This is a genomic window from Burkholderia sp. BCC1988, assembly GCF_905339895.1.
Lineage (GTDB): Bacteria > Pseudomonadota > Gammaproteobacteria > Burkholderiales > Burkholderiaceae > Burkholderia.
Genome location: NZ_CAJPHA010000007.1, coordinates 173015 through 285096, shown reverse-complemented (window position 1 = coordinate 285096; position 112082 = coordinate 173015). Strand labels below are relative to the sequence as shown.

109 protein-coding genes (2 of these 109 running past the window's edge) are annotated in these 112082 nt (G+C 67.9%); 52 read left to right on the top strand and 57 right to left on the bottom strand.

Features of this window, described 5'->3' with window-relative positions; genetic code table 11:
* The 6 genes from U4012_RS12835 to U4012_RS12810 form a co-directional block, all read left to right on the top strand.
* Nucleotides 1-2121 carry the 3' portion of a TonB-dependent siderophore receptor gene (locus U4012_RS12835; protein ID WP_321798957.1) on the top strand. 123 nt of this gene lie to the left of the window's left edge, so only the last 2121 of its 2244 coding nucleotides appear in the window; its start codon lies beyond the left edge, outside the window; the stop codon is at nucleotides 2119-2121.
* Between the two features lie 3 nt (nucleotides 2122-2124).
* A complete protein-coding gene (locus U4012_RS12830; RefSeq protein ID WP_321798956.1) occupies nucleotides 2125-2880 on the top strand; it encodes a tetratricopeptide repeat protein in 756 nt (251 codons plus the stop codon).
* Nucleotides 2877-3560: a Fe2+-dependent dioxygenase gene (locus U4012_RS12825; protein ID WP_321798955.1), complete on the top strand. Its 684-nt coding sequence runs from the start codon at nucleotides 2877-2879 to the stop codon at nucleotides 3558-3560. Before U4012_RS12830 ends, U4012_RS12825 begins: the two co-directional genes overlap by 4 nt.
* A gap of 119 nt (nucleotides 3561-3679) precedes the next feature.
* Nucleotides 3680-3919 carry a type II toxin-antitoxin system Phd/YefM family antitoxin gene (locus tag U4012_RS12820; protein WP_011659184.1) on the top strand — a complete coding sequence of 80 codons (240 nt, stop codon included), beginning with the start codon at nucleotides 3680-3682 and terminating at the stop codon, nucleotides 3917-3919.
* Nucleotides 3916-4311, top strand: coding sequence for a type II toxin-antitoxin system VapC family toxin (locus U4012_RS12815; RefSeq protein ID WP_044846647.1), 396 nt, complete (start codon nucleotides 3916-3918; stop codon nucleotides 4309-4311). The genes U4012_RS12820 and U4012_RS12815 overlap by 4 nt, the downstream gene beginning before the upstream one ends.
* Before the next feature lie 369 nt (nucleotides 4312-4680).
* The gene (locus tag U4012_RS12810; RefSeq protein WP_321799047.1) at nucleotides 4681-5265 is read left to right on the top strand and encodes a nucleotidyltransferase family protein; all 585 of its coding nucleotides are present in this window, start codon (nucleotides 4681-4683) and stop codon (nucleotides 5263-5265) included.
* Nucleotides 5266-5676: 411 nt separating this feature from the next.
* Here the strand turns inward: U4012_RS12810 and panE are convergent, their stop codons facing one another.
* Nucleotides 5677-6615 (bottom strand): 2-dehydropantoate 2-reductase, encoded by a 939-nt coding sequence (gene panE, locus U4012_RS12805; RefSeq protein WP_044846645.1) that lies wholly within the window; start codon nucleotides 6613-6615, stop codon nucleotides 5677-5679.
* A 246-nt stretch (nucleotides 6616-6861) separates the two neighbouring features.
* Between panE and U4012_RS12800 the strand changes: the two genes are divergently transcribed.
* Nucleotides 6862-8415 (top strand): methyl-accepting chemotaxis protein, encoded by a 1554-nt coding sequence (locus U4012_RS12800; protein ID WP_321798954.1) that lies wholly within the window; start codon nucleotides 6862-6864, stop codon nucleotides 8413-8415.
* Between the two features lie 227 nt (nucleotides 8416-8642).
* Here U4012_RS12800 and U4012_RS12795 read toward each other — a convergent pair whose 3' ends face one another.
* From U4012_RS12795 to U4012_RS12785, 3 genes are all read right to left on the bottom strand, one after another.
* Complete coding sequence (locus U4012_RS12795) at nucleotides 8643-9986, bottom strand: virulence factor (RefSeq protein WP_321798953.1); 1344 nt, start codon at nucleotides 9984-9986, stop codon at nucleotides 8643-8645.
* 134 nt (nucleotides 9987-10120) lie between these two features.
* Complete coding sequence (locus tag U4012_RS12790) at nucleotides 10121-12433, bottom strand: hypothetical protein (RefSeq protein WP_321798952.1); 2313 nt, start codon at nucleotides 12431-12433, stop codon at nucleotides 10121-10123.
* 334 nt (nucleotides 12434-12767) lie between these two features.
* Nucleotides 12768-13487 carry a response regulator transcription factor gene (locus tag U4012_RS12785; protein WP_321798951.1) on the bottom strand — a complete coding sequence of 240 codons (720 nt, stop codon included), beginning with the start codon at nucleotides 13485-13487 and terminating at the stop codon, nucleotides 12768-12770.
* A gap of 376 nt (nucleotides 13488-13863) precedes the next feature.
* On the opposite strand from U4012_RS12785, the gene U4012_RS12780 reads away from it, so the two are divergent.
* Nucleotides 13864-14355: a hypothetical protein gene (locus tag U4012_RS12780; protein ID WP_321798950.1), complete on the top strand. Its 492-nt coding sequence runs from the start codon at nucleotides 13864-13866 to the stop codon at nucleotides 14353-14355.
* Nucleotides 14356-14427: 72 nt separating this feature from the next.
* Here the strand turns inward: U4012_RS12780 and U4012_RS12775 are convergent, their stop codons facing one another.
* From U4012_RS12775 to U4012_RS12745, 7 genes are all read right to left on the bottom strand, one after another.
* Nucleotides 14428-15849 (bottom strand): sigma-54 dependent transcriptional regulator, encoded by a 1422-nt coding sequence (locus U4012_RS12775; RefSeq protein WP_321798949.1) that lies wholly within the window; start codon nucleotides 15847-15849, stop codon nucleotides 14428-14430.
* Nucleotides 15850-15961: 112 nt separating this feature from the next.
* Nucleotides 15962-16546 (bottom strand): hypothetical protein, encoded by a 585-nt coding sequence (locus U4012_RS12770; RefSeq protein WP_124522330.1) that lies wholly within the window; start codon nucleotides 16544-16546, stop codon nucleotides 15962-15964.
* A 155-nt stretch (nucleotides 16547-16701) separates the two neighbouring features.
* Nucleotides 16702-18192 (bottom strand): chemotaxis protein CheA, encoded by a 1491-nt coding sequence (locus tag U4012_RS12765; RefSeq protein WP_321798948.1) that lies wholly within the window; start codon nucleotides 18190-18192, stop codon nucleotides 16702-16704.
* Between the two features lie 44 nt (nucleotides 18193-18236).
* Complete coding sequence (locus tag U4012_RS12760; protein WP_124522334.1) at nucleotides 18237-18509, bottom strand: hypothetical protein; 273 nt, start codon at nucleotides 18507-18509, stop codon at nucleotides 18237-18239.
* Between the two features lie 72 nt (nucleotides 18510-18581).
* The gene (locus U4012_RS12755) at nucleotides 18582-19172 is read right to left on the bottom strand and encodes a hypothetical protein (RefSeq protein ID WP_124485385.1); all 591 of its coding nucleotides are present in this window, start codon (nucleotides 19170-19172) and stop codon (nucleotides 18582-18584) included.
* A 111-nt stretch (nucleotides 19173-19283) separates the two neighbouring features.
* Nucleotides 19284-19607, bottom strand: a complete 324-nt coding sequence (locus U4012_RS12750) for a hypothetical protein (RefSeq protein WP_044846715.1) — start codon at nucleotides 19605-19607, stop codon at nucleotides 19284-19286.
* A gap of 1911 nt (nucleotides 19608-21518) precedes the next feature.
* Nucleotides 21519-22445: an AraC family transcriptional regulator gene (locus U4012_RS12745; RefSeq protein ID WP_044846637.1), complete on the bottom strand. Its 927-nt coding sequence runs from the start codon at nucleotides 22443-22445 to the stop codon at nucleotides 21519-21521.
* Between the two features lie 180 nt (nucleotides 22446-22625).
* On the opposite strand from U4012_RS12745, the gene U4012_RS12740 reads away from it, so the two are divergent.
* Both U4012_RS12740 and U4012_RS12735 read left to right on the top strand, forming a co-directional pair.
* Nucleotides 22626-23087 (top strand): (2Fe-2S)-binding protein, encoded by a 462-nt coding sequence (locus U4012_RS12740; RefSeq protein WP_044846636.1) that lies wholly within the window; start codon nucleotides 22626-22628, stop codon nucleotides 23085-23087.
* 2 nt (nucleotides 23088-23089) lie between these two features.
* Entirely contained in the window at nucleotides 23090-25300 is a 2211-nt protein-coding gene (locus tag U4012_RS12735) for a xanthine dehydrogenase family protein molybdopterin-binding subunit (protein ID WP_321798944.1), read from the top strand.
* 107 nt (nucleotides 25301-25407) lie between these two features.
* Here U4012_RS12735 and U4012_RS12730 read toward each other — a convergent pair whose 3' ends face one another.
* Nucleotides 25408-26610: a Fic family protein gene (locus tag U4012_RS12730; protein WP_321798942.1), complete on the bottom strand. Its 1203-nt coding sequence runs from the start codon at nucleotides 26608-26610 to the stop codon at nucleotides 25408-25410.
* A gap of 436 nt (nucleotides 26611-27046) precedes the next feature.
* Between U4012_RS12730 and U4012_RS12725 the strand changes: the two genes are divergently transcribed.
* The 4 genes from U4012_RS12725 (at nucleotide 27047) to U4012_RS12710 (ending at nucleotide 30548) form a co-directional block, all read left to right on the top strand.
* A complete protein-coding gene (locus U4012_RS12725) occupies nucleotides 27047-27445 on the top strand; it encodes a winged helix-turn-helix domain-containing protein (RefSeq protein WP_044846633.1) in 399 nt (132 codons plus the stop codon).
* Nucleotides 27446-27876: 431 nt separating this feature from the next.
* Complete coding sequence (gene sctQ, locus U4012_RS12720; protein ID WP_321798939.1) at nucleotides 27877-29055, top strand: type III secretion system cytoplasmic ring protein SctQ; 1179 nt, start codon at nucleotides 27877-27879, stop codon at nucleotides 29053-29055.
* A gap of 3 nt (nucleotides 29056-29058) precedes the next feature.
* Complete coding sequence (sctR, locus tag U4012_RS12715) at nucleotides 29059-29733, top strand: type III secretion system export apparatus subunit SctR (protein WP_044847619.1); 675 nt, start codon at nucleotides 29059-29061, stop codon at nucleotides 29731-29733.
* Nucleotides 29730-30548: a lytic transglycosylase domain-containing protein gene (locus tag U4012_RS12710; protein WP_321798931.1), complete on the top strand. Its 819-nt coding sequence runs from the start codon at nucleotides 29730-29732 to the stop codon at nucleotides 30546-30548. The genes sctR and U4012_RS12710 overlap by 4 nt, the downstream gene beginning before the upstream one ends.
* A gap of 179 nt (nucleotides 30549-30727) precedes the next feature.
* Here U4012_RS12710 and asnB read toward each other — a convergent pair whose 3' ends face one another.
* From asnB to U4012_RS12635, 15 genes are all read right to left on the bottom strand, one after another.
* Complete coding sequence (gene asnB, locus U4012_RS12705) at nucleotides 30728-32695, bottom strand: asparagine synthase (glutamine-hydrolyzing) (protein ID WP_321798928.1); 1968 nt, start codon at nucleotides 32693-32695, stop codon at nucleotides 30728-30730.
* 254 nt (nucleotides 32696-32949) lie between these two features.
* Nucleotides 32950-33981: an EscU/YscU/HrcU family type III secretion system export apparatus switch protein gene (locus tag U4012_RS12700; RefSeq protein WP_321798926.1), complete on the bottom strand. Its 1032-nt coding sequence runs from the start codon at nucleotides 33979-33981 to the stop codon at nucleotides 32950-32952.
* 25 nt (nucleotides 33982-34006) lie between these two features.
* Nucleotides 34007-34816 carry a type III secretion system export apparatus subunit SctT gene (sctT, locus tag U4012_RS12695; protein ID WP_044847615.1) on the bottom strand — a complete coding sequence of 270 codons (810 nt, stop codon included), beginning with the start codon at nucleotides 34814-34816 and terminating at the stop codon, nucleotides 34007-34009.
* The gene (locus U4012_RS12690; protein ID WP_321798923.1) at nucleotides 34810-35541 is read right to left on the bottom strand and encodes a hypothetical protein; all 732 of its coding nucleotides are present in this window, start codon (nucleotides 35539-35541) and stop codon (nucleotides 34810-34812) included. Before U4012_RS12690 ends, sctT begins: the two co-directional genes overlap by 7 nt.
* A complete protein-coding gene (sctN, locus tag U4012_RS12685) occupies nucleotides 35534-36919 on the bottom strand; it encodes a type III secretion system ATPase SctN (protein ID WP_321798921.1) in 1386 nt (461 codons plus the stop codon). Before sctN ends, U4012_RS12690 begins: the two co-directional genes overlap by 8 nt.
* On the bottom strand, nucleotides 36916-37545 hold the full coding sequence (gene sctL / locus U4012_RS12680) for a type III secretion system stator protein SctL (protein ID WP_321798919.1): 630 nt from the start codon (nucleotides 37543-37545) through the stop codon (nucleotides 36916-36918). Before sctL ends, sctN begins: the two co-directional genes overlap by 4 nt.
* On the bottom strand, nucleotides 37527-38267 hold the full coding sequence (locus U4012_RS12675) for a SctK family type III secretion system sorting platform protein (protein WP_321798916.1): 741 nt from the start codon (nucleotides 38265-38267) through the stop codon (nucleotides 37527-37529). Before U4012_RS12675 ends, sctL begins: the two co-directional genes overlap by 19 nt.
* Nucleotides 38264-39151 carry a type III secretion system inner membrane ring lipoprotein SctJ gene (gene sctJ / locus U4012_RS12670; protein ID WP_044847610.1) on the bottom strand — a complete coding sequence of 296 codons (888 nt, stop codon included), beginning with the start codon at nucleotides 39149-39151 and terminating at the stop codon, nucleotides 38264-38266. The genes U4012_RS12675 and sctJ overlap by 4 nt, the downstream gene beginning before the upstream one ends.
* Nucleotides 39152-39204: 53 nt before the next feature.
* Entirely contained in the window at nucleotides 39205-39693 is a 489-nt protein-coding gene (locus U4012_RS12665) for a hypothetical protein (RefSeq protein ID WP_321799045.1), read from the bottom strand.
* A 124-nt stretch (nucleotides 39694-39817) separates the two neighbouring features.
* Nucleotides 39818-40027, bottom strand: coding sequence for a hypothetical protein (locus U4012_RS12660; RefSeq protein WP_044847609.1), 210 nt, complete (start codon nucleotides 40025-40027; stop codon nucleotides 39818-39820).
* 151 nt (nucleotides 40028-40178) lie between these two features.
* The gene (gene sctD, locus U4012_RS12655; protein ID WP_321798912.1) at nucleotides 40179-41546 is read right to left on the bottom strand and encodes a type III secretion system inner membrane ring subunit SctD; all 1368 of its coding nucleotides are present in this window, start codon (nucleotides 41544-41546) and stop codon (nucleotides 40179-40181) included.
* Nucleotides 41527-43566 carry a type III secretion system outer membrane ring subunit SctC gene (gene sctC, locus U4012_RS12650; RefSeq protein ID WP_321798910.1) on the bottom strand — a complete coding sequence of 680 codons (2040 nt, stop codon included), beginning with the start codon at nucleotides 43564-43566 and terminating at the stop codon, nucleotides 41527-41529. The genes sctD and sctC overlap by 20 nt, the downstream gene beginning before the upstream one ends.
* Nucleotides 43566-43844, bottom strand: coding sequence for a type III secretion system export apparatus subunit SctS (gene sctS, locus U4012_RS12645; protein ID WP_044847606.1), 279 nt, complete (start codon nucleotides 43842-43844; stop codon nucleotides 43566-43568). The genes sctC and sctS overlap by 1 nt, the downstream gene beginning before the upstream one ends.
* Nucleotides 43841-46054, bottom strand: coding sequence for a type III secretion system export apparatus subunit SctV (gene sctV / locus U4012_RS12640; RefSeq protein WP_321798907.1), 2214 nt, complete (start codon nucleotides 46052-46054; stop codon nucleotides 43841-43843). Before sctV ends, sctS begins: the two co-directional genes overlap by 4 nt.
* A 238-nt stretch (nucleotides 46055-46292) precedes the next feature.
* Nucleotides 46293-47126 (bottom strand): helix-turn-helix transcriptional regulator, encoded by an 834-nt coding sequence (locus tag U4012_RS12635; protein WP_321798905.1) that lies wholly within the window; start codon nucleotides 47124-47126, stop codon nucleotides 46293-46295.
* Nucleotides 47127-47406: 280 nt separating this feature from the next.
* Here U4012_RS12635 and U4012_RS12630 point away from each other — a divergent pair, with 280 nt between their 5' ends.
* Nucleotides 47407-48312: a helix-turn-helix transcriptional regulator gene (locus U4012_RS12630; protein WP_321798903.1), complete on the top strand. Its 906-nt coding sequence runs from the start codon at nucleotides 47407-47409 to the stop codon at nucleotides 48310-48312.
* 87 nt (nucleotides 48313-48399) lie between these two features.
* On the opposite strand, the gene U4012_RS12625 is transcribed toward U4012_RS12630, so the two are convergent.
* Nucleotides 48400-50046 carry an Nramp family divalent metal transporter gene (locus U4012_RS12625; RefSeq protein ID WP_044847603.1) on the bottom strand — a complete coding sequence of 549 codons (1647 nt, stop codon included), beginning with the start codon at nucleotides 50044-50046 and terminating at the stop codon, nucleotides 48400-48402.
* Between the two features lie 112 nt (nucleotides 50047-50158).
* Nucleotides 50159-50326 (bottom strand): hypothetical protein, encoded by a 168-nt coding sequence (locus U4012_RS12620; RefSeq protein WP_321799058.1) that lies wholly within the window; start codon nucleotides 50324-50326, stop codon nucleotides 50159-50161.
* A 222-nt stretch (nucleotides 50327-50548) separates the two neighbouring features.
* On the opposite strand from U4012_RS12620, the gene U4012_RS12615 reads away from it, so the two are divergent.
* The 3 genes from U4012_RS12615 to U4012_RS12605 all read left to right on the top strand — a co-directional run bounded on the left by U4012_RS12615 (nucleotide 50549) and on the right by U4012_RS12605 (nucleotide 53235).
* Nucleotides 50549-50878, top strand: a complete 330-nt coding sequence (locus tag U4012_RS12615) for a hypothetical protein (protein ID WP_321798900.1) — start codon at nucleotides 50549-50551, stop codon at nucleotides 50876-50878.
* Between the two features lie 484 nt (nucleotides 50879-51362).
* Nucleotides 51363-51632, top strand: coding sequence for a hypothetical protein (locus U4012_RS12610; RefSeq protein ID WP_321798899.1), 270 nt, complete (start codon nucleotides 51363-51365; stop codon nucleotides 51630-51632).
* A gap of 112 nt (nucleotides 51633-51744) precedes the next feature.
* The gene (locus U4012_RS12605) at nucleotides 51745-53235 is read left to right on the top strand and encodes a carbohydrate porin (RefSeq protein ID WP_321798897.1); all 1491 of its coding nucleotides are present in this window, start codon (nucleotides 51745-51747) and stop codon (nucleotides 53233-53235) included.
* A gap of 89 nt (nucleotides 53236-53324) precedes the next feature.
* Here the strand turns inward: U4012_RS12605 and treA are convergent, their stop codons facing one another.
* Together treA and U4012_RS12595 are read right to left on the bottom strand one after the other, a co-directional pair.
* Nucleotides 53325-55040 carry an alpha,alpha-trehalase TreA gene (gene treA, locus U4012_RS12600; RefSeq protein ID WP_321798895.1) on the bottom strand — a complete coding sequence of 572 codons (1716 nt, stop codon included), beginning with the start codon at nucleotides 55038-55040 and terminating at the stop codon, nucleotides 53325-53327.
* A gap of 179 nt (nucleotides 55041-55219) precedes the next feature.
* Nucleotides 55220-55420 carry a hypothetical protein gene (locus U4012_RS12595; protein WP_185500302.1) on the bottom strand — a complete coding sequence of 67 codons (201 nt, stop codon included), beginning with the start codon at nucleotides 55418-55420 and terminating at the stop codon, nucleotides 55220-55222.
* Here U4012_RS12595 and U4012_RS12590 point away from each other — a divergent pair.
* Nucleotides 55371-56759: an MFS transporter gene (locus U4012_RS12590; protein ID WP_257769226.1), complete on the top strand. Its 1389-nt coding sequence runs from the start codon at nucleotides 55371-55373 to the stop codon at nucleotides 56757-56759. The two genes, U4012_RS12595 and U4012_RS12590, sit on opposite strands and share 50 nt — an antisense overlap.
* A 347-nt stretch (nucleotides 56760-57106) precedes the next feature.
* Complete coding sequence (locus U4012_RS12585; protein WP_321798892.1) at nucleotides 57107-58318, top strand: winged helix-turn-helix domain-containing protein; 1212 nt, start codon at nucleotides 57107-57109, stop codon at nucleotides 58316-58318.
* Between the two features lie 144 nt (nucleotides 58319-58462).
* Here U4012_RS12585 and U4012_RS12580 read toward each other — a convergent pair whose 3' ends face one another.
* Nucleotides 58463-59521: an alpha/beta fold hydrolase gene (locus tag U4012_RS12580; RefSeq protein ID WP_415750307.1), complete on the bottom strand. Its 1059-nt coding sequence runs from the start codon at nucleotides 59519-59521 to the stop codon at nucleotides 58463-58465.
* Between the two features lie 490 nt (nucleotides 59522-60011).
* Here U4012_RS12580 and atpG point away from each other — a divergent pair, with 490 nt between their 5' ends.
* On the top strand, nucleotides 60012-60881 hold the full coding sequence (atpG, locus tag U4012_RS12575) for an ATP synthase F1 subunit gamma (protein ID WP_321798890.1): 870 nt from the start codon (nucleotides 60012-60014) through the stop codon (nucleotides 60879-60881).
* Nucleotides 60882-60892: 11 nt separating this feature from the next.
* Nucleotides 60893-61354 (top strand): ATP synthase F1 subunit epsilon, encoded by a 462-nt coding sequence (gene atpC / locus U4012_RS12570; protein ID WP_044847595.1) that lies wholly within the window; start codon nucleotides 60893-60895, stop codon nucleotides 61352-61354.
* A gap of 47 nt (nucleotides 61355-61401) precedes the next feature.
* Here atpC and U4012_RS12565 read toward each other — a convergent pair whose 3' ends face one another.
* The 3 genes from U4012_RS12565 to U4012_RS12555 all read right to left on the bottom strand — a co-directional run bounded on the left by U4012_RS12565 (nucleotide 61402) and on the right by U4012_RS12555 (nucleotide 62608).
* Complete coding sequence (locus tag U4012_RS12565; protein WP_321798887.1) at nucleotides 61402-61620, bottom strand: DUF1653 domain-containing protein; 219 nt, start codon at nucleotides 61618-61620, stop codon at nucleotides 61402-61404.
* A gap of 55 nt (nucleotides 61621-61675) precedes the next feature.
* The gene (locus U4012_RS12560) at nucleotides 61676-62119 is read right to left on the bottom strand and encodes a GNAT family N-acetyltransferase (RefSeq protein WP_044847594.1); all 444 of its coding nucleotides are present in this window, start codon (nucleotides 62117-62119) and stop codon (nucleotides 61676-61678) included.
* A gap of 108 nt (nucleotides 62120-62227) precedes the next feature.
* Nucleotides 62228-62608: a DUF4087 domain-containing protein gene (locus U4012_RS12555; protein ID WP_257769216.1), complete on the bottom strand. Its 381-nt coding sequence runs from the start codon at nucleotides 62606-62608 to the stop codon at nucleotides 62228-62230.
* A gap of 226 nt (nucleotides 62609-62834) precedes the next feature.
* Here U4012_RS12555 and U4012_RS12550 point away from each other — a divergent pair, with 226 nt between their 5' ends.
* Together U4012_RS12550 and U4012_RS12545 are read left to right on the top strand one after the other, a co-directional pair.
* Nucleotides 62835-63458: an HAD hydrolase-like protein gene (locus U4012_RS12550; RefSeq protein WP_321798885.1), complete on the top strand. Its 624-nt coding sequence runs from the start codon at nucleotides 62835-62837 to the stop codon at nucleotides 63456-63458.
* A 396-nt stretch (nucleotides 63459-63854) separates the two neighbouring features.
* Nucleotides 63855-64427, top strand: coding sequence for a DUF4142 domain-containing protein (locus U4012_RS12545; protein ID WP_321798884.1), 573 nt, complete (start codon nucleotides 63855-63857; stop codon nucleotides 64425-64427).
* A gap of 101 nt (nucleotides 64428-64528) precedes the next feature.
* Here the strand turns inward: U4012_RS12545 and U4012_RS12540 are convergent, their stop codons facing one another.
* Both U4012_RS12540 and U4012_RS12535 read right to left on the bottom strand, forming a co-directional pair.
* Nucleotides 64529-65128, bottom strand: coding sequence for a GNAT family protein (locus U4012_RS12540; protein WP_321798882.1), 600 nt, complete (start codon nucleotides 65126-65128; stop codon nucleotides 64529-64531).
* A gap of 75 nt (nucleotides 65129-65203) precedes the next feature.
* Nucleotides 65204-66118 carry a LysR family transcriptional regulator gene (locus tag U4012_RS12535; RefSeq protein ID WP_321798880.1) on the bottom strand — a complete coding sequence of 305 codons (915 nt, stop codon included), beginning with the start codon at nucleotides 66116-66118 and terminating at the stop codon, nucleotides 65204-65206.
* 109 nt (nucleotides 66119-66227) lie between these two features.
* Here U4012_RS12535 and lysA point away from each other — a divergent pair, with 109 nt between their 5' ends.
* The 7 genes from lysA to U4012_RS12500 all read left to right on the top strand — a co-directional run bounded on the left by lysA (nucleotide 66228) and on the right by U4012_RS12500 (nucleotide 72176).
* A complete protein-coding gene (lysA, locus tag U4012_RS12530; protein ID WP_321798878.1) occupies nucleotides 66228-67466 on the top strand; it encodes a diaminopimelate decarboxylase in 1239 nt (412 codons plus the stop codon).
* Nucleotides 67467-67690: 224 nt separating this feature from the next.
* The gene (locus U4012_RS12525) at nucleotides 67691-68029 is read left to right on the top strand and encodes a hypothetical protein (RefSeq protein ID WP_321798876.1); all 339 of its coding nucleotides are present in this window, start codon (nucleotides 67691-67693) and stop codon (nucleotides 68027-68029) included.
* A gap of 161 nt (nucleotides 68030-68190) precedes the next feature.
* A complete protein-coding gene (locus tag U4012_RS12520; protein ID WP_321798874.1) occupies nucleotides 68191-68991 on the top strand; it encodes a transporter substrate-binding domain-containing protein in 801 nt (266 codons plus the stop codon).
* A 106-nt stretch (nucleotides 68992-69097) separates the two neighbouring features.
* Nucleotides 69098-69757, top strand: a complete 660-nt coding sequence (locus tag U4012_RS12515; RefSeq protein WP_321798872.1) for an amino acid ABC transporter permease — start codon at nucleotides 69098-69100, stop codon at nucleotides 69755-69757.
* A gap of 44 nt (nucleotides 69758-69801) precedes the next feature.
* On the top strand, nucleotides 69802-70527 hold the full coding sequence (locus tag U4012_RS12510) for an amino acid ABC transporter ATP-binding protein (protein WP_321798870.1): 726 nt from the start codon (nucleotides 69802-69804) through the stop codon (nucleotides 70525-70527).
* Between the two features lie 49 nt (nucleotides 70528-70576).
* On the top strand, nucleotides 70577-71764 hold the full coding sequence (metC, locus tag U4012_RS12505) for a cystathionine beta-lyase (protein WP_321798868.1): 1188 nt from the start codon (nucleotides 70577-70579) through the stop codon (nucleotides 71762-71764).
* 67 nt (nucleotides 71765-71831) lie between these two features.
* Nucleotides 71832-72176 carry a DUF3088 domain-containing protein gene (locus U4012_RS12500; RefSeq protein WP_321798866.1) on the top strand — a complete coding sequence of 115 codons (345 nt, stop codon included), beginning with the start codon at nucleotides 71832-71834 and terminating at the stop codon, nucleotides 72174-72176.
* 225 nt (nucleotides 72177-72401) lie between these two features.
* Here the strand turns inward: U4012_RS12500 and U4012_RS12495 are convergent, their stop codons facing one another.
* Entirely contained in the window at nucleotides 72402-73085 is a 684-nt protein-coding gene (locus U4012_RS12495) for a response regulator transcription factor (RefSeq protein ID WP_321798864.1), read from the bottom strand.
* 283 nt (nucleotides 73086-73368) lie between these two features.
* Here U4012_RS12495 and U4012_RS12490 point away from each other — a divergent pair, with 283 nt between their 5' ends.
* The 8 genes from U4012_RS12490 to U4012_RS12455 all read left to right on the top strand — a co-directional run bounded on the left by U4012_RS12490 (nucleotide 73369) and on the right by U4012_RS12455 (nucleotide 79443).
* Nucleotides 73369-74061 carry a DUF2589 domain-containing protein gene (locus U4012_RS12490; RefSeq protein WP_321798862.1) on the top strand — a complete coding sequence of 231 codons (693 nt, stop codon included), beginning with the start codon at nucleotides 73369-73371 and terminating at the stop codon, nucleotides 74059-74061.
* Nucleotides 74062-74076: 15 nt separating this feature from the next.
* Complete coding sequence (locus U4012_RS12485) at nucleotides 74077-75072, top strand: DUF2589 domain-containing protein (RefSeq protein ID WP_321798860.1); 996 nt, start codon at nucleotides 74077-74079, stop codon at nucleotides 75070-75072.
* A complete protein-coding gene (locus U4012_RS12480; protein ID WP_321798858.1) occupies nucleotides 75056-75502 on the top strand; it encodes a lysozyme in 447 nt (148 codons plus the stop codon). Before U4012_RS12485 ends, U4012_RS12480 begins: the two co-directional genes overlap by 17 nt.
* A gap of 166 nt (nucleotides 75503-75668) precedes the next feature.
* Nucleotides 75669-76811, top strand: a complete 1143-nt coding sequence (locus U4012_RS12475; RefSeq protein WP_321798856.1) for a poly(3-hydroxybutyrate) depolymerase — start codon at nucleotides 75669-75671, stop codon at nucleotides 76809-76811.
* A 55-nt stretch (nucleotides 76812-76866) separates the two neighbouring features.
* Nucleotides 76867-77409, top strand: coding sequence for a hypothetical protein (locus tag U4012_RS12470; RefSeq protein WP_321798854.1), 543 nt, complete (start codon nucleotides 76867-76869; stop codon nucleotides 77407-77409).
* On the top strand, nucleotides 77406-78026 hold the full coding sequence (locus tag U4012_RS12465) for a hypothetical protein (RefSeq protein ID WP_321798852.1): 621 nt from the start codon (nucleotides 77406-77408) through the stop codon (nucleotides 78024-78026). Before U4012_RS12470 ends, U4012_RS12465 begins: the two co-directional genes overlap by 4 nt.
* A 111-nt stretch (nucleotides 78027-78137) precedes the next feature.
* The gene (locus tag U4012_RS12460) at nucleotides 78138-78755 is read left to right on the top strand and encodes a hypothetical protein (RefSeq protein WP_044848966.1); all 618 of its coding nucleotides are present in this window, start codon (nucleotides 78138-78140) and stop codon (nucleotides 78753-78755) included.
* A 70-nt stretch (nucleotides 78756-78825) separates the two neighbouring features.
* On the top strand, nucleotides 78826-79443 hold the full coding sequence (locus U4012_RS12455; protein WP_044848965.1) for a hypothetical protein: 618 nt from the start codon (nucleotides 78826-78828) through the stop codon (nucleotides 79441-79443).
* A 67-nt stretch (nucleotides 79444-79510) separates the two neighbouring features.
* Here U4012_RS12455 and U4012_RS12450 read toward each other — a convergent pair whose 3' ends face one another.
* Nucleotides 79511-80398 carry a DMT family transporter gene (locus U4012_RS12450; RefSeq protein WP_321798848.1) on the bottom strand — a complete coding sequence of 296 codons (888 nt, stop codon included), beginning with the start codon at nucleotides 80396-80398 and terminating at the stop codon, nucleotides 79511-79513.
* Between the two features lie 126 nt (nucleotides 80399-80524).
* On the opposite strand from U4012_RS12450, the gene U4012_RS12445 reads away from it, so the two are divergent.
* Nucleotides 80525-82003 carry a PLP-dependent aminotransferase family protein gene (locus U4012_RS12445; protein ID WP_321798846.1) on the top strand — a complete coding sequence of 493 codons (1479 nt, stop codon included), beginning with the start codon at nucleotides 80525-80527 and terminating at the stop codon, nucleotides 82001-82003.
* A 15-nt stretch (nucleotides 82004-82018) separates the two neighbouring features.
* Here U4012_RS12445 and U4012_RS12440 read toward each other — a convergent pair whose 3' ends face one another.
* Entirely contained in the window at nucleotides 82019-82927 is a 909-nt protein-coding gene (locus U4012_RS12440; RefSeq protein ID WP_124522463.1) for a LysR family transcriptional regulator, read from the bottom strand.
* A 177-nt stretch (nucleotides 82928-83104) separates the two neighbouring features.
* Here U4012_RS12440 and U4012_RS12435 point away from each other — a divergent pair, with 177 nt between their 5' ends.
* Nucleotides 83105-83971, top strand: a complete 867-nt coding sequence (locus U4012_RS12435) for an NmrA family NAD(P)-binding protein (RefSeq protein WP_321798844.1) — start codon at nucleotides 83105-83107, stop codon at nucleotides 83969-83971.
* A gap of 52 nt (nucleotides 83972-84023) precedes the next feature.
* On the opposite strand, the gene U4012_RS12430 is transcribed toward U4012_RS12435, so the two are convergent.
* Entirely contained in the window at nucleotides 84024-85457 is a 1434-nt protein-coding gene (locus U4012_RS12430; protein ID WP_321798842.1) for a nicotinate phosphoribosyltransferase, read from the bottom strand.
* Between the two features lie 74 nt (nucleotides 85458-85531).
* Nucleotides 85532-86572 carry a bifunctional nicotinamide-nucleotide adenylyltransferase/Nudix hydroxylase gene (locus tag U4012_RS12425; RefSeq protein WP_124485334.1) on the bottom strand — a complete coding sequence of 347 codons (1041 nt, stop codon included), beginning with the start codon at nucleotides 86570-86572 and terminating at the stop codon, nucleotides 85532-85534.
* Nucleotides 86573-86756: 184 nt separating this feature from the next.
* Here U4012_RS12425 and U4012_RS12420 point away from each other — a divergent pair, with 184 nt between their 5' ends.
* Nucleotides 86757-87209 (top strand): type II toxin-antitoxin system RatA family toxin, encoded by a 453-nt coding sequence (locus U4012_RS12420; RefSeq protein ID WP_044848960.1) that lies wholly within the window; start codon nucleotides 86757-86759, stop codon nucleotides 87207-87209.
* A gap of 18 nt (nucleotides 87210-87227) precedes the next feature.
* Here the strand turns inward: U4012_RS12420 and U4012_RS12415 are convergent, their stop codons facing one another.
* From U4012_RS12415 to U4012_RS12390, 6 genes are all read right to left on the bottom strand, one after another.
* Nucleotides 87228-87824 (bottom strand): DJ-1/PfpI family protein, encoded by a 597-nt coding sequence (locus U4012_RS12415; RefSeq protein WP_321798838.1) that lies wholly within the window; start codon nucleotides 87822-87824, stop codon nucleotides 87228-87230.
* Nucleotides 87825-87926: 102 nt separating this feature from the next.
* Nucleotides 87927-88304 carry an adenosylmethionine decarboxylase gene (gene speD, locus U4012_RS12410; RefSeq protein ID WP_321798836.1) on the bottom strand — a complete coding sequence of 126 codons (378 nt, stop codon included), beginning with the start codon at nucleotides 88302-88304 and terminating at the stop codon, nucleotides 87927-87929.
* Entirely contained in the window at nucleotides 88301-88447 is a 147-nt protein-coding gene (locus U4012_RS12405) for a hypothetical protein (protein WP_170296473.1), read from the bottom strand. Before U4012_RS12405 ends, speD begins: the two co-directional genes overlap by 4 nt.
* Complete coding sequence (locus tag U4012_RS12400) at nucleotides 88447-89967, bottom strand: DUF4178 domain-containing protein (RefSeq protein ID WP_321798832.1); 1521 nt, start codon at nucleotides 89965-89967, stop codon at nucleotides 88447-88449. The genes U4012_RS12405 and U4012_RS12400 overlap by 1 nt, the downstream gene beginning before the upstream one ends.
* Nucleotides 89968-89976: 9 nt before the next feature.
* On the bottom strand, nucleotides 89977-91029 hold the full coding sequence (locus U4012_RS12395) for an SPFH domain-containing protein (RefSeq protein ID WP_321798830.1): 1053 nt from the start codon (nucleotides 91027-91029) through the stop codon (nucleotides 89977-89979).
* Nucleotides 91030-91055: 26 nt separating this feature from the next.
* Nucleotides 91056-91442 (bottom strand): DUF350 domain-containing protein, encoded by a 387-nt coding sequence (locus tag U4012_RS12390; RefSeq protein ID WP_014898735.1) that lies wholly within the window; start codon nucleotides 91440-91442, stop codon nucleotides 91056-91058.
* 121 nt (nucleotides 91443-91563) lie between these two features.
* On the opposite strand from U4012_RS12390, the gene U4012_RS12385 reads away from it, so the two are divergent.
* The 5 genes from U4012_RS12385 to U4012_RS12365 all read left to right on the top strand — a co-directional run bounded on the left by U4012_RS12385 (nucleotide 91564) and on the right by U4012_RS12365 (nucleotide 96835).
* Nucleotides 91564-93078 carry a polyamine aminopropyltransferase gene (locus tag U4012_RS12385; RefSeq protein ID WP_321798826.1) on the top strand — a complete coding sequence of 505 codons (1515 nt, stop codon included), beginning with the start codon at nucleotides 91564-91566 and terminating at the stop codon, nucleotides 93076-93078.
* Entirely contained in the window at nucleotides 93078-94697 is a 1620-nt protein-coding gene (locus tag U4012_RS12380; protein WP_321798824.1) for an FAD-dependent oxidoreductase, read from the top strand. The genes U4012_RS12385 and U4012_RS12380 overlap by 1 nt, the downstream gene beginning before the upstream one ends.
* A 147-nt stretch (nucleotides 94698-94844) precedes the next feature.
* Nucleotides 94845-95606, top strand: coding sequence for an N-acetylmuramoyl-L-alanine amidase (locus U4012_RS12375; RefSeq protein ID WP_321798822.1), 762 nt, complete (start codon nucleotides 94845-94847; stop codon nucleotides 95604-95606).
* 50 nt (nucleotides 95607-95656) lie between these two features.
* A complete protein-coding gene (locus tag U4012_RS12370; RefSeq protein ID WP_044847932.1) occupies nucleotides 95657-96046 on the top strand; it encodes a lysozyme inhibitor LprI family protein in 390 nt (129 codons plus the stop codon).
* Between the two features lie 300 nt (nucleotides 96047-96346).
* Entirely contained in the window at nucleotides 96347-96835 is a 489-nt protein-coding gene (locus U4012_RS12365; protein WP_321798820.1) for a hypothetical protein, read from the top strand.
* 70 nt (nucleotides 96836-96905) lie between these two features.
* On the opposite strand, the gene U4012_RS12360 is transcribed toward U4012_RS12365, so the two are convergent.
* The 3 genes from U4012_RS12360 to U4012_RS12350 all read right to left on the bottom strand — a co-directional run bounded on the left by U4012_RS12360 (nucleotide 96906) and on the right by U4012_RS12350 (nucleotide 100263).
* Complete coding sequence (locus tag U4012_RS12360) at nucleotides 96906-98252, bottom strand: glutamine synthetase family protein (protein WP_044847930.1); 1347 nt, start codon at nucleotides 98250-98252, stop codon at nucleotides 96906-96908.
* A gap of 147 nt (nucleotides 98253-98399) precedes the next feature.
* Nucleotides 98400-98957, bottom strand: a complete 558-nt coding sequence (locus U4012_RS12355) for a helix-turn-helix domain-containing protein (RefSeq protein WP_044847929.1) — start codon at nucleotides 98955-98957, stop codon at nucleotides 98400-98402.
* A 16-nt stretch (nucleotides 98958-98973) separates the two neighbouring features.
* Nucleotides 98974-100263 carry an FAD-binding oxidoreductase gene (locus tag U4012_RS12350; RefSeq protein ID WP_321798816.1) on the bottom strand — a complete coding sequence of 430 codons (1290 nt, stop codon included), beginning with the start codon at nucleotides 100261-100263 and terminating at the stop codon, nucleotides 98974-98976.
* 246 nt (nucleotides 100264-100509) lie between these two features.
* On the opposite strand from U4012_RS12350, the gene U4012_RS12345 reads away from it, so the two are divergent.
* The 3 genes from U4012_RS12345 to U4012_RS12335 all read left to right on the top strand — a co-directional run bounded on the left by U4012_RS12345 (nucleotide 100510) and on the right by U4012_RS12335 (nucleotide 102257).
* A complete protein-coding gene (locus U4012_RS12345; protein WP_321798814.1) occupies nucleotides 100510-100737 on the top strand; it encodes a DUF2945 domain-containing protein in 228 nt (75 codons plus the stop codon).
* Complete coding sequence (locus tag U4012_RS12340; protein ID WP_321798812.1) at nucleotides 100734-101312, top strand: DUF488 domain-containing protein; 579 nt, start codon at nucleotides 100734-100736, stop codon at nucleotides 101310-101312. The genes U4012_RS12345 and U4012_RS12340 overlap by 4 nt, the downstream gene beginning before the upstream one ends.
* Before the next feature lie 207 nt (nucleotides 101313-101519).
* Nucleotides 101520-102257, top strand: a complete 738-nt coding sequence (locus U4012_RS12335; protein WP_124485404.1) for a sulfite exporter TauE/SafE family protein — start codon at nucleotides 101520-101522, stop codon at nucleotides 102255-102257.
* Between the two features lie 179 nt (nucleotides 102258-102436).
* Here the strand turns inward: U4012_RS12335 and U4012_RS12330 are convergent, their stop codons facing one another.
* The 5 genes from U4012_RS12330 to U4012_RS12310 all read right to left on the bottom strand — a co-directional run bounded on the left by U4012_RS12330 (nucleotide 102437) and on the right by U4012_RS12310 (nucleotide 107430).
* On the bottom strand, nucleotides 102437-103015 hold the full coding sequence (locus U4012_RS12330) for an NnrU family protein (protein WP_044847924.1): 579 nt from the start codon (nucleotides 103013-103015) through the stop codon (nucleotides 102437-102439).
* Nucleotides 103016-103101: 86 nt separating this feature from the next.
* Entirely contained in the window at nucleotides 103102-103611 is a 510-nt protein-coding gene (locus tag U4012_RS12325; protein ID WP_321798808.1) for a TfoX/Sxy family protein, read from the bottom strand.
* Nucleotides 103608-104717, bottom strand: coding sequence for a malate/lactate/ureidoglycolate dehydrogenase (locus U4012_RS12320; RefSeq protein ID WP_321798806.1), 1110 nt, complete (start codon nucleotides 104715-104717; stop codon nucleotides 103608-103610). Before U4012_RS12320 ends, U4012_RS12325 begins: the two co-directional genes overlap by 4 nt.
* A gap of 60 nt (nucleotides 104718-104777) precedes the next feature.
* On the bottom strand, nucleotides 104778-106232 hold the full coding sequence (locus tag U4012_RS12315; RefSeq protein ID WP_044847921.1) for a M20 family metallopeptidase: 1455 nt from the start codon (nucleotides 106230-106232) through the stop codon (nucleotides 104778-104780).
* A gap of 127 nt (nucleotides 106233-106359) precedes the next feature.
* On the bottom strand, nucleotides 106360-107430 hold the full coding sequence (locus U4012_RS12310; protein WP_321798803.1) for a nitronate monooxygenase: 1071 nt from the start codon (nucleotides 107428-107430) through the stop codon (nucleotides 106360-106362).
* Nucleotides 107431-107858: 428 nt separating this feature from the next.
* Here U4012_RS12310 and adiC point away from each other — a divergent pair, with 428 nt between their 5' ends.
* Complete coding sequence (adiC, locus tag U4012_RS12305; RefSeq protein WP_321798801.1) at nucleotides 107859-109391, top strand: arginine/agmatine antiporter; 1533 nt, start codon at nucleotides 107859-107861, stop codon at nucleotides 109389-109391.
* 3 nt (nucleotides 109392-109394) lie between these two features.
* A complete protein-coding gene (locus U4012_RS12300) occupies nucleotides 109395-111743 on the top strand; it encodes an Orn/Lys/Arg decarboxylase N-terminal domain-containing protein (RefSeq protein WP_321798799.1) in 2349 nt (782 codons plus the stop codon).
* Nucleotides 111744-111810: 67 nt separating this feature from the next.
* Here the strand turns inward: U4012_RS12300 and U4012_RS12295 are convergent, their stop codons facing one another.
* Nucleotides 111811-112082 carry the end of a hypothetical protein gene (locus U4012_RS12295; protein WP_321798797.1) on the bottom strand. It continues 472 nt past the right edge of the window, so 272 of the gene's 744 nt are visible here — the last part of the coding sequence; the start codon falls outside the window, past its right edge — the gene reads right to left on this strand; its stop codon occupies nucleotides 111811-111813.

The following is a 112082-nucleotide window of genomic DNA, read 5'->3' as shown; positions in this document are numbered from 1 at the left end:
CTCGCGCCGATCGAGGTTCAGGGCAAGGCCGAGCACAGCTACAAGGCCGACTTTTCCGCATCCGCGAAATTCACCGCGCCGCTCGTCGACACGCCGAAGTCGGTAACCGTGATCCCGCAGGAACTGATCCAGAGCAGCGGCGCGGCGACGCTGACCGAAGCGCTGCGCACCGTGCCCGGCATCACGTTCGGCGCCGGCGAAGGCGGCAACCCGCTCGGTGACCGCCCGTTCATCCGTGGCTACGACACGCAGGGCAGCATGTTCGTCGACGGGATGCGCGACACGGGCGCGACCACGCGCGAGATCTTCAACACCGAGCGCGTCGAGATCACCAAGGGCTCCGACGGCGCGTACGGCGGGCGCGGCGGCGCGGGCGGCAGCATCAACCTCATCACGAAGGCGCCGCACCTCGGCACGACGGCCGCCGCGAGCGCGGGCCTCGGCACCGACCGCTACCGCCGCTTCACCGCCGACGGCAACTGGCAGTTCGCCGATCACGCCGCGTTCCGCCTGAACCTGATGAGCCACAACAACGACGTCGCCGGCCGCGACGCCGTCAACAACGAGCGTTGGGGCGTCGCGCCGTCGATCGCGTTCGGCCTCGGCACGCCGACGCGCGTGACCGCAAGCTACTACCACCTGTCGACCGACGACATGCCGGACGGCGGCATTCCATACTTCTACACGACGTCGAACAAGCCCGCGAACGTCGACACGATCTATCCGGCGCCGGTCGACCGTCACAACTTCTACGGCCTGATCGACCGCGACTTCCGCAAGACCACGTCGGACATCAGCACGATCAAGATCGAGCACGACATCACGTCGAATCTGACGGTGCGCAACACCACGCGCTACACGGAATCGACGCAGGACTACATCTGGACGCAGCCCGACGACAGCCAGGGCAACGTGGTCAACGGCCGTGTCTGGCGCCGCAACAACAATCGCGACAGCTCGATCAACAGCCTCGCGAACCTGACCGAACTGTTCGGCGAATTCCGCACCGGCCCGTTCAAGCACAGCTTCACGACCGGCATCGAGCTGACGCGCGAATGGGGCAAGCGCGATTCGTACACGGTCGCGACCGACAAGGGCACCATCTGTCAGCAAGGCATCGGCGCGCCGTCCGGCTACAACTGCACGAGCGTGTGGTCGCCTGATCCGAACGATCCGTGGGCCGGCTCCGTCACGCGCAACAACGACTATGCGCATTCACGCACCACGACCAAGTCGATCTACGGCTTCGACACGATCGAGCTCACGCCGCGCTGGCAGGTGAACGCCGGCGTGCGCGTCGACGATTACTCGACCCGCTTCACCGACACCAAGGCGAACGGCAGCAAGACCTACACGCGCGACGACACGCTCTTCAACTGGCAGGCCGGCCTCGTGTTCAAGCCCGCGCAGAACGGCAGCATCTACGCGTCGTATGCGACGTCGTCGACGCCGGCCGGCATGCTGCTCGGCGAAGGCAGCGAAACGCAGTCGCTCACGCCGGGCCGCGGCGGCGTCGGCCCGAACGCCGATCAGATGGCCCCCGAGAAGAACCGCAGCATCGAGCTCGGTACCAAGTGGAACGTGCTGAACGACAAGCTGTCGCTGACCGCCGCGCTGTTCCAGATCGACACCACGAATGCGCGCGTGACGCTGCCGAACAACCAGTACGCGATGGTCGGCAACAAGCGCGTGCAGGGTCTCGAACTCGGCGTTGCCGGGCAGATCACGAAGCAGTGGCAGGTGTTCGGCGGCTATACGTACATGAAGAGCGAGCTGCGCGACAACGGCAAGGATGCCGCGAACGACGGCAACCGCTTCCCGAATACGCCGAAGCACAGCCTGACGATGTGGTCGAACTACGACGTGACGCCGAAGTTCACCGTCGGCGGCGGCGCGTTCTACATGTCGGAAGTGTTCGGCGATCCCGCGAACCTGCGTGCGGTGCCGTCGTACTGGCGCTTCGACGCGATGGCGCAATACCGGATCAACAAGAAGCTCGACCTGCAGCTGAACGTGAACAACCTGTTCAACCGCACGTACTTCGATCAGGCGTATCCGGCGCACTACGCGTCGATCGCGCCGGGCCGCTCGGCGTTCGTCACGCTGAACGCGCGCTACTGATCGATGGAAACCGTCTCGCTGAAGGCGCTCGCGTCGGTGTCGTCGCGCGCGTTCGCCGACATCCTGGCCGGGCCGCCCGAGCGCGCCGCCGCGTGGGTCGCGGCGGCCGCCGATAACGGGATCGTCGACGCGCAGGCCGTCTACGGCCAGTACCTGCTCGACGGGCACGGCGTCGCGCGCGATCCGGCCGCCGCATGCGGCTGGTTCCGGCACGCGGCGCGGGCCGGTCACCCGATGGCGATGAACATGCTCGGCCGCTGCTACGAGTTCGGCTGGGGGACGGCGGCATGCGCGCCGGTGGCCGTGTACTGGTATCGGCTCGCCGCGCAGGCCGGGCTCGACTGGGGCATGTACAACTACGCGACGGCGCTCGCGCTCGGCAACGGCATCGACGAGGATCGCGCCGCCGCGCTCGACTGGTTTCGCCGCGCGGCCGCGCTCGGCCATGCGAAATCGATCAACCTGATCGGCGGCTTCTACGAGGACGGCTGGGTCGTGACCGCCGATGCCGACGCCGCGTTCGACCACTATCGGCGCGCCGCCGAGGCCGGCGATTTTCGCGGCCAGTTCAACCATGCGCGGCTGCTCGCCGAGCGCGGGCGCGTCGACGAAGCCCTCGTATGGCTCGCGCGCGTGCCGGCCACCGCTCCCCCCGCGTTCGTCGCGAAGATGCGCGCCTATCTCGCGTCGTCGCCGCTCGATGCATTGCGCGCGGCGGCGATGCAGTTGCCGTCTCACGGCATGGAATCCGAATCATGATGCTTCATATCCCCGGCGTGTTGACCAAGGCACAGGTCGCGCAATGCCGCGAGATGCTCGATGCCGCCGACTGGGTCGACGGCAACGCGACATCCGGCGCGCAGTCGGCGCTCGCGAAACGCAACCGGCAATTGCCGGAAGGCTCGCCGGTCGCGCGCGCAGCGGGCGATGCGATCCAGGATGCGCTGGCCCGGCATGCGCTGTTCTTTTCGGCGGCGCTGCCGCTGAAGGTGTTTCCGCCGCTATTCAATCGCTATGAAGGCGGCGAGACGTTCGGCACGCATGTCGACAACGCGATCCGGCTGCTGCGCGGCACGGATTTCCGCGTGCGCAGCGATCTGTCGGCGACGCTGTTTCTCGAGGAACCGGACGCGTACGACGGCGGCGAGCTGTGCGTCGAAGATACGTACGGCGTGCATCGCGCGAAGCTGCCGGCCGGCGATCTCGTGCTGTATCCGGCGTCGAGCCTGCATCACGTCACGCCGGTCACGCGCGGCGAGCGCGTCGCGTCGTTCTTCTGGATCCAGAGCATGGTGCGCGACGATGGCGACCGCACGCTGCTGTTTCAGCTCGATACGCAGATTCAGGCGCTTTCCGCGGAAAAAGGCGCGAAGGATCCGATGGTCATTTCCCTGACGGGGATTTATCACAACCTGTTGAGGAAGTGGGCGGATGCGTAGCATGGGCTGATCACGCGACGTCCGCCGTGAAGTACGTCGCCGGAGCCGGCGCTCCATCGCTTGCATCGGTTCGCGATGCATGTCTAAAATGACCATCGTCAAATGACCATGCTCATATCATGATGCCGCACGCTCCCGTATCGAAATCCGAATTCAAGGCTCGCGCACTCGAATACTTCCGGCTCGTCGAGGCGTCGGGCGAAAGCCTGATCGTCACCGACCATGGCAAGCCAACGCTCGAAATCCGGCCGTATCACGCACGCGAGGCTCAGCCGTTGGACATATTGCGCGGCTCGGTCATGCGCTACGACAATCCTCTCGATCCGATTGCGGAAGATGACTGGGAGGCGTCGCGGTGATCGTGCTGGATACGCATGCATTGGTGTGGTGGGTGGCGGGCGATCCGTCGCTCAGCAAGAAGGCGCGAAGCGCGATCGATCGCGCGCGCGGCGAGGGCGCACTCGCTGCGTCCGCGATCTCCGCATGGGAAATCGCGATGCTGGTGCGCAACGAGCGCCTCGCATTGACGATGGACGTCGATGCGTGGCTCGCGACGGTCGCGCAAATCGACGGCATGCGCTTCGTGCCGGTCGACGCCGACATCGCCGCGAGGTCCACCGCGCTGCCCGGCACTTTTCACAAGGATCCAGCCGACCGCATGATCGTCGCGACTGCGCGCCGGCTCGGTGCGCCGCTCGTCACCCGTGACGAAAAGATCCGTGCATACGCGCACGTCAAGACACTTTGGTGACCGTCATGGGCACGTCGGCCGAGTCGCAACACCGACACATCCGCATGCCACTCGACAGACGATTCGTCTGACGGAACCGATGACGGCGATCACGCGAAGCCGTCCATGACCGATCGACGCTTTACCTCGCACCCGCTTCACGTATTACCCGTCGGATTAGCGGCATTGGCCGTTCAGCGACCGCGATTGAACCGCGATGTAACGAGAATCGCACTCCATAAACGGCCCCGTCGAGGAAACCATGCTCGACGAACGCGCCCGCCGACATTCTTTCCGACGACAACGCCCCCGCGTCGGTAACATCCGCACTTGCCGATCCCCGCCCGCTCCCGCACAATCGGGCCACCTGCCTTCCCTCCCCCCGCGCCGATGTCCTATGCGTCACTCGCCACCGGCGTCCTGCTCGCCGGCGGTCTCGGTCAACGCTTCGACCCAAGCGGTCTGCACAGCAAGCTGCTCGCGCGGCTTCCCGACGGCACGCCGGTTGCGGTCGCCGCCGCCCGTCATCTGGCGGCGGCCACGGCCGAGGTGATCGCCGTCGTGCGTCCCGGCGCCGAAAAACTCGCGATTTTGCTGAACGACGCTGGCTGCCAGGTCGTCTATGCGCCCGACGCGATGCGCGGCATGGGCGCGAGCCTGGCAGCCGGTGTTCGCACCTCGCCGGAGGCGACCGGCTGGCTGGTTGCGCTCGGCGACATGCCGTGGATCGCGGCGTCCACCTACGAAACGGTCACACGCGCCCTCGACGCCGACGATGCATCGATCGTCGCCCCCGTGCACCGCGGCGTGCGCGGCCATCCGGTCGGCTTTGCCGCGCACCACTACGAGGCGCTCGCCGCGCTGGACGGCGATACGGGCGCCCGCGCGCTGTTCGCCAGCGCGCCGGTGAACCTGCTCGAGGTCGACGATCCCGGCATCCTGCGCGACGTCGATACGCCCGCCGATCTGCGCTGACCGCGGCGCGCGCCGGCCGCACCCGCATCGTGGCGCTGTTTGCGTGCGATCCGGCGCGATACCTGCAGCGGCTCGCCTGTCGCCGGCAATCCGCATGCCGCCGCGAGAATCCCCCGGCAAACACCCGTCCGATTGCCTATAACGGAGACGAGACGCGCCCGCCGCGCCACCGCCGTCACGCCTTGCGCGAGTTCCCCATGGACCACACGACCCCGATGCCCGAGCCCCCGGCCGACCCGAACCGCGATCCGGAAGACGATCCGCTGTCACCGCCGCCACCGGGGCATCCTCACGACAATCCGCAGCAACCCAACGGACCGCCAAGCAAGGATCCTGTCTAGCCGGCATCCGCCCGCGCCATCAGGCCTGCCCCGGCATCCGCCCTGACAAACGACACGGCCGCTGCCGCGGTTACGCCGCCGCGCCTTCCCGCGCCACGCGCACCTCGTACGTCTTGAGGTGGTTGTATGCGATCCGCAGCAGCGACAGCGCATCCGCCGCCTGCGGGTCGCGGCGCGCGAGCAGGTCGCCGATCACGTGATCGGCTTCGACCCGCGCGCGATTTTCGACGTCGCGCAGCATCGACGCGGTCAGCGGCGACGGCGTCAGCACCATCCGCTGCATCCGCTCGACCGCGGCGGGATCGGGCCGGTAACCGTTGTGCGCGGCGATCGCGCTGCATTCGTCGAGCATCGTCTCGAGCAGGCGGCGGCCGTCCGGCGCGGCCAGAATGTCGCCGATCGAACCGCGAAACAGCGACGTGCTCGCCGCGAGCGTCGCGAGGAATACCCACTTGTCCCACATCCGCGCGGCGATGTCGTCGCTGAGCGTCGCCTCGAAGCCCGCGCCGCCGAGCACGTCGGCCACCGCGCGCACGCGCGCCGATTCGCCGCCGGCGAGTTCGCCGAACGACAGCCCTGCCGTGTCGTTCAGGTGCACGACCCGCTGTTCGCGATCGAGCGTCGCCGCGATCACGCACAGGCCGCCGAGCACCTGCGCGGCACCGAACCGTTCGCGCAGCACGTCGAGATGGCGCATCCCGTTGAGCATCGGCAGGATCAGCGTCGACGGCCCGACGAATGGCGCGAACGATGCAATCGCATCGTCGAGGCTGTAGGCCTTGCAGCTCAGCAGCACCAGGTCGAACGGCCCGGCCGTGTCGCTCGCGCGCACCGTCTGCACGTTCGCGAGCGTCAGGTCGCCGCGCGGGCTACGGATCAGGAGCCCGTCGCGCGCGAGCGCGGCCGCGCGGCCGTCGCGCACCAGGAACGTTACGTCGCGCCCCGCCGCCGCGAGCCGGCCGCCGAAGTATCCGCCGACCGCGCCGGCCCCCACCACCAGAATTCGCATCGTTGCCTCCTTTCAGGTTCGTTCGCCGCCGTGCGCCCGACCGTCGGGGCACGGCGCGCCATCGCCCGACAGTATAGCGACGCCGAATATGTATATGCATAGATGCCCGCACCACGCTCGCCGGTATCGGGCCGCTACCGCTTCTAAGGGATTTCCCGCCTACGGCAACGTTCGTTGCATGCCGTCAACGAGTTATCCCGTCACGCCGTTCCGGCGCGCCTGTTCGACCGACCGACCTCACTACCCATGCGCACCCTTTCCCTGAATCAGAAACTCGCCTCGATGATCGTCATTCTGTGGCTCGGTCTGCTCGTGATCGCCGGCATCGGCGCGTGGCAGACGCGCGCGTCGATGATCACGGACCGCCGCGATCAGCTTGCGTCGCTGGTCGCGCAGGCGACGAACGTCGCCGACCACTACTACAAGCTGTCGCAACAGAATGCATTGCCGGAGGCCGACGCGAAGCAGAAGGCGCTCGAGGCGATCGCCGCGATGCGCTACGGCACCGACGGCTACATCTCGATCAACGATTCGAAGCCGGTGATCGTGATGCATCCGATCAAGAGCGAGCTCAACGGCAAGGACGTGTCGAATTTCGCGGATCCGAGCGGCAAGCATCTGTTCGTCGAGATCGTGAAGGCCGGCAACATGGAAGGCGGCAAGGGTTTCGTCGAGTATCTGTGGCCGAAGCCGGGTGCCGACAAGCCGCAGGACAAGACCAGTGCGGTGCAGCGCTTCGCGCCGTGGGACTGGTATCTCGTGACGGGCATGTACATGGACGACGTGCGGTCGGCCGTGCTCGCGAGCGTCGGCCGCTGGCTCGCGATGACGGCCGTGCTCGGCGCGATCGCGACCGCCGTGATGGTGCTCGTGCTGAAAAGCGTGCGCGCGAACCTCGGCGGCGAACTCGAAGTGGCGCTCGACGCCGCGCGGCGCATCGCGCAGGGCGACCTGACCGCGCGCGTGAACGTCAAGCATGACGACCGCGGCAGCCTGCTGCATGCGCTGCACACGATGCAGAGCGGACTGATCGACATGGTGTCGCGCGTACGGATGGGCACGGAGAACATCAACGTCGGCGCGAGCGAGATCGCGTCGGGCAACACCGACCTGTCGCAGCGCACCGAAGAACAGGCGGCCGCGCTCGTGCAGACCGCGTCGAGCATGGATCAGATGACCGCGAACGTGAAGCAGAACGCGGACAGCGCCGCGCAGGCCGCCACGCTCGCCGGTCAGGCCGCGCAAGTCGCGACGCGCGGCAGCGAGGTGGTCGACGATGTCGTGCGCACGATGAACGAGATCACCGACCGCTCGCACAAGATCGGCGACATCATCGGCGTGATCGACGGGATCGCGTTCCAGACCAACATCCTCGCGCTGAACGCGGCCGTCGAAGCGGCGCGCGCGGGCGAACAGGGCCGCGGCTTCGCGGTGGTCGCGGCCGAGGTGCGCTCGCTCGCGCAACGCTCGGCCACGGCCGCGAAGGAGATCAAGTCGCTCATCGAGTCATCGAACGAAACCGTCGGGCACGGCGCGACGCTCGTCACGAACGCGGGCGAGACGATGGCCGAGATCGTGCAGTCGGTGCGGCGCGTGAACGAGATCCTCGACGAGATCAGCCATGCATCGCGCGAGCAGAGCGCGGGGATCGAGCAGGTCAACCGTGCAGTGGGCGAGATGGATCAGGTCACGCAGCAAAACGCGGCACTCGTCGAGGAAGCCGCGGCGGCCGCGCATTCGCTGCGCGACCAGGCCGAAGCGCTGCGCGACGCCGTTACGCGGTTCGCGTTGCCGGTTTGACGGCCGGGGTCCTGCCCCGCCCTTCCGCGCGTGTCGCGCCGGAGGGCGGGAGTGGCGTGTACCTCAACACGGCCAACCGCTGAATCCGCTTCCGTTCGGCGTCGCGGTTGGCGGCATCTCGTAGCCACACTCGTTGGAACTGTCGACCGGTCATGTGTCCAGTCGATCGCGTTCCGACACGTTGCGAATCCGCAAGCGAAGCAATCACGCCACAGCGCTGCCTTACGTCACCACGAATAGCCCTGCATGCCGTAATCGGTGTCGTGTCGACGACCCCACCAGGGGAGGTACGCGTTGTTGCCACCGCGTGCGCGGAACCAGTCCTTGTCCGGATCGATCGGGGTGAGCTTCGATGGTGGTCTGACGACGACGGCGACGGGGTGCTCGGGGTCGGTCGTGCCTGCGACCAAGGCGTTGCCGCCGAAGTGGTTGATTCGGCCGATTGCGAGTGCGACGTCGGTCAATGCGCTGCCGGTTCCCATGTCGCCAAGGAGTGCTGCCGTGTTGAAGGTCTGATTCGTGTGGTCGTATTCAGGGAGGGTTTCGGTCAAGGTCTGCGCGAGCGAGACAACGCGTAACGACGCTGCGTCGCTGGGTACACCTGCGTCGTGGACGATGTAATTCAGGTCCGTGACCGCGACGCCGGCATTGCGTGCTGCTTCGTCGATCGTGGCTTTCCATGCCTGCACGGCGCGTGTCGTGCCGACCTTCGGTGAAAAATCGTGCGTGTTGCCGGTTGCGGCCTTGCCGATCCAGGCGAGCGGTTCGCGCTCGGTGTTGAAGTTCGGACCGGCGAGAAAAAGCACGACGAGGTTCTCGTTGATCTGCGCATCCGTGGGCGGGAAGTTCGGGGCGTCCCAGTTCATCGCCCATACGGTCTTGTCGGGGTTCGCCTGCAAGTAATCCAGCGCGTTGTTCAGCGATGTGAAGCCGGCGTTTGCGCCGCCTTGAGTGATTTGCACGTCGGGAGGCGTGTCGCGGCTCCACATCGTCTGGAAATGCCGGTTGCCGATCGAGAACGTCTTTCGGATCGAATCTTGCAAGTAGGTTTTCGAGTCGTCGATTTCGAGTCGATTCGGAATGGCAAGTTCGACACGAATGCCCGCCAGTTCGCGCCAGTCATTTTTATTAGCCGGGTTCACCGTGTAGAAATATTTTGGATTGGATGCATAGCGGGAGCTAAGCAGGAGCGGAAACTTGTACATGTACTTGTGGTAGAAACCCTTGAAAGTCTCTGTTCCGCGGTTGCCGTAAACGAGTGCCCCGATCGAGCGAAGGGACGAAAACTTTTCGGGTTTTGTGCGCACCATGTCATCATTTTTGTTCGGCGTAACAAGCCCTTGCGTCCACAATAATTGCCATTCGGTCGGGTAGTCCATACGCTGCAACGGGTTCAACCAAATCATGCCGACAACCTGCGCGACGAACGGCCTAGCGGGCTCTTCAGTCAATGACACTGCACTCTCTGTGGTTTCTGGCTCAGGCGCGGCTTGCGCGGGACGCATTAGTGCTGTGGTGAACAGAAACACCATGAGCGCAGCCAGGCCTGGTACAACAATGAAGCGTTTCATCCAATCTCCTATTTCCACATGTGCCGGATCGGGGTGCTCTACGTAAGCCATCAGCATGGCCATGAGCATGGCGGTAATCAGCCATACCGAAACGGCAATAGCGACACGTCGTGGCCATGTAGCGATTAGCGCCTTCAAATCACACCCCCGACCTTCAAATAAAGTTCTCCTTCACGTTGATCTACGATCGCGCCGGGAATATTTCCTTCGCTGCCCTCGGTGTGTACCCATTCATGCAGCGGCAAGTCGTCCAATTTTCCGCGTGAAAAATATTCGTAATACTTCTTGTTTGGATTGTCATCCGGAATACCTTCACCCATCCGCCAGTCCGCCTCGATGCGCAAGTCGTAGAATTGTTCGGGCGTGATGTAGCACAGGCCCACCGCAACGTCGTACGCAAGCGCTTTTTCGGCATGTTCGGGGTTGGTCATCGTCGTTGAGTGATTCGTCGGGCTGTTGGTCGCACCGCGATCGAGCCAATCGACAATCTGTTTGTCGCGCCAATCCTTGTAGCCTTCGGGCATCGCGCTTTTGCCGTCCTCGCCGATCACGTGGCCGTCGCCGTCGAGCCATTCGGTGTTCAACGTCCGGCGCGCTTCCATTCGCATCAGCGCGCGGTCCTCGTAACGCTGTCCGGCTTCCGTTGAGGCCGTACCTTGAGCGATGCTGTCCCGGTTCTTCGCCTTGTACTGGTCGTAGGGGTCGTCGGCTCGCTTTTCTGCATCGTCCTTGTTCGCATCGCGCCATGCAGCCGGCGGATCGTTGCCTTCGTTGAAGTCGCTGATCGCGTCGCCGTCCTTGGTCTCGACTGACTTGCCGAATCGCAAGGCCTTCGGCGGGAATGGCTCGTCAAGCGCCGGAGCATCCGCCACCACTGTCCAGCCCTTCGGCGGATCGGCGTTCACGCGGAGCATGTTCAATGCCGAACTGATGCCGGTCACGACGAACACGAGTGGCGCGGTCACGAGCGTCGCCGCCATGCCCAGAACCGATTCATTTCCTTTGATCGCGCCGACGAGATTGAATTTGGCCGGCGGCGACGGCGGATACCAGAACCCCGGCTTCGTTCCTTGCTTTCCATGTCGCCAATCGTCTTCCCAGTATCGGTATGGTTTCTGCACGCCGACCGCGAAACCCGATGCAAACACGCGCTGCGTCAGGATACCGGCCGCGCCGATATCGTCGAGTTCGTGCTTGCTGATACCGCGCCAGCCGATCCCTTGCACCGTCACCGCCGAAATCACCTGATCGTGCGGACAGCAATATGCGGTGACGCGGCCATACGTCGATTCATTCAGCCCGTGCCTCGCGCGATCCTCTTGCGCCGCATAAGACCGCTTGCTCGTCGGCGATACCCGCTCGTTTTCCATGTCCTCATCGATTTTGTCGGCAGGTTGTTCGTATGCTTTTCGAGCGCTGATGATCGACAGGAATTTGCCGAATGTCTTCGTGCGCGCACCGTAGGTTTGTCGTCCACGCCGGCCGCTGCCGTCTTTCGTCGCGCGTTGCGACCAGGTATCCATGAATGTGTCGGACTTGTTCGGGCCGTCAGCATTGGCGAGACTGTACGGCGCGTTCGCCAGCACGTAGGCGTCTGCCACGCAGTGGCCCGAGCGCCCCCACGGATCTTCGACATCGGGGAATGCGTCGCCGAAGAACGCCGCCGTGAGGCCGACGATATTTCCTTGGCTGTGGCATACGACGGTAATCGGCACGTCGGCCTGCATGCTTCGGATCGATTCGATCAGTCTGGCCAAGCGCAACGCGGCGAGTACGCCATACGCACGCGGCGGCGCGCGGTACAGCGGCCGATTGGTCGGGTTGATGCCTTGCACGGTCATCCAGCCCATCGTTCGATCATCCAGACCGCCGTGCCAAAGATCGGGCAGGCTGGCACAGCCGTTCGTGAACGGGCCGCCGCCCCAATAGTCCTTCTCGTTCAGGAAGATCTTGTCGCCATACTCCTTCAATTCCGCAGCAGTCGCGCGATAGCCCCAGCGGAAATGAACGACGGGCGAAAACGACGGCTCGGGCTTGATGTAATTGTCTGCCAGCAAATCAGGGTTCAGAAACCCATCCGGCGTCACACTCTCCGTGTACTTCGCGGGCGTCAATTGCCCCGCATCGATACCGTGATACATCATCTGATCGTCCAGACGCCCGAGCCTGCGATTCAGGCCTTTGCATAGCCCATCCTCCGACGCCTCAAACCATTCGCCTTCGGAATTCACCCCATGCACGAAGATCACGATACCGGGCAAGGGCAATTGCTTGATGCAGATGAGCGGCGTGTTCTTCGCGAACATCGTCACGCCTTCGACGCGGCCGACGACGATCGGCGGCGGTTTCGGTCGCGGCGCCGGCCCGTCTCGGGCTATGGCTTCAGCGCCGCGCGCCCCCGTTCGAGCGGCTGCTACTGGCCGCGCATCGGAAAATGAATCGCTCATCTGCATTCCTTCATATATCTTGACCATTCTTCTTGATGAACCGCGTCGCCGGCCTCCCGAACCGGTCTGCGTCGGCCGCCGGTCGCTTTCATGTACGCGCAACCCTAGGCCGCACATAACGCCGGAGCGATATCGGCACGCGCTTCCTTTCGTTCCGACCGATGATCGTGGGGAAGGCACGCAAAGTGCCCCCCCTGCATCGGCCCTCCTCAGACGTCAGCAAGACGAAGCGCCGACGCACTGGACAATCACGTGTTCAGCCTTTCGATATGAAGGACAACCAAACGATTGTCCCAGTCGACGCGGCCCTAAGAAAGATTCCGGAATGTCACTGCTACCGAGATAGCGCTCGTGATTCCTGTTCTCGGCTCCCCGCCTGCTCCGCGCCTTCCAGGCAGCTCGCAACCTTGCCGCCGTCGAGCCCCAGCGCGGCCGCTCGCTGAACCAGCTCGATGTCGTTGCTCGCACCGAGTTTCTTCATCGCGCTGATCTTCTGCGCGCTGACCGTTTGCTTGCCCTTGTTCAGCCGCTGCGCGATCGCCTTGATCGGCATGCCGGCCAGATAAAGGCGAATCACCTCGATCTCGCGCGTCGAAAGCTTCACCGGCGTCGCCTCGTGTCCGGCCAACGCATCGAGCGCGCGGCGCACAAGCGGCGACAGATAGTGACCGCCGCTATAGCTCGAGTGAATCGCAGTGACGATATGGCCCACCTCGTCGAACTTGCTCACGAGGCTCGCGCCGACTTGCGAGAGAATCGAGCGGAAGATCACCGGGTTCTCGTTCCCGACCAACGCAACGATCCCGACGTTCGGACGCATGCGTCGCAGCCACTTGCACAGTGCGAAGCCGTTCATCTGCGCATCGCTGCGGACCGAATAATCGACCAGCGCGATGTCGCAATCGAGCGTGTCGAGGGTCGCGACGAGTTCGTCCGGCGTCCGGCAGACACCGACGAGATCGATTGCGCACACGTCGCCGGCAATGTGCTCCATGCCGGCGAGCGTCAACGGCCAGTCGTATGCAAAGATGGTGCGAATATTGAATTTCCCCATGCGCGGTTCCAGAAGGTTCACCCGGCGCGCGGCGCGGAATGCGCGTACGACCGGCGTGGCGTTGAATTTACGAGCGAGATATTTTTATCTCGATCGTTATTCTATGAGGCGACGCTTGGACGGGATATCGGACGGTGAATAGAGCGGCCTGCGGGGACGTAGTACAAGTTTGATTTTTGGCGCCGGCCCGACCGTTTGGCCGGTGTCGCCCTCGTCCTGACAGCCAACGTTACAGGTCGCACGGGCCGCACCGACGGCCCGCGGGGTAAAATTGCGGCCTTTGCATGCCATTCCGGGCGACCGGCCAGGGGCAGCGCGCCGTTGCCGGCCGCGCGCCCCGCCCGTTCGCCGGCGGCCCGTACTCCCCGCTTCCTCAATGACCGAATCCGATCTGCAATCCGACGACATCACCATCCACGAAGACGGCCTCTGGCGCGACAACGGCTGGACGGCCCGCATCATCAAGAACGAAGACGACGACGGCTGGGCCGTCGAGATGATCAAGGACGGCGAAGCCGAGCCCGCGCTCGTCGGCCCGTGGACCATGGGTCGCGACAAGAAGAACCCGAAGCCGATGGATGCAAACGCGTTCCGCACGCTGGTGAAGACCGCGACCGAGGTGCTGATGCGTCACGAGCAGCAGCGCCGCGCGATGCTGCACAAGGAAGTGACGGTGCAGGACGGCGACGGGCAGGATGTGTCGGTCACGCTCGACATCGTGCCGGACGAATTCGAGCCGTATGCCCAACTGAAGGCGTTCGACCCGTACGGCGAACTGCTGGCCGACGCGAAGGTGTCCGCCGGGTTCAAGCTCAACAAGGCCAGCGCCGCACGCTGGGTCGAATCGGGCTTCGAACGGCCGGCCTGACACCGCGGGCCGCGGGCCGCGGGCCATGGGCCGCGCGACGTCGGGCCGCGTGCCGCGCGGCCGCAACCGGCGTCAGCCGTGCAGGCCGAGCGCGGTCATCAGCCGGTACAGCGTCGCGCGCGAGATGCCGAGTTCCGCCGCGACGTCGGCATGCTGATGCCGATGCCGCAACAGCGTTTCCTCGATCGTGCGCCGCTCGGCCTGCCGGCGCGATTCCGCGAGCGTCGGCGGCCGGTGCGACGTGTACTGGTTCAGTTGGAGATCGGCGGCCGAGATCAGCGGGCCGTTCGTCATCACGACCGCGAAACGGATCCGGTTGATCAGCTCGCGCACGTTGCCGGGCCACGCATAGTTGTGGATCGCCTCGATCGCGCACGGCATGAAGCCGCGAATCCGGTGCGAACTTTCGCCGCGATAGCGCCGCAACACATGATCGGCGAGCAGCATGATGTCGCGGCCGCGCGCGCGCAGCGGCGGCTCGTCGATGCGCAGCACGCACAGCCGGTAGTACAGGTCCGGGCGGAACCGCCCCGCCTGCATCGCGGACTCCAGATCGACGTGAGTCGCGGACACGATCCGCACGTCGACCGGAATCGACGCGCGCCCGCCGAGCCGCTCGATCTTGCCCTCCTGCAGGAACCGCAGCAGGCTCGCCTGGCTCTCGAACGGCATGTCGCCAATTTCGTCGAGAAACAGCGTGCCGCCGTGCGCGGCCTCGATGCGGCCGATATTGCGCTGATGCGCGCCGGTGAAGGCGCCCCGCTCATGACCGAACAGTTCGGCCTGCAGCAGCGTCGACGGAATCGCCGCGCAATTCACGGCGACGAACGGCGCGTCGGCGCGCGACGAATGCTGGTGGATCGCCGATGCGGTCAACTCCTTGCCGGTGCCGGATTCGCCGGCGATGAACACGGTGGCTTCGGTGTTCGCGACCTTGCGGATCGTCGCGAACAGGCGGCGCATCGCGGCGCACGCGCCGATCATCACGCCGCCGGGCGGCGCGGCATCGTCGGCCGGATCGCTTTCCGCCAGTTTCAGCATCCCGTACGCATGGCCGACGAGATATCCGATCGTCGTGTAGGCCGTCGCATTGCGCACGTAGTCGAAGCAGCACTGGCGAATCAGGCGCGCGATGGTGCCATCGCGCAGCCGCTCGCCGTCGGCGAGCGCGACCCAGCCGATCCGCGGATCGCGCAGCAGCGTCTCGAACGATGCGACGTCGGGCGACGCGAATCCGCCGAAATCGACGATGCCCGCATGCAGGCGGTTCGCCTTCACGAGATTGAGTGCGTCCGCAACGGATTTCGCGCGCCACACCTCCCAGCCGCGCGACGCGAGACAGTCGACGAGCCCCGCATCGGGATGCTGCGACAGATAGACGAGCGGGCGCGACAGCACGGTTAGGTGACGCCGGGCCGCAACGAACGGCGGTGCGTATGCGGCCCGTTCGTCCTCGTGCGGGCCTGACAGTCTGATCTGGCAGCAATGGTTCATGATGGCCTCGCCGCATAGGGTTGTCTGACGGAGCGGGCGGCGCGAAGCGGTACGCGGCGAGCCTCCCTGCTCGCACGCCGCGCTACCGGCATGTCCGCTCCGGAAAGTTTCGTCATCGGCAGAACACAACACGCTGCGTGTAGATCTGCGGTTCGACGACGGGCCGCGCGGCCTGGTTGAGTTCCTCGCGATACGTGCGGTAGGTCTTGCCGTTCACCGTCACTTGCGTCGCGGGCGCCGTCTCGATCGTGTTCAATCCTTTGCGCCGCCAGTCGCTGACCCGCGCCGACGCGGACAGGTTCGACTCGCCGGCGATCTTCTGCGTGATCGCGCTGCTGTCGCTCCACGGCTGTGTCTGCATGTCCTGCGCGTGCTGCATCGCGCCGACCGTCTTGCCGGTCGCGGTCGGCCCGTTCTGCGCTTCGAACGGCGCGCCGCGGCCGTACACCGGCGATTGCCACGACGGGGCGTGTCCCTCCTCCGGCATCATGTAGACCATCTGCGGATCGCCGACCATCATCATCGGCACGCATGCCGTGTTGTCCGCGCGGCCGAGCGTCGTCAGCGCCTGCTGGACGCTCGCGGCGTTCGCGAGGGTCTGCTCGCTCAGGATGACAAAGACCGCGGGGTTCTGGAAAACCGACTGTGCGGCGGCTTGTGTGTCGACCAGCAGCAGCGCGACCCAAAAAATCCTCATGATTGAGGCCTCCTCGTACCCTCGTCAGGCAAAAAGAGGTGTTGACCTCGGGGAGGGATCAACACCCGTCCAACTTGCACCGTGCGTCGCACAGCGGATCCCGGCGTTCCCGTGCGGCCCGGCTTGCCGGTCGCGCGGAAGCGTCGCCCGCGTGCTTACGACGATGTGCTCGTCGAGATGACGGTCGGAGCCGGCATCGCCGGCGCGGCCGGGGCGACCTGCTGGTCGGCCGCGGCCGGGGCTGGATCCGGCGCGGCCGGCATGTCGGCGGATTCGACCAAGCCGGTCGCCTTTGCGTCGACGGCTGGCGTGTCGGCAGCGGCTGCCGCCGTGGCGCGCGACGCGGCCTCCGGTGCGGGCGCTTCGGCTGCCGCCTGCGCTGCCGGCTCGGCAGCCTTCGCATCGACCGCGGGCTCGGGCGCTGCAGCGTAGGCCGGGGCCGGTGCGGCTTGCGCGGTGTCCGGCACCTTCGCGTCGACGGCAAGCGCTGCCGGGGCTTGCGCTGCGGTGTCGGTTGCAACCGGTGCCGGTTCCGGTGCCTTGTCGGCGACCGTCGACGCGGGTTCCGGCGCCTTGTCCGCAACCGCTGGCGCAGATTCCGGCGCCTTGTCCGCGAAGCCCCCCGCGGCAACGATGGCGGCACCCGGCACCGCGCTCATCGCAGCCGGTGCAACGGCAGGCGCAGCACTCACGGTCGGCGCTGCCGCGGCAACCGGCGCGGTGACGACGGCAGCCGCTTGCGATGCCTTCACGGCGGCCGCCTGCGTCGCGGCAGGCACCGCGCTGACGGCCGGTGCGACCATCGACGGCGCGGGCACCGGAACCGGAATCGGCGCCGCCTGGACCGCGGTCGTCGCCAGCGGGCGAATCTGCACGGGCGCGGCGGCATCGAGCGGCGGCAGGCCCATGCGGTTTCGCACGAGCGGATCGCGATACTTCACGTCGTCGGCAACGGTCGCTTCGGCGGACGGCGCCACATTCGAGCGCGCGAGCGGCGTGGTCGTCCCCGGGCACAGATGCCCGGTCGCTTCCACCGCGCGCCGGTTCGCATCGCTCTGGCAGAGCAGCGCGAGCGCGACGTCGGTCAACCCCATCGCGCGGAATTCCCGCGCATCGAGACGACGCACGCACGCCTGGTCGACCAGGGTCGTGCCGCCCGTCGCGCCGAAGCCCGGGAACGACACGCCGACGCTCACCGAGCCCATGCAGGTATCGGACAGCGTGGTCGTGAGGCCGGGCGCCTGGATAGACGGGTTCGTCTTGATCGTCTGGGTACCCGAATAGTTGACGTTTTCCGACGCCTGGGTGTTGTAGGGGTTGGTGCCGGGTGAGCCGGCCGACTGGAGCGAGCTCACGCTCTGCGGCGTCACGTTCGAGCCGCCGCTCGTGCTGGATGGCATCGTAACGTTCACGTTCACGCTCGAATTGCCGCTGCCGCGCACGCCGCTCGTGCTGGCACTGCTGGCGTTGCCGCCGCGCGAACTGGTGACGTTCGTGTTCATGCTCGAGCCGCCGCCCTGGCTGATCGCCGTCGAAGACGTCGAGGACTGCGAACTTGAAGTCGAGTCGGCAGTCTGCGCCTGGGCACCGATCGCGGCCATCGCGAACATTGCGGCACATGCCGCCCTGATCTTGTTGCTGTTCATTTCACTCTCCGGACGAGGTTTGACCTCCGACCCAGGCAACCGCACTAATTCCCCCGAATGCCTTCAGCTTTGCCCGCTTCCCCGAACTGCTTCCAGCCACTACCCAGCTGGGACCACGAACCGCCCGACATTCCCGGCCACGCCAGGGAATCCGGTGCGCCGATGGCACTGCCCGACGAAAGCGTGTGTTGTTCTGACGGATTGGTTGCAGGGTTCGACGTCTGCAAATTTGATTGCACGTCCTCGGCAGCGCGGTCAGCGCAATATGCCGTCAGAGACGCGAGCATCAGAGCGGCGGCAATCAGGTTCTGCTTCATGCCAACTCCTTACTTGAACAACAGTGCGGAAAAGAGACCAGCGTCGCTGGGAAACTGGTCCCCCGCACCCGACTAGTGACTGCTCCCGGTCGCGCTCGAACTCCCCTGGCTTCCGCCCGATGCAGACGGCGAACCGGCCGGACCGGTACTCCACACGGTCGACGCGTTGTAGTGATTCGAACCCGCGATCGCGCCCGACCCGCCGCTGCCCGTCAACCCGGCAGCACCCGCGTTGGCGATACCCTGATCGTTCCCGCCGCTGGCCGTGTAGTGGTTCGCGCCGAGGACGATCGTGGCGGTCACCCCTCCCGACAGCGCATTCGCGTTCTCGTTCGTGCTGCTGTTTCCACCGTACGAACCTGCGGCACCGATACCGCCGCCTGCCGCGAACGCGCCCCCGTTCGAGCCCCAGCCGCTGGCCGTCGAAGTCGAGTTGTGGAAGGCCGATGCCGTGCCGGTGGAACCAGCGGGTGTCACGGTACTTCCTGCGCTTGCGCCCGCGACCGAATTCGAATTGCTCGTATAGCTGCCTGAGCCGACCAGCACCGAACCGGACACACCTGCTGCAACGGATTGCGTCTGGTTGGTCGTGGACGGACCGGCGGCCAATACGGCCGACGAAAGGACGGTGAGCGCTGTCGCTAAAATGACTTTGGCTTTCATAGCAATTCCTTGCCGTGAGAAAGTTTGATGGCGAAGTCGCCGGGCTCGCCCTCGCGAAACGAAACCCGGCGTCCGTGCCACCAGCCAATGACGAACGCTGCGCGCCGCGGCTCAGTGGTGATACGTCCAGCCGATCGAGCCGGCATTCGCACCGCTGTTGCCGCCCGCTTGTGCGCCGCCGAAGCCGAAGCCGCCCACCGTCGACGTTTGGACGTGGCTCGTGTACGAGATCGAACCGCTGCTGCCGCCGCCAGCCGTGGCACCGGCTGCGCCGAGTGCGGCACCCGAATCGGTCGCGGTGAAATGGCCGAATCCGGCAACCCCGGCAATCGTCGAGCCGCCGCTCGACGAATTGCTGGTCGATACCGTGCCGCTGCCGGCGAATGCTGCACCCGAAACCGCCAGAACTGCGGCTGCAATCAGAAGCTTCTTCATGGTCGACTCCATAACGGCGTGGACGGAACAAGCGAGGAAAGCTGCACGCCTTCAACTTTCCAGCCCTGAGCAATCCCCATAACATAAGGATCACTATCTAATTACAAAGAATTGATTCATCTCGAATCCGATGGCCGCACAATTTTTCGGCGATCCGAATCCTGGTTTCGTATTTTTTTAGTTTTCCGAAATTTTTATATTTATTCTCGATATGAGTTATCGATCATTTATCAATCGGAAAACGAATCGACGCACGCACCCGGAAACAGGCATTCGCCATTCGGGATCAGTCGTTTTCGAAATTTGCTTACACGGCATACCGGCACATGGCATCCGCTTCAGCGATCGAAAATGCGTGAGTACAGTTATCTACCGTGAATGCAGTGCCATCGAAAACATGCGCGTTATCGCGGCGATAACGGGCCTGCATTACAGTCAGGCAGCATCGCTTCTCCCTGGGCTACCGATCAAAGATCTTCCGGGCAATCCGGCCGACGGGTATGCGAGCTAGTCCAGCCACCGCCGGCATCGGCCCGGCGCAGCGGATACGGGTCGGCACGAGCGGAAACGATTCGGCGTCGAGCTGTCCGGCACGGACAGCATGGCCCATCCGGACGAGCTGAATGAAGGGGAGCACGGCTGTCGGCCGGTTGTCGTGAGAAACGACAGGCGGTCCAGCACGCGCAACGCGCGGATACCGGGAAACCGGCAACGAACCCGCGAAGCTGGCACTGCATCGCGAGTCCTGTTCCGAGCTGTCCGACTACCCCACGGGTGCGCAAGGAATGCGCGCATCAAGTTGTTGCTTCTGGTCTTCATCGCTATTTCCCCGACTGCTTATTGACGAACGGGCCGCCCCCCATCTTTGTTGCATCAGGTCGACCGCTCGCCGGTGCGTCCAATACCGCAAACGGCATGCCATGCGTGATTCCACCGATGGTTGCGCGTCGCGTATCGTTCGCGGCGCCCGCAATATCGCCGGGAATCGAATTTTTTGTTTCAGGAATGTATCGCGATAACGGTCGGCAGCACGCGCCGATCATCGAACGGCGCGAAGCAATGCCGGAAAAGGCGGACGAACGCGGCCCGCGGAGCCTCGCGCAAGGGGGTGTCGAACGGATGTTTCATACTTGAGAACTGCACCGTCGCATATCCCGGCCGATGTACATTTCGGCCCCGGCAAACCGCCTGCCGCAGCCCGTTCGGCAGCCTTCCCGTACGCGAAAAAATCGTGAATCGAAGCGCGCGACAACCGGTTCTGCGGGACCCGCGCGGCCGACATCGCTATCGTTCCGGACATGCGCACCCGCCGCCGCGAAACGCAATTGATTCATCCGTGAAAATACCGACGATATCGAGCATCGGCCGGCGATGCGAACGCGCGGCAAAAACCGGTAAATACGACGCGAGCCGACATGGCTTTCACGCCGCATATCGGAAAAAACGACGGCAGGTGCGCCATGCGGCCTTGAACACACTTTATCGATTTTTACTGTTTTCCTTCAATTCACCGACATCCAGTACCGGCAACCATCGTGCTCCAACGGCTGGGATGAGAACGCGCGCTGCGCGCGAGAAACATTTTCGAATCGATTTCGACCGCTAATCTCATCGCGCGCAACATGGTCGTGAAACGCGCGATCCATGCAGAATGTGCGGGGCGGAGCGGCGTTATTGCGCGTTTCGGCCCGTCGGTTCGCATCCTGCCGGCATTTTCCGTATCGGTTCGCCCGTTTCCGGGATGCATGCTTGAAACAGAAGTTCGTGCGCGGCGTGGCGGCACGCTCCGCTGTCCCGTTGCGCCTGCGTGCGGCGGCCATGGCACATCGATTGCGTGTCATCCCGTTCCGGCGAGCAGCGCATCGCGCGACGAAGCCGGGCCCGATGCGGTCGACACGACCGGCACTCCCGTCAGGTGCCGAGCAATTCCTTCTTGCGCAGATGCACGACATCGCGCATCGGCGGCGCGCCGAACAGCCGGCTGTATTCGCGGCTGAACTGCGACGCGCTTTCATAGCCGACGGTCGCCGCCACCGACCCGACGTCGCCGCCCTGCCGCAACAGCAAACGCCGCGCCTCGTGCAGCCGCAGCTGCTTCTGGTACTGCAGCGGACTCAGCGTGGTCACGTGCTTGAAGTGATGGTGCAGCGACGACACGCTCATGTTGACCGCCTGTGCGAGCGTGTCGACGCGCATCGGCTCCGCGTAGTGATCGCGGATCCATTCGATCGCACGCGCGATCCGGTGCGTCTGGCTGCTCGCGACGGCCATGTGCCGCAGCCGCGTGCCCTGCCCGCTCGTCATCAGCCGGTACAGCAGTTCCTTTTCGATCAGCGGCGCGATCACCGGAATGTCGGCCGGCGTATCGAGCAGCCGCAACAGCCGCAGCGCGGCATCGAGCAGCGGCGGCGTCAACTCGGCGAGCGCGATGCCCTCGCCTTCCGGGCCCGCATCGGGCTCGGGCAGCCGCATCTCGGCCGCGAGTTCGACGATGCGCTGCAGATCGAGCGTGAGCGACAGGCACAGGTAAGGCGCGTCGGGCGACGCCTGCGTGACGCGCGAGAGAATCGGCAAGTCGATCGACGTAATCAGGCAATTGCGCGTGTCGTATTCGTAGGCCTGGCCGGCCACGATCACGCGCTTCGCGCCCTGCGCGGCGATCACGAGCGCGGCACGCGACACGCCGCAGCCGAGATCGACCGGATGCGCATGCCGATGCAGCATCAGCGCCGGCACGGCCGTCGAGTGGGAGCCGTCCGTCGGCGCGAAACGGCCGATCAGCGACGCCAGTTCGCGCCGCCCGGATTCGCGCGACGCCGCGATATCGGTCATGTCCATGACGGACTCCTCGCCTCATTTCCCTGAATCGCGGGAGCATAGCGAATCGCTCGCTGCCGCGCCGGGGATTTGCAGGATTGTTCAATAAATTTGCAGGATTGGGTAGACGTAAAAATCGGCCGTTCGCGCACACTGCCACCTGATCCGGCACATGCCGGGTTTTCCCCACGGAGACAAAAAATGCCCACCACGTTTGTCCTGAACGGCAAGAGTGTCACGCTCGACGCCGATCCGTCGATGCCCGTCCTCTGGGCAATCCGCGAGCATGCGGGGCTGACCGGCACGAAGTTCGGCTGCGGCATGGCGCAGTGCGGCGCGTGCACCGTCCATCTCGAAGGCCAGGCCGTGCGCTCGTGCGTGCTGCCGCTCGCCGGCATCGCGGGCAAGCACATCACGACGATCGAAGGCCTCGAGAGCAAACCCGCGCAGGCCGTGCAGGCCGCCTGGGTGAAGCTGCAGGTGCCGCAGTGCGGCTATTGCCAGTCCGGCCAGATCATGTCGGCAACCGCCCTGCTCGAACAGAACCCGAAGCCGACCGACGCGGACATCGACGCCGCGATGAACGGCAACATCTGCCGCTGTGCGACCTACGCCCGGATCCGGGCCGCGATCCACGACGCGGCCGCGACGCTGGGAGCCTGACCATGACGATCGAACTCGACAACGCCAGCTCGGTGCGACCGTCGCGCCGCACGTTCCTGAAGGCCGTGGGTGCCGCGGCCGCCGTCAGCCTGACGATCGGCTTCGAATGGGCCGGCCTCGGCCGCCGCGCGCTCGCCGCGACGGCGCCCGCTGCCGACTTCGCGCCGAATGCATTCCTGCGCATCACGCCCGACGGCACGGTCACGGTCATCGCAAAACATGTCGAAATGGGCCAGGGTGCCTATACGGGCATCGCGACGATCGTCGCCGAGGAACTCGACGCGGACTGGTCGAGCGTGCGCGTCGAAAGCGCACCGGCCGATGCGAAGCGCTATGCGAACCTCGCGTTCGGCACGATGCAGGGCACGGGCGGCAGCTCGGCCATGGCGAACTCGTGGCAGCAATTGCGCGAAGCGGGCGGCAAGGCCCGCGCGATGCTCGTGTCGGCCGCCGCGGCGCGCTGGAAGGTGCCGGCCGGCGAACTGACCACCGCCAACGGCGTCGTCACGCATGCGAAGAGCGGCAAGACGGCCGCCTACGGCACGCTCGTCGCCGACGCGTCGAAACTGCCGGTGCCCGACAAGGTCACGCTGAAGCAGCCAGCCGATTTCAAGCTGATCGGCCATCGCATTGCGCGCGTCGACGGGTCGGCCAAGTCGAACGGCACCGCGCATTTCACGCTCGACACGACCTTCCCCGGCATGCGGGTCGCGCTGCTGCAGCGCCCGCCGCGCTTCGGCGCGACGGTCAAGTCGTTCGACGCGACGGCCGCGAAGGCCGTGCCGGGCGTGGTGTCGGTCGTGCAGGTGCCGGGCGGCGTCGCGGTCGTCGCGAACGGTTTCTGGGCCGCGAAGCAGGGCCGCGACGCGCTGAAGGTCGACTGGGACGAAACCAACGCCGAAAAGCGCAGCTCGGACCAGCTCATGCGCGAGTACCGGCAGCTCGCCGCGAAGCCCGGCGCGTCGGCCCGCAAGGACGGCGATGCCGACGCGGCGATCGCGGGCGCCGCGCGCAAGGTCAGCGCGACCTACGAATTTCCGTATCTCGCGCACGCGCCGATGGAGCCGCTCGACGCGGTCGTCAAGCTGAGCGCGAACAGCTGCGAGATCTGGGCCGGCGACCAGTTCCAGACGGTCGACCAGGGCAACGCCGCCAGGGTCGCGGGCCTGAAGCCCGAGCAGGTGCAGATCCACACGCTGTACGCGGGCGGCAGCTTCGGCCGGCGCGCGAACGCGTGGTCGGACTACGTGGTCGAGGCCGTGTCGATCGCGAAGGCGCTCGGCGCGGACGGCAAGCCGGTCAAGCTGCAGTGGACGCGCGAGGACGACATCCAGGGCGGCTTCTATCGCCCGATGTACTTCCACAAGCTCGACGCGGGGCTGACCGCGGACGGCCGGCTGGTCGGCTGGCGCCACCGGATCGTCGGCCAGTCGATCCTCGCCGGCACGCCGTTCGAGGCGTTAATGGTCAAGGACGGAATCGACGCGACGTCGGTCGAGGGTGCGGCGAACCTGCCGTACGCAGTGCCGAACGTGTCGGTCGAACTGACCACCACCAAGGTCGGCCTGCCCGTGCTGTGGTGGCGCGTGGTCGGCAGCTCGCACACGGCCTACGCGGTCGAGGCGTTCATCGACGAAGCCGCGCACGCGGCGGGCAAGGATCCGTACCTGTTCCGCCGTGACCTGCTCGCGAAGGAGCCGCGGATGCGCGCGGTGCTCGAGCTGGCCGCGCAGAAGGCCGGCTGGGATCCGGCGAAACCGCTGCCGAAGGGCCGCGGGCGCGGGATCGCGGTGGCCGAGGCGTTCAAGAGCTACGTCGCGCAGGTCGCGGAAGTGTCGGTCGACGCCGACGGCAAGGTGAAGGTCGAGCGCGTGGTGTGCGCGGTCGACTGCGGGATCGCGATCAATCCCGACATCGTCGCCGCGCAGATGGAAGGCGGCATCGGCTTCGGGCTCGGCGCGGCGCTGCACAGCGCGATCACGCTGAAGGACGGCCATGTCGAGCAGCGCAACTTCGACGGCTATCACGTGCTGCGGATGGCCGAGATGCCGAAGGTCGAGGTTCATATCGTGCCGTCGGCCGAGGCGCCGACGGGCGTCGGCGAGCCGGGTGTCGCGCCGGTCGGGCCGGCGGTCGCCAACGCGATCTTCGCGGCGACCGGCAAGCGGCATTACGTGCTGCCGTTCGATTCGGGCGATACGGCGAAGGCTTGACGGGCAGAACGAAGAGACGCCGGGCCGGCCGCGTGACGGGAACGTTGCGCGGCCGGTTTTTTATTGCGCTGGCGCCTGCGGCACGCGACACGATCACGCCGGACCGGTCACTCCTGTTCGACTTCCGGCCAAAGCCTGGGGAAAAGAAATCGCAGTGCCGCGAGCGGCAGCCCGAAGGAAAGCTCACCGCGGTGCGAAGGAGAAGTCAGCAGCCCGAAATCGAGCAGCGATCGAACGATACGGCGTGCCAGCACGTCACTGACTCCCAGCATCTGCGTGAATTCCGCGCGCGTGACGGCGCGACGCAGTGCGACGAATTCCATGGCCAGCGCAGCGGCTTCCGCCTTGATGACGGACTTTTCCGAACGGATGCTCCATGGATTGAATTCGAGGTACCGCAATAGATCGAGCATGCGTGCGGTGACTCCGTCGAATTCCGTCATACGCACCATGAATCCGACCTGATCCTCGCAACAGGCCAGAAAGAACCGCGCGAACCTGACCAGCCCTTCCTGAGTCAGATTGCCCCGGCCGTCCAGATCATTGCGCCGGGACTGATCGGCTTCGCTCAGCCTCGCGTAATACTGCTCATGCTCGCGCGCCAATCCGCGAAGCGGTGACCACAGCCCGTGGGTGAGATCGGCGGCGCGCAGTCCAAGATGCGAATGCAGACGCGCAACCCTGCCGTTACCGTCCATGAACGGATGTACCCACGCCAGGCGATGATGCGAGCAAGCGATCCCGATCACTTGATACTCCCTCGCGCGGATACGGGCGTAACGCGTCGCCCAGGCCTGAAGCAGCGGCTCGATCATCTCGGGCTCCGGTGCCAGATGGCGCCCGACCGTCACATCGGAGCGCCGAAGCTCGCCCGGAACAACGATTTGACCATCGTCGGTGATTCGCTCATCTGCGGGAAGGCACGAAAAGAACCGCTCGTGGATGACGGAAATTCGCGCAGGCTCGAACAGCGCGGCGAGCGGAAGGCCGCCCCATTCTTCCTCGAGTGCGGCTTCCGTTGCGATATGCGCGACCGCGAAGCGCTGCTTCTTGCGCTCGACGATATCGGTCGAATAATCCCGATGAAGCGCCGCCTCGATTTTGGCGGGGGTCGTGTGCTGACCTTCGATCTTGTTCGTATAGTACGAATTCATTGCGCGCAACTGCGGAACGAGCGCGCGTGCCAATGGCGTATCCCTCACCGCGAGCAACCGTTGCGACGAATCGACGAGTTGGCCGGCCTGATCAAGCAGCGGATCGAGGACACGGTCCTCGGGAAACAGCGGTTCAAAGGTGGCAACGGTTGTCATGCTTCGCCGGGAGGGTTCGATGTCGGGTTGAATGTAGGGTTTGATGTGGCCGATTATAGCGACTTATATCTATGATTTATATGCATTTTTCATGATTATTGGTTGGGTTGAATGTAGGGTTCAGTGTAGGGTTGATTTTGCTCGATTTTGCGCCATGTCGCGCGAACGCGTCGCCTGCCGTCAGCGCATTCCCCAACGTTACGCCGCCCGTAACGCCCGTAACGTTCCCGCCGGATGCTACGTAACAATCCTTCAATGTTGCTCCGACCCTTCCGAAGCACACCACACGCCCCACGTTAAAAATTCTTTTAGATTCAACGCTGGCGCGCCGCCCACCCCGCTCCGACCATTCGTCGATCCCTGTCAGCGCGTCCCTGGCCCGGAAGTTGCGGTACATGACTCGCAAACACTCCTTTACGGACATGCGAGGGCCAACATGGATTGCAAATACCTGTACATCGACAACATAAAAATCAACTTCGTGCGCCGCACGATCGAAATCGACAACAAAGTCGTCGACGTCACGCCGCGTGAATTCGATGTCGTCGAATTCCTGCTCGACAACATGAACAAGATCGTGCCGCGGCAAGCGATCCAGGAAGCGGTCTGGGGCCGCGAGCTCGGCGTGTCGTCGCGCACGCTCGACACCCATATCTCGCGCATCCGTTCGAAGCTGCAGCTCGATCACGACAAGAACCTGCGGATCATCCCGATCTATGCGGTCGGCTATCGGCTGGTGCTGTTCGGCGCGGCCATGACGCACGTCGAACGCCACGATGTGGCGCCGATCCTGCGCGCCGCCCCGCAGCAGGCGCTGGCCGCCGACTACGCGTAACGCGTAGCGGCTCACCCGCGTGCCGCCGCAGCGCGGCGCGCCGGCAAGGCTCCTCCAAGGCGCTGCACGCGCGACCCGGAGCGTCTCGTGGCCGGGCACGCCTTCCCCGCCGCGACACGACCGCCGCCATCGGGCGGCGGCCGCGTTTGCGGCAGTCGCATGCAAGCGCGCGTGCCGTCGATTAGCGGCTGCGCTATCGCACGCCACGCCGCCGCGACACCGCGCCGACCCACCACCGCCCCGCCACGCCCCCCGACAAAAGGCTTCGTAGCTCGCCGCCACCCGCGCGGCCCCGCGCTGCACACGACTACGGATTCCGGCGCGGCACGCGGCCGGCGGCGTCCCTACAATCGACGCAGCAGCCGCGCGCCCCCTGCGCCGCCGGCCACAACAACCCGTCGAACCAACGCCGAATCCGCCCTGATCCCGCCGTGCCTGCGCTGTCCCTGACGAATGCCGACGCCGGCGACGCCGCGAATCGGGCTCCGCCCGCCGCCGCCACCCCGGCCGCCGCCGCGCCCGCCATCCCGCCCCCGCCGGCCGCGGTCGCGCTCGACGCGTCGCCCTGGCTGCCGCGCCTGTCCGCCGCCGCCGCGCGCGGGCTGTCGCATGCGTACGGCGCGACGGCCGCGGTCCCGGTCACGCTCGGCGAACACGCGTACGAGGTGCGCTGGCGCGCCGATGCCGAACCGGCCGCCGACGCGCATGCCTACCGCTTCGTCATCGGCCCGGCCGCCGGCACGCTGTGGATCGATCCGGTCGCGGAAAGCGCATGGCTCGGCGACGCGGCCGACCCGGCCGTGCCGGCCGTGATCCGCGCGGCGCTGCTCGCCGACCTCGCCGCGCCGCTCTCGGCCGTGTTGCAGGCCGCGACGCGGCAGCGCGTGGAATTGCTGCCGCCGCCGGCGAGCGTGCCCGCGTGGCGCACCGCGCCGGCCGCGCTGCGCTTCGAGCTGCGTCGCGCCGACGGCGCCTGGCGCTGCCACGGCGCGCTGCTGTTCGATGCGCCGGACGCGCTCGCGGTGTTCTTCGCAGCACCGACGCCGGCGGCCGCGCGGCCCGACACCCGCGCCGCGTATGCGGGCCTGCCGGTGCCGCTGGTATTCGAGATCGGCCGGACGGAGCTGACGATGGCCGAGCTGGCCGACGTCGTCAGCGGCGACATCATCGCGATCGAGCGCTGGCGCGCGCACGAGCAGAACCTGCTGTGCGTCGCGCGGGTGCCGGCCACGCCGGCGTGGGAGATCACCGGACGGCCGTCGGGCAACCGGCTGACCGTCGAACGAATCAGGGAGATGCCTTTGGAACCGAACCGCACCGACACCCCGCCCGCAAGCGCGCACGATGCGCCGCCCGACGATGCGCCGCGCTCGCTCGACGGCCTCGCGGTCGACCTGCGTTTCGAATTGCCGCCCACGTCGATCCCGCTCGGCGAACTCGGCGCACTGCAGCCGGGCGCGGTGATCGAGCTGCAGCAAGGCATCAACCAGAGCGTGATCCATCTCGTCGCGAACGGGATGCTGATCGGCACCGGCCACCTGATCGCGGTCGGCCAGAAGCTCGGCGTGCGCGTCGTCACGCTGACGCAGCCCGCGCCGCGCGAGCGCTGAACGATGGGCAGCCTGCCGAATCCGGTCGCGCTGATCGCGGTGATCGCCGCGCTCGGCATCGCGCCGTTCGCCGCGCTGATGGTGACGAGCTATACGAAGCTCGTGGTCGTGCTCGGCCTGCTGCGCTCCGCGCTCGGGATCCAGCAGGTGCCGCCGAACCTCGTGCTGAACGGCATCGCGCTGATCCTGTCGCTGTTCATCATGGCGCCGGTCGGCATGTCGATCCGCGACGCGCTGCAGGCACGCCACTTCGACGCGTCGGGGCAGCTGTCGACCGCCGATATCGGCGCGCTCGCCGATGCCGCGCTGCCGCCGGTCAAGGATTTCCTGGTGTCGCACACGCGGCAGCGCGACCGCGAATTCTTCGTGCGCACGGCAACCTCGGTCTGGCCGAAGAACCGCGCGGACGGTATCAAGGACGACGACCTGCTCGTGCTGGTGCCGAGCTTCACGCTCGCCGAGCTGACCAAGGCGTTCCAGATCGGCTTCGTGATCTACATCGTGTTCATCGTCGTCGACCTGCTGGTCGCGAACATCCTGCTCGCGCTCGGGATGCAGATGATCTCGCCGACGACGATCTCGGTGCCGTTCAAGCTGCTGCTGTTCGTCGCGCTCGACGGCTGGTCGCTGCTCGTGCACGGGCTCGTGCTGTCGTATCGCGTGGCGGGGGCGGGATGAACGCGCGCGCGTTGCGCAGCGTCGTGGCGAACCTGCGCGCAGTGATCGCGCCGGCCGTGCTAATCGTGCTGGCGTTGACGCTAGCCTGCGCGGGCCTGCAGCCGCGCAGCGCGCACGCGGCCGGCAGCGCCGCCGGCTTCGCGCAGCTCGCGCGCGCGTGCGCGCCGAACGTCGATCCCGACACGCTCGCCGCGCTGGTGCGCACCGAATCCGGTTTCAACCCATATGCGATCGGCGTGGTCGGCGGCCACCTGACGCGCCAGCCCGCGTCGCTCGACGAAGCGCGCGCGACCACGAGCGAGCTGGCCGCGCGCGGCTTCAGCTACAGTGTCGGCCTCGCTCAGGTAAACGAACGAAACTTCGCGAAATACGGCCTCGACGACACGACGATGTTCGAACCGTGCCGCAACCTGCGGGCGGGCGGCGCGATCCTGACCGAATGCTTCGCGCGCTCGTCGAACACCGGCCGTCCCGCGCAGGCCGCGTTGCGCGCGGCGCTGTCGTGCTACTACAGCGGCAACTTCACGACCGGGTTCTCGAGCGGCTACGTGAGCCGCGTCGTCACGAGCGCGCAACGCAATGCGCGCGAAGGCGGCGTCGAACCGATTCCGGTGGTGAGCGATACGCCGCCACCCGCGCGACAACGGCGCATGGACGCGGCCGCGACCACGCCGCCCGAACGCGCGCGCAGGCTCGCGTCGCCCGCGGCCTCCGCCGACGCGCCGTCGTGCCATGCGCGCCCGGTCGTGATGATGTGCCGCGGCTTGCCGGCGAGCCAGGCGAAGCGGCTGTGCGTGCGCTGTCTCGATCAGTGAGCGTCGACGCGACGCCGGCATGACGTGCATCGGATGACGCGGCGTGCCGCGTCGCCCCGCTTCATGCGGCGCGCCGTGCCTCCAGCCATGCCTGGCACATCCGAACCGCGCCGCGTCATCCCGCTTCATGCAGCGCGCTGTGCCTCCAACCGTTCGCGAAACTTCGGCACCACCCCGCTTCACGCAGCGCGCTGCGCCTCCAGCCATGCCTGGAACATCAGCACCGTCCACAGCTGATGCTGCCAGTTCATCCGGCCCGACTGGTGCTGGCGCCACAGCCGGTCGACCGCCGCCGCGTCGAAAAAGCCCTCGTCACGCAGCCGCGACGGCTGCAGCAACGCATCGGCCCAGTCGCGCAGCGCGCCGCGCAGCCAGTGATCGACGGGCGCGCAGAAGCCCTGCTTCGGCCGGTCGATCAGCGCCGACGGCACGTACCGGTCCAGCAGCCGGCGCAGCAGCGCCTTCGACTGCCCTTCCGGCAAACGCACCGACGCGGGCACGCGCCATGCGAATTCGACGACGTGATGATCGAGGAACGGCATGCGCGTCTCGAGGCTCACCGCCATCGCCGCGCGGTCGACCTTCGCGAGGATGTCGGTCGGCAGGTACGTGAGCGTGTCGATCGCCATCGCCTGCTCGGCGAAGCTCAGGTTCGCGGGCCATGCGGACACCGTATCGAGCGGGGTCGGCGGTTCCTGTCCGGCCAGCGCGATGCGCTCCGGATGATGCACCGACGACATCAGCAGCCGGTACAGCGCGATGCGGCTCTCGGCCGTCATCACGTGGCCGAGCTTGTGCAGCCGGTCGCCGATGCGGGTCGCCGAGTCGCGCGCTTCCACGCCGCTCCATGCGCCCTGCGCGACCGCCGCGAGCTGGTCCGCATGATCGGGACGCAGCGCATGCAGCGCGGCGGCGATCCGCGCGCGCACCGCCGCCGGCACGCGATGCAGCTTGCGCCACAGGCGCGGCGTCAGGAAGTAGCGCGTATAGCCGCCGAACAGCTCGTCGCCGCCGTCGCCGGACAGGCTCACCTTCACGTGCCGGCGCGTCAGCTCCGACACGAGGAAGGTCGGAATCTGCGACGCATCGGAGAACGGCTCGTCATAGATCGTCGGCAGTTTCGGCACGACGCCGAGCGCATGGTCGGCCGTCACGTAGAGCTCGGTATGCCGCGTGCCGAGGTGGCGCGCGACCGCCTTCGCATAGCCGGCCTCGTCGTAGCCGGCCTCGTGAAAGCCGATCGTGAACGTGTCGACCGGCTTCGCCGACTGCGCCTGCATCAGCGCGACGATCGCCGACGAATCGATGCCGCCCGACAGGAACGCGCCGAGCGGTACGTCGGCTTCCATCTGCCGCGCGACGGCCTGGCGCAGGATCGTGTCGAGCTGATCGACGGCCTCGTCGGCGCTGCCCTCGAACGGCTGCTCGCGGCCGGCTTCGATCGCCTGCTCGAGCGTCCAGTACGCGCGCGGGCGCGGCGTGTCGCGCGCATGCTCGAACTGGATGAAGGTGCCCGGCGGCAGCTTGCTGATGCCGCGATAGATCGTGTGCGGCGCGGGCACGCTCGACTGGCGCAGGTACAGGCACAGCGCGTCGCGATCGATCGTGCCGTCGAAGCCCGGGTAGCCGCGCAGCGCCTTCAGCTCCGACGCGAACACCAGTGCGTCGCCGATCCGGCCGTAGTAGAGCGGCTTCTCGCCGATCCGGTCGCGCGCGAGCGTCAGCACCCGCGACGCGCGATTCCACAGCGCGAACCCGAACATGCCGGTCGCGCGCCGCAGCGCCGCCTCGACGCCCCACGCGGCGATCGCCGCGATCAGCACCTCGCTGTCGGAGTGGCCGCGCCACGCCGGTGCGCGACCCGCGCGCCCGAGCTCCGCGCGCAACTCGCGATGGTTATAGATTTCGCCGTTGAAGACCATGACGTAGCGGCCGCACGCGGATGCCATCGGCTGCCGGCCGTGGACCGACAGATCGACGATCGCAAGCCGCCGGTGGCCGAGCGCGATACCGGCTTCCGGGTCGACCCAGAGGCCCTGCCCGTCGGGGCCGCGATGCGCGAGGCTCGCCGTCATTCGCGCGAGCGTGCCGCGCGCTGTCTCCTCATCGAAGGCGACGCTATTCAGAAAGCCGTCGATTCCGCACATTGATTTGTCTGCCTCTGTTGACCTGTTCCGTCAGCGGCGGCGCAACCTCGCAGCCCGCCGTCCGGCTGACGGTCGAGCCATATTACGAAGAAATAAATCAGCAATAATTCATGGGTGAATCTCGGAGGAACCGAAAAAAAACCGGCGTCAAGCACTGCGTGCGATCGGCCCGGTGAAGCGGAAACGGTTCCGCATCACGACGCATCGCTGAACCGCGCGCCTTTCGATGTTCCGGCCCCGACAGTTCGAGCACGTCAGGCCGCGCCGGTCGCCCACTTCAGCAACTGCGCGACTTCGCGGAAATGCCGTTGCTGGATCGTGCCCTTTTCTGGCGTGCTCTCGTACAGCGCCTGCGCGAGGCCGGCGTTCGCAAGCGTCGGACGCAGCGCGTCGCGCGCGAGCCGTACGATCCGTTCGGCCGCCTCGCCCTCGCCGCGCGCGAGCACCCATGGCAGCGTGCCGACGCCGCCGTAATAGAGCGCGACCGCGACGCTCGACGAGTAGACGACCACCGACGCGAAGCCGATCCGGTCGGGCAGCGACGAGAACTGCGCTTCGCGCGCGAGCTGCCGGCGCTTCGCCTCGATGTGCGGGTCGCCTTCGTCTTCCTTGTGCTCGCGCCGCACTTCCTCGATCGACATCTTCATCTTCTGATTGAACTCGCGCCGCTGGTGCACGATATCGATCAGCGCCATCACGATATAGATCAGCGCGGCCCAGCCGAACAGCAGCATCAGCAGCTTCACAATCAGCGCGAGAATCGACATCGGCCGCGTGAAGCCGGACTGCACCGCCGGGTCGAGCGACTCGACGATCAGCCAGCCAAGCGTCGCGACCAGCAGCACGGTCTTCAGCAGCATCTTCGCGAGGTTCACGAGGTTGCGCATCGACACCATGTTCTTCAGCCCCTCGGCGGGATTGAGCCGCGACAGCTGCGGCACGAGCCGGCTCCACGCCATCACGCCGCCCACCTGCACGAAGCCCGCGAGCAAGCCGGCCAGCAGCCCGGCCGCGACGATCTGCGCGGACAGCAGCGCCCAGTCGCGCGCGGCGCCGTCGATCAGCACCGCGAGCCGCGCGGACGGATCGGTGGCGCCCGCCGCATCGAACACGAGCCGGAACAGCGCCTGCAGCCGCGCGAACAACGTGCCGAGCCCGACCGCGAGCGCGACGCACACGCCGACGAAGAACGCGGACGAGATCGTCTCCGCGCTCTTCGGCACGTCGCCTTTCTCGCGGGCCTCGCGCAGGCGCTTCGCGGTCGGCTGCTGATTCTTTTCGGCCATCGTCGCTCCGGTTCCGGTGGGGCCGTCACGCGCCGCCGTGCGCGGCGAACAGCGCGCGCAGCAGCGCCATCAACCCGCTATCGGGGCTCAGCAGCGCGTGCAGCGACGCGTATACCACCGGCAGGAACAGCACCATCATCAGCACCGCGAGCGCGCTCTTCAGCGGCTGCGCGAACACGAAGACGTTCAGCTGCGGCACCGCGCGCCCGACGAGGCCGATGCCGAGCTCGACCAGCACCAGCACGATGATCACCGGCGCGGCGAGCTTCACCATCCATTCGAAGATCGTGTCGGTCTGCCGCACGACGAAGGTCTGCAGCATCGACGAGAAATCAGGGCCGAGCGAGCCGATCGGCCACCACGCGTACGACTGCGCGAACAGCTGCACGAGCACCTGCAGCCCGCCCGCGGTGACGAACAGCGCGATCGCGACGAAATTCAGGAACCCTGACGTCGGGCCGCCCTCGTGCCCGCCCATCGGATCGAAGAACGCGGCGCTGCCGCTGCCGGTCTGGAAATCGATCAGGTAGCCGACGCCCTGGATCGCGAACAGCACCGCGCTGAACGCGCCCGCGAGCAGCATGCCGATCACCGCCTCCTTCGCGACGAGCAGGCACCACATCAGGAACGGCAGCGCGGCGACCTGCGCCGGGTCGATCACCGGCGCGACGAACGCGGCGATCACGACCGCGATACCGTTGCGCACGAGGCCCGTGACGATCTGCTCGTTGAACACCGGCACGACGAACATGATCGGCAGCAGGCGCGGCATCACGTAGAGCAGCGGACGCAGCGTGCCGGCGATGTCGTTGAAGTTCGCGGCGTGGTCTAGCATCGGCGTTCCGCGGCGGCGGGCGGCGCCGGATCGTCGATGGTGGCGGCCGGGACAGTTGCGCCGCCCGGATCGGCGTTGCCGGCCGCTGCGCGAGTGTTTGCCGTGTTTGCCGTGTTTGCCGTGTCCGTCGTGTCCATCGCGTCTACCCCCGCCGGTCGCGACACCATTTCCGCATCGAACGCGGCGGCCATGTCACGCTGCCCCGATGCATGCCCCTGCGCGTCGCCCGCCCACACGCCGGCCGTCGCGAAGCGCCGCACCGCATGCGCATCCGCGACTTCGTCGGCATCACGCTCGACCCGCGCCGCGCGCGCGTGCAGGGCCTTCTCGCCGGCCTTGTCGAGCTTGTCCTCGGCGGCCTTCGCCTTGCGCGCGGCGCGTTGCAGGTCGGCGAGCGTGGCCTCGTGACCGCGGTGCACGTGCGCGGCCTCGCTGACCGACGCGTGCGCGACACCGATATGGCGATCGAACGTGCGCGTATCGGCCGCCGCGTTCTGCAACGCGCGCGCCTCGCGCACGTCATCGGCGAGGCGCGTCTGGATCGCGGCCTTCGCCGCGACCTGCTGCGCAAGCTGCGCGTGCGCGGCATCGAGCGCGCGCCGGCTCTGCGCGGCGATGCCCTGCTGGCGCGCGGCCGCCACGCGCGCGATCTGGCTGCGCATCTCGCGCACGCGCTTCAGGCGGGCGAGCGTCGCGAGCACGAGACGGTCGTCGGCTTCAGACATGGTCGTTCGCGAGTTTCGTCAGCTTCGCGAGCAGCGCGTCGAAACGCACGTCCTCGTGCGACGCCTGCGCGCAGAACGCGCCGATCGCATCGCGCGCACGCAGCGCGAGATCGCCAAGCCGGTCGCTGCCTTCGCGGTACTCGCCGATCTGCACGAGCAGCTCGATTTCCTGGTACTTCGCGATCAGCTCGCGCACGCGCGCGGCCGCCTGCTGATGCGCGCGGCTCGCGACGAGCGGCATCACGCGCGACAGGCTCGCGAGCACGTCGATCGCCGGATAGCGGTTCGCGAGCGCGATCTTGCGCGACAGCACGATGTGACCGTCGAGGATCGAGCGCACTTCCTCGGCGATCGGATCGGATTCCTCATCGCCTTCGACCAGCACCGTATACAGCGCGGTGATCGAGCCGGTCGCGCCCTGCCCCGCGCGTTCGAGCAGGCGCGGCAGCACGGCGAACGTCGACGGCGGGAAGCTGCGCCGCGTCGGCGGCTCGCCGCTCGCGAGGCCGACCTCGCGCTGCGCGCGCGCGAAACGCGTGAGCGAATCGACCAGCAGCAGCACGCGCTTGCCCGCATCGCGGAAGTGCTCGGCGATCGCGGTCGCGACCAGCGCGGATTTCACGCGCTCCATCGCGGGACGATCGGACGTCGACACGACGACGATCGAGCGCGCGCGCACCTCCGGCGACAGGCTGTGCTCGAGGAACTCGCGCACTTCGCGGCCGCGTTCGCCGACCAGCGCGATCACGTTCACGTCGGCCTGCGCGCCGCGCGCGATCATCCCGAGCAGCGTGCTCTTGCCGACGCCGGACGGCGCGAAGATGCCGACGCGCTGGCCGATGCCGAGCGTCATCAGGCCGTCGATCACGCGCACGCCGGTCGGAAACGGCGTGTCGATCAGCTTGCGCGCGAGCGGGTTCGGCGGGTCCTGCTGCGTCGACACCCACGCGGCGCCCGTCACCGGCCCGCGATCGTCGAGCGGCCGGCCGAGCCCGTCGAGCACGCGGCCGAACAGCGCTTCGCCCACCGGAAACACGTGCTCGCGCCCGGACGGCACGACACTCGTCTCCGGCGACAGCCCGGCCACGTCGCCGAGCGGCGTAAGCAGCGTGGTCTGCCGCGAGAAGCCGACCACTTCGGCGAGCAGCGTCGGCTGGTTCGGCGTGCGCAGCTCGCAGATCTCGCCGAGCCGCGCACGGATGCCCGTCGCGTTGAGGATCTGCCCGACCGCGTGATTGACGCGGCCCTGCACCGACACCGGCGAGAAGAAGGCGAGCCCCGCGTCGAGATCGCCGACGAGGCGACCGCGATCGAACGGCGCGGCATCGTCGTCGCTCTCGCGGCCGTTCGGTTGCGGATCGTCGAGCGGCGCATTCATCGCGGCGAGCCCTTCAGCGCGTCGCGGCGGATCGCCTGGCGCAGCGCGTCGATCTGCAGGTCGAGGCTCGCATCGATGCGCCCGGACGGCGTCTCGACCGTGCACGCGTGGCGTTCGAGCTGCGCATCCTCGACGATGCGGATCCGTTGCCGGTTCGACTGGCCGGCGAACGCGCGCTCGAGCGCGTCGCGCATCTCGTCCTCGCGGCCCGGCGCGACCCGCACGATCAGGAACGCCTCGTCGCGCACGAGCGGCGCGATCCGCGCGAGCGCGGCCTCGTACAGCTTCTGCGTGGCCATCTCGCCGACGATCGCGCGCACGGCCTTCACGACGATGTCGGCCATCGAATCCTTCATCGACTCCATCGTGCGCGCGGCGGCCAGCGCCTGCGTATAGGCCTGCGCCGCATGCTCGCGCTGCGCGCGGCGCATCCCTTCGTCGTAGCCGGCCGCCTGGCGCTTGTCGAATTCGCGCTGCGCATCGGCGACGATGCGCGCGGCCTCGTCGCGCGCGGTCGCGATCACCGCGGACGCGTCGAGCAGCGCCGCGTATTCACGCTCCTTGAGTACCTTGCGCTCCGACAGCAGCTGCAGGTTGTCGCTCGTGATCAGAAAAGCCAGTCCCATGACGCAAGCCTCTCGGGAATCAGAAACAGAAACAGCAATTCGCCGAACTGGTCGCGCTGCGCGCGGTTCAGCCAGTACGGCGCTTCGTTGTCGATCGCGCGGTTGAATTTCAGCCGCGCGCGCCGCGCGACCGCATCGCCCGCCACGCCGATGAAATCCGCGAGCAGCCGCCCGCCGCGCGCACGGATCACCACCGGCAGCGCGGCCGGATCGGCACGCCACGGTTCGAGCGTGTCCGCCAGCGCGCCGAACTCCGGCGCGCGCTCGAGCGCGAGCTCCAGTGCATCGCCGCCGAGCTTCGCCGCGACTTCCGCGCGAATGCGGCGCACGGCCAGCGCATCGCGCAGCCAGCCGCGATGCAGCAGCAAGCCCGCATACGATGCGAGCTGTTCGAGCGCCGCGCCGGGCAGCAGCGCAAGCCGCGCGCACGGATTCGCGAGGTCGAAGTCGTGATGTTCGGCCACGCCGTTCGCATCGAGCAGATGGCGCGCAAGCAGCTTGCGACCGGCCGGGCCGAACGCGTCGGGCGAGCGGTAACGCGCGGGCCAGTCGGCCGGCACGCGCGTCACGTGCAGATAACGGTCGGGCCGCAGGTTGAATTCGCAGACGAGCGCATGAAACGCCGCGCGCCGCGCAGCGGGCGGCGCCGCGAGAGATTGCAGCCACGGCAGCGACACGGCGTCGGGCGCAACGCCCGGCGGCAGCACATGCGGCTCGTTCATGCGCCGTCGCGCGCGCCGTCCGGCGTGCGCAGGCTGCCGCCCGACTGCGCGGACGCGCCGCCTGCACCGTTGCCGCCGCGCGGTGCGCCGCCGACCAGCCCGGCCAGCCGCGCGCCGAACATCCCGCGCCGCGCGGCCGACAGCGCGATCACCGCGCAGGTCAGCAGGATCAGCGCGAACACCAGCCAGCCGAGCGGCGAGCGCAGCCGCAGGATGTCCGACACCGCGCTGCCGATCCCGTCCACGCGCGCCGTGCGCGCGGCGGCCGGCTGCAGGAACAGCGACACGTTGTCGTACTGCAGCCCTTCGATGCTGTGCGCGACGAGATCCTTCACCATCGGCGCCATCGCGCGCAGGTCCACGCCGGGCCGGTAGCGGATGTACACGGCCGCCGACGACGGCTTGATCTTGTCCGCGAGCGGATCGTTCTCCGGAATCACGACCTGCACGCGCGCGACCACCACGCCCTCGATGTCCTGCAGCGTGCGCGACAGGTCCTGCGACACGCCATACAGGTAGCGCACGCGCTCCTCGGCCGGCGTCGACACGAGCCCCTGCTTCTGGAACAGCTCGCCGAGGCTCGCGTAGCTCGGCTTCGGCAGCCCGTTCGCCTGCAGCACGGTGAGCGCCGACTGCATGTCGCCGTCCGCGACGCTCACCTGCCATGCGTTGCGATCCGACGTGTCGCGCGCGTCGTTGTCCTTCGCCGCGCTGATCCCTGCGTCGCCGAGCACGGCAACCATCTGGTTCGCATCGCGCTCCGACAGGCCGGAGTAAAGCTCCTTCTGGCAGCCGGCCAGCAGCGCGAGCAGTCCCGCGAGCAGCGCACGCGCCGCCCGGCTGCGCCACGCATGCAGGCGCGGCGTCGAATCGATCGTCGTCATCGTTTGTCCGCTTCAGGGCGCGCGGCCGGTTCAGGCGCACGCACCGGCTTTCGCTACTCCTGGGTCTTCAGCACCGTGTGCGTGAAGCCGTTCGCCGCCTGCGCGACCGACAGGCTCAACTGGTATTCCGAAATCGTGGTGGTCGCGGTCCACTGGAAATCCATCGCCTTCACCATCGTCATCAGCGGATCGCTGCGGTTGTCCGCCATCGACGTCAGCATCTCGGTGCGATGCTTGTCGATGTTCGCGTACCGCGTGTCGAGATCGTTGCCGTAGGTGCGCAACCGCTCGACGAGCGACGAATGGTTCGCCTGCGCGGGTGTCGCGGGCGTCATCTGCACGGCCGGCGCCGCATCGGCCGGCGCACGCGACATCGCGACGCCCGACGCCGACGGCGATACCGCGGCCGGCGCGGCACCCGGCTGCATCAACGCATCGAACTGGCGCACCTGCGCCGGATCGGACGCCGTGCCCGCCTGCTGCACGGCACCCGCGAGCGCGGCCGCGCCCGGTGGTGCCGCGCCTACGCCTGTTACCGACATGATCGTGTCCTCCTTGACCGGCAGCGCCGGGAACGAGCCGGCCGCCACGCGCATACGCCCCGCCGGGCGCCCGTCACGGGCGGCCCCGGCATCCGGCGTCGCGCGGCACGGCCGGCGACCGGCGTCATGCGCGGCCGGCGGAACTCAGGTGTTGCGCAACCTGGGCGTTCGCCGTCCCTTCCTGCGCGGTCACTGCGTTGCTGGTTTCGAACGTCGCGGTCGACTGCTGGACCTGGAAGTTGATCTTCGTCAGTTCGAGCTGCGTCTTGGTCAGGTCGTCCGCCTGCTGCTGGACCTGTTGCGTGTTGTTGGCACCAGTCGGGGGGGTACTCATGTTTCGCTCCTTTGCATGTACGTCATTGAACTGCTTCCCTGTTCCGGCGGCGGCCCCATGCCCCGCCGGCGACGTGACGCGCCGCATGCGCGCGGCGTGTCGCGTAATGCGCGCACCGCGCGACACGCGATGCGCAAGTCCTGTCGCGGCGCTAGTGCGCCGCCGCCTTCGATGCGCCGGCCGCGGCAACTGCCGGTGCGGCCGGTACCGCCGGCGCATCCGGCAACAACGCCGGTCCGGGCACCGGCTGTGCGACGCCGGCCGCCGCGCCGCTCGCGAGCGGCGGCACGGGCGGCGCCGATGCCCGCTCGGGCGCGCTCGCGGACGGACCGCCGAGCGGCATCGTGATGCGCTGGCCATTGCGTTCGAACACCACTTCGTCGGGGCCGATCGACACCACGGTCGGCCCTTCCTTCAGCCGCGCGCCTTCGAAATAGCGGCTGCCGTCGGCCGTCTCGATGTAGCGCTGGTCGCCGTCGCCCGCGAACACCGTCGTGATCTCCGGAATCCCCGCGACGCCGCCGAGCGTCGTCGCGGTGCGCGGCGCGGCCGCATCGGCGTCGCGCACGTGGTCGACCACCTCGAGCGCCGGACGCGCGTCCTTCATGTAGTTGCGGATACGCGGCTCGATCTGCGCGCGCTCGGCCGCCCCCGCCAATTCGATCCGGCCGCGGCCGAGATAGGTGACCGTCAGCGCCGTGTCGCTGAAATACGTCTGCGCGGTCGCGACGAGATCGCTGACCACGTAGAGGTTGCCGAGCGCCGCGTTGTCGACGCCCGCGACGATCTGCGCGACGCGTTCCCGCGCGGCCGGATCGCTCACGTAACCCGACACGATCACGCCGTCGTCGCGCGGCGCGACGGCGAGCTCCGGATACGCGTGCAGCAGCTGCTGCAGCCGGTGCGTGCGCGCGAGCACCGACTCGTGCTGCCACGGCAGGCGCCCCGACCATGCGACGAAGCCGTAACCGAGCGCGCCGAGCAGCACGCCGATCCACAGCGCGACGACCGCGATCACGAGCCGCCGGCTGCCGAGGCGGCGCAGCCCGCCGGTGAGCCAGCCGAGCCACGCGGCCTCGCGCGCGGCGTCCGGCGCGTCGGCCTCGTCGGGCACCGCGACGCTCGCCTGCGCATGACGCGCGATGCCGAGCTTGATCGAGCCGACCGTCACGACGTCCTGCGGCGTCATCGAGCGGCGGCCCGCGCCGAGCGGCGCGTCGTTGAACAGCACCGGCGCGCCGCCGTCGCCGCCGTGGTTCTGCACCGTCACCGCGAGCGCGCCGACCTGCAGGCATACCTGTTTCGCGCCGATCTCGCGATCGGGCAGGATCACTTCGCAGTCGGCCGCGGTGCCGACCCAGTTCGCGCCGCGCGCGAGCGACATCGTGCGGCCGTACATCGGCCCGCTGAGGAAGCACAGGTTCCACGGCGACGCGAGCGCGGGCGCCCCGGCCGCGACGCCCGCCGTGCCGCCGGACAATGCGCCGTCGCCGTGCGGGTCAATGATGGTCGTCGACATGGGTGGACGCTCCTGCGGTCGTCGCCACCGGCTGCGCCGCCGAATCCTTCGGCGGCGGCAGCGCGGGCGGGCCGAACTTGGTGCCGGGCAGCGGCGCGGGCGTCAGCGGCACCGCGATGTCGTTGTCCGGCGGGCGATACATCGACGTGCCGTTCGAACCCGCCGGCCCGTCCGCGCCCGGGTTCACCGGCGAGCCGTCCGGCGCGTACATCGACGCGGTCGTCACCACGCGCGGCGTCAGCAGGTAGAACCGCTCCATGTGGTTGCCCGACTTGTCGGTGTACTTGAACAGGTTGCCGATCAGCGGGATGTCCGACAGCCACGGCACGCCGCTCTTGTTCAGCCGCACCTCGTCGTCGTTGAAGCCCGCGATCAGGAGGCTCTTGCCTTCGTCGATCATCGTCTTGGTGACGATGTTGCGCTGCTGGATCACCGGCACGTTCGACACGGCCTGGCCCGGCACGATGTTGCCGTCCTGGATGTCGATCGACATCATCACGCTCTGCGGGTTGCCGGACACGGCGGCCGCGTTGCGGATCGCCTCGTCGACGATCATCGGCGTGACCTTGATGCTGGTGCCGGTCGTCACGCTGTACAGCGACGAATCCTGGTAGCCCTGCACCTGCACGTAGAACTGCGTGAGGTTCTCGAGAATGGCCTCGGTGTTGTCGAGCGCGAGCACCTTCGGCTTTGAGCGCAGCTGCGCCTGCCCCTTCTGCGCGAGCGCGTTCACGCGCGTGAGCAGGTAGTTGCGCAGCGAGCCGCCGATCGACGCGGTCAGCGCGATGCCGGTCGGCATGAAGGTGCCGGTCTGCCCCGTCTCCGACGCGCCGACACCGAACGTCAGCGGCGGATTGCCGGCGCCGTTGTACTGCGTGTTGCCGTTCAGCGGATTCGCGCCGTTGCCGATCTGCACGTCGCCGTGCGTCGTGTGCAGGCGCCAGTCGATCCCGAGACTGTCGAGCGAATCCTCGTTGATGTCGATGATCGTCACGTTGATCTCGACGATGCGCGGCCGCTCGTCGAGCTGGTTGATCAGCGACTGGTAGCGGTACATGTTCTCCGGCAGGTCGCGCACGATCACCGCGTTGATCGCCGGATCGGCGACGATCTGCGGCAGCGTGTCGCCACCGCCGCCGTTCGAGAACGGCGAGACACCGCCGGCAGCGCTGTCGGCACCGCCATAGCCGCCCTGGCGCGGGCCGCCGGCAATGTCCGGGAAGTCGAGCCGCGGCACCGCGATCGTCAGCCCCGAGCCGAGCTTCACCTGGCGCGCGGCCTGCCCGAGCGGCGTGCTCGACGGCAGCTCGCTCGTGCCGCCGCCCTTGCCGAACAGCCGGCGCAGGATCGTCGCGACGCCCGGCACCGTCACTTCCTTGCCCGAGCGGTTGATCGTGAAGTCGGACGCCCAGCCGTACCGGAGCCGGAACGCGCGGATGTCCGCATGCGCGCCGTTCGCCGACGGATCGCCGACCGAGCCGACCGCCTGCCGCACGAGCTCCACGTAACGACGCGGGCCCGCCACGTACACGCTGTTCGCGCGATCGTTGATCACGAGCGTGTAGCGCTTGTCGGGAATCTGCATCGCCTGCAGCGCGCGGCCGATCTCGCCGGCCGCGTTCGGCGGGATCGGGATCATCTGCGTCTGCGACTGGTCGGCCGGGTCGACGTACAGGAACGAGCCGTCGTAGTACCACGTGAGCCCGTAGGTCGAGCAGATCGTGTCGAGCGTCTGCTGCGGCGTGCCCGAGAAGCGGCCGCTGATCACGCCGTCGACCTTCGGGTCGACCACGGCCGTCACGCCCTGCGACGATGCGAGCTCGCGAATGAAGTCGCCGATCTTCTTGCCGTTCGCGACGATCGTGAACGGCTTGTTGCGCCAGCGCAGGTCCGCCGCGCGCGCCGGCTGCGCGACCGTCACGCACAGCGACGCGGCGAGCAGCGCGGTCGCGCACATGGCGAGCGCGGCCCGTTGCAGGCGGCGCGGTTGAAACCGGATCGGGGCGACGCGTCGACGCATCAAGACACTCCTGTGGAAGAAACGAACATGCGTTCCAGCGCCTGCTGCGCGAAGCGCAGCACCTCGCTGCCGAGCCAGCCCGACAGCAGCACGAGCGCGACCATCACGGCGATCAGCCGCACCGCGATGCCGAGGTTGGCGTCCTGCACCTGCGTGACGGCCTGCAGGATCGCGACGACGAGGCCGGTGACGGTGGCGATCAGCACGATCGGCAGCGACAGCAGCAGCACCAGCATCAGCGCCTGCCGGGTCAGGTCGAGGATCGTCGAGCTCGTCATTGCACGACTCCCGGCGCACGCACGCCGGCACCCGCGCCGAGCGTGCCGTCGTCGGGCGGGTTCTTCACCCAGCCGACCGTATGCAGCTGCACGTCCTCCTCGACCTCCTGGTACGACAGCACCGCGAGTTCCGGCAGCACCGGCTGCAAAATCGTCTTCACGTAGCGGCGCGCGCCGAGCGCGACCATCACCGCGAGCCGCGCGGCGCCCGGCGGGTTGCCGTGACCGCCCGCGCCGGCCGGCTGCGCCGCCGTCGCGGCCTGCACGATCGCGCGCACCTGTTCGCCGATGTCCTGCTTGATCGCGCTCGACAGCGCGAGGAAATTGCCCTGCTTCGTGCGCATCACCGCGTTCTCGATCCGCTCCTGCAGGTTCTGCTCGAACAGCACGACGCGCAGCTGCCGCGTCGCGCCCGCATGGCGATCGGTGATCATCCGGCGCAGGTCGACGCGCACCAGCTCGACCAGCGCGATCACGTCGTCCGGCTCGTTCGGCGCCCACGTGATCAGGCTTTCGAAAATCACGCGCAGGTTGCGGATCGGCACCTGCTCGGCCAGCAGCCGGCGCAGCACCTCGGTCACGCGCTGCAGCGGCACGAGCCGCGTCAGTTCGCCGACGAGTTCCGGATGCTCGCGGCGCACCAGGTGCACGAGCGCCTGCGTTTCCTGGATGCCGAGCAGCTCGTCCGCATGCTGGCGCACGATCTGCTCGACGTGCGCGGCGAGCGCGCCTTCGCTCGTCAGCCACTTGCCGTCCGGCGCCGCGCCGTCGGGCTTGATCCACAGCGCGGTCGCGAACGGGCCGAACGCCTCGGCCGGCTGGCGCTCCGCGCGCTCCGGCAGCGGCGCGACGCCGTCCCACAGCAGCCAGCCCGGCTTCAGCGCGCCCTGCGCGGCGAGCACGTCCTGCAGATAGATCCGGTACGTGCCGGCCGCCGCCCCTTCGTCGTCGTTCAGCGTGATGCGTGGAAACACCGTGCCGATGTCCGCGTCGACGCGCGCCTTCGCGCTCGACAGCGCGGTCTGCAGCTGCGCGAGGTTCAGCGTCGTGCGCAGGTCGTCCGACAGCGACACCGCGATCAGCGACGTGACGCCTGCCGCATGCGACACCTTCGCGGGCTGGCCGTCGTCGGTCGCGCCGATGCGACCCGCGATATGAATCAGGTTGAAGCTCGGCGCGGTCGTCTTGCGCTTGAGCTGCGTGAAGGCGAACGCGCCGAGGCCGAGCGCGATCAGCGCGAACGACCATTTCGGAAAACCGGGCACGACGAGGAACCCGGCCAGCACCAGCGCCGCGATCAGCAGCGCGCGCGGATGCGCGCCGAGCTGCTCGCCCAGCTGTTCGCCGAGCTGGCGCTGCCGCGTGTCGCGCGTCGCGACGCGCGTCGTCACGATGCCCGCCGCGATCGACACCAGCAGCGACGGGATCTGCGACGCCATCCCGTCGCCGACCGTCAGGATCGCGTAGCGCTGCAGCGCCTCGCCGATATCCATCCCGTGCATCAGCGTGCCGACCGCGATGCCCGCGACGATGTTGATGAACGCGATCACGAGGCCCGCGATCGCATCGCCCTTCACGAACTTCATCGCGCCGTCCATCGCGCCGTGCATCTGCGATTCCTGTTCGAGCTTCTCGCGGCGCTCGCGCGCTTCGTCGGCGCTGATGATGCCCGCGCGCAGGTCCGCGTCGATGCTCATCTGCTTGCCCGGCATCGCGTCGAGCGAGAAGCGCGCGCCGACTTCGGCGACCCGCTCCGAACCCTTCGCGATCACGATGAACTGCACGACGGCGATCACGAGGAACACCACGCCGCCCACCACGACGTTGTTGCCGACCACGAGCCGGCCGAACGCGTCGATCACGTGGCCCGCGTTCGCGTGCAGCAGGATCAGCTTGCACGACGCGATGTTCAGCGCGAGCCGGAACAGCGTGGTGAACAGCAGCAGCGCGGGAAACGACGAGAAGCTGACCGCGGACGGCACGTAGGTCGACACCGTCAGCAGCACGACGCTCGCGGCGAGGTTCAGCGAGATCATCCCGTCGAGCGCGGCTTGCGGCAGCGGCAGGATGAACAGCGCGACCACCGACACGATGAACGCGGCGAGAAACAGGTCGGCGCGCGGCGATGCCCCGAGACGGCGCCCGGACACGCTGCGGCCGGCGGAAAAGATCCGCTGCCAGTCGCGAGGGAGCGCCTTCGGTTCTGCCATCGTGCCGTCGTCCTGTCGTTGTCGCCGGCGGGCGCGGGCCGTCATGCCCCGCGTCGCGCGGACCGTTGAATGGGACGAGTGTAGCGACGCGCAACCGCGTAAAAAGGGATGCGCCTCGTAGCGTCGCAGCCGTTTTCCGGTGACGATCGGATCGGACTACGAAACCCGGCGGCGCCTGCGCGCGCGCATCGCCGGAACCGCTTCCATCGCGCGGCTGGCGCCGCGCGGGGAGACAGGGTCAGGACTCCAGACGGCGCGCGGCGAGATACGCGAGCTGCGCGCGGTTCTGCACGTTGAAGAGTTTTTCGAGCGAGCGGATATGGTGACCGACCTTGTGCAGCGACGTGCGCAGCGCGCTCGCGATCTCCTGGTCGGACAGCCCGTGCACGAGCCGGTCGAGCACCTGCTGCTGCTCGTCGCCGAGCGCGAAGCCGCGCATGCGCGCGATGCGCGCCTCGAGAAACGGCAGCGCGACGCGATGCACGGCGAGGCTCACCGACAGCGCGCCGCCGATCACGCGATCGTCGATCCATTCGGTGCCGTGGGCTTCCGACGTCACGTTCACGGCAACGCGCAGGTCGAGCCGCGGCGCCGACAGGCTGAAGATCACGCCGCTGTTCATTGCATGCGCGCGCAGATGGCCGGCCAGCGCGAGCACCTTGCGGTCGCCGCTGCCCTGCGCGGCCGACTCGATCTCGTCGAGCCGCCATGCGACCGGGAAGCCGCTGCTGCGCACCTGCGCGAAACGCGGGTCGCTCTCGTAGAGCATGCCCTCGATATACGGCTGCATGAACGTCGCGGGCGCGAGGTCGCGCAGCAGATGCGCGCACAGGATGCGCCGCCCGATCATCTCGTAGGCGCCGTAGCCGAGCGTGCTGAAACCGATTTGCCGCAAGCGCGCATGGCATTGGGAGAAATCGACGGAAGCGAGGTCGGATTTACCGGGCGCGATTTGAATGCCGGTAAAAACGTCGCGCTCCATTGCATGAATTTCTTTCGAATAAGCGGCAGCGGCCGCGATATCGGCTTGCGAGAACCACTCGACGCGTGGCGCGTCGTCAGCATATGTCATGAGGAGCCCACCCCTTCCCAATATGTGAACCTGCCCCGTCACGATTTGGTCTTTTCTTTATGATTTTCTGGTCGACTCTATACCGGTGCGAATATGAACCTTTCGCCCGAATTAGTATTACGGCATATTACGCGCATACAGGCATTTTTGTACAATGCCCCCGCGTTTCGTCTGGATGACGATCGGCGCAAATCATAAAGATGCTCGATCGCATCGTCGCGGGCACCGTGCACGACACGGCTGCCGCTGCGCGATGCGCGTCGATTCCGAGGGATGGCTCATGTCCGATATTGCATTGCAAGAAGAAGCGGTCGCCCCAACCTTGCCCCGTCCGCCGCGGCGGACGGTCGCCTGTGCCGACGCGTCGAGAGCGCGCCCGGTGCAGGTCGTCTGGTGCGACGACGTCAAGCGCGACGACATCGCGCAGCCGCACGCGCCGAAGCTCGGCGTCGCCGATACGCTCGCGCACGCGCAGAGCACCGCCGAACGCAACCGGATCGTCACCAGCCTGCTGCACCTGACGGGCTTCTCGACGTTCGCGTATTTCGCGCTCGAATTCTCGCGAGAGCGTGTCGAAAGTCTCTACCTGCACGAGGCGTTCACGCCGCCCACCTATCGCGGCGACTACGTCCGGCACAACCATCACGACATCGATCCGCGCACGCTCGACGCGCGCGTGTGCAACATGCCGATCGTGTGGGACCTGCAGCAGCTGCGCCGCGAACACCGCGAGCGCGACGGCGGCCCGTGCGTGAGCCCGGCCGCGCTCGACGGTTTCCTGCAGACGATGCAGGACGACGGCATGTGCAGCGGCATCATGTATTCGATGGCCGTGCCCGGCACGCGGCTGCACGCGTTCATGAGCTTCACCGCGCCGCGCCGCACGCGCGAGTGGATCACGCCGGCGACGATCGAGCAGGCGCTGTCGATCGGGCTGTCGGTGCACAAGTTCGCGTCGCCGCAACTGATCGCGACGTCGCGCGAACGCGCCGTGAACGGGCTCACGCCGTTCGAGCAGGAACTGCTGCTGGGCATCGCGGAAGGCGCGTCGGACAAGGAGATCGGCCGGCGCCTCGACACCAGCGCGCACAACGTCGACTATCACCTGCGCAAGCTGCGCAAGCGCTTCGGCGTCGCGAACCGGATCCAGCTCACGTACCTGACGTCGAAGCTCGAGCTGATCTGACGCGCGCGCGCTCTGCCCGCGTAAACGCACATGCCGGCCTCGCGGGCCGGCATGTGCGCACACCTGGCGATGACGTCTCGAACGGCGTTACTTCAGCAGCGTCATCTGCACGACCTTGACGATCACGAGACCGACCGCGATCACCAGATAGCCGCGCAGCACGGCCATCCAGACGCGCGTCGCGACCGTCATGTTCTGCGGTTCGAGCGTGTCGAGCGGCGGCATGCGCCAGGTGGCGCGCAGCGCGCGATCGATGCCCGGCTCGACGACGCGCTTGTTGCGGCGGATCAGCACCGTCGCGAGATAGCCGGTGATCGCGAGCACGGTTCCGCCGACCAGCACGTCGATGATCGCTTCGCCGCTGATGTCCGGATACATCACCGACGCGGTCAGGATGATCGACAGCAGCACGAGCACCCAGATCACCGCGCCCGTGAAGATGTTGAGCTTCGTCGAGTTGACCCACGGGCCGAGCACCTGGCGATCGTTGCACAGCACGAGCAGGAACACCGTCGCGCTCGGCAGCAGCACGCCCGCGAGCGTCTGCACCGCTTCGGTCAGCAGGCCGAGCGGGCTGCCCGGGATCAGCACGAGCGCGGCAGCGGCCGCGACGATCCCGAAGTAGACAAGATAGAAGCCCTTCGCGTCGGACACGCCGCGATGCAGCGAATGACGGATCTTGAACACGTCGCCGATCGCGTACGCGGTCGACAGCGACACCGCCGCCGCGCCGATGATGCACGCGTCGAGCAGCGCGACCGCGAACAGCGTCGCGCTGGTGCGGCCCGCATACTTCTCGAGGCCCGCGATCACGCCGCCCGCGTCGCTGAAGTTGCCCGCTTCCGAATGGCCGCCGAACAGCGCCGCGCTGAAGCCGATCATCGCGACCGCGCCGATCAGCACGAACGCGATGCCGATCCACAGATCGACCTTCTCGTACTTCATGAAGCGCGGCGTGATGCGCTTGTCGATCACGTAGCTCTGCTGGAAGAACAGCTGCCACGGCGCGACCGTCGTGCCGACGATGCCGATCACGAGCAGCATCACGTCGGACAGCTTCGCGTGCGTGGGCCAGTTCGGCACGAAGAAGTCGCGCGACATCTGCGCCACCGGCGGGTGGATCGACACGAGCACCGGCACGAGCAGCAGGCTCAGCACGCACAGCACGATCGCGAACCGCTCGAAGCGCCTGAAGTCGCCGGTACTCACGGCCGCCATCGTCAGCGCGGCCGCCACGCACACGCCCGCGATCTTCGGGAGGCCGAAGAAAGCCAGCACGAACGTGATGCCGATGAACTCGGTGACGATCGTCAGCGCGTTGAGCAGGAACAGGTCGATCACGCTGAACGCGCCCCAGAACTTGCCGAAGCGCTCGAAGATCAGGCGCGCATGGCCGACGCCCGTGACCGCGCCGAGGCGCAGCACCATTTCCTGGTTTACGTACAGCACCGGCACGAGCAGCAGCAGCGTCCACAGCAGCGTCGTCCCGTAGTTCTGGCCGGCCTGCGTATAGGTGCCGAAGGCGCCCGCGTCGTTGTCGCCGACCATCACGATGAGGCCGGGCCCGATGATCGCGAGCAGCGTGCGCAGGCGCGCCCACCACGTGCCGCGCGCGGCGGTGTCGTGATGCGCGATGGTGCCGAGCGCGCCGCGGATGTCGCCCAGGTGGGCTTCGTCGAGCACGGCACTGCGTTCGACGGCGATCGGTGGAGAGACGTTGGATGGCGTGGACATGATGAATTCCGTACGACTGGTTTTTTTCGGTCAAGCGTGTGGTCTTGGAATACGCACGCGTAACGAGCCCGGAGCCCGCGCGCGCATGCCGAGACGCGCTCGGTGTTTCAGTTCAGCAAAGCAGCGATTTCAACCGGTTGAACAAACGGGAAAACACCCGCGGACGGGCGTCGAGCATCGGCATCGCGTCGTAGTGCGGATGCGATCGCGTGACTTGCGGAAGATTCGACAGCAGAAGGCCGAAGTTCATGGTCTGGCTCCTGGCGGCAGCGGCATGCATGCCGGCCGCGTGGTGGGTGCGGGGCCAGTCCGGGGCCTGAACGACGTCTCAGGCTAGTTGGCCGGAATGTCCCTGCGACCCGGGTTCAAAAGGGTCTGTTGGTGCAACGGGCATAAGGGACAACTGTCACTGTCGTTCATGGCGGCTCCTGTGCGGTGTTCCGGAGAACACGGTTGGCCGCCGCCCGGCGCGCGGGCCGCCGTTCGGGTGCATGCGAAACGCATGCGCGAACGCGGCCACGCGCCGGGCGGCGGCGAAACCGGATGGCGCATGCGCAAACGCATCACGCTGACCGGCGCGAATCTGGGTGCACGAGGGGGTTACTGCGAAATACTGCTGCGCGCACCGTTTGCCTGGGGGACAAACGGCGGCTTCGATGAGGCGCGGACGTCGGTCGCTCAGGCGGAAACTTCGTTCGAAGATCGACTACTGCAGGCGTCCAAGGCGGCGGCCCCAAGAGTGAAGATGGCGGATTCTATGGACCGGCCGAAACGGAAGTCAACCCTTTGGAACCGGCTTGACGGAATATTTTTTCGGGTTCATGCGAGCTGAAAGAATCGCGCCCGGAATGACGCGCCGCAACCTTTCAGCGCCTCGACGCGCACGCGCCGCCGATGCGTGCGAGCAACAGTCGCCGCGCGCCGCCGGCGGGCGGTCGCAGCGGGCATCGACCGGCCCCGGTGGGGCGGCGCACGCGGTGCGAAATGCGCAACGCCGCCTTTTTTGCTTGCACCGCAGCAAAACTCGCGACTACAATCCGCCCCAATTCATCAAGGGAGTCCCTTCGTGGACGCATGCTCCAGTTGCAGTTCGATGCCGGTCCAGGCCGGCCAAGCCATCGCGAGATAGCAGCCAGGCGCATGTCTTTCGCCGCTAGCTCGCCATCGTCGGGTTAGCGCGCTTCCTCCCGGGCCGGCATCGCCGGATCGTCCGTGTCGCACGCTCCGTTACGTTCCAACCGCCGAGCGCCGGTCGCGTCATGCACCCGTGCTCGATCACGTCGTCCGGCTTGCGCCGGACCGGACGGAGGCACGTCATGTTGTTTCAATCGCTCATGGTCAGACTCAAGCAACTCGCGCGTGTCGTGTCCGACCGCTCGTTCGCTTCGGCCCTTGCACCGCTCGCCCACACGTTCGGCAACTGGCGCGGCAGCGCGCTCGCGCACCTGCCGGCGGCACCGCGCCCGCTCGACTGCGTGCTGGCCGGCGCGATGGCGGCCGCCGTCGCGCTCGTCGCGCTGCTCTGTGCGACCGCATCGCGCCTCGGCTTCTCGCACGTATGGCGGATCGGCGGCTGGCTGTCGTAACGGGTCGCGCGCGCAACGCGCAGCATGCCCGCGCGCCGCCGCCCGCACCTGCGCCATCGCTTCACGTTTTCACTGCTTCAGCCAAACCAATCACTCGAATCATGGAGCCCGCATGAAAAATCGCTTCGCATCCGCGCCGCGCACAGCGCGCCTCGACGCGCTCGCCGCGCTGTTGCTGTCGCTCGCGGCCGCGCCTGCGTTCGCGCAATCGTCGTCACCGGCCAGCGCGGCCGAACCGGCCGCCGGAGCCAGCGACACTGCCGCCGCCCCCGCACCGGCCGCCGATGCTGCCGCGCCCGCCCCCACCGGTTTCTGGGAACGGTCGAACCTGCTCGGCAACATGGGCGGCCTGCGCGACGTGCTCGGCGATCACGGCGTCACGCTGAACCTGCAGGAAACCAGCGAGTACCTGTACAACGCCGCGGGCGGCACGCAGCGCGGCGGCGCCTACCAGGGCCTCACGCAATTCGGCTTCAACGTCGATACGGAGAAGGCGATCGGCCTGCCGGGCGGCACGTTCAACGTGTCCGGGTTGCAGATCCACGGCACCAACCTCACGCAGCGCTATTTGCAGACGCTGCAGACCGCGACCGGCATCGAGGCGAATTCGACCACGCGGCTGTGGGAGCTCTGGTACCAGCAGGCGTTCCTCGCCGGCAAGGCCGACGTGAAGGTCGGCCAGCAAAGCGTCGACCAGGAATTCATGGTCAGCCAGTACGCGGCGACGTTCATGAACGCGACGTTCGGCTGGCCCGTGCTTCCGGCGACCGACCTGCCGGCCGGCGGCGCTGCCTATCCGCTGTCGTCGCTCGGCGTGCGGCTGCGCGTGAAGCCGGCCGACGCGTGGACCGCGATGGTCGGCGTGTTCGACGGCAACCCGGCCGGCCGCAGCGACGGCGATGCGCAGGCGCTGAACGCGCACGGCACCAACTTCAACCTGCGCAGCGGCGCGTTCGTGATCGGCGAACTCCAGTACGCGCTGAACGCGCCGCCCGCCGACCCGAAGGCACCGCAACCGGCCGGCCTGCCCGGCACGTACAAGCTCGGCTTCTGGTATCAGTCGCAGCACGCGAACGATCCGCGCGTCGGCACCGACGGGCTGTCGCTCGCGGATCCGGCCAGCAACGGGATCCCCGCCACGCATCGCGGTAACTACGGTTTCTATGCGGTCGCGGATCAGATGGTATGGCGGCCGTCGGCGGACAGCCCGCGCTCGGTCGGCGTGTTCGCGCGCGTGATGGGCGCGCCGGGCGATCGCAACGTCGTCGATTTCGCGGCGAATGCGGGCGTGACGCTCAAGGCGCCGTTCAAGGGCCGCGACGACGATACGGCCGGCATCGCGGTCGGCTACGCGAAGATCGGCTCGCACGCGCGTGCGCTCGACGGCGACACCGGCAGGCTTGCGACGCCCGGCTATCCGGTGCGGCGCGCGGAAACGGTGATCGAGGCGACCTACCAGTACCAGGTCGCACCGTGGTGGCAGGTGCAGGCCGACCTGCAGCACTTCTTCCGGCCGGGCGGCGGCATTCCGGACCCGAACGCGGCCGGCGCGCGCATCGGCGACGAAACGGTGGTCGGCGTGCGCACGACGGTCACGTTCTGACACCCTCGCATGCGACACGGGCCGGACTGCCGCGCGCGGCGATCCGGCCCGTGCTCGTTCAGGTGCGTGCATGCAATGCACGCGGCCTGTCACTCGCCATACAGCCCGAGCAGTTTCAGCGTGACGCCGTTGGTCCAGCCGAAGCCGTCCTGCAGCGGATATTCGCCACCCCCGCCGCCGCCCGCGCCAGCCCCTTCGACCACGTACTTCTCGACGAGCTTGCCTTCGGTTGCATATACATGCTTCACGTCGGCCAGAAAGCGCGTGCCGATGTCCTTTGCGAGCGCCGGCTCGCCGTAGCGGCGCAGCCCGTCGATCGCGATCCACTGCAGCGGCGCCCAGCCGTTCGGCGCATCCCACTGCTGGCCCGTGTTCGCGGTCGTCGTCGCGAGGCCGCCCGGCTGCAGCAGCGTCTTGCGCACTTCGCGCGCGGTCGCCTTCGCACGCTCGGGCCACGCGACGCCCGCGAACAGCGGATACAGCGCGGCCGCCGTCACGCCGTCGCGCGGCTTGCGCAACTGCCAGTCGTAGTCGCCGTAATAGCCGCGACGGTTCCACAGATAGTGGTTGATCGCGGACGCGCGCCGCGCCGCCCGTCCGGAGAAATCCGCGACACACGCGAAGTCGCGCGTGACCGCGCAGCCCTTCACGATCGTCGTCTCGAGATGGAACATCAGGCTGTTCAGGTCGACCGGCACGATCGCCGTCGTGCGGATCGTCGCGAGCGTCCGGCCGTCGCCGAACCAGCGCGAGCTGTAGTCCCAGCCGCTCTCGGCACCCGCGCGCAGGTCGCGGTACACCTCGTTCGCGGGGCGATCCGGCACGGCCTTCGCGGTCGTCACGTCCTCGAGATACGACTCGTCGCGCGGCGTGTCGCTCGCGTCCCAGTAGCGGTTCAGCACCGCACCGTCCGGCATCGCGACCACGTTGCGCGCGGCCTGCCCGCGCGGCGTCGTCGTTTCGCCCTGCATCCAGTACGCATGCTCCTTGCGCAGCGCCGGCAGGTATTTCTGGTAGACCTTGTCGCCTTCGGCCTGCGCGGCGAGCGTGACCATGTACGCGAAGAACGGCGGCTGCGAGCGGCTCGCGTAGTACGTGCGGTTGCCGTTCGGGATGTGGCCGATCGTGTCGATCAGGTATGCGAAGTTGTCGAGCATGTCGTCGACGAGATCCTCGCGCCCCGACACCTGCAGCCCGAGCATCGTGAAATAGGTATCCCAGTAGTAGCCTTCGCGGAAGCGGCCGCCCGGCACCACATACGGCTTCGGCAACGCGATCAGCGAACTGTACGGCGGCACCGTCGTGCTGGTGCGCGTGAGCTGCGGCCACAGCCAGTCGATGTGCTGGCGCAGCGTCTGGTTCGCGGGCGGCGTGACGCCGCCTTCCGGCGGCGGCGTGAAGTGCTGGTCGACGAACGCCTTCAGCGAGAAGCCCGGCTGCGACTTCTGTTGCTGATACAACTGTACGATCGTCGCCGGATCGGCGTTGGGCGTCGCGTCGACGAAGGTCTTCTGGTCGGGATAGAGTTGCGCCGTCTGCACCGCGACGAACAGGTCGCCGTAGAGCTGGCTCGGCGGCGGCAGCAGCGTGCCGGAAGCCGGCGCCGTGGCGGGCGCGGCGGACTGGCTGGCCGCCTGCATCGCGGCCTGGTTCGCGGCCTGGTTCGCACTGTCGGCCTGCGCGGCGCAGCCGGCAACCGCGAGGTAAGCGACGGCGAGCACGGCGGCCCAGCGCAGACGCGGCGCGGGCACGGATGGATGCGAGGCAGGATGCGATGCGGTCGATGCGGCGCGACGTGACGTCATGACGTGTCCCCTCCTTTCGATGATGAACGGTTCGGCAGGGGTCTCGTTCGCGCGTGCGCTCGTCTCGATGGCCGTCGATCGATGCGCGTCGTTGTCATCCGCGGATGAGTTCCGACTGTCGCACGAAACGCGCATCGCACGCAAGTTTCGCGGCGGCCCCCGCGGGCGCGCGTCATATGTCATGTCATGGACCGCACCGGCAGCGCGGTCGTCTCTTCTTCCACGCGCGCTAACAGGAACGACTGTTGCAACATGCGGAACGAGCGTTGTCTCGCGTGACGCAACGACCACATTGTGGGCATAATGGCGTCTTTACCGCGCGCCCTGCCCATGTCGCCCGTCTTTCTAGCACCGCTCATCGTTGCCTGTGCGTTGTTCATGGAAAGCGTCGACGCGAACATCATCGTCACCGCCCTGCCCGCGATGGCGAGGGACTTCGGGCACAATCCCGTCACACTGAACATTGCGATCACGGCCTACGTGGTCGGCCTCGGCGTCTTCATCCCGATCTGCGGATGGCTTGCCGACCGCTTCAGCGCGCGCGCCGTGTTCCGCACCGCGATCGGCATCTTCGTCGCCGGCTCGCTGATGTGCGCGGCCTCCAACTCGCTCGGCGTGCTCACGTTCGCGCGCTTCGTGCAGGGCGTCGGCGGCGCGATGATGGTGCCGGTCGGCCGGATCATCATCTTCCGCGCGGTGCCGCGCTCCGATCTCGTGCGCGCGATGAACTACCTCGCGATTCCCGCTCTGTTCGGGCCGACGGTCGGGCCGCTCGTCGGCGGCTTCATCACGACCTACCTGCACTGGCGGATGATCTTCTTCATCAACGTGCCGATCGGCATCTACGGGATCTACCTCGCGAGCAAGCACATCGCGAACACGCACGAGGCCGATCCCGGCCCGCTCGACTGGTTCGGCTTCCTGCTGTCGGCGAGCGGCGCCGCGCTGCTGCTGATGGGGCTCACGCTGATCGACGGCGCGCTCACGTCGCGCGGCAACGCGCTCCTGATGTGCGCGGCCGGCGCGGCGATGCTCGCGCTCTACGTGCCGTACGCGCGCCGCAAGGCGCGCCCCGTGCTCGACCTCAGTTTCCTGAAGATCCCGACTTACCACGCGAGCGTGGTCGGCGGGTCGCTGTTCCGCATCGGCCTCGGCGCCGTGCCGTTCCTGCTGCCGCTCGCGCTGCAGGAAGGCCTCGGCATGAGCGCGTTCCACTCCGGGCTGATCACCTGCGCATCGGCACTCGGCGGCGCGGTGAGCCGCTCGACGGCCACCCATACGTTGCGCCGCTTCGGCTTTCGCACGGTGCTGATCTACAACGCCGCGTTCGCCGGGCTCGCGATCGCCGCCTACGGCGTGTTCCATCCGGGCATGGCGACCTGGGCGATCTGGATGATCGTGCTGGTCGGCGGGATCTTCCCCGCGCTGCAGTTCACGAGCCTGAATTCGATGATCTACGCGGATATTTCGCAGGCCGATGCAGGCCGCGCGACGAGCCTCGGCAGTGTCGTGCAGCAGATGTCGCTCGGCCTCGGCGTGACGGTCGCCGGCCTCGTGCTGCACCTGTCGCACTGGCTGCAGGGGCATCAGACGATGGTGTGGTCGGATTTCTGGCCCGCGTTCGTCGTGGTCGGGCTGTGTTCGTTCGCATCGATTCCGATCACGCGGCGGCTGCCGCCCGGCGCCGGCGACGAGGTCGCGCGCGGCAAGCGGCAATGAACGGGCTGGCTGGCGGGAAAAGGCAGGCGGCGGAAAAGCGAAACAACAAAAAAAATCAGCGGACATCCACACGGGGCCGGTGCACAGCCGCATGGATGTCCGCTCAGGGCTCCGGGTCTCTCGTTGGGGGTTGAGAATCCCGGATCTGCTTCCTGCGTGCCATGGACATATGTGCGTCGGAAGCCGAATCGTTGCGCGCACATTTCGTCGCGCCATGACTGCACTATAGGGAAAGTCGCGCCGCGCATCTGTCAAGCATTGTCAGACGTGTCGCGCGAAAGCGTCGCACACGTGCGCCGCTTTCGCGCTAAAGTGGTGCCCGACCGCCACCTTCAGCCGCCGCTCCGATGCTCACGCTTTCGCTCGCCGCCGCCCGCGCGCTGCATCTCGCCGCGCAGGGCCTGCTGACCCCGCCCCGCCGCAAGGCCACCAAGGCCGACGTGCTCGACACGATCCGCCGGATGGCGCAGTTACAGATCGATACGATTCATGTCGTCGCGCGCAGTCCGTATCTCGTGCTGTTCAGCCGTCTCGGCGACTTCGCCCCGCAGTGGCTCGACGAGCATCTCGCCGAGGCGCGCCTGTTCGAATACTGGTCGCACGAAGCGTGCTTCCTGCCGGTCGAGCAATTCGGGCTGATGCGTTACAAGATGCTCGATCCGTCGGGGATGGGCTGGAAATACGCGGCCGACTGGCACGCGCAGAACCGCGCCGAGATCGAGCGGCTGCTCGCGCGGATTCGCGACGAAGGCCCCGTGCGGTCCGCCGATTTCATCCGCGAAGACGGGGTGAAAGGCAACGGCTGGTGGGACCGCAAGCCCGAGAAAAAACACCTGGAAGTGCTGTTCACGACCGGCCACCTGATGGTGTCCGAGCGCCGCAATTTCCAGCGCATCTACGACGTGCGCGAACGCGTGCTGCCCGACTGGGACGATGCGCGCGACCTGCCGCCGCGCGACGCGGTGCTGCCTGCGCTGCTCGACCACACGTGCCGCGCACTCGGGATCGTGCGCGCCGACTGGGTGGCCGATTACTACCGGCTACCGCGCCGTTCGTACCGCGCGGAACTCGAGCGGCTCGCGGACGCAGGCGAGCTGATCCCGGTGGAGGTCGCCGACTGGAAGGAGCCGGCCTACGTGCATCGCTCGCTCGACGCGCTGCTGCCGGCCGCCGCGGCAGACACGCTGCGCTCGACGGTCACGACGCTGCTGTCGCCGTTCGATCCGGTGGTGTGGGACCGGCGGCGCGCCTCGACGCTGTTCGGGTTCGACTACACGATCGAGTGCTATACGCCCGCGCACAAGCGGCGCTACGGCTACTTCTGCCTGCCGGTGCTGCATCGCGGCCGGCTGATCGGGCGCGTCGACGCGAAAGCGCATCGCGCGCTCGGCACGTTCGAGTTGAAGACGGTGCATGTCGAGCCGGGCGTGCGGTTCGGCACGGGGCTCGCGGCCGACGTCGCGAAGGCCGTGAAACGGCTGGCGGCGTGGCATGGCACGCCGGAAGTCACGGTCGGGCACGCGCCGCCAGCGCTCGCGGACGCACTGCTCGGCAGCTGATCTGCCGCGGCGGCGCGACCGCTCGCCCGCCGCCTGCGCGCGCGCCGGCACCGTTGCCGTACCGACGCGCCGACGCATCGACCCATCGACGCATCGAGGCGCCGCCGCGCATGCCCACCGCGCGGTGGGCCTCCGCTGCAACCGCTACCGCTTCGCGGCAATCCAGCGGGCAATGCCCGGCCACACGTCCTTCAGCGTGCGCGATCCCATGAACAGCCCGATATGTCCGCCCGGCACGAGCTGGCGCGTCACCTGCGAGGCGGGCGTCCCCACCAGGTCCTGCGCGGCGAACACCTGCTCCTGCGTCGTGATGTCGTCGGCCGCGCCGGCAAGCAGATAAACGGGGCACGTGATCGCCTTCAGGTCGAGCATCCGCCCGAGCGCGACGAACGTGCCCTTCGCGAGCCGGTTCTCCTTGAAGATCTGCACGATCGCCTGCAGATACCAGCGCCCCGGCAGGTCGATCGGACTTTCGTACCAGTTCGCGAATGCTTCGCGCTTGCGCAGGTAGTCCGCATCGTCGAGGTGTTCGTACAGGTCGACGTGCTCGGCGAGATAGTGCTGGTCGGGATGCATGTTCTTCCAGCCGCGCAGCATGAAACGCCCGCGCATCAGGCCGCCGCCCATCGTCACCAGTTCCTCGTAGAACGACGTCGGATAGGTGTGCGCCATCCGCTTGATCGGACCGTCGCCCGCATCCGTGTCGATCGGCGCGCCGGCGAGCACGAGGCTCGCGACCTTGTGCGGAAAGCGCGCCGCATACATCGCGGACATCCACCCGCCCTGGCACAGACCCACGAGATTCACGCGCCCGCCGAGCTCGTCGACGCAGACGTTCAGCTCGGCCAGGTACTGGTCGATCTCGAGGTCCCGCATGTCTTCGGTCGCCGAGCGCCAGTCGGTCAGGTACACGCGCGTCACGCCGTGCTCGCGCAGCGTCTGCATCAGGCTCTGCCCCGGCTGATAGTCGGCGATCATCGCCCGGTGTCCCGCATACGGCGCTTCGACGATCGTCGGCAGCCCGTGCGCCGGCGCGACCGAATAATCGCGGAACGTCATCGTGCGCAGTTCCAGCAGCGCGCGGTTCGGCGACGCCAGCGCCGGATGCGGTTCGCAATGCAGTTTCTCCTCTTCCGCGACGAAACGCAGGTTGCGCGCGGTGAGTGCCGAGCCGAGCCGGACCATCTCGGCGGCGGCGGCCATCGGCCAGAAGATCGGCAACGCCGGCGCGCTGGCGGACGTCGCGGAAGGCGGGATGGTATCGGTATCGCTCGAATTCATCGAATTCATCGAATTCCTGGCTACTGGGAACATGAAGGGAAAAAAGCCGTACGCGGGATGCGCGACGATCGTCCGCGCTGCACCCGCGGCGAATCGCACGTCACGCGCGCGGCCGTGACGTATGCGTGACGTTTGCGTCTTTCGATGCGTCCGCAACGATCTTCCGATGCGGGCGGCAATCGGTCATCGAACGCCCGGTGCAACCATCGGCGAAACCATTCTGGTCCGTAACCGGAAGCGATCGCTTGATCGCGGTCAATCGTTTCAGGTGAAATCCCGATAGCATGAAATCGCGCGATGACAGTTCGATGGCCGCGGCGCGATATCCGCCGACCTCGCTGCCGCACTCGCGGCCGACATCGCGTCGCCACAGCGCACCGGCGACACCGGGCGACCTGCCTCCCCGCCTCACATGCACATCCGCGAAATCCGCTCGAAGATCAGCAGTACCTCGTCCACGCGCAAGATCACGAAGGCGATGGAAATGATGGCCCGCACCAAGATGGCGGGCGCGCAGCGGCGGGCGCGCGATTTCCGGCCCTATGCGGCGCGCATCCGGGAGATGGCCGAGCGCGTGCTGCGCGACCGGTCCGGCCACGTCTCCGCGCTGATGGCGAGACGCACGCCCGTGCGCCGCGTCGGCCTGATCGTCGTCAGCACCGATCGCGGGCTGTGCGGCCCGCTCAATACGCGGCTGCTGGTCGAATGCGTGGATGCGCTCGAACGCTGGAACCGCGCCGGCGTCGCGTGCGAACTCAGCGTGATCGGCGCACGCGGCATTGCGCCGCTGATGCGCCACGGCGCGACCATCACCGCCCGCGCCAGCGGCCTCGCCGCCGCGCCGCACTTCGAGCAGCTGCTCGGCGCGCTGCTCGTGCCGCTCACCGCGTTCGTCAACGGCGAACTGGACGAACTGCACATCGCGTACAACCAGTTGACGAGCCCGCTCGCGTATTCGCCGCGCATCGACGCGGTGCTGCCGCTCACCGGCCTCGACACCGGCACGCCGCCCGGCGACACCGCGACATCCGACTATCTGTACGAGCCCGCGCCGAAACCGGCCGTGGATACCTTGCTGCTGCGCTACGTCGAGGCGACGCTCTACCAGGCCGTCGTCGAGAATTACGCGTGCGAGCAGTGCGCGCGGATGTTCAGCATGCAGACCGCGACGGAGAACGCCGATCGCGTGCTGCGCGAGCTGCGGCACCTGTATCAGAAGACGCGCCAGGCGCAGATCACCACCGAGCTGTGCGAGATCGTCGCCGGCGCGGCGGCGGTCTGAAGGAGGCACGCATGCCGACGTCGATGAAGCTCGACATCCTCAGCGTGGAAGACGTGCTGTATTCGGGCGACGCACATTTCGTCGTCGTGCCCGGGGAAAGCGGCGAGCTGGGCATCTACCCGCATCACGCGCCGCTGCTCACGCGGCTGCGGCCCGGCGTCGTGACGCTCGTTGCCGCACCGGGCGGCGAGCACCGCCGGCTGCTCGTCGCGGGCGGCCTGCTGGAAGTCAGCCGCGACGGCGTGACGCTGATTGCCGACCACGCACTGCGCACGCCCGAACTCGACGACCTGCGCGCACGCGAAGCACGGCATGCGGCAGACGAGTGGCGCCGGCGCTTCGCGCACGACAACCGGCGCGCCTTCGATTTCGCATCGGCGCGTGCGGAGTTGATGGACGAAATCCGGCGCTTCTTCGCGCTGGCGATGCACCGGGAGTCCGCGCCGCGCGACACGCCGGGCGCCGCCGGCTAGGCCGGGCGCCGGCACCGCTCGTCGTGCGGTCGGCGGGCGCGCTCAGGTCAGTCGCGCAGCTTGCGAAAACGCGGCGTGCCGTCCGGCAGGTTGTCGTTGAACATCGCTTCCGGCCGCACCCACAAGCCGCGCGCATGCGGCCACAGATGCTCGTACACGACCACCGACTCCTCGGTTTCGGAATGACGGGCGACGCCGATGTAGCGATACAGCCCGCCCTTGTAGTGACGATGCGTGGCGAGCTGTTCGGCTTCCTGTTCGGTCATGATCTGCTTCCCTTCGGCAAAAACGAAAGCGCGTATTGTATGCGCTCGCCGCGCGTCAGCGTTTCGCGTAGATATCGGGGCGGCGGATTTCCATCAGCCGCTCGGGATTCGCGGACGGCCCGAAACCGACCGGCCGGTACAGTTCGTGCGCGTCGGTCGTCACGAGCATGATGCGGCGCAGGCCCTGCACCATCGGCTGCGCGAATACGTGGTCGATCAGCGCGCGGCCATAGCCGTTGCCGCGCTCGGCCGGCAAGACGAATACGTCGCACAGGTAGGCGAACGTCGCGTGGTCGGTCACGAGCCGCGCGAACCCGACGAGCCGGTCGCCCACATACGCGCCGAAGCACAGCGAGCCGTCGATCGCGCGCTCGACGACGTCGCGCGGAATGCCCTGCGACCAGTACGCATCGCGGTGCAGGAAATCGAAGATCGCGTCGATGTCGAGCTCGCGCTTGTCGGTGGAAAATCTCAGCGGGGCGGGGGTGGCTGCGGGCACGTCGGCTCTCCGGTCGGCTGGGGGGAGGAGCAACGATAGCGCGGCGCGGGGTGGGCGACAAGCGATGCCGCCGATTCACGATCGCGTCGCTCCCACCAACCTGCCCCCTTACGGCGCCGGCAACGCCCGATCAGCCTTGCAACGCTTCAGCGGCAGCGGCCGGGCCGCCACGATCCGCGTCACCGCGCGGGTGCGCGGGTCGATTTCCAGGTCGAGGCACGCGCAGCCGTAACCGTGCATCCCCGCATTGGTGACGACCCAGCCGCGCGTCGACATGTCCGGCATCTCGTCGAGGCCCGGCACCGGCGGGCTGCCCTGGGTCGACAGCGTCCAGCTGTTGTCCTTGTCGACGAGCCACCAGTTGGCCGGCGTCGGATTCTCGAGCCATCCGCAGCGCTTCTCCGCGGCGGCGGCCGCGGGCGTCGCGGACGTCAACGCGACGAACACACCAAGCATCCACATCGCGGAACGGGCACGGGCGATTTTCATTTCAGGGAAGTCCAGACGAAGGAAACGGGGGGAAACGATAGCGTCGACAGCATACCGGGCTTTCACGCCCGTTATGTCATGCACCGCGTTTCGCGGGCGGCATTCCGTCCGACGCAAGGAAGCTGTCCGACCATCCCGCTTCGCCGCGGACCCAACCGCTCGCGCGGGCCACGCGGCTCGATTCGGTGATATCGTCACCGGCTCGATCAACTCGCGGCATCGCTTCATGCCTTATCGACTCATCGCGTTCGACTTCGACGGCACCCTCGCCGATTCGCTCGACTGCTTTCTCGCGGCGCTCACGGAGGCATCGCGCCTGCACGGCTTTCGCGACGCGACGCCCGAGCTGCGCCCGGCGCTGCGCGGCATGTCGGCACGCGAGATCATCCGCGCGCTCGAGGTGCCGATGTGGAAAGTGCCGCGCGTGACGCTCGACATGCGCCGGCTGATGCGACCGCGCATCGCGCACGTGACGCTGTTCCCCGGCGTCGATGCGACCTTCGACGCGCTCGCCGCACGCGGCATCCGCATCGCGATCGCGACGTCGAACACCGAGGACATCGTGCGCGACCGGCTCGGCCCGCACGCGAGCCGCTGCGTCGACACGTTCGCGTGCGGCATTCCGCTGTTCGGCAAGGCGCGCCGGCTGCGCGCGCTCGTGCGCGAAGCGGGCATGCAGCCCGACGACGTGCTGTATGTCGGCGACGAGATCCGCGATGCCGAAGCGGCGCGCCGCGCGCGTATCGCATTCCAAGGCGTCGCATGGGGTTACACGGCGCCCGATGCGCTGCAGGCGCATTGCGCGACGCCGTTGCTGCCGCGTCTCGACGCATTGCTCGATCGCGTGTGAGGACGCCGTACGAATCGCGCGTTCGATTCGACGAATCGCGAAACCACCCCCGCTCTCTGCCCGCACGACGATGAAACGTCGATGACATGCGCGCGCATTGCAGCGATCGCATGCACGCCGCGCACGCAAAAATTGCCGCCACGATGCACGCAACAGGTACGCCCTACCTGGCCGCGCGCGCATCCATCGTTTCGTCTTACCAACCGTTACACAAACCACAGCGCGGTTGCACCTGCTACCTGAGCGCTCTCCTAGAATCAGTCGGGCCGGGAAACACTTCGAACGCCGCCGCGGCAGAGCGGCGATCGAGCCCGGCCCGGGCGCGCCCGGTCTCTCGCACAGCTGCGGATCACGCGATCCGTCCGTTAATCAGAGCCCCGATCGAAAGGAGGTCCCATGAACCGCTTCCCCCAAGTCTCGCGCCTTGCATTGTCTGCCGCTGGCCTGCTTCTCGTCGCCGTGACGGCGACCGCGCAAACCGCGCAACCGGCGCCGGCCGCACCGGCCGCCGCCACGCAGACGCGCATCCACGAAGCCGACCAGGCCTTCATCAACGACGGCACGAAAACCGTGTCGACCCAGCACGACGCCGCACGCATCGCGGATGCGCGCACGTCGGACAGCCAGGTGAAGGCGTTCGCGCAACGCGTGTCGACCGACGATGAGAAGATCATCCAGGCGATGCGCGCGGCCAGCCCGCGCGGCGTCGACGTGCCGGCCAACGACCCCGACACGGCCGTGCTGGACAGCATCAAGACCCTGCGCGGCGCGGAATTCGACAAGGCGTATATCGAGCAGGTCGCGCTCGCCGGCCAGCAGAAGACGATCTCGGCATTCCAGGCCGAAATCGCGTCGGGCCGCGACACGAAGCTGAAGGAAGTCGCACGCCAGGCGCTGCCGATCCTGCAGGCGCACTACGCGGCCGCGCAGAAGCTCGCGCAGCGTCATCACCTCGCATCGGCGCAGTAACGCGCTGCCCCGCCGCGCATCGCGCGCGGCACGCCGCTTCCCCCCTCGTCGCGTCGCCGCCCCCTTTGCGGCGGCGCGACGCACGCGGCACCCGCCTCGCGTCAGGTCGCGAGCTTCGCCCGCAACCGCTCGCTCACCTCCGGCCATTCGTCGTCGATGATGCTGAAGCGCACCGAATTGCGCTTGCGGCCATCGGGCATGATCCGCTCGTGACGCACGATCCCTTCCTGCTTCGCACCGAGCCGCAGAATCGCCGCGCGTGACTTCTCGTTCAGCTCGTCGGTCGTGAACTGCACGCGCACACAGTGCAGCGTGTCGAACGCATACGCGAGCAGCAGCCATTTCGCTTCGGTATTCGCGCGCGTGCGCTGCGCCGATGCGCTCAGCCACGTATGACCGATCTCGAGCTTGCGATGCTTGCGGTCGATCTTCCAGAAACGCGTGCTGCCGATCACGCGGCCCGACGCACGCTCGACGATCACGAACGGCATCACGGTGCCGGCCGCGCGGCCTTGCAGCGCTGTGTCGAGATAGGCGTCGACCGTCTCCTCGCCCGGCACGACCGTGACCTTCAGGTTCCACAGCTCGCCGTCCGCCGCCGCATCGAGCAACGCCTGCCGGTCGGATGCTTCGAGCGGCCGCAGCGCGATGCGCGCGCCGGTGAGCGTCGGTTGTTCGAGGGAAGATGCAGCATCGGTCATGACGGGTTCCGTTTCCGTGAAGATGACGAAGAGGAGCAGGCTGCGCGCAGCGAAACGCCCATCATACGGCCATCGTCAGCCGGGCAGCGCGGCGAGCCGCTCGCGAATCGCCTGCGCTTCGCCACGCAGCGCTTCGGCGAATGCGTCGACGAGCAGGCTCTTCGGCCGGTGCTCGGGCACGATCACGCTGACGCGGTAGGGAAACGAGCGCGTGAGCGGCCGCACGTGCAGGTCGCGCCCGACGAAATCGAGCGCGGTCAGCGGATTGACGATCGCGGCACCGAGCCCCTGTCGCACGAACGCGCACACCGACACGGCCGACGGCGTCTCGACCACCGAACGCGGCGCGACACCGAGCTGCGCGAATGCCTCGTCGATCAGGATCCGGTACGGGTCGTTCAGCGACAGGCTCACGAACGGGCGATCGGCGAGATCCGCGAGATCGATCGCGCGCCGCGCGAGCAGCGGATGGCCGTCCGGCAGCACGCACACCTCGTCGACTTCGAGCAGCGGCGTGAGCACGGTGCCGGCCGGCGCGACGTCGTGCTCGGTCAGCCCGACATCGTAGCGCTGCGCGGTCAGCCACTCCTCGAGCACCGGCGACTCCTGCGTCGCGACCGACACGCTGACGCCCGCATGCGCGTCGTGAAAACGCCGGCATGCGCCAGGCAGGATCGCGTGCGAAAACGCCGGCAGCGCGATCACCGACAACTGGCCGTCGCGAAACTCGCGCAGCCGCGCGGCCGTCGCCGCGACGCGCTCGAGCCCCACATACGCGAGCCGCACGTCGTCGAACAGCGTGAGCGCGGCCATCGTCGGCCGCAACCGGCCGTGCGAGCGCTCGAACAGCGCGAAGCCGACCACCTGCTCCATCCGCGCGAGCTCGCGGCTGATCGTGGGCTGCGACGTATAGAGCATCTCGGCCGCGCGCGTCGTGCTGCCGGTGACCATCAGCGCGCGGAAGACCTCGATGTGCCGGTGTGTAAGCATGGCCGTCTATATCAGGAATGAATCGAATATCGACAAACAGGCATTTTACCGTATAGCCATTCAGGCGCATCATTCACGCTGTCCGTTCATTCGATCCGATTCATCCGCCATGTCCCTCGATTCCCGCCAGCTCGCGGCGCTCGCGCAGCAATACGGCACCCCGCTGTGGGTGTACGACGCCGACGTCATCCGCGACCGCATCGCCCAACTGCGCCAGTTCGACGTGATCCGCTATGCGCAGAAGGCGAACTCGAACCTGCATATCCTGAAGCTGATGCGCGAGGAAGGCGCGTGCGTCGACGCCGTGTCGCTCGGCGAGATCGAGCGCAGCCTCGCGGCCGGGTTCAGTCCGGCGGGCGAGCCGGAAGGCGTCGTGTTCACGGCCGACCTGATCGACCGTCCGACGCTCGCGGCCGTGCTGAAGCACGGCGTGACCGTGAACGCCGGCTCGCTCGACATGCTCGCACGCGTCGGCGAGCATGCGCCCGGCCATCGCGTGTGGCTGCGCGTGAATCCCGGCTTCGGCCACGGCCACAGCAACAAGACCAACACCGGCGGCCCGCAGAGCAAGCACGGGATCTGGATCGACGACGTGCCGCGCGCGATCGAGATCGTGCGCCAGTACGGGCTGAAGCTGGTCGGCATCCACATGCATATCGGCTCGGGCGTCGACTACGGCCACCTGTCGCAGGTGTGCGACGCGATGGTCGACCTCGTCACGTCGCTCGGCCACGACATCGAAGCGATCTCCGCCGGCGGCGGGCTGTCGATTCCGTATCGCGACGGCGAGCCGCGCGTCGACGTCGGTCACTACTTCAGCCAGTGGGATGCCGCGCGCAAGCGGATCGAACGGCATCTCGGCCACGCGGTGCGCATCGAGATCGAACCGGGCCGCTTCCTCGTCGCCGAGGCCGGCACGCTCGTCACCGAAGTGCAGGCCGTGAACCGCCGTCCGAAGCACGACTTCGTGCTGATCGACGCGGGCTTCAACGACCTGATGCGGCCGTCGATGTACGGCAGCTACCACGCGGTGTCCGTCCACACGCAGGACGGCGCGCTGCCGGCCGGCCGGCCGCTCGTCGACATCGCGATCGCGGGGCCGCTGTGCGAATCCGGCGACGTGTTCACGCAGGACGCGGGCGGCGTGGTCACGCATCGCAAGCTCGCGCAGCCGCAGATCGGTGACCTGCTGTTCCTGCACGATGCGGGCGCCTACGGCGCGTCGATGTCCTCGAACTACAACAGCCGGCCGCTCGCGCCGGAAGTGCTCGTCGATCGCGGCACGCCGCGGCTGATCCGCCGCCGGCAGACGATCGACGAACTGCTCGCGCTCGAAACGTTCGCGTAACACGCGCATTCGCGCCGCGTTCGACGCATCGAACGCCAACGGCCACGCATGCCGCCATCGGCATGCGTGGCCGTTTTGCTTTTCGGTGGTTGCCCTCGGGGCAACCGCTCGACCGCCTCGTAGCACCCGATGCTGCGCAACACGTGCAACCGCAGCAGATCGCTTGCATCGTGTTCGTCGCACGGAGAAAAACATTCCACGCCGCGTGAAAAGTCCGTGCGTTTTTGGAAGCACTTTCCTTTTTGATAAAACTAAGATTGCCGTCAGTCGTTCAGCATTTGCGTCACCGGATACGCATCGACGATGCAGCCGGTCTACCCCACTCGCAAGCCGCACGGGCACTCATGAACACGATGCTTGAACTCTTCGCCGCGCACCGCAAGCCGTTCGATACGAACGCCGCGCGGCACGTCATGCGGTCCACCGCGCACGCCAGCCACACCACGCGCGTCGCTGTCGGCGAATCGTCGCCGCTTGCACCGTGCCTGCGCGGCGATCCGCATCGCCGCGCGTTCCATCCACGCGCCCACCGTAGCGCGATCGTGCGCGAACGCATGCCGTAACGCGCGGCGGTGAACGGCGCGCGCTGCCGTCACCGCGTCGATTTCCCCCGCCGCACGCTGCTGCGGCCTGTTCCCGCCCACGGCGACGCCGCCCGTCGCCGCGGACGCGCTCACCCTGAATTTTCGACAACGACGTTTCGACAACCACCCTGGAGACAACCATGAAGCCCTTCACCCCGACGCTCAAGCATGGCCTCGCAGCCGCCCTTCTCTGCATGGCGGCCACGGCATCGCACGCGGCGGACCTGCTCGACACCGTCAAGCAGGCCGGCGTGCTGAAGATCGCGCTCGAAGGCACCTACCCGCCGTTCGACTACCGCAATGCCGACGGGCAGCTCGAAGGGTTCGACGTCGACGTCGCGAAAGCGGTCGCCGCGCGGCTCGGCGTAAAGCCGCAGTTCGTCACGACCGAATGGAGCGGGATTCTCGCCGGCCTGCAGGCCGGCAAGTTCGACGTGATCGTCAACCAGGTCGCGATCACGCCGTCGCGCCAGCAGGCGCTCGACTTCAGCACGCCGTACGTGTATTCGTCCGCGCAGCTGCTGCAGCGTCAGAACGACACACGCTCGTTCAAGTCGCTCGACGAGCTGAAGGGCAAGAAGGTCGGCGTGACGATGGGCAGCAACTACGTCGATCTCGTGAAGACGGTGCCCGCGATCGATCTGCAGGTCTATCCGGGCACGCCGGAGAACCTGCGCGACCTCGCGGCCGGCCGTATCGACGCGGCGGTCAACGACCGCCTGATGCTGAGCTACCTGATCAAGAACTCGCGCCTGCCGCTGCGCCCCGGCTCCATGCTCGCCGGCGGCGAGGACCGGATGGGCATCCCGTTCCGCAAGGGCAATCCGAAGTTCGCGAAGGCGCTCGACGACGCGGTCGCGTCGCTGCAGCAGGACGGCACGCTGAAGAAGATCTCGATGCAGTGGTTCGGCTCGGACACGACGAAACCCATCACGCAATAACGCAGCCGCCACGCGCCCGCGCGCACGCACGCGCGGGCCGGCCGCCACATCGCCACCCCACCGGCGGCACACCGGCGGCACACGACACACAATCAGGAGACACGCGATGGAAGCACTCGATCTGGTCATTCAAACCCTGCCCGTGATGGTGAAGGGCGCGCTGTTCACGCTGAAGTTCGCGGTGGCGTCGATGGCGCTCGGCCTCGTCGTCGGGCTCGTGGTCGCGATCATGCGGATCGGCAACAACCGGCTCGCGTCCGGTCTGGCGCAAGGCTACGTCAGCCTGATGCGCGGCACGCCGCTGCTCGTGCAGATGTTCGTCGTCTACTACGGGCTGCCCGATCTCGGCATCACGCTCGATCCGACGACGGCCGGCATCTTCACGCTGACGCTCAACGCCGGCGCGTACCTGTCGGAAAGCATGCGCGGCGCGATCCTCGGCATCGGCCGCGGGCAATGGGCGGCCGCGCACAGCCTCGGCCTCACGCACGTGCAGACGCTGCGCTACATCGTCTGCCCGCAGGCGCTGCGCCTCGCGGTGCCGAGCCTCGGCAACACGCTGATCAGCCTGATCAAGGACACGTCGCTCGTATCGGTGATCACCGTCACCGAGTTGCTGCGCTCGACGCAGGAAGTGATCGCCGCGACGTTCCAGCCGCTGCCGCTCTATCTCGCGGCCGCCGCGATCTACTGGGTGCTGAGCACGCTGCTCACGCGCCTGCAGGGCCGCGTCGAGACGCGCCTCTCGCTGCCGTCCACGCATTGACCATGCGCATGCCATTCAATCCGAACCTCATCCACGGACAACCCATGATTACGCTCGACAACGTCTCCAAGTGGTACGGCAAGCATCAGGTCCTCTCCGCATGCAGCGCGGCGGTATCGAAAGGCGAAGTGGTCGTCGTCTGCGGGCCGTCGGGCTCCGGCAAGTCGACGCTGATCAAGACGATCAACGGTCTCGAGCCGTTCCAGAAAGGCAGCATCGTCGTCGACGGCATGCGGCTCGGCGATCCCGCCGCGAAACTCGCGCAGCTGCGCGCACGCGTCGGCATGGTGTTCCAGCATTTCGAGCTGTTTCCGCACCTGTCGATCACCGACAACCTGACGCTCGCGCAGGTCAAGGTACTCGGCCGCCGCAAGGACGAAGCGATCGAGAACGCGATGAAGCTGCTCGATCGTGTCGGCCTGAAGGCGCATGCGCGCAAGTATCCGGGGCAGCTGTCCGGCGGGCAGCAGCAACGCGTCGCGATTGCTCGCGCGTTGTCGATGAACCCGGTCGCGATGCTGTTCGACGAGCCGACCTCCGCGCTCGACCCCGAGATGATCAACGAAGTGCTCGACGTGATGGTCGAGCTCGCGCGCGACGGCATGACGATGGTGTGCGTCACGCACGAGATGGGCTTCGCGAGGAAGGTCGCGCATCGCGTGATCTTCATGGACCAGGGCGCGGTGGTCGAGGATGCGGCGAGCGACGCGTTCTTCGCCGCGCCGCGCTCCGAACGCGCGCGCGACTTCCTCGACAAGATCCTGCACTGACCGCGCGACGGCTTCGCACCGACTTCACCGACTTTCAAAGGACGACATCTTGAACCCACTGCACTCGACCGACACCCTGCTCGCTCACGAAGGCCGCGCGCACGGCCAGCCCGGCTCTCCGGTGAACCCGCCCGTGTATCGCCAGTCGACACTGCTCTTTCACGGCACCGACGCGCTCGATGCGGTGCGCGGCACGCCGCTCGCGTACGGCCGGCACGGCAGCCCGACCACGCGCGCGCTCGAAAAGGCGCTCGCGCGTCTCGAAGGCGCGCATGCGGCGCTGCTGACGCCGAGCGGGCTCAGCGCGATCACGACCGCGCTGCTCGCGGTGCTGAATCCCGGCGACCATCTGCTGATGGCCGATTCGGTGTACGACCCGACCCGCTCGTTCTGCGACGAGACGCTTGCCCGCCTCGGCATCGAGACGACCTACTACGATCCGTCCATCGGCGCCGGCATCGCGTCGCTGATGCGGCCGAACACGCGCGCGGTCTTTGCCGAATCGCCCGGCTCGCTGACCTTCGAGGTGCAGGACATTCCCGCGATCTGCCGCGTCGCGCACCAGCACGATGCGGTCGTGCTGCTCGACAACACGTGGGGCACGCCGCTGAATTTCCGTTCGTTCTCGCACGGCGTCGACGTATCGATTCACGCGGCGACCAAATACATCGCCGGGCACTCCGACGTGCTGATGGGCGTGATCCTGACGACCGAGGCGCTCGCGCAGAAGGTCACGCGCTGCTACCGGCAGCTCGGGATGACCGTCAGCGGCGACGACGCGTATCTCGCGCTGCGCGGCCTGCGCACGCTGTCGGTGCGCCTCGAACGCCACCAGCGCAACGCGCACGTGCTGACCGAATGGCTCGTGCGGCAGCCGGAAGTCGCACAGGTCCTGTATCCGGCCCGGCCCGGTGATGCCGGCCATGCGCTGTGGCAGCGCGACTTCACGGGCGCGTGCGGATTGTTCGGCCTGGTGCTGCACCCGCAGCCCGACGATGCGGTGCGCGCGCTGCTCGACGGCCTGACGTGCTTCGGCATGGGCTACAGCTGGGGCGGCTTCGAAAGCCTGATCATCCCGTCGAATCCGTCGCGCCATCGCACGGCGACGCACTGGCAGGCAGGCAGCCCGCTGCTGCGCATCCACGCGGGGCTCGAGCATCCGGACGACATGATCGCCGACCTCGACGCCGGTTTCGCACGCATGCGCGCCGCCGCGGCCGCGCTCGCGGAAGCCTGACATTAGGTACGTCACACGCATTCCCCTTTTTCTTCCACGTTCGACCACCACTGATAGCGAGGCCATCATGAAAGACACGCTGTTCATTCTCCGCCCGGGTTTCTTCAAGGACTCCGAAGGTCCGTTCTACTGCGGCGACTCGGTTGCCGTCGAAGGGCTGCTGAGCTTCTATCCACAGTTGCGCGACGCGGTCGCGATCGAGTACATCGACGCGCCGCGGCCGCGCCAGCCGATCGTCGCGCTGATCGGCGAGGACAACCAGTCGGCGCCGGTGCTCGTGCTCGCCGACGGGCAGGCGCCGAAGGATGACGCGGTCGCGATCCGCGAACACAACGGCCGGCGCTTCATCGATTCGCCGGCCGACATCCGCCGCTATCTGTCGTCGCAGTACGGCGTCGCGCACGTCGCGTAAACACGCCGGCGCCCGATGTCGAAGGGCGCCACCGGACGGGATGCGCGGCACGCGCGTCCCGTCCGCCGCTTCCCGCACGCACGCCGCCGCGCGCGTGCGACGTGCTCGGCCACGCGGACTCACCGCTACCGATGACCGGCCCGGGCGCTCCGCCTCTGGCCGTATGGACTTCAACGCAACGCGACGCCAGATGCTGGCACACACCGGGTCCGGCCGCGACCGGCGTCAGCCGGGCGAACTGCAGGCCGGCGCGAACGCGAATGCGGCCGGCTCGGCCGGCACGTGGCGCGCGAGCCACAATGCGGCCTCCGTCCGGTTGCTCACGCCGATCTGGCGGAACAACGCGTACAGATGGTTCTTGATCGTGCCCTCCGCGACATTCAGTACACGGCAGATCTGCTTGTTCGACTTGCCTTCGGCCAGCAGCCGCAGCACCTCGCGCTGGCGCGGCGTGAGGCGCTCGAATGCGCGATCGTCGCCGGCCGGCACGCCGCCCGGGGGCGCCTGCGTCGCGCCGCCGTCGTTCGGCGGCACGTAGATCGCGCCGGCCGCGACGCGGCCGAGCGCATCCGCGAATTCGTCCGCGCTCGCGTGCCGGTCGATGATGCCGGCCGCCCCCGCCAGCAGCGCATCGGCAATCGTGCGGCGGCACACGGCGGCCACCACGCACAGCCACGGCGCGCCGGCGAACGTCTCGTTCAGTACGCTCGGCCAGCTCGGCCGCGCGGCGTGCTCGCCGCATTCGATCGTGATCGCCTCGACCGTCCCGGGCAGCAACGCGTCGCGCAAGCGCAAGACGTCCTCGGGACGGCGGGCCGACCACACATGCCAGTCGACATCGCGTTTACACAGTACGTCCGCCACGCCCGCGACGAATAACGGCGGGCTATCGATCATCAGAACGTTCATTGCGCGGTTTCCTCGAAATCGGGATGCTCGGTTTAGGATTTTTTGCTTCCCTACCCGGCGTTTTTTTTACCGCTGTTTTACGCACCGCGCACTAGGCCCGTCGCTCCGTGACGAATGGCCTAATTCGTCCACGCCGCGCCCCGCCACGCGTGCCGATGCCCGTCGCAAGCCGGCCCGGGCCGCCGGTCGTGACGGGCGTCATATTTGGTAAACGTCTTCAATTTCCTAATGTGAATAACGACAGCGAATTTCCGTTGTCTTCAACACGAAGAGGAGTTTATTCATGGACGCGAATTTCATTGGCTCGGTGATTAACGCTTTACCCATGGACCAAATGATCGCCGGCCCGTTAAAGGCGATGATCAGCGCGCAGACGCAGGCTGCAAAGAGCTACGCGGATTTCCTGATGCAGGTCTGCATCCAGGGCGGCAAGGCCGTGGCCGTCCAGTTCGACTACGACGAGACGCTGGTGGACGAAGGCGGCGTGTCGAAAGGCGTCGTGCAGAAGACGATGCGCATCCCGCTGCTCGCGGCGATCGTCCATCCGATCATCGCGATCGAGGAAGGCACGATCGACTTCGAGATGGAGATCACGCAGTCGGAGAAGTCGTCGTCGTCGACCGAGGCCGGCGGCGAATTCCAGGCGAAGTTCGGCTGGGGGCCGATCAGCGTCAGCGTGTCCGGGCGCGTGTCGCACAAGGCGGAGCAGACGCGCAGCACCGACACGCGCGCGAAATACTCGATCCATACGCAGGTGAAGCGCCAGTCGCCGCCCGAAGCGCTGATGCGCGTGATCGACTTCCTGACCGAGGCCGCGACCAAGCCGGTCGTCACCGAAGGCAACGCGAAGGACGTGAAGCCGCTGCCGGCGACGCCGACCGACGGCAAGCTGGTCGGCGACGCGTCGGGTGCCGGCGGCAAGGCGGCCGCGCCGGCCGGAGCCGATGCGGGCGCCCAGCAGCCGGCGCACGCGTAAGCGCGCGGACCGGCCATGTTCAGGCTCTTCAGACGGTCGCGCCGCGCGGGCGGCGGCGGGCACGACGACGCGGATGCGCGTCCGGGTGGCAGCACTGCCCGGCAGGAACCGGACGGGCCGGTCCCGCCGCCGGCCGGGGCGGTGGCGGGCCGTAGCGGCGCGGTCGCCGGCACGGGCCCGGACGCGGTCGCCGGCACGGGCGGCGCGGTGCCGGCGGCGGCAGGCGTCGATCCGCCGCGCCACGCGACGCCCGGTTCCGCCGGCTGGCCAGCCGGCGCCGCGTCGGGCGTAAATGATGCCCCCACCGCCGCGGCCGGCCCATCGACCGGCGGCTTGCCGCCCGCTGCGCCTGTGTCGCCCGCTGCGCCTGTCTCGCCCGCTTCGCCTGTCTCGCCCGCTTCGCCAACACCACCCGCTTCGCCGACGCCACCTGCGCCGCCCACGCCGCCGCCCGGCGCCCCGGCCGACGACGAACGCCCGCCGCCGCGCGGCATCGCGCTCGACGAGATCGCGCGCGGGATGCAGCACGCGGCGGCCGCCGCGAACCAGCTACTCGCGCACCAGTACACCGCCGTGCTCGACCAGTTCTTCGATCTGCGCGACGACGGCCTGCTCGCGCCGCGCGAGGTCACGGTCGCACTCGACGCGGAGCACACGATGCCGGTGCCGCTCGTCGCGCTCGCCACGCCGCGCGGGCTCGCGCTCGACCGGATGATCGTGCACCTGACCGTGCGCGGCGACTTCACCGAGGCGCTGCCGGCCGGCGGCATCTCGGGCAACGACGACCAGCGCGGCCGCTTCTACGTGACGTTCGCGCCGCGCTCGGAGAAGAAGGACGCCGCGCCGGGCAGTGCGCGGCAGCGCGACACCGAGCACATCGACATCGAAATGCAGTTCGCGGCGCTGCCGCCGCCCGAAGCGATCATGCGCGTGATCGACGAATACACGCATCGCCTGGTGCCGCGCGCACGGCCGGGCGGCAAGGAGAACGACGATGGCGAACCAGCCTGAACGCACCGGCGAGCAAGGCATCGCGCTGATCAAGCAGTTCGAGGGGCTGCGGCTCGTGCGCTATCTCGACGCGGTCGGCAAGCCGACGATCGGCTACGGGCACCTGATCCTGCCGAACGAGCGCTTCACGCGCCCGCTGACGCCGGCCGAAGCGGAGGCGCTGCTGCGGCATGACCTGCGCGGCGCCGAGCTGAACCTGCGCAAGCTGTTGCGCGTGCCGGTCACGCAGCAGCAGTTCGATGCGCTGATGTCGTTCGTCTTCAACCTCGGCGCCGGACGGCTGCGCTCGTCGACCTTGCTGCGCTACCTGAACGCCGGCGCGAGCGCGCGGGCGGCCGACCAGTTCCTCGTCTGGAACAAGGCCGGCGGCAAGCCGCTCGCGGGCCTCACGAAGCGCCGCCGGGCCGAGCGCGCGCTGTTTCTGTCGTGAGCGCCGTGACGCCGCACCGGCCGAACGTCACGGGTCGTCGTGCGTGTCGTTCGCGCCATTTCGCAGCGCGTCGGCTGCCCGTAAGCTGAAACCGTCGCTGAAGTCTTGCTGCATCCGTACCGTTACAACCCTTGTCATTCACCACTCGTCACGACAGGAGCCCCGCATGAACGTCACCCGCTCGCCCGGCCGCACGACGCTGCCCCGCACCGCCGCCTCGCACGTAGTGCGCCGCGCGCTGGGCGCCGCTTGCGCCGCCGTCACCGCCACCGTTACCGTTGCCGTCGCCGCCCTGGCTGCGCTCGCGCCGCACGCCGCGCTCGCCGCCCCCGCCGATCCGCTTCCCGCATACGGCGCCGACGTGCAGCGCACGTCGGTGTCGGGGCTGTCGTCCGGCGGCTTCATGGCCGCGCAGTTCGACGTCGCGTTCTCGAGCCGGCTGATCGGCGCGGGCATCGTCGCGGGCGGGCCGTTCTATTGCGCGGGCGTGAACGCGCTGATCCCGCCGGCGGTGGCCGCGACCACGCTGTGCATGCAGCCGATCGGCCCCGCGCCCTCCGCGGCCGACGCGTGGCGCGCCGCGCGCACGTTCGCGCAGCGCGACGAGATCGACGATCCGGCCAACCTGCGCGGCCAACGCATCTACGTGTTCAGCGGGGCGAAGGATACGGTGGTGTTCACGCGCGTCGTCGACCAGACCGCGCGCTTCTACACGCTCGCGCAGGTTCCGGCCGCGAACCTTCAGTATCGCCAATCGCCGGACGCCGGGCATGCGTTCATCACGAACCGCCCCGAGGACAACGCGTGCAGTGCGAACGCGAGCCCGTATATCGACAACTGCGGCTTCCAGCAGGCGCACGACATCGTGCGCTGGATCTACGGCACGCCCGACAAGCCGCTCAACGCGCCCGCCGCGCAGGCTGGCGGCAAGCTGCTGGCGTTCGACCAGCGCGCGTTCGATCCGCAGCGCCGCGCGTCGCTCGGCGATACGGGCTACGCGTACGTGCCGGCCGATTGCGAACGCGCGACCTGCGCGGTCCACGTGGTGTTCCACGGTTGCGTGCAGAACGTCGCGACCGTCGGCGAGCGGATGATTCGCGGCGTCGGCTACAACGAGATCGCCGACACGAACCGGCTGATCGTGCTGTATCCGCAGGTCGAGAAATCGGCCGTCAATCCGCTCGGCTGCTGGGATTTCTGGGGTTATACGAGCACCGATCCGCTCCAACCCGGCTTCTACCGCCGCGACGCGCCGCAGATGGCCGCCGTGATGCAGATGGTGCAGCGCCTCGGCGCCGCGCGTCGGTAATCCACGTAGCGGCTGCCGTCGCGCCGTCATCGCTCCTTCTTCACGAGGAATCGCCATGTTCTCCACGTTCATCGCCCAATGGGAACGCGCGCACGCCGACGCGCTCCAGCTGTTCGGCAAGCTCGCCGCGCAGACGACCGGCACCGGCGGCACGTCCGCCAGCCCCGCGTGGCGCGCGTTCGCGCACACCGCGCTGCTCGCCGGCCATCGCTACACGGATGCATGCCAGGCCGCGACCGACGCATTGTGGCGCGGCCAGCTCGAACGGTTCGGGCTCGGCAGCTCGGCCGCCGCGGTCAAGGAGCTGGCGGCCCTGAACGCGGATCTCGCGACGCGCTTCACACAGAGCCACCTCCAGCACGCGGGCGCGATGGCCGACGCGGCCGCGCAATACCTCGACAATCTCGGCCGCACGCGCGGCCCGGCCGATGCCGCGATGGCGCTCGGGCGCTTCGCCGGCGACCTGCAGGCGCAGGCGCGTGCGCATGCGCTGCACGTCGCGTCGCTCGCGAACGGCGTCGCGCCCGCGCTCGCGCAGTGGGCCGACCGCACGCTGCGCGACGAACGCGGCACGGCGGATGAGGAGCAAGCATCATGAACATCAAGCTCCGCTTCGTGAACCGTTCGAACGACTGCGGCAACAGCGAGGTCGTGCTGTTCCAGCGCGACGTGATCCCCGATCTGGATACGTTCGCGATCGCATGGAAGGTGATCCGTTATTGCGGACGCGACTGCTTCCATCCGTTCGACTACTCGACCGACATCGACGTCGCGCTCGGCGACGAGCACGGCAACTTCTCGCCGCGCGTCGCGGCGCCCGCCGGCGTGCGCTTCGTGATCGACGCGCAGCCGACCGGACGCGGCCGGCTCGTGCCCGACCCGGCCGACGCACCGGGCGGCGACATCGAAATCGTCAATCGGCTGCGGCGCGGCGCCGTGAACGTCAACGCGTTCAGCGCGGGCCGGCTGATCGCGGTGAAGGAAGCGGTCGCGCCCGGGCAGAAGGCGGTATTCCGCTTCACGCCGACGCTGTGGATCGGCGTGGCGTCGCAGATACAGGAAAGCCGCGCACTGCACGCGGCGGTGATGTCGAGCGCGAACACGATGCTGCCGCTGGCGGGCGTCGCCGCGGCCGACATCGTGATGACGGGCGGCGGCACCGGCACCGACGCGCAGCCGTTCGCGTTCGCGCTCGAACACATCGTGCGCGCGTAGTGCCGCCCGACACGGCTTGAACCGGCTTGACGGCACGGCTTCGCGGCCGGGCCGGCGGGAAAGGTGTGCGGCAGACCGACTGCCGTTTTTTCAAACTCAAGGAGCAACGACGTGGATATCCAACTGAACCTGATCAACCGCTCGAACGACGCCAACAACTCGAGCGTCGTGATTTTCCAGAAGAACGTGGCGACCGACTTCGACGAACTCGCGATCGCGTGGAAGGTGATCCGCAATTGCGGCCAGGGCGACAACCATCCGTTCAAGTTCCCGATGACGATGAGCGTGAGCGCGAGCGACAGCTGGGGCAACTACATGCCGCAGCAGGTCGCGGCGAACGGCCAGGTGTTCCAGGTCGTGCGCTCCAGCTCGGGCGACGTGCTGCAGCTCGGCGGCGACCCTGGCGCGAGCTCCGAGGTGCAGGTGCGCAACGACCTGCCGGCCGGTGCGATCAACGCGACGATCTACAAGGACGGCAACGCGCTCGCGCGCAAGACCTCCGTCGCGCCGGGCCAGAAGGCGGTGTTCCAGTTCAAGCCGACGATCTGGATCGGTGTCGCATCGCAGATCGAACAGGGCGCACTGATGAATTCCGCGGTGATCTCCGACATCAACACGGAACTGTCGCTGCTCGGCATCGCGAGCGCCGACATCGTGATGACCGGCGGCGGCCCCGGCCCGCGCTCGACGCCGTTCACGTTCCGGCTGGAAAACGTGGTGATGGCGTAACGGTCCGTGCGCCGGCGATGCACGGCCGGCGCCCGTTCAATCAGTTATCCGAATCGAATCAAGGTGACTCATGGACATCAATCTCAACTTCGTCAACCTGTCGAACGACGTCAACAACAGCCAGATCGTGATCTTCCAGAAGAACGTGTCGACGGACTTCGACGAGCTCGCGATCGCGTGGAAGGTCATCACCAACTGCGGACGCGGCGACAACCATCCGTTCGTGTTCCCGTTGTTGACGACCGTCTCCGCGAGCGATGCCGACGGCAACTACATGCCGCAAAAGCGCGCGGACAACGGACAGGTCTTCAACGTGTCGCGCTCGACGTCGGGCAACGTGCTCGCGCTCGCCGGCCCCGCCCCGACGTCGCGCGAGATCCAGCTGCGCAACGACCTGAGCCAGGGAGCGATCACCGCGTCGGTCTTCAAGGACAACCGGCTGCTCGCGCACAAGACGGGGATCGTGCCGGGCCAGAAGGCCGTGTTCGAGTTCAAGCCGACGCTGTGGATCGGCACCGCGTCGCAGATCGAACAGGGCGCGGTGATGAATTCGGCCGTGCTGTCCGACATCAACACCGAACTGTCGCTGCTCGGCATCAAGAGCGCCGACATCGTGATGACGGGCGGCGGCGGCGGCACGACCGCGACCGCGTACCAGTTCCGGCTCGCGAACGTGGTGATGGGGTAAACGGCGCACGCGCGACGGCGCACGGGCGGCACCCGTCACGTCGTCGCGCGACCGCTCCGTGCGTGAATCAGCCCGCGCGCCGCACCGGCGCCATCTTCGAGAAATACTTCGCACCAGCCACGCAGCCGACGACCACGACCGTCACGACGAGCATCGACGGCGGCACCGTCTCGTGCAGCAGCCCGGCCGCGAGCAGGAAACCGAAGAACGGCTGCAGCAGCTGCAACTGGCCGACGCCCGCGATCCCGCCGAGCGCGAGGCCGCGATACCAGAACACGAAGCCGATCAGCATGCTGAACAGCGACACATATGCGAGCCCCCACAGCGCGGCGGCGTCGACGCCGTCGAACGTCGCGGGCCACGTGAACCACGTGAGCGGCAGCATCACCGGCAGCGACAGCACGAGCGCCCACGAGATCACCTGCCAGCCGCCGAGCTGGCGCGACAGCCGCGCGCCCTCCGCATAGCCGAGCCCGCACGCGACGATCGCGGCCAGCATCAACGCATCGCCCGCCACCGACGCCTGGCCGCCGTTGCGCAGCGCGAACGCGGCCACCGCGCCGCTGCCGACCAGCGAGAAGACCCAGAACGGCAGCCGCGGCCGTTCGCCGCCGCGCCAGACGCCGAACAGCGCGGTCGCGAGCGGCAGCAGCCCGACGAACACGATCGCATGCGCGGACGTCACGTGCTTGAGCGCGAGCGCGGTCAGCAGCGGAAAACCGACCACGACCCCGAGCGCGACGACGATGAGCGACGCGGTCTCGGCACGCGTCGGCCGCTTCTGCTTCAGCGCGACGAGCAGGATCAGGCCGAGCACGCCGGCGATCGTCGCGCGCGCGAACGTGAGGAACAGCGGGTCGAGCCCCTGCACCGCGATGCGCGTCGCGGGCAGCGAGCCACTGAAGATGATCACGCCCAGCAGGCCGCTGAGCCATCCGTCGGTCGTCTTTTGCACGGGAAATCCTGGTCGGAACAAGGTGGATGACCGATGATCCGCCGCCCGCGAAAAGCGCGTAAGCTACAGCCCAATACAATTCGGACAAACTGTACTGGACAACCGGCCGTACAGTTCCCTCTCGCCATGAGCCGTTCCGTGCAAGACCCTGCTCCGCCCGCGCCGTCGCGCACGCGCGTGGAAACCGTGATGGACACGCTGCGCGCGCGGATCGCGAGCCGCGCGCTGATGCCCGGCGCGCGCGTGCCGTCGATCCGGATGATGGCCGACGCGCTGCACGTGTCGAAATCGACCGTCGTCGACGCGTACGAGCGGCTCGCGAGCGAAGGCGTGCTCGTCGCGCGGCGCGGCTCCGGCTTCTACGTGTCGGGCCACGCGCCGCCGCTCGCGCTCGCCGAACTCGGCCCGCGCCTCGATCGCGAACTCGATCCGCTGTGGCTGTCGCGCCAGTCGCTCGAGGCGGCGCCCGGCTCGGTGAAGCCCGGTTGCGGCTGGCTGCCGTCGTCGTGGCTGCCGGACGAGAGCCTGCGACGTGCGCTGCGCGCGGTGTCGCGCGACGAACCCGACGCGCTGACCGACTACGCGACACCGCTCGGGCTGCCCGCGTTGCGCCAGCAGCTCGCATGGCGGCTCGCGCAGCACGGCGTTCATGCGGAGCCCGCGCAGATCATGCTGACCGACGGCGGCACGCACGCGCTCGATCTCGTGTGCCGGCTGCTGCTGGAGCCGGGCGACACCGTCGTGCTCGACGATCCGTGCTACTTCAACTTCCAGGCGCTGCTGCGCGCGCATCGCGCACGGATCGTCAGCGTGCCGTACACGCCGAACGGCCCCGATCTCGCGCGTTTCGAACAGGTGCTCGCCGAACACCGGCCGCGCCTGTACATCACGAACGCGGCGCTGCACAACCCGACCGGCGCGACGCTCGCGCCGCCGGTCGCGCACCGGTTGCTCACGCTCGCGGCCGAGCACGGCCTGCTGATCGTCGAGGACGACATCTTCGCGGATTTCGAAAGCACGCCCGCGCCGCGCCTCGCGGCATTTGACGGGCTCTCGCGCGTCGTGTCGATCGGCAGCTTCTCGAAGACGCTGTCGGCCGCGATCCGCTGCGGCTACATCGCCGCGCGCCCCGAATGGATCGACGCGCTCGTCGACCTGAAGCTCGCGACGTCGTTCGGCAATGCGCAGATCGGCGCGAACGTCGTGCACCGGCTGCTGGTCGACGGCACCTACCGGCGCCATCTCGACGGCCTGCGTATGCAGTTGGCCGATGCGATGGGCGAAACGATCCGGCGGCTCGCACGCGCCGGGCTCGGGATCTGGACGGAACCGCGCGGCGGGTTGTTCGTGTGGGCCGAGCTGCCCGACGGGCTCGATGCCGCGCGCGTCGCGCGCCATGCGCTCGACCACGATGTGGTGCTCGCGCCGGGCAACGTGTTCAGTGCGTCGCACGGCGCAACGTCGTTCATGCGCTTCAACGTGTCGCGCTGCAAGGGGCCGGCGGTGTTCGATGCGCTCGGGCGGGCGATGGAGGCGGCGCGGATGTCGGAGCACGCGGTCGCGCAACCGGATACGAACGGGCGCGCGCTCGCCGGCGAACGTTGACGGCGGGCGAGCGCGCTACTTGCCGGTCGCCACGATTTCCGCGACGAAATCGACGAATGCCCGCACCTTCGCGGGCGGCAGGTGACGCGACGGATAGTAGGCAAACAGCGGAAATGCCTCGCCGCGCCAATCCGCGAGCAGCTCGACGAGCCGCCCCTGCTCGATCAAGCCCGCTACCCCGCTCGCCTTGAAGCGTGCGATGCCCACACCGGCCAGACACGCACCGAGCATCGTGCCGGCGTCGTTGACGAGCAGCCTGCCCGTCGTCCTGACCGGCACGCGCTTGCGGCCGAGCTGATAGATCCATTCGAGCGGCTGGCCGGTCAGCGTGTTGCGCATCTGGATGCACGCATGGCCCGCGAGATCGGCCGGCGCCGCAGGACGCCCGTGCCGTTTCACGTAGGCGGGCGCGGCGACCGTCACCGCGCGCGTCTCCAGCAATTTGCGCGCCACCAGCGACGACGACGGCGGCTCGCCGAACCGCACCGCAACGTCGAATCCGTCGGCGACCAGATCGCCGAGCTGCTCGCGCGCGGCCAGTTCCAGCGACAGATCGGGATGGCGTGCAAGCAACGCCGGAAGGTGCGGCGCCAGCACCCGCCGCGAGAAATACGCGTCGACGTTCACGCGCAATCTGCCGCGCACGGCGGCGGCCGAGCCGGCGGCCAGCGTCACCGCATCGCCGATGCCGGCGAGCAGCGGACCGATCTCTTCGTACAGGCGGCGCCCTTCGTCCGTCAGCGTGACCGAGCGCGTCGTGCGATCGAGCAGCCGCACGCCGACGCGCGCCTCGAGCCGGCCCACGGCCCGGCTGACGCCGGACGGCGACAAGCCGAGTGCGTCAGCCGCGCGCGCGAAGCTGCCGCTTTCGACGATCGCGGCCAGCACGCCCACGTTCGCCAGAATCCGTCCGTCGATCCCCAGGATTTCATTCATGACAAACAATCACCAATCAAATGACATGGATTCGATTCCATCAGGAATCGTCGCCTCCTATCATGCAACCCGATGCATCGCGACGGCAAGCCCGAACGCGGCATGCAGTTCCGGCGCCCGCATCTTTCGGCGCGCCCGCTCCCTTCTCGATGAGGATTTCAAACCATGTATGCCATTACCGGTATCACCGGACAGGTCGGCGGCGCGCTCGCCCGAACGCTGCTCGCGGCCGGCCGGCCCGTGCGCGCCGTCGCGCGCACCGCGGATCGCGCTGCGCCGTGGGTCGCGCGCGGCTGCGATGTTGCACTTGCCGAGATGACCGACACCGCCGCACTGACGACGGCCTTCTCGAACACGGATGGCGTCTTCGTCCTGCTGCCGCCATGCTTCGATCCGTCGCCGGGATTCCCCGAAACGCGCGCCGTCATCGATGCCGTCGGTGCGGCATTGCGCGCCGCTCGGCCACGCAAGGTCGTCTGTCTGTCGACGATCGGTGCGCAGGCGACGCAGGTGAATCTGCTGACGCAACTGACGATGATCGAAAAGGCGTTCGACGACTTGCCGATACCCGTCACGTTCCTGCGCCCCGCGTGGTTCCTCGAAAATGCCGCGTGGGACGTAGCAACCGCACGCGACGCCGGCGTCATCTACAGCTTTCTCCAGCCGCTCGACAAGCCGGTGCCGATGGTCGCAACCGAAGATGTCGGCCGGACGGCGGCCGCGCTGCTACAGGACGAATGGACCGGCGCACGCATCGTCGAACTCGAAGGGCCCCGGCGGGTCAGCCCGAACGACCTCGCGAACGCGTTCACCCGCGTGTTCGGGCACCCGGTGCGCGCCGAAGCCGTGCCGCGCAGCACGTGGGCGGCGCTGTTCGATGCGCAGCGGATGCGCCACCCCGAGCCGCGCATGCGCATGCTCGACGGCTTCAACGAGGGCTGGATCGACTTCGAGTCGGCGCGCGCGGATGTCGTTCGAGGAGAAATCGACGCGGACGCCGTGCTGCACGCCCTCGTCGCCCGCGTCGCCTGAGCGCGACCGGGGTGGCGGCTGACGTTGCCACGCCGCCGCCCCGGTGGCCCGATCACGCCTCCCCCGCGTGCGCCCTCGCCCGCACCTCGGCGAACGTCGTATCGACCAGCATCCGCCCGGTATCGAACACCGTTTCGAGCGCGTCATCCCACTCGCCTTCCAGCGCGCGATCGTCCCACGCGACCGGCAGCGCCACCGTCCGGTATTCTCCCGTGCGCCGATTGCGCAGCAACGTGAGCCGGCCCTGCTTCGAGCGCTTGCCCGGATCGGTAACCGGATCCTTGCTCACGCCGTGCCACACGTCGCCACGCCGGATCGCCGAGCACTTCATCGCGAAGCGCTGCGTGTCGCGATTCACCTGCTGCAGCAGCGCGCCGCCCATCCCGAACACGACGTTGCCGGCCGCATAACCCGCGTCGTCGAGTGCGGACAGGATCGCGTCGATCGACAGCTCGTCGACGCCGTCGCCCTGGATCACGCGCACGCGATTCAGCACGCGCCGTCCCTTGCCGTTCACGGACGAGCCGAACGAAGCGTCGAGCGCGCGCACGGTCTGCAGCACGATCTTCACCGGGTCGCCCGAATCGGGACGCACGACGAGCGTCGCGCCCGAGTCGATCACCGCCTGGCGCAGCGGGCCACCCCACAGTTCAAGCGCGGCGAACAGATCATAGGAGTCCGACACGACCGACACGATCGCGCCGGGCAAACCGAAGCGAGCGATCATGTTCCGGTACGCATCGGCTTCGTGCTCACGCCCCCACGACGTGATCGTGCTGTGCTCGGCCGCGGGCACCGAGTACGCGGCCATCGGCTCGCGATAGAAGCGGTTCGCGGCCAGTACGCCGAGCACCGTGTCCGAACCCATGAAGCTCACGAGGTGTGCCGCGCCGCCGATCGCGGCCGACTCCGCGCTCGATACGCCGCGCGCGCCGAAGTCGTGCAGCTTGAACGGCAGCTGCGCGAGATCGTCGTCGGTCTTCTCGAGAAAGCGGCGGATCGTCTGCCGCAGGTGCCAGCTGCGCGTCGCGACCGTCACCGGGTACCACACGCGCAGCAGCATCGTCTCCAGATACGACGCGAGCCAGAACACCTTCGGGTCGTCGCATTCGACGGTCATCAGCACGTTGTGCACGGGCACGATCGAACCTTCGGGCACCGCGCGGATCCTCACGGGCAGGTAGCCGTCGTAGTGCTCGACGACATGACGCCAGCCGTCCTCGTTGAACGGCTCGCCGTGCACCGCGAAGAAATCGCGCGCGTCGTCGATCATCGCGTGCGTGACCGGCCGGCACAGATAGTCCTTCAGCAGCATCTGCAGGCCGAAGAACAGCGTGCGGTCATAGCGGCCGCCGCGCGACTCGACGTACGAGAACATCGCCTGCGCGTCGGGCGGGTATTGCAGGAAGTGGGAAGCCTTGTACGAATCCGTGTTGAGGATCGGATTGGCGAGAACCGCGGCAAAGCCGCCGGGATCGTTTTGCATGGCTAGAGCTCCTCTAGGCCGTTGAAGTGCCGCCGCGTCTGTCGCGGCGGACCGGAATCCGGGGAATCAGCGCGTCACAGTTTCCCCAGGAAGTGATACGCGATCTCGAAGTGATCCTCGAACATCACGTTGCGCATCTGCGCGAATTCGTTGAGCGGCACCCAGCGCGCCTTGTCGGCGTCGTCGCTGCCCTTCACGCGCGGCAACTCGCCGGTCGGGAAGTTGAACAGGCACGCGTGCGTGATCGTGCGGCCGCGCAGCGAACGCGTCGGATGATCGAATACCTGGCGATCCTTGATCGAGCCGCGCAGCACGGGCTCCGGCAGCTTCAGGCCGGTCTCCTCGCGCAGTTCGCGGATGCAGGCCGCGTCGAGCCGTTCATCCTGGTTCACGAACCCGCCCGGCAGCGCCCACAGGCCGCGGCCCGGTTCGCTGCGCCGGCGCACGAGCAGGAGATGGCCCGAGTGCACGACCACCGCGTCGACCGTCACGAACGTGACCGGATACGGTGCGGCCGACCACGCCTTGCGATACCCGGCGATGAATTCGGCCTCGGCCTTCAGCTGCGCGAATGCCGGCTGCGTGCGAAAACGTTCGAGCCAGCCGAACACCGGTTCCGGCACGGCCCATTGCACGAAGCTGTTGGTGCGTTCGGCGAAGTACTGATCGCGGATTTCGGTGGCGGAGATGTCTTCGGTCGCATCGACGTCGACGAGCTCCCATTGCGGGAACATCCGCAGGTAATACGACGTGGCGTCCTTCTCGTGGCCGATCAGCCCGACCCTGCGCTGCGCGACCTCGCCGAGCGAGGCGGCCACGGCATCCTGCACCCAGCGCACCCAGTCGCCGTCGTTGTACGTCGAATCCTGCACGGGCGCGACCGTCACGCGCTCGCGCTCGGACGGCTCGAGCAGCGAAGCCAGCATCTGGCGGCGCTCGTCGAACGAGAACGGATCCTTGATGGTGCGGGGCTTGTCGGTCGATCCGATCAGCACGCATACGCGCTCGGCCCGGCTCAGTGCGGACTTCAGCACGTTCAGGTGACCACGATGCGGAGGCTGGAAACGACCAATGAAAACGAGCGCGTCGAAGCGCCGGTTCTGTTGCGTACTCATGAGGCTCCCTCAAGAGATTGAAACGCTTCGGGTCTTTCCCGAAGGCATGGAATCGATCGTAGGGGAATTCCCGGAGAAGGTCAATCGAGCGCGCGCTCGACTTGACGAAGTCTGAAGAATTGCGCGGCTTTGGCGGGTTACACTCGATTTCATCCCGATTACAGCGTTGCGCTTGCTACCCATCATGAGGATCTCAGTCAGCCGGATCGTCGGCGTCGATCGCAGACGCCTCTTCACGTGGTCGCAGGACTACGCGCGGCGGCTCGTGTGGGACAGCTTCCTTGCCGACGCGTACCTGCCCGACGGGATGACGGCCGACGTCGGCGTCGATGCGTTCTGCCGCAGCCAGTCGGGCGCGACGATGGTGTCGCGCTACATCTCGTACCGTCCGCCGCAGGTCGCGGCCGTCGAAATGGTCGACGGGCCGAAGGTGCTCGAACGCTTCAGCGGCAGCTGGAATTTCACCGAGCACACACCGGGCACGACCGAAGTGAAGTTCACGTATCACTTCCGTGCGCAGCCGTCCTGGCTGCGCTGGCTGCTCGAACCGCTGATCGGCGCGTTCTATCTCGTGCACACGCGCCGACGTCTCGACTCGTTCAAGCGTTGGGCCGAAGCCGAAGCGCTGCCGCACTGACGCGCGACGCCGCGCGCATCAGAGGAACGGCGAAATGTTCGCGATCGCGCGCGACACGTAATCGTCCTTCTCGCCCACCGGCGCGACATAGTGAATCGCACTGCGCGCGGCCTCGATGCCGGCCAGACGCGCGATGAACCACGCAGCCAGATACTGCGACGACAGGCACCCGCCGGCGGTCGCGACGTTCCCGCTGGCCACGAACGGCTGGTCGAGCACGGCCACGCCGGCTTCCTGCACCCACGGCTTCGTGGTCAGGTCGGTACACGCGGGGACATCGCCGAGCCAGCCCAGCTTCGCCAGCACGAGCGTGCCCGAGCACTGCGCGCCGAGCAACTGCCGCGCGGGGTCGAACTGCAATTGCGCCATCAACGCGGCATCGGCGACGACGTCGCGGGTCCGCACGCCGCTGCCCACCAGCACGGCGTCCGCGTCGCGGGCGTCCTGCAGCGACGCTTGCGCGTCGATCGTCACGCCGTTCATCGAGCGCACGCGGGCGGTCGGGCTCGCGATCGACACCCGCCAGCCCGGCTGCTTGACCCGGTTGAGAATCCCGAGCGCGATCAGCGAATCGAGTTCGTTGAAACCGTCGAAGGTCAGGATGGCGATGTGCATGGGGGCCTCTGTGCGGGACGTCGTACCGCACGATCATAAGCGGTTCGCGAAATCGGTGCAGCGCGTCGTCGCATGCGCGACTACCGCTGTCGCCCCGGCCGCTCATGCGACGCCGCGCGCCACCTGCTGCCGGACCTGCGCGTGCGTGCCGAGCGCGGCGGCGATCGCATCGACCGCCTCGGCCGCGCGCGCGGCGCCGCACATGAACGCGTCGACGGCCGCGAAGCCGTGCTCCGGCCACGTATGAATCGTGATGTGCGACTCCGCGAGCAGCACGACACCCGTCACCCCATGCTCACCGCCGAAGTGATGGAAATGCGCGCCGATCACGCGTGCGCCGGCCTGCTGCGCGGCGTCGGTGAGTATCGTCTCGAGCCGCGCCACATCGCGCAGCAGCTTCGCGTCGATGCCGGCGAGATCGGCCAGCACGTGCGAGCCGAGCGTCGCTCGCGGCGCGGCGATACCGTCGCGCGCCGTCATTTGTGCGACCCGTACGACGAATAGCCGCTGCGCGCCGACGAACTGCCCCACCCGCTGCCGCCCGAACCGCTGCCGCCGAGCGACGCGCAGCTGAACAGCGTGACGACGATCAGCCCGTAAAGTCCGTAGAGGATGTAACGCATTACGAGTTGCCCCCGTCGGACGCGAAGCCCTTCCACAGCCATTCCGGCAGCCACAGCACGAGCAGGCCGATCAGCACGTAGACGGAGCGGCCGCTGAACGAGAACAGCGAACCCAGGTTGAAGATCACGAGCATCGCGCTGAACACGATCGGCAGCGGCGCGAAGCTATGCGGCTGCTTCGCGCCGAACAGGCCCGTCGACGCCCCGGCGGAACCCGTTGCGGACGCAACCGCTGCCGTCGCGAGCGCCGGCGTCGCGAAGCGTTCGGCCAGTGCGCCGGCCGACAACGGCCGCGCACGCGACCAGACGATTTCCGCGGCGCTGCGCTCGCGCGTGAGCTTGTCCTTCTGCCAGCCGTAGTCGGTGATCGACGTGCGGTCGCCGACCTGCACGCGCCAGTTGAACGCGCCGACCACGTACACGACTTCCGAGTCGTACGTCTCGCGCAGTCGATAGGTCTTGCCTTCGTCGGTGACGTCGGACTCGCCGCCGATCGTCGGCCAGTGGTCGAGCACCTGCACGCGTTCCCAGCGCCCTTCGCTCTGCACGAGCCACAGGAAGCCGCGCTTCGGATTCAGCAGCAGGTATTCGTCCCACGTCTCGTCGTCGTCCGGCACGCGGCAACGCATCATGCCGATCACCGTGTACTTCACGCCGTCGAACGTGCCGGTCGCGCCGAGTTCCAGCGCGCCCTTCACCGCATCGAGCTTGCGCTGCGCGGCGAACACGGTCTGCTGCTCGGCCGTGCACTGCACGCCCGCGTGACAGCTGCCGCACACGACATAGTCGGCCAGGTTCGGTGCATACGACAGCGGCGCGCCGCAGCTCGGGCACGCGAACGGCACCATCTGAGCGCCCCGTTTCTCCCGCGTGTCGTTGTCGGTATCGCGCAGCCCCGTGAATGCGAGCGCGTCGAATTCCATCGCTTCGCCGCTGTAGACGGCCGGGCTCCCGCCGTTCGCGTCGGCGTCGGAATAGTCGTAGGTCGCGAATGCATTGCCGGTGCGCAGGTCGACGACGCGCGCTTCCCAGCCCGCATCGATGCGGAACGGCAACTCGCCGTCGCCGCCCGTGCAGCGTGCGGTGCGCACGTCGGACACGAGATACGCGCGGCCGCCGTGGTCGATCCGCATGCCCGGTTCGAGCGTGCCGAACGCGGGCCACGCGCCGCCCGACGCATCGTCGGGCTCGCGCACCGTGACCGCATACTGGCCCGACGCATCCGACAGCCAGCCGAACGCGCCGTCGTCGAACACGACGTACCACTCGCTCCACGCGCCGGCGTCGTAGGTCATCTGGATGCGGCCGAGCACCGTGAACGTGCGCTTGCCGTAGCGCCCGGCCGTGCCGATCTGGATCGGCGACGCGTCGTCGAGCACCGTGGCCAGCTCGCCGATGCGCTCGACGTCGGCACCGCGCTTGAGCAGCGTGCTGCGACAGAACGCGCAGACGGCCATCACCGCCGCCGCCGAGCGAAACTCGACCGGCGCGCCGCACTGGGGGCACGAAGTACTGAACATGCGCGACGCTTACCGGGTGAGCTTCGCGAGGATGTCCGCCTTCGCGCGCGCATAGTCCTCTTCGGTGACGAGGCCTTTGTCGAGCAGCGCCTTCAGCTGTTCGAGGCGTTGCACGTAATCGGTTCCTTCGGCCGGTGCGGCCGGCTGCGCGGCGGCAACCGGTGCCGCGACGGGCGCGGCCGGTGCGGCCGGCGCCGGTTGCGCGGCGCCCGCGATCTGGCCGGCCATCGCCTGCCCGATCGCCGCGCCGGCCGCGAGCCCCGCGCCGACACCCGCGATGCCGCCCGGGTTCTGCGCGGCCAGCGGAATCGCCTGCGCCGTCTGGTATTGCGTCGCGCGGGCGAGATCGCCGGCCATCCCCGCGCCGATCCGCAGGTCGAGCGCCTTCTGCAGCTCGGCCGGCAGCGACACGCTTTCGACCGCGAATGCATCGAGCGCGAGGCCGTAGCGCGTGAACACCGGCACCAGCGCCTCGGCGACGCGTTGCGACAGCAGCGTCTGGTTCGCGGCCATGTCGACGAACGGCACGTCGGCGGAACCGAACGTCGTGCTCATCGCGGTGACGACCAGGTTGCGCAGCTGCTGCTCGAGATCGTCGACCGTGTACTGCGCGCGCGTGCCGCTCACCTCGCGGTGGAACGCGGCCGCATCGACGATCCGGTACGAGTAGATGCCGAACGCGCGCAGCTGCACGAAGCCGAATTCGCGATCGCGGATCGTCACCGGCTGCGCGGTGCCCCAGCGCCGGCCGAGCTGCAGCCGGGTGCTGAAGAAGTAGACATCCGACTTGAAAGGCGACTGAAAGAACTTGTCCCAGTTCTTCAGGTACGTGAGCACCGGCAGCGTGCGCGTTTCCAGCTTGTACAGCCCGGGCTGGAACACGTCGGCGACCTTGCCTTCGTTGACGAAGATCGCGACCTGCGTTTCGCGCACGGTCAGCTGGCCGCCGTACTGGATCTCCTGGTCTTCCATCGGATAGCGCCAGGCCAGCACGCCGTCGGTGTCTTCCGTCCATTGCAGGACGTCGATGAACTGCTTGCGGATAAACGAACCCAGACTCATGTCGGTCTCCCAGGACGCGTGGCGTGTCAGGTCAGGCAGGCGGCATTGATGATGCCGACGACGAGCGACGCGGTGCCCATCAGGCCACCCATCGCGACGTTGCGATCCTCGATCGCATGGTTCATGCCGGGAATCAGGCGGGTCAGCACCGCGTAGGTGACGAGCTGCACGGCCATCGCGCCGACGGCCCACAGCACGACTTCGCCGAGCGTCGAATTGTGCGCGATGCTGGACGCGAGCGTCAGGCAGAAGCCGACCAGCGCGCCGCCGAACGACAGCGTCGCGGCCGCGTTGCCGTCGCGGATCAGCGCCAGTTCGTCGAACGGGGTGACCTTCAGGTACACTGCCGCGAACACGAAAAGCAGCACGAACGCCGACAGCAAATGAACCGCATAAAGATAGGCACTATTCATTCTTTTCCTCGGATTTTGTGCTCGGTTCGCCGCCCCGTCGCAGGCTGGCCCATGGCGGGCCACCCCACGAAAATCCGCGCCAGTATATCCACATTGACGAGCACTGCACAACGGACGCGCCATGCTGCATAAGCGCGCGCTCGTCCTGTCGATCCTCGTGCTCGCGTCGTGCGGGCTCGGCTACGAACTGATCAGCAGCGCGCTGTCGAGCTACCTGCTCGGCGATTCGATCCTGCAGTTCTCGTCGGTGATCGGCAGCTACCTGTTCGCGATGGGGATCGGCTCGTGGCTCGCGAAGTTCGTCGAGGACGACGACGTGCTCGACCGCTTCGTCGACATCGAGCTGCTCGTCGGCATGCTCGGCGGCGTGTCGGCAGCGCTGCTGTTCGCGGTGTTCGCGTGGCTGGCCGCGCCGTTCCGCGCGGCGCTCTATGCGCTCGTGCTCGCGCTCGGCCTGCTGATCGGGATGGAGATCCCGCTCGTGATGCGCGCGTTCCAGCAGCGCCGCCAGGCGTTCCGCCATACCGTCAGCGAAGTGCTGACCTTCGACTATCTCGGCTCGCTCGCCGTGTCGCTGATCTTCCCGCTCGTGCTCGCGCCGCGTCTCGGCCTGTTGCGCACGAGCTTCCTGTTCGGGCTGCTGAACGCGTTCGTCGCGCTGTGGACCACGCACCTGTTCCGCGCCGAGATCCGCAACGTGCGCGGCAAGCTGATGCGCGCGTCGCTCGTGATCGGGCTGCTCGTCGCCGGCTTCGCGCTGTCGGACCGCATCACGCACTGGGCCGAGCACGGCGTGTACGGCGACGAGACGATCTATTCGGAAACGACGCCGTACCAGCGCATCGTGCTCACGCAGTGGCACGACGACATGCGGCTGTACCTGAACGGCAACCTGCAGTTCTCGTCGCGCGACGAGCATCGCTATCACGAGGCGCTGATCCATCCGACGATCGAGGCGCTGCCGTGGGCGAAGCGCGTGCTCGTGCTCGGCGGCGGCGACGGCCTCGCGGTGCGCGAACTGCTCAAGCACCGCAATCTCGAACGGATCACGCTCGTCGATCTCGACCCCGCGATGACGAAGCTGTTCTCGACTTCGGCGCCGCTCGTGAAGCTGAACCAGGGTTCGCTAAAGGACCCGCGCGTGCAGGTGATCAACGACGATGCGGTGCGCTGGCTCGAATCGAACGCCGACGTGTACGACGCGATCGTCGTCGACTTCCCCGATCCGACCAACTTCGGGCTCGGCCGGCTGTATTCGGTGCCGGTGTTCCGGCTGCTCGCGCGCCACCTGTCCGAGAACGGCTATGCGGTGATCCAGTCGACGTCGCCGTACTTCGCGCCGCACGCGTACTGGACGATCATCGCGACGCTGCGCGAAGCCGGGCTCAACACCTGGCCATACCACTGCTACGTGCCGTCGTTCGGCGACTGGGGGTTCGTGATCGCCGGCAAGCGTCGCGACTTCACCGTGCCGACACGCTATTCGGTGCCGACGCGCTGGCTCGACGCGCAGACGGCCGCCGAGATGTTCCACTTCCCGGCCGACATGCCGGCGCTGCCGATGTCGCCGAACGAACTCAACGACCAGCCGCTCGTGCGCCGCTTCGACGACGACTGGAAGCACGTGCTGCGCTGATGGATCGCCGCACGTTCCTCGTCGCGTCCGCGGCGGCGTCGCTCGCCGCGTGCGGCCGCACCGGCTGGATCGAGACGACGCCGCGCGTCGGCTACCCCGGCATGCGCGAAGGCCATGCGCTGCGCGACCACGCGGCGCTGCCGCCGCCGTCCGGCACGATCGAGACCGAGGTCGCGGTCCTCGGCGCGGGCGCGGCCGGGTTGTCGTGCGCGTGGCAGCTCGCGCGCGCGGGGCACACACGCTTCGTCGTGCTCGCCGGTCCCGAATTCGGCGGCAATGCGGCCGGCGGCCGCTTCGGCGAACTCGGCTATCCGAAGGGCGCGCACTACCTGCCGCTGCCGTCGATCGAATCCGCGCATCTGCGCGACATGCTCGCCGATCTCGGCGTGATCGAAGCGGCGCCGTTCTCCGCGCAACCCGCGTACGACGAACGCGCGCTCGTGCACGCACCCGACGAACGGCTGTTCATCGGCGGCCAGTGGCAGGACGGCATCGTGCCGACGGCCGGCCTCGACGCCGGTGCGCTCGCGCAGCAAACGCGCTTCTTCGCCTACACCGACAGCCTGCGCTCCGCGCGCGGCGCGGACGGCCGCAAGGTGTTCTGCATCCCACTCGCGGAATCGTCGCGCGACCCGCGCTGGCGCGCGCTCGACCGGCGCTCGTTCAGGCAGTGGCTGCTCGACGAGGGCTACACCGCGACCGCGCTGCACTGGTACCTGAACTACTGCTGCCGCGACGACTACGGTGCGGGTTACGAGCACGTGTCCGCGTGGGCCGGCCTGCACTATTTCTCGTCGCGCGGCGGCCACGCGAGCGATGCGAGCGACGGCGCCGTGCTGACCTGGCCCGACGGGCTGCATACGATGGTGACGAAGCTGAGCGACTCGATCACCGCGCGCACCGGCTCGAACGCGTGGTCGCGGCACGGCTTCGCCGTTCGCGCGACCGAGCGCGGGGGCGGCGTCGACGTGCTGTGTGCGCGCATCGCCGACGACGGCACGCTGTCGACGTTCACGCTGAAGGCGCGGCGCGTCGTCAGCGCCATGCCGCTGTTCGTCGCGGCTCGCGTGTTTCCGCAGTTGCGCGCGTACGGCTTCGATCCTGCGCGCGACCTGCCGCCGCGCGCGCCTTGGCTCGTGTCCAATTTCCTGCTCGACGGGATGCCGGCCGAGGCAGCCGGCGTGCCGCTCGCGTGGGACAACGTCGTCTACGACGGCGCGGGGCTCGGCTATGTCGTGTCGACGCACCAGCTGATCCGGATGTCGCCGCCGACCCGCTCCGTGTTCTCCGCCTATCAGGCGTTGAGTACGCAAACGCCGGACGACACGCGCCGCTGGCTTGCCCAGGCAAAGCCCGATGCGTTGCGCGAACAGGCGGCGATCGACCTGCAGGCCGTCTACGGACGCGAACTGTGGAAGCACGCGACGGCGCTCGAGATCACCGTGCGCGGCCACGCGATGGCGACACCCGATGTCGGCTTCCTGAGCCGGCCGGGGCTGCTCGCGCTGCGCGATGCCGACGGCCCCGTCGTGTTCGCGCATGCGGACCTGTCCGGACTGTCGCTGTTCGAGGAAGCATCGTACTGGGGCATGCTCGCGGCCCGGCGCGTGCTCGCCTGAGCGCCGATTTCCGGCGCGCGCGACGCCGCGCATTCCGTCATTGCGGCGCCGCCGGCAACCGCTATAATCGCGCGACATTCCGACTGCATTGAGCAGGCCGACGGTGCGCGCCATACGACGCGCCGCATACCCTCCTCGACAACAACAATGACAAACCGAACCCTTCGACGCCTTCGTCCGTTCGTGCGCGCCGCCGCGCGCCTGCTCGCATGCGTCCCGCTGTTTGGCGCGCCGCTCGCGCTGCATGCGGCCGATGCGGCGGGTCCGGACGCACAGCCGGCCTCCGGCCGCTACGTCGTCGTCGACACCGGCCATACGCCGGCCCACCCGGGTGCCACCGGCGCAAGCGGTCGCGTCGAATACCGGTACAACCTCGACCTGTCCACCGCCGTCGCGCAGACGCTCGCCGCGCACGGCGATCGCGTGCTGCGCACGTCGGCCGACGGCCGCGAGATCGCGCTCGACCAGCGCTCGACGCAGGCGCCGGACGCAAATCTGTTCGTGTCGATCCATCACGATTCGATGCAGCAGCAGTTCATCGACGCGGGCCGGCAGCGCGACTTCCGCGGTTTCGCCGTGTTCGTGTCCGAGCGCAATCCGCACTACGCGGAAAGCCTGCGTTGCGCGAACGCGATCGCCGAGCGCCTGATCGCGGCCGGCGAACGGCCGTCGCTATATCACGCGCAGCCGATCAAGGGCGAGAACCGCCCGCTGATCGATCCGCAACTCGGCATCCACCGCTTCGACGATCTCGTCGTGCTGCGTACCGCGCCGATCCCGGCCGTTCTGGTCGAGGCGGGCGTGATCGTCAATCCCGACGAGGAAAAGCGACTCGCGCAGCGCGAGACGATCCAGCGCCTCGCCACCGCGATCGCGGGCGGGATCGACGCGTGTTCGGCGGCCAGGTAAAGGCGACGCCAGTTGGTTTCAACGGTTTTCACCCAGTGAGGAGCACCACAATGATGAAGAAGAATCTGCTCGTTTCCTGCGCGCTGCTCGCGCTTGCCGTGCCGTTCTCCGCGCAGGCGGCCGGCTGCGGCAAACCGCGCAGCGCGTTCGACCAGGTGTACTGCAGCAGCAACGAGTTCTCGCAGGTCGACCGCGAACTGAACGACGAGTACGGCCGCGTGCGCAAGCAACTGAGCGGCGACCAGCAGGCGAAGCTGAAGACCGGCCAGCTCGCGTGGATGAAGCGGCGCGACGACCGCTGCAGCGAAACGCGCGACGACGGCTATCTCGTGAACCTGCAATGCGCGATCGACTTCACGCAATCGCGCCTGTCGTTCCTGCGCGAACGCGAGCGCGAATGCTCGAGCACGGGGTGCGTGACAGCGAAGCTCGGCGAATAACCATGCCGCCGGCGCTGCGCCGGCGCGCTACGGACGAACCGGGGATGGCCGCGTTCGGCCATTCCCGTCATTCGGCCCTTGACCTGCCATCTCGTCCGCATGCTCGTCCCCGTTCATGCCGCGCTTGTCCGCGACCCGGCATTGTGTGGCACCCCGAACGATCGTCCCGTGCCGTCCTCCCCCTGACGCCCCGCCACACCTTCGGTCCATTTCCCGCCGCGTGCGCCGCCGATATCGTGCTCGTGTCCATTCGCATCGCGGACACATCCCGACCGACCGATATCGAACCGGAGGCACATCATGCAATACGCATACCGTGGTGAAGACAACGCCCACGCGGGCAAACCCGGCCGCACGCCGGCGGACGTCAAGGCGGCAGGCGGCTTCGCGCCGTGGCAGGCGAAAACCGTCGACGACGCGAAAAGCAATCTCGTGAAGCTCGTCACGACCGGCACGCTCGCGCAGCAGGCGCAAAGCTGGTGCATGTACAAGAACAAGGAGAATGGCTGGTTCTTCAGCACCGGCACGGACACGCAGACGGCCTACGACAACTACGACTTCTTCTATCGTCTCGCGATCGACGGCCTGAAGAAGGTCGACTGGAGCGTGTTGAAAACCGACGTCAAAAGCATGAGCCTGTACCTGAACGGAACGACGCTCGACGACTCGACGCTGATCGCCGTCGTGTGGTCGGTGCGCCCGACGGAATTGCTGGTCATGACGCCGGTCGCAACCGCAGCCGTCGAAGTGAAGGACGGCGAGCACTGGAACGCCTTGTCCACGTATTGAGCGGATTCGATCGCAAGCGACGATGCAAGCCGATTGCGCGTGGCCCGCGGCGGGGTCACGCGTGATGTCATCACAGGAACCACCGATACTCGCGCGCCCCGATCTCGTTGCGAAAATCCAGCTCCTCCTGCCGCTTGTTCTCGCAATACACCATCACGAATTCACTGCCGAGCCCGTCGCGCACGGCCGCGTGATCCTGCATCGCCGCGACGGCCGACAGCATCTCCTTCGGGAAATCGATCCCGCTGCCGCGATCGTCGTTGAGCGGCGCGATCGGCTCGATCCGTGCGTCGAGCCCGTGCTCCATCCCGGACAGGATCGCCGCGAGCACCAGGTACGGATTCGCGTCCGCGCTCGCGAGCCGATGCTCGATGCGCAGATTGCGCGCATCCGATTCCGGAATCCGGATGCACGCGTCGCGATCCTCGAAGCCCCAGCTTGCACGGCTCGCCGCGTTCACCATCGAGCCGTAGCGGCGGAACGCATTGTGGTTCGGCGCGAATACCGGCATGCAGTGCGGCAGCAGCGCGAGGCAGCCGGCCACCGCATGCCGCAGCGGCCGCTGCGCGTCCGCCGCGAGCAGGTTGCGGCCCGCGTCGTCATACAGGCTCACGTGCACGTGCATCCCGCTGCCCGGCGCATGCAGGTACGGCTTGCCCATGAAGCTCGCACGATAGCCGTGCTGCAGCGCGACGCCGCGCGTGCTGCGGCAGAACAGCGCCGACCAGTCGGCCGCGCGCAGTGCGTCGTCGGTGTGGCCGAAGTTGATCTCGAACTGGCCGGGCCCGAGCTCGGCCGTGATCACCGTCGCGTCGACGCCCTGCTCGCGCGCGGCCTCGACCATCTCGTGCAGCACATCGGAAAACCGCGACAGGCGTTCGATGTGCATGTTCGGCTGGTCGTCGCGGTCGTCGCTCAAGCGGTCGCGCGGATACTGCGGCAGCCCGTCCGCGAGTTGCGCGGCGAACAGGTAGAACTCGAGCTCGAACGCGACGACCGGCCGGATGCCGCGCGCCGCGAACCGCCGCAGCACGCGCGCCAGCACCTCGCGCGGCTCGAACTCGATCGGCGCGTCCGTGCCGTCGGAGCTGATCAGCATCTGCGCGAGCGGCTGCCGCTCCCAGCGCACCGGCTTCAGCGTGCCGGGAATCAGGCGACGCGGCGCGTCGGGGTCGCCGTCGTTGAAGCAGTAATCGCCGATCTTGTAGAGGCCGCCCTGCGTGCCGAGCAGCACGCAGTTCTGCGGCAGCTTCAGCAGCGAGCCCGACGCGACCTTCTCGAGCGCATCGATCGGATAACGCTTGCCGTAGAAATGGCCCGGCAGGTCGAGACAGATCAGGTCGACATAACGGATCTCGGGATGCGCCTGCCGGAATGCGCGGACTTCATCGACCAGCACGGGAACGACGTCAGCCATGTCTCATCCTTTCCATGTCTTGTATGACGGTGCCGCGGCGCGGCGAACCGGACTCATCGGCATGCGGCACGCCACATGCCCGATGTCGATCAGTACTGCAAACCAGCAGCACGGCGCGACGATCCGTGGGACCGCCCGCCGGCGAACTCAGGTGAACACCCAGATCACGCGCGCCGGCGCGTCGCCCAGGTTCGCGTAACGAAACCGCTTGTGCGCGGGAAGCTGGAATGCGTCGTTCGGGCCGAGCGTGACGGGCGTGTCGTCGCCGTCGATCCAGATCGTCAGCTCGCCTTCGAGCACGAAGCCGCCCTGCTCGTCGCTGTCGTCGACGGAGCGCTCGCCGCTGCTCGCGCCGGGCGCGAGATGGCTCTCGAGGATCGAGAAGCGCGAGCGCATGTTCGGCGACACGAGGATGTCCGTGATGCCGGCCGCGTAATACACGGTGCGCCGCTCGTCGGGCCGCGTGACCCACGGCACGCTGCGCGGCTTGCTCAGGCTGTAGAAATACGTCGTCGGCACGCCGAGCGCCTCGCCGATCGCGGTGAGATCCGCGACCGTCGGGCGCGACAGCCCGCGTTCGACCTGCGACAGAAAGCCGACCGAGCGGCCAATCCGTTCCGCGAGATCGTTGAGCGTGACCTTGCGATGCTTGCGCAGGTCGCGGATCAGGATCGCCAGACTTTCTATCTCTTCCTGTTCGTTCATGATGAGTTCCGGTACGTCAGACGGTATCGCGCAAACGGTACCAGGCCTTGCCGATCGCTTCCAGCGGCGCGGCGAGGCGGTCGCCGCCGGGAAAGCGCGGGTTGCGGATGCGCTGGTACTGCGCGAGCAGGCGATCGTCGCCGAGCACGGCATCGGCGACCGCGCGCGCGCCGGCGAGCGTCGGCAGCACGCCGTGCCCCGAGAAGCCCTGCAGCCAGAAGCGCTGGCCGCGGCGGCCGATGTCGGGCGTGCGACGCATGCTGATGTCGATGTGACCGCCCCACACAAAGTCGAGCGGCACGCCGGCCAGTTGCGGGAACACGCGTTCGAGATGCGGGCGCGTCGCGGCCGCGATGTCGGCCGGAATCCCGCCGAGATACGTGCAGCCGCCGCCGAACAGCAGGCGGTTGTCGGGGCTCAGGCGGAAGTAGTCGGGCACGAACTGGTTGTCGATCACACAGCTGTTCTGCGGCAGCAGCGAGCGGGCGACGTCCGCCGAAAGCAGCGCGGTCGCGACCTGGTAGGTGCCGACCGGCAGCAACCGGCGCGACAGCTCGGGATCGAGCCGGTCGACGTACGCGTTGCACGCGAGCACCAGCACGTCCGCGCGCACTTCGCCGTGCGCGGTGCGTGCGACGTGACCGCCGGCCGTCTCGCGACAGTCGAGCACGCGGCTTTGCTCGAAGATGCGGCCGCCGGCCCGTTCGATCGTTTGCGCGAGACCGAGCGCGAGCTTCAGCGGATTCAGATGGCCGGCCTCGGGATCGTAGAGCGCGGCGAGATAGCGCGCGCTGCCGATCCATTCGGGCATCTCGTCCTGCCCGATCACGCGCAGCCGGTCGTAGCCCCAGCGCTGCGCGGCTTCGTCGCAGGCCTGTGCGAGCAACGCAACGCGACGCGGCCGCACCGCGGCCCACAGGCTGCCGGGCCGATAGTCGATGTCGAAGCCGTGCCGCGCAGGCAGTTCGCGCACTTCGGCCGCGGCCCAGCGCATGCTGTCCCACAGCATGCGCGCGCCGTCGCGGCCGAGCGAATCCTCGAGCGGCTGCATGTCGCACGACCAGCCGAGCAGCGCCTGTCCGCCGTTGCGGCCCGATGCAGCCCACGCGACGCGGCTCGCTTCGAGCACCACGACGCGCCTGCCCGCGAGCGCCAGGCGCAACGCCGTGTGCAGCCCGCTGAAGCCCGCGCCGACGACCAGCACGTCGGCGTCGATGCGTTCGTCCAGTTCGGGACGGCGCGGGATCGGCGCCGGGTAGGTGCCGGCGTAGTAGCTTGCGACGTGACGGTCGGACTGCACGAACATGCGGGCTCCCGTGAAATTTCAGTCGGCTAATTTCATGAAAAATTAGCACGTCAATTTCACGGAGGCAAGTGGGAGGATGGGATCGTCGTCGTTGGGAAAATGAAGGCTCGCAGGGCGCCGGCACGACGCTTGCGCCCGCAGTCCGGCACGCTCCCGCCGCCTGTATCTTTTTCCATGCCCGGCCAGCGCCGATAACGCGTACGGCAACGACCGACGACACCGCACCGATGCAAGGGGGCTCCCCGCATGACGACGCCATTCAAGCCGGGCGACCACGTCCGCTGGAATTCCGAAGCCGGTTACGTGACCGGCACGATCATCGCGATCCACACGCAGGATCTCGACTACAAGGGTCATCGCGAACACGCATCGCCCGACAATCCGCACTACGAGATCAGGAGCGACCGCACCGACCACATCGCCGCGCACCGCGGGCACGTGCTCGAACGCGTTGCCGGCAAGGACGATTCGTGACGCTCCCGTTCTACACGATCGGTCATTCGAACCGCACGCTCGACGCGTTCATCGAGATGCTCGACGCGTCCGACATCGCGCTGCTCGCCGATATCCGGAAGATGACGCGTTCGCGCATGAATCCGCAGTTCAACGAAGCAACGCTTCCCGGCGTGCTGGCCGCGGCCGACATCGCCTACGAGCACATCGCCGCACTCGGCGGCCTGCGAGGCAAGTCGCTCGGCGTGCCCGACGACGTCAACGACTTCTGGACGAACCGCAGTTTCCATCGCTACGCCGATTACGCGCTGTCGCCCGAGTTTCGAGCGGGCCTCGACCAGCTGATCGCGCAAGGGCACCGGCAGCGCAGCGCGATCATGTGCTCGGAAGCCGTGTGGTGGCGCTGTCATCGGCGCATCGTGTCCGACTACCTGATCGCGCGCGGCGAAACGGTGCTGCACATCATGGGCAAGAACCGCGTGGAGCCCGCGCGTCTTACTGCCGGCGCGGTGATCCGGGACGACGGCACGATCGTCTATCCGGACGTCGAAGGCCATGCGCCAGCGGAAACAGCCGACACGCAGCCGAACGCGTGACGCGACACCGGTCGGGTGCGTGACGGCGTGACGGCTCAACGGTGCGAGCGCGTCGTGCCCGACGCAACGCCCCACGTCGATCGCCCGCGCCCCCGCACCCCCGCAACGCTATGCGCCGGCCCGCTTTGCGCCGCCGCGATCCTGCATTACCATCGGGCGTCCGCCGCGCGTACCCGCGCGCCCCGCCACTTCTCCGCTTCCGCACCCATGCTCGCCCTCATCATCGTCGCCGGCCTGTGGGCCGGCCTGCAAAACGCCCTCGCGGGCGGCGGCTCGTTCGTCACGCTGCCCGCGCTGATCGTGTCGGGAATGTCGCCGCTCGCGGCGAACATCACATCGACGGTCGCGCTGTTTCCCGGCCAGGTCACGACAGGCTGGGCCAGCCGGAACATGGTGCGCGGCGCGGGCAAGCTGTCGTTTCGCGCGCTGTTCGCGATCAGCGTGGTCGGCGGCGCGCTCGGCGGCCTGCTGCTGCTGAAAACCCCGTCGTCGATCTTCTCGCACCTCGTGCCGTGGCTCGTGCTGTTCGCGACGGTCGTGTTCGCATGGGGCAGCTTCTTCCGCAAGACCGGCGCCGGCACGCAGCATGTCGGCCCCGTCACGGCCGCGATCTCGCAGTTCCTGATCGCGATCTACGGCGGCTACTTCGGCGGCGGCATCGGCTTCCTGATGATGGCCGCGCTGACGATGGCCGGCCTGTCGCCGCGTCACGCGATGTCGACCAAGAACGCGCTCGCGGGCGTGATGAACGCGTCGGCGGTCGTGCTGTTCCTGACCTCGCCGCACCTGCACTGGCAGGCGGCGATCGCGCTCGGCGGCGGCGCGATCGTCGGCGGCCTGCTCGGCGCGTGGGCGCTGCACCGCGTGAACGAACGCGTGCTGCGGATCGCGATCGTCTGCATCGGCGCCGCGCTGACCGTGGGGCTGTTCGTCAAGCCGATCTGACGCACGCGCGCCGATCGCGCCGACGGCACGCATGCCGCCGGTCGCGACGAACTCGCCATCGATGGGCAGGTGCGTCGAGCGATGGGGGGCAATGCGCCCGCCTCGATGCCGCGGGCGGATTCGCGGGCGCGGCAGGCGGCTTGCGCGCCGCGCTCGTCAATGCTTGCAGGCGCGCGCGTTCAACCGAACGGCCGCACGCCGATCAGCGGGCCGTGCAGGAACCAGGCGAAGACGGCCCATACGACGAGTCCGGCGACGATCGTCACGGCATCGCCCGACAGGCTGCCGGCCGGATAGCGGACGCCGTTGCGGCGATCGCGCGCACGCCACACGACGAAATCGACCAGCGACCACACGAAGAATGCGCCGAACAGCACGACCGCGTGCAGCGTGCCGTTCGCGAGCAGGTGCGCGATCGCCCATACCATCACGCCGGCCACCATCGGATGGCCGACGAGCGTCTTGATGCGGTTGCGCGGCACGTAGGATGCGGCGATCAGCACGAACGCGATCGCGGTCAGCATGCCGGTGAGATGGCGAACGCCGACGGGCGACACCCACAGCAGCGTCCCGCCCTGGCGCGCGATCCCGTAACCCCAGATGATCAGCACGAAGCCGACGATCGACGCGATCGCATAGGGGCCCTTCCAGCGTTTCTCGCCGATCCGCTCGATGGTCGCGGATCGCCAGCCGTCCGCGACGATCCGAATCGAATGCACACCGAGGAAGATCGCTAAACCGAGAATCAGGACGAGCATCGGTTGTCTCCGTCTGGAACGATGAGTGGGGAATCATTCGCGCGGCTTTCGATGCGCCGTTCGCGAGGCCGGCGACACGGCCGGCGCTACGGTTGCTTGCGCTTCGCCACGGATTTCGTGGCCGGTTTCGAAACAGGTTTCGGCGCCGCTTTCGCGGATTGTTTCACAGACGCTTTCGCAGCCGGCGTCGACGCAGCTGCCGTCTTCGGCTCCGCAGGCGGCTTCGGCGCCGCCTTCGCCTTCGCCTTGCGCTTCGGCGCCCCCGCCAGCAACGCCGCCCGATACGCGCCGCGGCACCAGTCGAACAGCGCGCCCGCATCCTCGAGCACGTCGGCCGGCGTTTCGTAATAACCCTCGAGCGCAACGGTGCGCGTGGGACGCTCATACGAGAACGGCCCCATCCCCGCCGCCACGAACGCGGGACGGTTCACGTCGTCGACGCGCAGGAACAGCGACCCGCGCGACATGAAGCCGAACATCACGCCGTCGAGCCGCATCGCGGCGCCGCTGAAGAACCGTGCGACCTCTACCTTGCCGAGCGGCGCGAGCCGGTACGCGATCTCCTCGCCGTGCGCCTTCTCCGATTGCCAGCTCATGCGGGCTCCGTGCAGCGCTGTGTCCACACGTCGAGTTCCGCGTCGTCGAAGCCGACGGCCGCCGCGCTCTCGCGGATCTGCCGCCACGTCGCACGATCGACCGGAATGCCGTCCACGCCGCGCGCGGCGCGGCTCGCCGCCTCCGGCTCGCCGGGCATCCGCACCGGCGCATCGCCCGCCTGCGGCGACGCCTTCGCCCATTCGACGAACGCATCGGCTTCGCGCTGCGCATCGGCCGCATCGAACGCGTCCGGATCGATCAGCACCGACAGCATGCCGTTGACGATCGCGCTCGTCTTCTGCAGCGTGTCGCCGTAGGTCGTATGCCCGCCGACCAGCGCGCCGCCGAAGATCTCGCACATCGCGGCCAGCGCATACCCCTTGTGCAGCCCGAACGGCAGCAGCGCGCCGAACGGCTGCTCGTGCATGACGGCCGGATCGTCGGTCGGCTGGCCGCGATGATCGATCAGCGACCCGGCCGGCACGCGCTTGCCCTGGTTGTACGCGACCCGCGTCTTGCCGTAAGCGATCGCGCTCGTCGCGAAATCGAGCAGCAGCGGCGGCCGCCCCGCGCGCGGATACGCGGCGCAGAACGGATTCGTGCCGAAGCGCGCATCGGTGCCGTGCAGCGGCGCGACGAGCAAGTCGCCCGGTACGTTGACGAAATGGAACGACACGAGCCCCGAGCGCGCGCACTGCTCGGCCCAGTGCCCGATGCGGCCGAGGTGATGGACGTCGCGCAGCCCGATCGCACAGATACCCATGCGCCGTGCCCGCTCGATCCCTTCGACCAGCGCCTCGAATGCGATCACCTGGCCGAAGCCGCGCCCGCCGTCGATGGTGAGCACCGCGCCGCCGTCGCGGACGATCGACGCGTGCCCGTTCAACTGCAACTGCCCTTCCCGCCACGACGCGACGTAGTTCGGGATCATCCCGATCCCGTGCGAATCGTGACCGGCCAGATTCGCGCCGACCAGGTGATCGGCGACGAGCCGCGCCTCGCGCTCGCTGCTGCCGGCCCGCTCCCAGAGTGCCGCGACGAACGCGTGCAGCGGTTCGGCACGCATGCGCAGCGGGTCGGTATCGGGGGTCGGCAGCGCGGTCATCGGCAAGGCTCCGTCAGGTCGGGTTGGATCCGGTCGGGTCGGGACAGACAACGCGAACGCTCAGCGCGCGGACGCGATCACGTCCGCCACCGCCGCGGTCAGCTTCTTCGCGTACGGCACATGCAGGAACTCGTTCGGGCCGTGCGCATTCGACTTCGGCCCGAGCACGCCGCACACCATGAACTGCGCGGACGGGAAGCCGGCCTGCAGCACGTTCATCAGCGGGATCGTGCCGCCGAGGCCCATGTACGCGCAGTCCGCGCCGAAGTGGCGGCGCGACGCGGCGTCGAGCGACGACGCGAGCCACGGCGCGAGATCCGGCGCGCTCCAGCCGGTCGCGGCGCCCGCATCCGGCTTGAACGTGACCTTCGCGTTGTACGGCGGATCGAGTTCGAGCAGTGCCTTCAGCTGCTGCACGGCCTGAGCGGCATCGACCAGCGGCGGCAGGCGCAGCGACAGCTTGAACGCGGTGCGCGGACGCAGCACGTTGCCCGCGTCGGCGAGCGCCGGCAGGCCGGCCGCGCCCGTCACCGACAGCGACGGACGCCACGTCGAATTCAGCAGCGCCTCGCGCGGATCGGTGGTGGTCGGCAGCACCGGCTTGCCGTCCGCGCCGCATGCCCACGGCAGCCCCTTCCACACGGCGTCGCCGAGGATCGCGGCGGCCGCGTCGGCTTCGCGCACGCGGCTGTCGGGAATCTCGCAATGGAACACGCCCGGCAGCAGGTTGCCGTTCTTCGCGTCTTCCAGGCGCTCGAACAGCTGGCGCATCACGCGGAAGCTCGACGGCGCGATGCCGCCGAACACGCCCGAGTGAACACCCTCCTCGAGCACCTCGACCTGCAGGTCGCCGGACACCAGCCCGCGCAGCGACGTCGTGAGCCACATCTGGTCGTAGTTGCCGGCGCCCGAATCGAGGCACACGACGAGCGATACCTGGCCGAGCCGGTCGCGCAGCGCATCGACGTACGGCAGCAGGTCGTAGCTGCCCGACTCCTCGCAGGTCTCGATCAGGCCGACGCAGCGCGGGCGTTCGACGCCCTGCTCGTCGAGCGCGCCGAGCGCGGCGAGGCTCGCGTAGATCGCGTAGCCGTCGTCCGCGCCGCCGCGGCCGTACAGCTTGCCGTTCTCGAACTTCGGCGTCCACGGGCCGAGGTCCGCGCGCCAGCCGTCGAATTCGGGCTGCTTGTCGAGGTGGCCGTACAGCAGGATCGTGTCGGTGCTGCCCGAGCGGGTTGCGGGGGTTTCGAAGAAGATCACCGGCGTGCGGCCGGGCAAGCGCACGATCTCGAGCTTCAGGCCTTTCACCGGCTGGCGTTCGGCCCACTGCGCGGCATCGGTGACGACCCGTTCGAGATAGCCGCGCTTCGCCCAGTCGGGGTCGAAGGCGGGGCTCTTCGCGGGAATCGCGATGTAGTCGGTCAGTGCGTGGAGGATTTCATCGTTCCACTTGCGCTCGACGAAGGTAACGAGCTTGTCATGGTCGAGGACGGGGGTAGTGTCGACGGAGGTCATGGTGGGGTGCCTGGATAGGGCTGACGAAAAACCGGATGATACGCCGATGGCCCCGCCCCGGGGCGCTTTCCGTGACCGTATTCAGGGCCCGTTCGAGCCCGTTTCCCGCAGCGCGTCGCGCCCCCGCTCAAACGGCCTGCGGGAATGCGTCGCGCAACCCCGCCGCGCACGCGATCGCGTCGTCCCACAGCCGCCGGGTCAGCGCCCCGGCATCCTCTTCCCGCGCGAGCGCCGCGGCCTCGCCCGACCACAGCAGCGAGAAATCGTCGCGCCCCTGCCGCTCGAACGCGCCGCGCAGCGGATCGACCGCCGCCGTCGCGAGCGGGAACGCGGGCGCAAGCGCGCTCATCGGCCCCTGCTCGCGCATGAAGCGCGTCAGCAGGCCGCGTCCGGGGCGGCCCGTGTAGAGGTTGGTCACGCGCGTACCGTCGTCGCGTGCGGCCCGCAGCGCCGCGCGATGCTGCGCCGAGCGGCCGGCCTGCGGCGTCAGCAGGTAGCCGGTGCCGATCTGCACCGCGCGTGCGCCGAGCGCGAACGCGGCCGCGATGCCGCGGCCATCGGCGATCGCGCCGGCGGCGATCACCGGCGCGCGCACCGCGTCGACGATCTGCGGCAGCAGCGCGAACAGGCCCGGCTGCGCGTGGATGTCGTCGGTCAGGAACATCCCGCGATGCCCGCCCGCCTCGGCGCCCTGCGCGACGATCGCATCGACGCCGCGCGCGTCGAGCCAGCGCGCTTCCTCGACGGTCGTCGCGGACGACACGATCAACGCGCCCGTGCGCCGCACCCGTTCGAGCAGCGCTTCGTCCGGCAAACCGAAATGGAAGCTCACGACAGCCGGGCGCAATTCCTCGACGACCGCGCACATCGCGTCATCGAACGGCGCGCGACCGGGGCCGCCCTTCACGCCGGCCGGATCGAGCCCGGCTTCCGCGTAGTAGCCGGCCAGCGCCGCGCGCCAGCGCGCGTCGACCTCGGCATCGGGCGCGGGCGGCGCATGACAGAAGAAGTTGACGTTGAACGGCGCCGGCGTGCGTGCGTGGATCGCCGCGATCTCGTCGCGCAACTGCTGCGGGCCGAGCGCCGCGCATGCGAGCGAGCCGAGCCCGCCCGCCTCGCAGACCGCAATCGTCAGCGGGCTCAGGGAACCGACCATCGGAGCCTGGATCAGCGGCAGGCGGGAAGGCAGCATCGTCATCGGAATCACCGTTCGGTAGAAGTAATCAATGGCGCGGGCGGGCGCATTTCGAGCGCTCGATAATAACCGACTGATTCAATCAGGGTTTGCCGACTCACTCAGCCCGTAAATTGAATTAACCGGTTCGGCAAAAATCGATTATCCGTTCAACCTGCCCCGCATCTCGCCTTCGCCCCGGAACCACCGGCCGGACGGGCCAGGCAGGCCACCCGCCCCGATGCAGCCACCTTCAGCCGCGCCAAAGCGTTTCACCCTTTTCAATGATCGACATCAATACTCAAGATATTAAATGGCCTCGCTTACCCTTATTAAACTTCATTAGGCGATAAGATGCTGTCGTTCAATAAAACGACGATCCACTCCGGAATCGTCGACCGGCGCCGGGCCGCGCCACCTCAACCGCATCACGACCATTCAAGGAGCCTCGCATGTCCGATGCCAGCTCGTCCTCCTCCCGTTCCGCCGCCGCGCCAGCCGCGACCGCCGCGCCGAAAATCGGCGTCATCCCCGCCACGCTGATGGTCGCGGGCAACATGATGGGCTCCGGCGTATTCATGCTGCCCGCGAACCTCGCCGCCACCGGCGGCATCGCGATTTTCGGCTGGCTGATCACCGTGGTCGGCGCCGTGTCGCTCGCGCTGGTGTTCGCGAAGCTCGCGGCGATCGACCCGGCCGCCGGCGGCCCGTATGCGTATGCGCGCAAGGCCTTCGGCCCGTACATCGGCTACCAGACCAACCTGATCTACTGGCTCGCGAACGTGCTCGGCAACGTCGGCCTCGCGGTCGCCGGCCTCGGCTATCTCACGCACTTCTTCCCGGTCCTGCACGACCCGCTCGTGTTCGCGCTCGCGCAGATCTTCGTGATCTGGCTGTTCACCTACGCGAACATCCTCGGGCCGAACGTGGTCGGCCGCGTGCAGTCGGTCACGACGATCTTCGCGCTCGTGCCGATCCTCGGGATGGCCGTGTTCGGCTGGTTCTGGTTCAGCAAGGACGTGTACTTCGCCGGCTGGAACGTGTCGGGCGCGAGCAGCTTCAGCGCGATCGGCGCGACGCTGAACTTCACGCTGTGGGCGTTCATCGGCGTCGAGAGCGCGTCGGTGTCGGCCGGCGTCGTCGAGAACCCGTCGCGCAACGTGCCGATCGCGACCGTCGGCGGCGTCGTGCTCGCGGCCGTGTGCTACGTGCTCAGCTCGACCGTGATCATGGGGATGATCCCGAACAAGGCGCTGCTCGCGTCGAGCGCGCCGTTCGCGGATGCCGCGCGCCTCGCGCTCGGCGACACCGCCGCGAACGCGGTCGCGATCTGCGCGGCGCTCGGCTGCCTCGGCTCGCTCGCGGGCTGGACGCTGCTGGTCGGCCAGACCGCGAAGGCCGCGGCCGACGACGGCCTGTTCGCCGGCGTGTTCGCCCGCGTCAACTCGAAGAACGTGCCGTCGGCCGGCCTCGCGATCGTCGCGGTCATCATGTCGGTGCAGGTGCTCGCGACGATGTCGCCGAGCGCGAGCGAGCAGTTCGGCAAGATCGCGTCGATCGCGGTGATCATGACGCTCTTGCCGTACATCTACTCGTGCATCGCGATCAAGGTGCTCGGCTACGGCAAGATGCCGTCGCACCAGTTCACCTTCTACACGATCGTCGGCCTGATCGGCGCCGTCTACGCGCTGTGGGCGATGGTCGGCTCCGACGGCCAGCAGACGCGCTGGTCGCTGATCTTCGTGATCGCGACGATCGTGTTCTACGAGCTGTCGATCAACCGCCAGCGCGAAATCGAGGAAACCCACGTCCATCCGGGCGGCCGCTCGCCGCGCTGGGTGCGCTACCTCGCGCTCGGCGTGACCATCGTCGCGCTCGTCGCGGCCTTCTGGATCTCCGTGGGCCGACACGAGGCCGCCCGCCTTCACGCACGCTCGCCGGCCGCCGCAGCAGGCATCCCGGCAACTCAACAAACGGGGGAATGACCCATGACCGCTTCCTTGACCCAACCGGCGTTCCGCCGCCTCGGCATGAAGGCGCTGCTCGTGCAGCACGACATCGACGAACGCACGGCCACCGGACGCGCGGCCACCGCGCTCGTCGAAGAATTGCGCACGCGGCTCGTCGACGTCGTGATCGCGACCTCAGCCGAAGACGCACGCGCGGTGGTCGACGCCGATCCCGCGATCCAGTGCCTGCTGCTCAACTGGGAGCTCGGCAACGATCCCGTGCATGCGCCCGCGCAGGCCGTGCTCGACGCGATGCGCGCGCGCAATGCGACGGTGCCGGTGTTCCTGCTCGCGAGCCGCGCGAGCGCGGCGGCGATTCCCGTCGACGCGATGCGCAAGGCCGACGACTTCATCTGGATGCTGGAGGACACGACCGCGTTCATCGGCGGGCGGATCGTCGCCGCGATCGAACGCTACCGCGAAACCGTGCTGCCGCCGATGTTCCGCGCGCTCGCGCAGTTCTCGCGCGTGTACGAATACTCGTGGCACACGCCGGGCCACACGGGCGGCACCGCGTTCCTGAAATCGCCGGTCGGCCGCGCGTACTTCGAATTCTTCGGCGAAGCGCTGTTCCGCTCGGACCTGTCGATCTCGGTCGGCGAACTCGGCTCGCTGCTCGACCACTCGGGCCCGATCGGCGAAAGCGAACGCTACGCGGCGCGCGTGTTCGGCGCGCACCGCACGTATCACGTGACGAACGGCTCGTCGATGTCGAACCGCGTGATCCTGATGGCGAGCGTCACGCGCAACCAGGTCGCGCTGTGCGATCGCAACTGCCACAAGTCGGCCGAACATGCGATGACGATGTCCGGCGCGATTCCGACCTACCTGATACCGTCGCGCAACCATTACGGGATCATCGGGCCGATCATGCCGGAACGGCTCACGGCCGCCGCCGTGCGTCTCGCGATCGACGCGAACCCGCTCGTGCGCGGCCGCGACGGCATCGACCCGACGCCCGTGCATGCGCTGATCACGAACTCGACGTACGACGGCCTCTGCTACAACGTCACGCGCGTCGAGGAACTGCTCGGCCAGAGCGTCGACCGGTTGCATTTCGACGAGGCATGGTACGGCTACGCGCGCTTCAACCCGATCTACCGCGATCGCCACGCGATGCACGGCGATCCGTCGCAGCACGACGCGAGCAAGCCGACCGTGTTCGCGACACAGTCGACGCACAAGCTGCTCGCCGCGCTGTCGCAGGCGTCGTTCATCCATGTCCGCAACGGCCGCAACCCGATCGAGCACGCGCGCTTCAACGAGGCGTACATGATGCATGCATCGACGTCGCCGAACTACGCGATCATCGCGTCGAACGACGTGAGCGCCGCGATGATGGACGGCCCCGGCGGCGAGGCGCTGACCACCGACGCGATCCGCGAGGCCGTGTCGTTCCGCCGGATGCTCGCGCGGCTGCATGCGGAATGCGAGGAGAACGACGACTGGTTCTTCAACGGCTGGCAGCCGGACACCGTGGTCGATCGCAAGACGGGCCGGCGCGTGCGCTTCCATGAAGCGGACGAAACGCTGCTCGCCACCGATCCGTCATGCTGGGTGCTGCATCCGGGCGACACATGGCACGGCTTCGGCGAGATCGAGGACGATTACTGCATGCTCGATCCGATCAAGGTGTCGATCGTCACGCCGGGCGTCGCGCCGCACGGCGGGCTGATGCCGGTCGGCATTCCGGCGTCGGTCGTCACCGCGTACCTGGACCGGCACGGCATCGTCGTCGAGAAGACGACCGACTTCACGATCCTGTTCCTGTTCTCGCTCGGCGTGACGAAAGGCAAGTGGGGCACGCTCGTCAACACGCTGCTCGACTTCAAGCGCGACTACGATGCGAACGCGCCGCTCGAGCAGGCGCTGCCGGAGCTCGTCGGGCGCTATCCGGACCGCTACGGCACGCTCGGCCTGCGCGACCTGTGCGACCTGATGTTCAGCGCGATGAGCGACCTGAAGACGACCGAGATGATGTCGCGCGGCTTCTCGACGCTGCCGCAGCCCGACTTCAGCCCGGCCGAGGCGTACGAGCATCTCGTGCACAACGACATCGAGATGCTGGAACTCGCCGAGATGGCGGGCCGCACCGTCGCGACGGGCGTGGTGCCCTATCCGCCCGGCATTCCGCTGCTGATGCCCGGCGAGAACGCGGGGCCGGCCGACGGCCCGCTGCTCGGCTACCTGAAGGCGCTCGAGCAGTACGACCTGCGCTTCCCCGGCTTCACGCACGACACGCATGGCGTCGAAGTCGAGGACGGCGTGTACCGGATCGCGTGCATCAAGCAAACCGCGCGCGATACCGGCAATACCAACACGCGCTGAGCATGCGCGCCGCGACGCCGCGCCGGCAGGACGCGGCAGGCGTCGCGACGCGCGATGAACCGGCCGGTCATGCCGGCAACTGATTAACCCACGCGGCAAGCTGCGCTTCGCCTTCTTCGTCGAGCTTGCCCTTCAGTTCCCCGTACCACGGCGCGATCGCGTCGGCCGGCTGCGTGGCCTTCAGGATCTCGAGACTGTTCTCGAGGAACGACGAAAAGAACGGAATGCCGCGCATGTAGAGGAAGGTCGAATCGGTGATCCGCACGTGGCCGTACACGTCGCGCACCCACGCGAGATGCGGCAGCGCCTCGCGCAGGTGGCCGCCTTGCATCAGCGCCG

Coding starts and splice junctions, on each gene's coding strand:
- U4012_RS12830 (WP_321798956.1), top strand. CDS start 2,125: ATGGAAACCGTCTCGCTGAAGGCGCTCGCGTCGGTGTCGTCGCGCGCG.
- U4012_RS12825 (WP_321798955.1), top strand. CDS start 2,877: ATGATGCTTCATATCCCCGGCGTGTTGACCAAGGCACAGGTCGCGCAA.
- U4012_RS12820 (WP_011659184.1), top strand. CDS start 3,680: ATGATGCCGCACGCTCCCGTATCGAAATCCGAATTCAAGGCTCGCGCA.
- U4012_RS12810 (WP_321799047.1), top strand. CDS start 4,681: ATGTCCTATGCGTCACTCGCCACCGGCGTCCTGCTCGCCGGCGGTCTC.
- panE (WP_044846645.1), bottom strand. CDS start 6,615: ATGCGAATTCTGGTGGTGGGGGCCGGCGCGGTCGGCGGATACTTCGGC.
- U4012_RS12800 (WP_321798954.1), top strand. CDS start 6,862: ATGCGCACCCTTTCCCTGAATCAGAAACTCGCCTCGATGATCGTCATT.
- U4012_RS12795 (WP_321798953.1), bottom strand. CDS start 9,986: ATGAAACGCTTCATTGTTGTACCAGGCCTGGCTGCGCTCATGGTGTTT.
- U4012_RS12790 (WP_321798952.1), bottom strand. CDS start 12,433: ATGAGCGATTCATTTTCCGATGCGCGGCCAGTAGCAGCCGCTCGAACG.
- U4012_RS12785 (WP_321798951.1), bottom strand. CDS start 13,487: ATGGGGAAATTCAATATTCGCACCATCTTTGCATACGACTGGCCGTTG.
- U4012_RS12780 (WP_321798950.1), top strand. CDS start 13,864: ATGACCGAATCCGATCTGCAATCCGACGACATCACCATCCACGAAGAC.
- U4012_RS12775 (WP_321798949.1), bottom strand. CDS start 15,849: ATGAACCATTGCTGCCAGATCAGACTGTCAGGCCCGCACGAGGACGAA.
- U4012_RS12770 (WP_124522330.1), bottom strand. CDS start 16,546: ATGAGGATTTTTTGGGTCGCGCTGCTGCTGGTCGACACACAAGCCGCC.
- U4012_RS12765 (WP_321798948.1), bottom strand. CDS start 18,192: ATGAACAGCAACAAGATCAGGGCGGCATGTGCCGCAATGTTCGCGATG.
- U4012_RS12760 (WP_124522334.1), bottom strand. CDS start 18,509: ATGAAGCAGAACCTGATTGCCGCCGCTCTGATGCTCGCGTCTCTGACG.
- U4012_RS12755 (WP_124485385.1), bottom strand. CDS start 19,172: ATGAAAGCCAAAGTCATTTTAGCGACAGCGCTCACCGTCCTTTCGTCG.
- U4012_RS12750 (WP_044846715.1), bottom strand. CDS start 19,607: ATGAAGAAGCTTCTGATTGCAGCCGCAGTTCTGGCGGTTTCGGGTGCA.
- U4012_RS12745 (WP_044846637.1), bottom strand. CDS start 22,445: ATGGACATGACCGATATCGCGGCGTCGCGCGAATCCGGGCGGCGCGAA.
- U4012_RS12740 (WP_044846636.1), top strand. CDS start 22,626: ATGCCCACCACGTTTGTCCTGAACGGCAAGAGTGTCACGCTCGACGCC.
- U4012_RS12735 (WP_321798944.1), top strand. CDS start 23,090: ATGACGATCGAACTCGACAACGCCAGCTCGGTGCGACCGTCGCGCCGC.
- U4012_RS12730 (WP_321798942.1), bottom strand. CDS start 26,610: ATGACAACCGTTGCCACCTTTGAACCGCTGTTTCCCGAGGACCGTGTC.
- U4012_RS12725 (WP_044846633.1), top strand. CDS start 27,047: ATGGATTGCAAATACCTGTACATCGACAACATAAAAATCAACTTCGTG.
- sctR (WP_044847619.1), top strand. CDS start 29,059: ATGGGCAGCCTGCCGAATCCGGTCGCGCTGATCGCGGTGATCGCCGCG.
- U4012_RS12710 (WP_321798931.1), top strand. CDS start 29,730: ATGAACGCGCGCGCGTTGCGCAGCGTCGTGGCGAACCTGCGCGCAGTG.
- asnB (WP_321798928.1), bottom strand. CDS start 32,695: ATGTGCGGAATCGACGGCTTTCTGAATAGCGTCGCCTTCGATGAGGAG.
- U4012_RS12700 (WP_321798926.1), bottom strand. CDS start 33,981: ATGGCCGAAAAGAATCAGCAGCCGACCGCGAAGCGCCTGCGCGAGGCC.
- sctT (WP_044847615.1), bottom strand. CDS start 34,816: ATGCTAGACCACGCCGCGAACTTCAACGACATCGCCGGCACGCTGCGT.
- U4012_RS12690 (WP_321798923.1), bottom strand. CDS start 35,541: ATGTCTGAAGCCGACGACCGTCTCGTGCTCGCGACGCTCGCCCGCCTG.
- sctN (WP_321798921.1), bottom strand. CDS start 36,919: ATGAATGCGCCGCTCGACGATCCGCAACCGAACGGCCGCGAGAGCGAC.
- sctL (WP_321798919.1), bottom strand. CDS start 37,545: ATGGGACTGGCTTTTCTGATCACGAGCGACAACCTGCAGCTGCTGTCG.
- U4012_RS12675 (WP_321798916.1), bottom strand. CDS start 38,267: ATGAACGAGCCGCATGTGCTGCCGCCGGGCGTTGCGCCCGACGCCGTG.
- sctJ (WP_044847610.1), bottom strand. CDS start 39,151: ATGACGACGATCGATTCGACGCCGCGCCTGCATGCGTGGCGCAGCCGG.
- U4012_RS12665 (WP_321799045.1), bottom strand. CDS start 39,693: ATGTCGGTAACAGGCGTAGGCGCGGCACCACCGGGCGCGGCCGCGCTC.
- U4012_RS12660 (WP_044847609.1), bottom strand. CDS start 40,027: ATGAGTACCCCCCCGACTGGTGCCAACAACACGCAACAGGTCCAGCAG.
- sctD (WP_321798912.1), bottom strand. CDS start 41,546: ATGTCGACGACCATCATTGACCCGCACGGCGACGGCGCATTGTCCGGC.
- sctC (WP_321798910.1), bottom strand. CDS start 43,566: ATGCGTCGACGCGTCGCCCCGATCCGGTTTCAACCGCGCCGCCTGCAA.
- sctS (WP_044847606.1), bottom strand. CDS start 43,844: ATGACGAGCTCGACGATCCTCGACCTGACCCGGCAGGCGCTGATGCTG.
- sctV (WP_321798907.1), bottom strand. CDS start 46,054: ATGGCAGAACCGAAGGCGCTCCCTCGCGACTGGCAGCGGATCTTTTCC.
- U4012_RS12635 (WP_321798905.1), bottom strand. CDS start 47,126: ATGACATATGCTGACGACGCGCCACGCGTCGAGTGGTTCTCGCAAGCC.
- U4012_RS12630 (WP_321798903.1), top strand. CDS start 47,407: ATGTCCGATATTGCATTGCAAGAAGAAGCGGTCGCCCCAACCTTGCCC.
- U4012_RS12625 (WP_044847603.1), bottom strand. CDS start 50,046: ATGTCCACGCCATCCAACGTCTCTCCACCGATCGCCGTCGAACGCAGT.
- U4012_RS12620 (WP_321799058.1), bottom strand. CDS start 50,326: ATGCATGCCGCTGCCGCCAGGAGCCAGACCATGAACTTCGGCCTTCTG.
- U4012_RS12615 (WP_321798900.1), top strand. CDS start 50,549: ATGCGCGAACGCGGCCACGCGCCGGGCGGCGGCGAAACCGGATGGCGC.
- U4012_RS12610 (WP_321798899.1), top strand. CDS start 51,363: ATGTTGTTTCAATCGCTCATGGTCAGACTCAAGCAACTCGCGCGTGTC.
- U4012_RS12605 (WP_321798897.1), top strand. CDS start 51,745: ATGAAAAATCGCTTCGCATCCGCGCCGCGCACAGCGCGCCTCGACGCG.
- treA (WP_321798895.1), bottom strand. CDS start 55,040: ATGACGTCACGTCGCGCCGCATCGACCGCATCGCATCCTGCCTCGCAT.
- U4012_RS12590 (WP_257769226.1), top strand. CDS start 55,371: ATGTCGCCCGTCTTTCTAGCACCGCTCATCGTTGCCTGTGCGTTGTTC.
- U4012_RS12595 (WP_185500302.1), bottom strand. CDS start 55,420: ATGAACAACGCACAGGCAACGATGAGCGGTGCTAGAAAGACGGGCGAC.
- U4012_RS12585 (WP_321798892.1), top strand. CDS start 57,107: ATGCTCACGCTTTCGCTCGCCGCCGCCCGCGCGCTGCATCTCGCCGCG.
- U4012_RS12580 (WP_415750307.1), bottom strand. CDS start 59,521: ATGGCCGCCGCCGCCGAGATGGTCCGGCTCGGCTCGGCACTCACCGCG.
- atpG (WP_321798890.1), top strand. CDS start 60,012: ATGCACATCCGCGAAATCCGCTCGAAGATCAGCAGTACCTCGTCCACG.
- atpC (WP_044847595.1), top strand. CDS start 60,893: ATGCCGACGTCGATGAAGCTCGACATCCTCAGCGTGGAAGACGTGCTG.
- U4012_RS12565 (WP_321798887.1), bottom strand. CDS start 61,620: ATGACCGAACAGGAAGCCGAACAGCTCGCCACGCATCGTCACTACAAG.
- U4012_RS12555 (WP_257769216.1), bottom strand. CDS start 62,608: ATGAAAATCGCCCGTGCCCGTTCCGCGATGTGGATGCTTGGTGTGTTC.
- U4012_RS12550 (WP_321798885.1), top strand. CDS start 62,835: ATGCCTTATCGACTCATCGCGTTCGACTTCGACGGCACCCTCGCCGAT.
- U4012_RS12545 (WP_321798884.1), top strand. CDS start 63,855: ATGAACCGCTTCCCCCAAGTCTCGCGCCTTGCATTGTCTGCCGCTGGC.
- U4012_RS12540 (WP_321798882.1), bottom strand. CDS start 65,128: ATGACCGATGCTGCATCTTCCCTCGAACAACCGACGCTCACCGGCGCG.
- U4012_RS12535 (WP_321798880.1), bottom strand. CDS start 66,118: ATGCTTACACACCGGCACATCGAGGTCTTCCGCGCGCTGATGGTCACC.
- lysA (WP_321798878.1), top strand. CDS start 66,228: ATGTCCCTCGATTCCCGCCAGCTCGCGGCGCTCGCGCAGCAATACGGC.
- U4012_RS12520 (WP_321798874.1), top strand. CDS start 68,191: ATGAAGCCCTTCACCCCGACGCTCAAGCATGGCCTCGCAGCCGCCCTT.
- U4012_RS12515 (WP_321798872.1), top strand. CDS start 69,098: ATGGAAGCACTCGATCTGGTCATTCAAACCCTGCCCGTGATGGTGAAG.
- U4012_RS12510 (WP_321798870.1), top strand. CDS start 69,802: ATGATTACGCTCGACAACGTCTCCAAGTGGTACGGCAAGCATCAGGTC.
- U4012_RS12500 (WP_321798866.1), top strand. CDS start 71,832: ATGAAAGACACGCTGTTCATTCTCCGCCCGGGTTTCTTCAAGGACTCC.
- U4012_RS12495 (WP_321798864.1), bottom strand. CDS start 73,085: ATGAACGTTCTGATGATCGATAGCCCGCCGTTATTCGTCGCGGGCGTG.
- U4012_RS12490 (WP_321798862.1), top strand. CDS start 73,369: ATGGACGCGAATTTCATTGGCTCGGTGATTAACGCTTTACCCATGGAC.
- U4012_RS12485 (WP_321798860.1), top strand. CDS start 74,077: ATGTTCAGGCTCTTCAGACGGTCGCGCCGCGCGGGCGGCGGCGGGCAC.
- U4012_RS12480 (WP_321798858.1), top strand. CDS start 75,056: ATGGCGAACCAGCCTGAACGCACCGGCGAGCAAGGCATCGCGCTGATC.
- U4012_RS12475 (WP_321798856.1), top strand. CDS start 75,669: ATGAACGTCACCCGCTCGCCCGGCCGCACGACGCTGCCCCGCACCGCC.
- U4012_RS12470 (WP_321798854.1), top strand. CDS start 76,867: ATGTTCTCCACGTTCATCGCCCAATGGGAACGCGCGCACGCCGACGCG.
- U4012_RS12465 (WP_321798852.1), top strand. CDS start 77,406: ATGAACATCAAGCTCCGCTTCGTGAACCGTTCGAACGACTGCGGCAAC.
- U4012_RS12455 (WP_044848965.1), top strand. CDS start 78,826: ATGGACATCAATCTCAACTTCGTCAACCTGTCGAACGACGTCAACAAC.
- U4012_RS12445 (WP_321798846.1), top strand. CDS start 80,525: ATGAGCCGTTCCGTGCAAGACCCTGCTCCGCCCGCGCCGTCGCGCACG.
- U4012_RS12435 (WP_321798844.1), top strand. CDS start 83,105: ATGTATGCCATTACCGGTATCACCGGACAGGTCGGCGGCGCGCTCGCC.
- U4012_RS12430 (WP_321798842.1), bottom strand. CDS start 85,457: ATGCAAAACGATCCCGGCGGCTTTGCCGCGGTTCTCGCCAATCCGATC.
- U4012_RS12425 (WP_124485334.1), bottom strand. CDS start 86,572: ATGAGTACGCAACAGAACCGGCGCTTCGACGCGCTCGTTTTCATTGGT.
- U4012_RS12420 (WP_044848960.1), top strand. CDS start 86,757: ATGAGGATCTCAGTCAGCCGGATCGTCGGCGTCGATCGCAGACGCCTC.
- U4012_RS12415 (WP_321798838.1), bottom strand. CDS start 87,824: ATGCACATCGCCATCCTGACCTTCGACGGTTTCAACGAACTCGATTCG.
- speD (WP_321798836.1), bottom strand. CDS start 88,304: ATGACGGCGCGCGACGGTATCGCCGCGCCGCGAGCGACGCTCGGCTCG.
- U4012_RS12405 (WP_170296473.1), bottom strand. CDS start 88,447: ATGCGTTACATCCTCTACGGACTTTACGGGCTGATCGTCGTCACGCTG.
- U4012_RS12400 (WP_321798832.1), bottom strand. CDS start 89,967: ATGTTCAGTACTTCGTGCCCCCAGTGCGGCGCGCCGGTCGAGTTTCGC.
- U4012_RS12395 (WP_321798830.1), bottom strand. CDS start 91,029: ATGAGTCTGGGTTCGTTTATCCGCAAGCAGTTCATCGACGTCCTGCAA.
- U4012_RS12390 (WP_014898735.1), bottom strand. CDS start 91,442: ATGAATAGTGCCTATCTTTATGCGGTTCATTTGCTGTCGGCGTTCGTG.
- U4012_RS12385 (WP_321798826.1), top strand. CDS start 91,564: ATGCTGCATAAGCGCGCGCTCGTCCTGTCGATCCTCGTGCTCGCGTCG.
- U4012_RS12380 (WP_321798824.1), top strand. CDS start 93,078: ATGGATCGCCGCACGTTCCTCGTCGCGTCCGCGGCGGCGTCGCTCGCC.
- U4012_RS12375 (WP_321798822.1), top strand. CDS start 94,845: ATGACAAACCGAACCCTTCGACGCCTTCGTCCGTTCGTGCGCGCCGCC.
- U4012_RS12370 (WP_044847932.1), top strand. CDS start 95,657: ATGATGAAGAAGAATCTGCTCGTTTCCTGCGCGCTGCTCGCGCTTGCC.
- U4012_RS12365 (WP_321798820.1), top strand. CDS start 96,347: ATGCAATACGCATACCGTGGTGAAGACAACGCCCACGCGGGCAAACCC.
- U4012_RS12360 (WP_044847930.1), bottom strand. CDS start 98,252: ATGGCTGACGTCGTTCCCGTGCTGGTCGATGAAGTCCGCGCATTCCGG.
- U4012_RS12355 (WP_044847929.1), bottom strand. CDS start 98,957: ATGAACGAACAGGAAGAGATAGAAAGTCTGGCGATCCTGATCCGCGAC.
- U4012_RS12350 (WP_321798816.1), bottom strand. CDS start 100,263: ATGTTCGTGCAGTCCGACCGTCACGTCGCAAGCTACTACGCCGGCACC.
- U4012_RS12345 (WP_321798814.1), top strand. CDS start 100,510: ATGACGACGCCATTCAAGCCGGGCGACCACGTCCGCTGGAATTCCGAA.
- U4012_RS12335 (WP_124485404.1), top strand. CDS start 101,520: ATGCTCGCCCTCATCATCGTCGCCGGCCTGTGGGCCGGCCTGCAAAAC.
- U4012_RS12330 (WP_044847924.1), bottom strand. CDS start 103,015: ATGCTCGTCCTGATTCTCGGTTTAGCGATCTTCCTCGGTGTGCATTCG.
- U4012_RS12325 (WP_321798808.1), bottom strand. CDS start 103,611: ATGAGCTGGCAATCGGAGAAGGCGCACGGCGAGGAGATCGCGTACCGG.
- U4012_RS12320 (WP_321798806.1), bottom strand. CDS start 104,717: ATGACCGCGCTGCCGACCCCCGATACCGACCCGCTGCGCATGCGTGCC.
- U4012_RS12315 (WP_044847921.1), bottom strand. CDS start 106,232: ATGACCTCCGTCGACACTACCCCCGTCCTCGACCATGACAAGCTCGTT.
- U4012_RS12310 (WP_321798803.1), bottom strand. CDS start 107,430: ATGACGATGCTGCCTTCCCGCCTGCCGCTGATCCAGGCTCCGATGGTC.
- adiC (WP_321798801.1), top strand. CDS start 107,859: ATGTCCGATGCCAGCTCGTCCTCCTCCCGTTCCGCCGCCGCGCCAGCC.
- U4012_RS12300 (WP_321798799.1), top strand. CDS start 109,395: ATGACCGCTTCCTTGACCCAACCGGCGTTCCGCCGCCTCGGCATGAAG.